Raw genomic sequence first — 106,962 nt, forward strand, 5'->3', positions numbered from 1 at the left:
ACCGCGTCCCGCCGCCGCGGTACCGGCCGCCTCCGCACCGCGCCCCGGTGCGCCTGCGTCCCGACCTGGGACCACCACCACAGCACGTCCGGGAACCACGACGGCGCGCCCTGCAACCACGACCGCGCAGCGTCCGGGTGGACCGGCCGGCCGCGGCCCCGCCGTTGCGGCCGAAGCTGACGACGACGAGGCGCCGCGCCAGATCCGCCGCGGTCCCGGCGGCGCCGCGCGTCCCGTGGTAGCCCCCAAGCCCACCCACAAGCCCGGCCCGCAGAAGGAGCGCGGCCGCCTGACCGTCGTCACCGCGCTCAATGCCGATGAGGTGCGCGAGCGCTCGATCGCCTCGTTCCGCCGCCGCACCCAGCGCCTGAAGGGCCACGCCTCGAACGAGCCCAAGGAAAAGCTCATCCGCGAAGTGGTCATTCCGGAAGCGATCACCATCCAGGAACTCGCCAACCGCATGTCCGAGCGCGCGGTCGACGTCATCCGCATGCTGATGAAGCAGGGCGCGATGCACAAGATCACCGACGTGATCGACGCCGACACCGCGCAGCTGATTGCCGAAGAGCTTGGCCACACCGTCAAGCGCGTTGCCGCGTCCGACGTTGAAGAAGGTCTGTTCGACGCGACCGACGATTCGACCGACACCGAGACCCGTTCGCCCGTGGTGACCGTCATGGGCCACGTCGACCACGGCAAGACTTCGCTGCTCGACGCGCTCCGTCACGCCAACGTGGTCTCCGGCGAAGCCGGCGGCATCACCCAGCACATCGGCGCCTATCAGGTGACATCGCCTGAAACCGGCAAGAAGATCACCTTCATCGACACGCCCGGCCACGCAGCGTTCACCGCGATGCGCGCCCGCGGCGCCAAGGTCACCGACATCGTCGTGCTGGTGGTCGCGGCCGACGACGGCGTGATGCCGCAGACAGTCGAAGCCATTAACCACGCCAAGGCGGCAGGCGTGCCGATCATCGTTGCCATCAACAAGATCGACAAGCCCGATGCCAAGCCCGAGCGCGTGCGCACCGAGCTGCTCCAGCACGAGGTGCAGGTGGAATCTTTCGGCGGCGAAGTCGTCGACGTCGAGGTGTCCGCCAAGAACAAGACCAATCTCGACAAGCTGCTCGAGATGATCGCGCTGCAGGCTGAAATCCTCGACCTGAAGACCAATTCGGAGCGTCCCGCCGAAGGCACCGTGATCGAGGCCAAGCTCGATCGCGGCCGCGGTCCGGTCGCGACCGTGCTGGTGCAGCGCGGCACGCTTCGCGTCGGCGACATCATCGTCGCCGGTGCCGAAATGGGCCGCGTCCGCGCGCTGATCTCCGATCAGGGCGAGACCGTGCAGGAGGCCGGCCCCTCGGTGCCGGTCGAGGTGCTCGGCTTCAACGGCCCGCCCGAGGCCGGCGATCGTCTCGCGGTGGTCGAGAACGAAGCCCGCGCCCGCCAGGTCACCAGCTACCGCGCGCACCAGAAGCGCGAGAACGCGGCAGCCTCGATCTCCGGCATGCGCGGCTCGCTCGAGCAGATGATGTCGCAATTGAAGACGGCGGGCCGCAAGGAATTCCCGCTGATCGTCAAGGCCGACGTGCAGGGCTCGCTGGAAGCCATCCTCGGCTCGCTGGAGAAGCTCGGCACCGACGAGGTCGCCGCCCGCATCCTGCATGCCGGCGTCGGCGGCATCTCGGAATCCGACGTGACGCTGGCCGAAGGCTTCAACGCCGCGATCATCGGCTTCTCGGTTCGCGCCAACAAGGAGGCCGCTGCGGCCGCCAAGCGCAACGGCATCGAGATCCGCTACTACAACATCATCTACGACCTCGTGGACGACGTGAAGAAGGCGATGAGCGGTCTGCTCGCGCCGACCTTGCGCGAAACCATGCTGGGCAATGCCGAAATCCTGGAGATCTTCAACATCTCCAAGGTCGGCAAGGTTGCCGGCTGCCGCGTCACCGACGGCACCGTGGAACGCGGCGCCAATGTGCGCCTCATCCGCGACAACGTCGTCGTGCACGAAGGCAAGCTGTCGACGCTGAAGCGCTTCAAGGACGAAGTGAAGGAAGTCCAATCCGGCCAGGAATGCGGCATGGCCTTCGAGAACTATCACGACATGCGTGCCGGTGACGTGATCGAGTGTTATCGCGTGGAGACGATCCAGCGCTCCCTGTAAGTCCAAATCTTACCGAAGCGTTCGGATCTTTTTGAACTGAGATTGCGGGAGTGCGATGGCCGGATGTTTCCGGCCATCCACCCCCTCTTCGTTTCAACAGGACAAATGACAATGCCCGTGTCCCAGATGCGGGCATGACGAGGTGATTTTCAGAAAATGCCACGGCATCATCAGAAGAAGAGTTCCGCGCCCGGCGGCTCGCAGCGTCAGTTGCGCGTCGGCGAGCAGGTTCGCCACGCGATGGCCGATATTCTGGCGCAAGGCAATGTGCATGATGCCGACCTCGAAGGTCACATCATCACCGTGCCGGAGGTGCGGATGTCGCCCGACCTGAAGCTCGCGACGGTCTACGTGATGCCGCTCGGTGGCCGCGACACCGAGATCGTCATCGCTGCGCTCGAGCGCAACAAGAAGTTCTTGCGCGGCGAGGTCGCGCGGCGCGTTAACCTGAAATTTGCACCTGACATTCGCTTCCGCGTCGACGAACGATTCGACGAAGCGGAACGGATCGAGAAGCTTTTGCGAACGCCTGCGGTGCAGAAGGATTTGGAACAGGATCCGCATTCGGATCGGGAAGAAGAGCAATGACCATGGACCCCGCTCACGGCACGATCGGCGGCAACGACACCGATCAGCGCGACGCGCAGACCAACGATTTCGCGGAGATGGGCGGCAATTCGCAGCCGCATCAGGAGCCGCGCCGCGTCAACAACGATCCGCGCGCCAAGCAGCAGAAGGGCAACCAGGTCCGCCGCGACCGCCGCGACGTCCATGGCTGGGTCGTGCTCGACAAGCCGATCGGCATGACCTCGACGCAGGCCGTCGCCGTGCTCAAGCGCCTGTTCAACGCCAAGCGCGCCGGACACGCCGGCACGCTCGATCCGCTCGCCTCGGGGGGCTTGCCGATCGCGCTCGGGGAAGCCACCAAGACCGTCCCCTTCGTGATGGACGGCCGCAAGCGCTACCGCTTCACGGTCTGCTGGGGCGAGGAGCGCGATACCGACGACATCGAGGGCCGGGTGACCGCGACCTCGGACCAGCGCCCGAGCCGGGAGGCCATCCTGGCCCTGCTGCCCCGCTTCACCGGGGTGATCGAGCAGATCCCGCCGCGCTATTCGGCGATCAAGGTCCAGGGCGAGCGCGCCTATGACCTCGCCCGCGACGGCGAGGTTGTGGAACTGGCGCCCCGCCCGGTCGAGATTCACCATTTAACCCTTGTCGATCAACCAGATAACGACCGGGCCGTGTTCGAGGCCGAGTGCGGCAAGGGCACCTATGTGCGGGCGCTCGCCCGCGATATGGGCCGGATTCTCGGCACTTACGGCCATATCTGCGCGCTGAGGCGGACCCTGGTCGGCCCATTTGGCGAAAACGACATGATTCCGCTGGATCAGTTGGAGGCTTTGTGCGATAGAGCCGCGTCCGGCGAGGGCAGCCTCGCCGACGCGCTTTTGCCCGTTGAGACCGCGCTGGACGACATCCCGGCACTGGCCGTCACTCGGGCTGATGCGGCAAGGCTCCATCGGGGCCAGGCCGTTTTGTTGCGCGGACGGGATGCGCCCACTTGTAGCGGCACAGTCTATGTCACGGTGGCAGGCCGTCTTTTGGCGCTTGCCGAAGTTGGCAATGGCGAAATCATCCCCAAGCGTGTGTTCAACCTGACCGGCCTGACTGCCAGCCCCGGTCGCAACGAGAGAAATTGACGATGTCGATTGCCGCAGAACGCAAAGCGGAAGTCATCAAGACGAATGCCACCAAGGCCGGCGACACCGGCTCGCCCGAGGTTCAGGTCGCGATCCTGTCGGAACGCATCAACAACCTCACCAACCATTTCAAGACCCACGTGAAGGACAACCATTCGCGTCGCGGCCTCTTGAAGCTGGTCTCGACCCGCCGCTCGCTCCTCGACTATCTCAAGAAGAAGGACGAGGCGCGGTACAAGGCGCTGCTCGAGAAGCACAATATTCGTCGTTAAGAGTTCCTGCGCGCGCCACCGGCGCGCGTTTTCGCGCGTGGTTTCGAACGAAAGCGCTTGTTTTAAGCTTTTTGATCGAGGTTGCGCGCACGTCGGATGCAGGTCGTCGGCGGCCGGCATCCGGGCATGAACGGCGAAGACCGCGGTTCGGTGTTCGCAGTCGTGCCGACTGACAGTCCAGCAGCAATCCGGCGGCTGGGCACAACGGGCAAGGCGCCCGTATGACCCGAAAGGATGGACGCCATCCGACATCCAAAAACCATGGCAGGATCGCAGGACGCTGATCATCCGCTCCGATCAGCGTCCCGCAATCTTGCGCATGGTTTTTGTTTTTCGAGAGCCGTCCCTTCTTTCGAGAACCCATGAAAGAAGACCTCTATGTTCAATAAGCATTCAGTCGAAATCGACTGGGGCGGACGCCCACTCAAGCTCGAAACCGGCAAGATCGCCCGCCAGGCCGACGGCGCCGTCGTCGCCACCTATGGCGAGACCGTGGTGCTCGCCACCGTCGTCGCGGCGAAGGCGCCGCGCGAAGGCGTCGACTTCCTGCCGCTGACCGTCGATTACCAGGAAAAGGCCTACGCTGCGGGCCGCATTCCCGGCGGCTATTTCAAGCGCGAGGGCCGTCCGACCGAGAAGGAGACGCTGGTCTCCCGCCTGATCGACCGACCGATCCGCCCGCTGTTCGTCGACGGCTGGCGTAACGAGACCCAGGTGATCGTCACCGTGCTGTCGCACGACATGGAGAACGATCCCGACGTCGTGGCGATGGTCGCGGCCTCCGCGGCGCTGACGCTGTCCGGCGTGCCGTTCAAGGGCCCGATCGGCGCAGCCCGTGTCGGCTTCGCCAACGACGAGTTCATTCTCAATCCGACGCTCGACGAGATGGTCGACACCCAGCTCGACCTCGTCGTCGCCGGCACTGCCGACGCCGTGCTGATGGTGGAATCGGAAGCCAAGGAACTGAACGAAGACATCATGCTCGGCGCGGTGATGTTCGGTCACCGCCACTTCCAGCCTGTCATCAACGCGATCATCGAGCTCGCCGAGAAGGCCGCCAAGGAGCCGCGCGAAGTCACCGTCATCGACAACGCCGCGCTCGAGAAGGAGATGCTCGGCCTGGTCGAGCAGGAGCTGCGCGCCGCCTACGCGATTCCGATCAAGCAGGAGCGTTATGCCGCAGTCGGCGTCGCCAAGGAAAAGGTGATGGCCCACTACTTCCCGGAGGGCCAGGAGCCGAAATACGACAAGCTCCGTGTCGCCGGCGTGTTCAAGGAGCTCGAGGCCAAGATCGTTCGCTGGAACATCCTCGACACCGGCAAGCGCATCGACGGCCGCGACAGCAAGACGGTGCGCAACATCGTCGCCGAAGTCGGCGTGCTGCCCCGCGCCCACGGCTCGGCGCTGTTCACCCGCGGCGAGACCCAGGCGATGGTCGTGACCACGCTCGGCACCGGCGAGGACGAGCAGTACATCGACGCGCTGTCCGGAACCTACAAGGAAACGTTCCTGCTGCACTACAACTTCCCGCCCTATTCGGTCGGCGAGACCGGCCGCCTCGGCGGCACCAAGCGCCGCGAGATCGGCCACGGCAAGCTGGCCTGGCGCGCGATTCGTCCGGTGCTGCCGCCGCACCATGAATTCCCCTACACCACGCGCGTGGTCTCGGAGATCACCGAGTCCAACGGCTCGTCCTCGATGGCTTCGGTCTGCGGCGCCTCGCTGGCGCTGATGGATGCGGGCGTGCCGCTGAAGCGGCCGACCGCGGGCATCGCGATGGGCCTGATCCTCGAAGACAAGCGCTTTGCGGTTCTCTCGGACATCCTCGGCGACGAGGACCATCTCGGCGACATGGACTTCAAGGTCGCCGGCACGGAAGCGGGCATCACCTCGCTCCAGATGGACATCAAGATCGAGGGCATCACCGAAGAGATCATGAAGGTCGCGCTGGCTCAGGCCAAGGACGGCCGCATCCATATCCTCGGCGAGATGGCCAAGGCCCTCACCGCGGCCCGCGCCGAGCTCGGCGAATATGCGCCGCGCATCGAGACCTTCAAGATCGCCACCGACAAGATCCGCGAGGTGATCGGCACCGGCGGCAAGGTGATCCGCGAGATCGTCGAGAAGACCGGCGCCAAGGTCAACATCGAGGATGACGGCACCGTGAAGGTCGCCTCCAGCGACGGCGAGGCGATGAAGGCGGCGATCAAGTGGATCAAGTCGATCGCGTCCGATCCGGAAGTCGGCCAGATCTATGACGGCACTGTCGTCAAGGTGATGGAGTTCGGCGCCTTCGTGAACTTCTTCGGTTCCAAGGATGGTCTCGTCCACATCAGCCAGCTCGCGGCCAACCGCGTGCAGAAGACCTCCGACGTCGTCAAGGAAGGCGACAAGGTCAAGGTCAAGCTGCTCGGCTTCGACGATCGCGGCAAGACCCGCCTGTCGATGAAGGTGGTCGACCAGACCACGGGCGAAGACCTCGAAGGCAAGGACAAGGGCGGCGAGGGCGAGAAGGCCCCGCGCGAAGCCGCCGGCGAGTAAGGCCTCGCGACAGTCCGGAAACGCGAAGGGCGGCCGAGAGGCCGCCCTTTTTCTTTGCCGTGCCGCCTGCATCATCGCGGGCCATGCGCGCTTCCGCCGCAGCGTCGGAGTGACCGCGTTCGAAACCCGGAATGGTTGGTGTTGCGTAACTATCGTACCGCCGTACGCTTCATCAGCGGATCGTCCCAAGACAGGAGAACCAAATGACGTCCATATCCCGGCGCCGCCTCATGTTCACTGCAACCGGCCTCGTCGCGGCTGCCGCTGCCCCGCGCATGGCGTTTGCGCAAGCCGCCGCAGGGCCGTTCAAGCTCGATCCTTTGGCCTATCCGGCGAATGCGCTGGAACCGCATATCGATGCCAAGACGATGGAAATCCACCACGACCGACATCATCAGGCGTTCGTCACCAACCTGAACAATTTCGCGAAGGACAATCCGCAGATCGCTGGAAAGCCGGTCGGCGAGGTGCTCGGCAATCTCGGCGCCGTACCCGACGCGATCCGCACCGGCGTCCGCAACAACATGGGAGGCCACGCCAACCACACGATGTTCTGGCAGATCATGGGACCGAACGGCGGCAAGCCGGAAGGCGCCCTGCTCGCCGCGATCGACAGCGATCTCGGTGGCATGGAGAAATTGCAAGCCGACTTCAACGCTGCCGGCGGACGGGTCTTCGGCTCGGGCTGGGTGTTCGTGACTGTCAGCAAGGATGGCAAGCTCGCCATCGAAACGCGACCCAACCAGGACAATCCGATGATGGACGGCAAGCGGGCGCTGCTCGGCAATGACGTCTGGGAGCACGCCTACTATCTGAACTACCAGAACCGGCGCGCCGATTATCTCAAGGCATGGTGGAATACGGTGAACTGGAAGGCGGTGGGCGAGCGCTACGCTGCCGCGAAGGCCGGCACACTCGACGTGTAACGCCGATCCGGGATGATGAAAAAAGGGCGGCCTCTCGGCCGCCCTTTTGTTTGCGGGCCCCCGATCAGGATCGCGCCGCGATGTCGTAGCGGTCGAGGTTCATCACCTTGGTCCAGGCTTTCGCAAAGTCCTTCACGAACTTCTCCTTGGAGTCCGAGGTGGCATAGACCTCGGCGAAGGCGCGAAGCTGCGAGTGCGAGCCGAAGATCAGATCGACGCGCGTTGCGGTCCACTTGACGGTGTTGGTCTTGCGGTCGCGGCCTTCGTAGACGCCGTCCGCACCGGGCGGTGCCCACTGCGTGCTCATGTCGAGCAGGTTGACGAAATAGTCGTTGCTTAGCGTTCCCACCTTCGAGGTGAAGACGCCGTGCTTCAACCCGCCGGCATTGGCGCCGAGCACACGCAGGCCACCGACCAGCACCGTCATCTCCGGACCGGTCAGCCGCAGCAGCTGGGCGCGGTCGACGAGGGCCTCTTCGGGCTGCATGAACTGATGCCGCTTGCCGATGTAGTTGCGGAAGCCATCGGCTCGCGGCTCCAGCGGGGCGAAGGAGGCCGCATCGGTCTGCTCCTGCGAAGCATCCATGCGGCCCGGCGTGAAGCCGACCTTGACGTCGACGCCGGCATCCTTGGCAGCCTTCTCGACGGCGGCGGTGCCGCCGAGCACGATCAGGTCGGCGAGCGAGACCTTCTTGGCGCCGGATGAGGCGTTGAAGTCCTTCTGGATCGCTTCGAGCTTGCCGAGCACCTTGGCGAGCTGAGCCGGCTCGTTGACCTCCCAGTCCTTCTGCGGAGCAAGGCGGATGCGCGCACCGTTGGCGCCGCCGCGCTTGTCCGAGCCGCGGAACGTCGAGGCCGAGGCCCAGGCCGTCGAGACCAACTCCGGCACCGTCAGGCCCGAGGCCAGGATCTTCGACTTGAGGGCCGCGATGTCCTGCTCACTGACCAGCTCGTGGTTCACGGCGGGGATCGGATCCTGCCAGATCAGCGTCTCCTTCGGCACCAGCGGGCCGAGATAGCGCTGGATCGGACCCATGTCGCGATGGGTGAGCTTGAACCAGGCACGGGCGAAGGCGTCCGCGAACTGATCCGGGTTCTCCAGGAAGCGACGCGAGATCTTCTCATATGCGGGATCGAAGCGCAGCGAGAGGTCGGTCGTCAGCATGGTCGGCCGATGCTTCTTCGACGGATCGAACGCGTCCGGAATGATCGCTTCGGCGTTCTTGGCGGTCCATTGCTGAGCGCCGGCCGGGCTCTTCGTCAGCTCCCATTCGAAGTTGAAGAGATTTTCGAAGAAGTTGTTGCTCCACTTCGTCGGCGTCTTCGTCCAGGTCACTTCCAGACCGCTGGTGATGGAGTCGGCGGAGTGGCCCGCCCCATGCTTGCTCTTCCAGCCGAGGCCCTGGTCTTCAAGCGCACCGGCTTCCGGTTCTGGACCGACCAGCGAGGGATCGCCGGCGCCATGGGTCTTGCCGAAGCTGTGGCCGCCAGCGATCAGCGCGACGGTCTCCTCGTCGTTCATCGCCATGCGGGCGAAGGTCTCGCGGATGTCCTTGGCCGCGGCGACCGGATCCGGCTTGCCGTTCGGGCCTTCCGGATTGACGTAGATGAGGCCCATCTGCACCGCGCCGAGCGGCTCGGCGAGCTGGCGCTCGCCGCTGTAGCGCTCATCACCGAGCCAGGTGCCTTCCGGCCCCCAATAGAGCTCTTCCGGCTCCCAGACGTCGACGCGACCGCCGGCGAAACCAAAGGTCTTGAAGCCCATCGATTCGAGCGCGACGTTGCCGGCGAGCACCATCAGGTCGGCCCAGGAAATCTTCTGGCCGTATTTCTGCTTGATCGGCCAGAGCAGACGGCGCGCCTTGTCGAGATTGGCGTTGTCGGGCCAGGAGTTGAGCGGGGCGAAACGCTGCTGACCGGCGCCGGCGCCGCCGCGGCCGTCGGTGGTGCGATAGGTGCCGGCGCTGTGCCAGGCCATGCGGATCATGAGGCCGCCATAGTGGCCGAAGTCGGCCGGCCACCATTCCTGAGAATCCGTCATCAACGCGGTCAGGTCCTTGATGACCGCGTTCAGGTCGAGCGACTTGAACTCCTTGGCGTAATCGAAGTCCTTGTCCATCGGATCGGACTTGTCGGAATTCTTGTGCAGCACCTCGATGTTGAGCTGCGTCGGCCACCAATCGCGGTTTGAGCGCGTGGGTTTTCCGCCCGAAAACGGGCACTTCGAAGTGTCGTCCATGAATACCTCCTCTGGCGGCGTCGAACTCGCGCCCTTGGCCAGGTAGAACCACTCTAAGCGTCGCGTCCTATCAGGGGAAGTTGACTTTAGTGATCGCTGCGATAGGATTTTCTGATGATCAATCTGACGCTGCGCCAGCTCCGGTATTTCGATGCGCTGGCGCGCCACGGCCATTTCGGCCGTGCCGCCGAGGCCTGCTCGATCTCGCAGCCGGCGCTGTCGATGCAGATCAAGGAACTGGAGGAGACGCTCGGCGGCCTGTTGCTGGAGCGCAGCGCGCGCCAGGTCGCGCTGACCCGGTTCGGCGAGGAGCTGGCGCAACGGGTCCGCGACATCCTGCGCTCGGTCGACGAGCTCGGCGATTTCGCGCGCGCTTCGCAGGACCGCTTCGCCGGCCGCCTGCGCATCGGCATGATCCCGACCATCGCGCCCTATTTGCTGCCCAAGATCACCAAGAACCTCACGCGCATGCACCCGGAGCTCGACATCCGCGTGCGCGAGACCATGACGCCGCGGCTGATCCAGGAGCTGGTGGAGGGCCGGCTCGACACCGCCATCGTGGCGCTGCCGGTGTCGGAGCCCTCGCTCACCGAGGTCGCGCTGTTCGAGGAGAAGTTTCTGCTGGTGCGGCCGGGCGCCGATGAAGGCACGCCGGTGCCGTCGCGCGAGATGATGCGCGAGATGCGGCTTCTGCTGCTCGAGGAAGGGCACTGTTTCCGCGACCAGGCGCTCTCCTTCTGCAACATGCAGGCCGCGCCGCCGCGCGAGATGCTCGATGCGAACTCGCTATCGACGCTGGTGCAGATGGTCAGCGCCGGCATCGGCGTCACGTTGATCCCGGAGATGGCGGTGCCGGTGGAGACGCGCTCCGCCTCGGTCTCGCTGGCGCGCTTCCGCGACCCCGAGCCGTCGCGAACCATCGGCATGGTCTGGCGCAAGACCAGCCCGCTGTCGCGGCAGCTGCTGCAGATCTCCGAGGTGGTGTGCCTGTCCGCGGGCAAGGTGCGCGCGCGGCAATCCCTGCGCGGCCAGAAGGCTTGACTGGCTCATGTCGCATCCGGTCATCCGCCTCGCCCGCTCCGACGAATACGACGAGATCGGCCGCGTCTGGATGGAGAGCTGGGTCTCGACCGGGCTCGGCGAAGCCAGCGACTTCCTGCTGGCCAATTTGCGTGCGCGCATCAAGCGCGAGATCGAGAACGGCTGGAGCCTGTTCGTCGCCGACGATCGCGGCACGATCGGAGCGATGCTCGCGCTGCACCTGCCGAAGCTCTATCTCGACATGCTGTTCGTCGCGCCTGCCCATCAGGGCCGATCGCTCGGCCGGCAATTGCTCGCTTTCACGCGCACGCAAATGCCCGACGAGATCTATCTGCGCTGCGTCCGCGAGAACGAGAAGGCCTGGCGCTGGTACGAGCGCGAAGGTTTTGTGTTCGAGAAGGAAGAGATCGAGCCGTCGAACGGGTTCGTGATGAAGTGTTACCGGTGGAAGCGGCAATGGCCAGGCGGCGGGTAGGACGAGCGGGTCTTCACCTTGCGGTTGTCATCGGCGCGCACTAGTAGATGTCTCTCGTCGATGAGAATATCCTGGAAACCGCAACCTGCATCAGCCGTCCCATGTTTCGCATCTGCTTGACTACGATCTTTCTGTTAGGGCTCATCGCAGGCGCGGCGGCCCAATCCGCTCCATCGCCGGCTCGGCCAGCCAAGAGCACCACGCCGAAAGCCGCCCCGAGCTCCAAACAGGCTGTCGCTGCGGATGCAGGACCGTGCGGGATTGGTCTCATTTCCGTCGTCGGCAACCGGTTCGGTGTTCAGCAGGTTGGCTTCACCATGTTTGGCAACGAGTACGTGCCCGTCGCGATCGATGGCTGGGGACTTGATGACATCGTCATGTCGCGGGTTCGCGCGGCCGCAGCCGGCAAATCTGTCAAGCGCCTCGCTTATTCACCGAGCGCCTGGGCGCAGGCTGGCGGATCCGGATCGCCGATGCTGAGACGAAACCAGGAGCGGCAGGAATTCGTTCAGCAGAGCGCGGCAGGCACCAAATGTCAGCTCTATGTCCTGGTCGAGAGATTTCAGAACGGCTTCAGCAACACGAATCAATCCGTCGAAGGATTTGGCATCGTGAAGTGGGGCAATCCCATCAAGCGACGCACGTTCCTGTTCGCGCTGACCTATATCACCGTGTACGACGGACAGTCGTTCGAGGTCGTCAAGAAGGGCGCGGCGTCAACGGATGCCGAACCCATGATGTCACGCTTGATCGGGATCAACCCGATCAGCGGCCCCAACAAGGAATTGGATGAGACGGCCTTTCCGGCGTCTGCCAACGAGGTGGCGGGCAACCAAGCGCTGCGCGATGGTGTCCGCACGCTGCTGACGACGAGTCTCGACAAAACGCTACCTCAGCTGCTCCAGCAATAAAGGTTCCCGCCATGATCAAGCTCTATTGGTCGCCCCGCTCGCGCTCGTTCACGACGCTCTGGCTGATGGAGGAGAGCGGCCTGCCCTATGAGCGCGTGCTGACCGACATCTCGACCGGCGCGCAGAAGGCGCCGGACTATCTGAAGATCAACCCGATGGGCAAGGTGCCGGCGCTGACCGACGGCGATGCCGCGCTCGCCGAAGCCGCGGCGATCTGCGCCTACATCGCCGACCGCTATCCCGAGACCAAGCTCGCACCCGCCGTGACCGACCCGCGCCGCGCGCGCTATCTGCAATGGCTGTTCTTCTCTCCGGGCTGCATCGAGCCGGCCATCACCCAGATCTTCACCAAGATCGAGATCCCGACCTCAACGGCGGCCTGGGGCAGCGCCACGCAGGTGTTCGACGTGCTGGAAGCCGCGCTCGAAAAGGGTCCGTGGATTCTCGGCGAGGAATTTTCCGCCGCCGACGTCGTGATCGGCGCCGGCCTGAATTTCGCGGTCCGCCTGTTCAAGATGGTGCCGTCGCGCCCCGCGTTCGATGCCTATCTCGCGCGCTGCACGGCGCGGCCGGCGTTCCAGCGCGCGGAGAAGATCGCGGCGGGTTAAGCAAGCTCTCGTAGGGTAGGCAAAGCGAAGTAGCTGCAGTAGCCCGGATGGAGCGCAGCGCAATCCGGGGCAATCGCATCCGGGGATGAGCCTGTCCCGGATTTCGCTGCGCTCCATCCAGGCTACGAAGCTATTCCGATGCCTTCAAATCGTCCGGCCGCGGCATCAGGATGACGTTGTAGCCGGAATCCACATAATGGATCTCGCCGGTCACGCCGCCGGAAAGATCGGACAGCAGATACAACGCCGAGCCGCCGAGTTCGTCGAGCGTGACGCCGCGGCGGAGCGGCGCGTGCTTCTGCATGAAGGCGAACATTGCGCGCGCCTCACCGATACCGGAGCCGGCGAGGGTGCGGATAGGGCCTGCGGAGATCGCATTGACGCGGATGCCGCGCGGTCCGAAATCGGCGGCGAGATAGCGCACGGAGGCCTCCAGCGCCGCCTTGGCCACGCCCATCACGTTGTAGTTCGGCATCGCGCGCTCCGAGGCGCCGAAGGTCAGCGTGATCATGCTGCCCCCCTCCGTCATCAGCTCGGCGGCGCGCTTTGCGACCTCCGTGAACGAGAAGCAGGAGATCACCATGGTGCGCGAGAAATTCTCGCGGCTGGTGTCGGCATAGCGGCCCTTCAGCTCGTTCTTGTCGGCAAAGCCGATCGCGTGGATCACGAAGTCGAGCTTGCCCCACTTTTCGCGGAGCACCGCGAAGGTGGCATCGACGCTGGCGATGTCCTCGACGTCGCAAGGCAGCACCAGATCGACGCCGAGCTGCTCCGCCAGCGGCTTGACGCGCTTGCCGAGCGCCTCGCCCTGGAAGGTGAAGGCAAGCTCGGCGCCATGGGCATGAAGCGTCCGCGCCATGCCCCAGGCGATGGAATGATCATTGGCGATGCCCATGATCAGACCGCGCTTGCCTTTCATCAAACCTTCCATTGCCGCCATCGCTCCTATTTTCGACGTCATCGCCCGCGCAGGCGGGCGATCCAGTATTCCAGAGACCGTCGTGATAAATAGAGAAGCCGCGGCGTACTGGATGCCCCGCCCCCCGTGCGCAATTGCGCACTAGGCGGGGCATGACAAAGTCAGAGATCACGCATCCAGCCGGCTGAACACCAGCGTGGCGTTGGTGCCGCCGAAGCCGAAGGAGTTCGACAGCACGGTGCCGATCTTGGCGTTGTCGATGCGCTTGCGCACGATCGGCATGTCGGCGAACACGGGGTCGAGCTCCTGGATGTGCGCGCTCTCGCAGATGAAGCCGTTGTTCATCATCAGCAGCGAATAGATCGCTTCCTGCACGCCGGTGGCGCCGAGCGAATGGCCGGTCAGCGCCTTGGTCGCCGAGATCGGCGGGCACTTCTCGCCGACGCCGAATACTTTGCGGATCGCCTCTATCTCCGGCGGATCGCCGGCCGGCGTCGAGGTCGCGTGCGGGTTGATGTAGTCGACCTTGGTTTTCACCGTCGACATCGCCATGCGCATGCAGCGCTCGGCGCCTTCGCCCGACGGCGCCACCATGTCGTGGCCATCAGAGGTCGCGCCATAGCCGACCACCTCGCCATAGATGCGCGCGCCGCGCGCCTTGGCATGCTCGAGCTCCTCCAGCACCAACACGCCGGCGCCGCCGGCGATGACGAAGCCGTCGCGATTGAGATCGTAGGGACGCGAGGCCGTGGCCGGCGTGTCGTTGTACTTCGAGGACATCGCGCCCATGGCGTCGAACAGCACCGACAGCGACCAGTCCAGCTCCTCGCAACCGCCGGCGAAGATGACGTCCTGCTTGCCGATCTGGATGGTCTCATAGGCATTGCCGACGCAATGGTTCGAAGTCGCGCAGGCCGAGGAGATCGAATAGTTCACGCCCTTGATCTTGAACCAGGTCGCGAGCGTCGCGGATGCCGTGGACGACATCGCCTTCGGCACCGCAAACGGGCCGACGCGCTTCGGCCCCTTGGAGCGGGTGATGTCGGCGGCTTCGACGATGGTGCGCGCCGAGGGACCGCCGGAGCCCATGATGATGCCGGTGCGGATGTTGGAGACTTCGTCGGGCGACAGGCCGGAATCCTGGATCGCCTGCTCCATCGCGATGTGATTCCACGCCGCGCCCTGGCCGAGGAAGCGCATCGCGCGGCGGTCGACCACCGTCGACGGATCGAGCGACGGCTCGCCTTGCACCTGCGAACGGAAGCCGAGCTCGGCATATTTCTCAGCCCGCGAAATGCCCGACTTCGCCTCGTGAAGGCTCGCAAGCACTTCCTGGGTGTTGTTTCCGATCGACGAGACGATGCCCATCCCGGTGACCACAACCCGCCTCATGACAGCCTCGCCTCAATCGTTGTCTTCGTGGTGATGCGCTCAGCCCAGGCTCGTGCCCTGCTTGAACAGGCCGACCTTCAGATCCTTGGCGCGATAAATAATCTGGTCATCGACCGAAAGCCACCCGTCGGCGATGCCGAGCACGAGCTTCGAACGCATCACGCGCTTGATATCGACGTTGTACACAACCTTGCGGGCGTCGGTCAGCACCTGGCCGCCGAACTTCAGCTCGCTCAGGCCAAGCGCCCGGCCGCGCCCTTCACCCCCGCTCCAGCCGAGGTAGAAGCCGACCATCTGCCACAGCGCATCGAGGCCGAGGCAGCCGGGCATGACGGGATCATTCTTGAAGTGGCAGCCGAAGAACCAGAGGTCGGGCTTCACGTCGAGCTCGGCGCGGACCAGGCCCTTACCGAACTCACCGCCATTGTCGTTGATGTCGGTGATGCGGTCGAACATCAGCATCGGCGGCAGCGGCAGCTGGGCGTTGCCTGGGCCGAACATCTCGCCGCGGGCACAGGCCAGCAGATCTTCGTAGTCGTAACCATTGCGCCTGTTCAGCATTCACGAGCCTCTGTTCAAATTCCGATTGAGCGGCGTTCCTGGCGAAAATGGGCCCGTCTCGATCGGACCGCCAATCGCCACCGCCGGCCGCGACTTGCGCAAGCTTCGCATGGATTGCCAACCGGGCCTCCATGCCCGGCTGCGCCAAAATCGGCTAAGCGGAACCGCGCGCTCTCTAACACAGGCCATTTCGGGTAGCAAAGCGCAGAGATGAAGGTAAAATGACGGGCTCCCCCAACCGGTTCCGAGCCTAATTAGAACGTCTCTAGTTGCGAGAAACTTGCATCTGCATCTTTCTCTTCTTATGTTACAGGGAGATATTGTTCACGCGTGCCCGAAATCTGGAAATGAACGAGAATACCGCGTCCCAACACGACGACGACCATGCCGCGGCCCTCCTGTCCGGCCGCCAGCCGGCCCTGACCGGGTGTCCCTGGCACGACGTCAACGAAATGCTGCAGTCCGCGGGGTTGCGGCCGACGCGCCAGCGCATGGCGCTGGGCTGGCTGCTGTTCGGCAAGGGCGCACGCCACCTCACGGCTGAAATGCTCTACGAGGAAGCCACCCTCGCCAAGGTCCCGGTGTCGCTGGCGACCGTCTACAACACGCTGAACCAGCTCACCGATGCCGGCCTGCTGCGCCAGGTCAGCGTCGACGGCACGAAGACCTATTTCGACACCAACGTCACCACCCACCACCACTATTATCTCGAGAACAGCCACGAGCTGGTCGACATCGAGGATCCGCATCTGGCGCTGTCCAAGATGCCGGAGGTGCCCGAGGGCTACGAGATCTCCCGCATCGACATGGTCGTGCGCCTGCGCAAGAAGCGCTGAGCTAATCCTGCATCACTGATTTGGTCGTCATGGCCGGGCATAGCCGTCCAAAGGGACGGCGTCGCTTGCGCTCGCCTATGTCCCGGCCATGCACGTTTTGGGACTAGTCAGAAGAGCGTGGATGCCCGGGACAAGCCCGGGCATGACGTTGGGGCGGCAGATTGCTCCGCCGCCCGACGGCGTCAGTTGACCTGCTCGTCCGAATAGACGCCCCAGAGGCGCTCCTGCTGGATCCAGCCGTCGAATCCATTACCGACGACGCGGCACCAGCCTGCGGCGCATTTCTTGACCTGGGTGACGACGCCGGCCTGGAGCTTGGCCGCAACCGCGCTGTCGGGATCGGGCCGGTCATAGATCGGAGCCAGATCGTCCTTGTGCTTCATGGTGACGACCGCGGTGCGGCGGCCCGACAGCAGCGAATGATAGACCCAGCCCTCGGCGCCTTCGGAATCGCGCACCCGGCGCCAATTCTCGAACTCGGCGGTAATTTCGACCGGCAGGCCGGCACGGGTGTAGACCCAGGCGACGTCATTGTCCTTGGTCGGGCCGGCGCGGACGTTCACGTGATCCGATTTGAGGCTGACATAGCGCGGCACCGGCAAGCCGCTGGTGGTCTGCGGGGTATTGTCCTTCGCCGCATGCGAGGGCCCGACCGAGGCGCTCAACCAGGTGCAAACGAGCGCCATCACCCAACAAAAACGCCCCAACGCCATCAACCCGTCTCCTTCGAAGACCCGGCACACCGGGCCCTCACCCCAAATTCCAAAACCCTGCCGCGCCTGCCCCTTCTCCCCGCCCCACGCGGGTTCCAAGCCTTGAGCCGTGGTTCTTGTCTTGGCCCGGCCTTCTGCTAGAGAGAACGGGCACTTGAGCAACCAATTGGCCCCGATTTTCCGGCCGGAAATGTCGGGTGAGCTTGGAGGAAACGCCGGGGACGGACACGGCAAGGGCAGTGTCGAACAACCGGGTTAATGAGGCCTCAACGACCGGCCTTTGGCGACAGAGGCGGCCTGCGATGTCTCATGAGAGCAGGACATGTCGGTGAAGAAAAAGCCCCTCGTCGTGGTGACGCGCAAGCTGCCGGATTCGATCGAGACGCGGATGCGCGAGCTGTTCGATGCGCGGATCAATCTCGACGACACGCCGATGTCGCCCGAGCAGATCGCGGAAGCCGCCCGCACCGCCGACGTGCTGGTTCCGACCGTGACCGATCACATCAGCGCCGAGGTCGTCAACCAGCCCGACTGCAAGCTCCGCCTGATCGCCAATTTCGGCAATGGCGTCGACAATATCGACGTCGCAGCCGCCCATGCCCGCGGCATCACCGTCACCAACACGCCGAAGGTGCTGACCGAAGACACCGCCGACATGACCATGGCGCTAATCCTCGCGGTGCCCAGGCGCATGATCGAAGGCGCCTCGATCCTGACCGAAGGCAAGCCCTGGGCCGGCTGGTCGCCGACCTGGATGCTCGGTCACCGCATCGGAGGCAAACGCCTCGGCATCATCGGCATGGGCCGCATCGGCCAGGCGGTGGCGCGCCGCGCCCGCGCCTTCGGCCTGCAGATCCACTATCACAATCGCCGTCCCGTCGCCCCCGTGATCGCCGAGGAGCTAGGGGCGACCTATTGGGAAAGCCTCGACCAGATGCTGGCGCGGATGGACATCATCTCGGTGAACTGTCCGCACACGCCGGCGACCTATCACCTGCTCTCGGCGCGGCGGCTGAAGCTGATCCGGAAAGACGCCTATATCGTCAACACTGCGCGCGGCGAGGTCACCGACGAGGACACGCTGATCAAGCTGATCGAAGGCGGCGAGATCGGCGGCGCCGGCCTCGACGTCTACGAGCACGAGCCCGCGGTCAATCCGAAGCTGGTGCGGCTCGCCAGAGCCGGCAAGGTGACGCTGCTGCCGCATATGGGCTCGGCCACGATCGAAGGCCGCGTCGAGATGGGCGAGAAGGTGATCATCAACATCCGCACCTTCCTCGACGCCCACAAGCCGCCGGACCGCGTGCTGCCGAGCATGCTGTGAGGCGGTGCTCCGACGGACGGATGGTTTCTCCTACGTGCTTCCGGGCAAATTGAACCTAGCTCGCGTTTTCAAGACTAGCCGCCACGTCCTCACCTGTACGTGCAAATCGACGTCTTCGCGTCTCCTCCATGCGTGACGAAAGGTCTCGGATCAGCTCCATAACGTCTGGTGCGAGGCCGGCCGTGTTTACGATCTTGATGATGTAAGGGGGCTTGAGTGCGTTCATTCCGCCCCCGAAGATGGAATCCAAAAAGGCAGCCACAATGTCGCCATGCCACTCCGGCGCCCCTATCGCTGCCTTGAGACTCGATCGAAAATCCTGAGCTGTTTTCCAAGTACTGGCGTCGAGTTCTACTGTTCGCATAGTGCTCTCGGTGCCGCCCGAATTTTGGGCCGGTGTCCTACTCGCGGTGGATGCTCAAGTCTTCGAACACGGGCCCGTCGCCGTTGAGCGGATTGGCGGGATCGCGTGAATAGCGCAGCGTCTCGAAGCGCATCGCGCGCGCATCGATCATCAGGAGGCGGCCGACGAGGCCGTCGCCGAAGCCGACGATCTCGCGGATGGCCTCCAGCGCCATCATCGAGCCGAGCACGCCCGCGAGCGCGCCCATGACGCCGGCCTCTGCACAGGCCGGCACCGTGCCGGGCGGCGGCGCTTCCGGAAACAGGCAGCGGTAGGTCGGATTGCACTCGCCCTGCTCGTTCGTCTCATGCGCGCGGATGGTGGTCAGCGAGCCGTCGAAGGTGCCGAGCGCCGCTGATATCAGCGGCCGCTTGGCGAAGAAGCAGGCATCGGAAACGAGATAGCGCGTCGAGAAATTGTCGGAGCCGTCGAGCACCAGGTCGTAATCGCCGATCAGGCCGAGCGCGTTATCCGCGTTGAGCCAGGTGGCGTGACCGATGAAGCGGACATGTGGGTTGAGCGCCGCGATCCGCTCGGCGGCACTCTCGACCTTGTGCCGCCCGATATCGGGCGTCGTATGGATCACCTGACGCTGCAGGTTGGACAGCGACACCACGTCGTCGTCGACCACGCCGAGCGTGCCAACGCCGGCGGCGGCCAGATACATCAGCGCGGGCGCGCCGAGCCCGCCGGCGCCGATCACCAGCACCGAGGCCCGCTTCAGCGCCGCCTGGCCGGGGCCGCCGACGTCGCGCAACACGATGTGGCGGGCATAGCGTTCGAGTTCGTCCGGGCTCAGCATCGTCGTACGCCTCTCCTACCAAGCCGCCGCTCTCAACCCTCATGGTGAGGAGGCGCAAAGCGCCGTCTCGAACCATGCAGGTCCCGATTTCGCCGCGGCCATCCTTCGAGACGCGGCCTCGAGGCCGCTCCTCAGGATGAGGATCTCAGCTCGCGGCCTCTACGCCACTGAACCACCGCAACATTGTTCGCGACCAACGAGATGTGCTTCAATCGCATGCTTTTCAATGTTTTGGCGTTCAACGGGCTGGCTGGATTTGTCATGAGATCGATGCTTGCGGCAACACTGATGTTGGCGGCTGCCACGGGCGCGCACGCCCAGATGACGACGCCCCAAGTGCCAGGCGCCACCCCGAAAACGGTCCAGACCGTTCCGGTCAAGCCCCCTGCGATGCAGACGCCGTCCGCGACGGCCGATGGCATGGCCAAAGCCGAGCGGCTGGCGCTCCAGTCCGACCTCGCCTGGGTCGGACAATATAACGGCGCCATCACCGGCGACGTCAGCGAGCGCATGGTCAACGCCATCAAGGAGTACCAGAAGGCCAAGGGCGGCAAGCCGACCGGCGTGCTCAATCCGCAGGAGCGCACCGCGCTCACTGAGGCGGCACGCAAGAAGCAGGAGAGCGTCGGCTGGAAGATCGTGACGGAGCCGACCAGCGGCGCCCGGCTCGGCATTCCCGGCAAGCTGGTGCCGCAGCAGGCAAGCGACGCCAACGGCTCGAAATGGACCTCGCCGACAGGGACGGTGCAGGTGGTTCTCAGCCGCCGCAAGGAAGTGAGCCCGACCTCGGCCAAGCTCGCCGATCTCGAGAAGGAGCCGTCCGGCCGCAAGGTCGATTACACCGTGGTGAAGCCGGATTTCTTCGTGCTGTCGGGCTTGCAGGGCCAGAAGAAGTTCTACGTCCGCGGCACCTTCAAGGGTGACGAGGTCCGCACCATGACGATCCTCTACGACCAGGCGACAGAGAATACGGTCGAGCCGGTCGTGATCGCGATGTCGAGCGCGTTCAACGCGTTTCCGTCGGGACCGCTGGCCGGGCCGCCGCCGCGCAAGACCGTTGAATACGGCACCGGCATCGTCGTCAGCGAGGACGGCGCGATCGTCACCGACCGCCTCGTCACCGACGGCTGCCTTGCGATCACGATCGCCGGCCATGGCAGCGCCGACCGTCTCGCCGAGGACAAGGAGCACGATCTCGCGCTGCTGCGCATCTACGGCGCGCGCGACCTGAGGCCGCTCAGCCTCGCCGGAGGGGCCGCGAAGACCAATGTCGATGTCGTCGGCATCGCCGATCCGCAAAGCCAGGGCGGCGCCGCCGCCGTGTCGAACCTCAAGGCCGCGTTGACGCCGGCGATGAGCAGCAATTCCGCGCTCTCGCCGCCGCCAGCGGTCGGCTTCTCCGGCAGCCCAGCCGTCGACGGCGACGGCAAGTTCGCCGGCATCGCGCTGCTGAAGCCGGCGGTGGTCGCGGGACCCGCGACGTCGGTGCCGGCATCACAGGCGATGATGGTCTCTGCCGAGGCGGTGCGCGGGTTTCTCAAGGCGAAGGGCGTCAGCCCGAATGGCACGTCGACCGACGCCAAAGCCGCCGTCGTGCGCGTGATCTGCGTGCGCAAGTAGGTCTCGTGCCCCCGGACGCGTTGCAGCGCTTGCGCTGCCGCGCAGAGCCGGGGCACGGCCGTGAGGGCCACCTTACGTACGATTACGGAGCCGGTAATGGTACGGATTCGCTGGTATTCGCGATTCCGCCATCATCGTTACCGTTGATTCGGACCTCCGCGATCCCCTTTGGATCGGGCCGGCACGTCCTGAGCGAGAAGCGCTCAGCATCCAGAAGCGATGCACGTTCGCGTGGCGTATCCCTGACCCAGCACTCCAAAGGATTGACCTTCAATGCACACGATCGTACTGGCCACCCAAAAGGGCGGCAGCGGCAAGAGCACGCTCGCCGTCGGCCTCGCCTTGGCCGCCAAGCAGGCCGGCTTCACCGTCCGCCTGATCGAGACCGACCCGCAGGGCACCCTCTCCAACTGGCAGCGCCGCCGCTCTACCGACGATCTCGTCGTCGAGCCGATCTATCACGCCGCCGATATCGCGCCGCGTCTCAAGATGCTCGCCGACAGCGGCCTCCAGCTCGCGATCGTCGACACCGCCGCCGGCCTCAGCGCCGCCACCACCGCCGCGATCCGCCATTCCGACCTCTGCCTGATCCCGGCCCGTCCCAGCGTCGCCGACATCGAGGCGACCGTCTCGACGCTCAGCGTCGCCCGCGCCTGGAAGCGGCCTTACAGCTTCGTGCTCAACCAGACGCCGATCCGCGGACAGCGCATCGACAACGCCGCGACCGCGCTCGCCGAGGAAGCCGCGCTCGATCTTGCCGAGGTGCTCGCGCGTCCGCTGATCGTGATGCGCAACGATCACCAGGACGCGCTTGCGAGCGGCCTTGCCGTGAGTGAATTCGCGCCGAACGGCAAATCGGCGGACGAGATCCGCGGCCTCTGGCGCTGGATCGAGACCCGGCTCGAGCTCGAAGCCACCACCAATGTCCTGATCGACCAGGTCATCTCGGCTGCGCACGGCATGCTGCAGATCGCTGCGGAACAGGCGGCGGACGAGACCACGGCACTGGCGTCCTGAGCGGGGCGATCGCTCGGACGACAGTCGGGCTCTTCGCCATCCGGTGAACGGGCCCAAGCGACGAAGCAGTTCGGCCACCAGCCCGGCCGGATTGCTTCGCCTCGCGCGTTGTAGCGAGGGCTCCCGTAGCCTGGATGAAGCGAAGCGCAATCCAGGAAGGTCTCTCCGCGGAGAGGCCGGCCCCGGATTACGCTGCGCTCCATCCGGGCTACGACACTGCGGCAATCCCGACGGTCACTTTTGACATTTCGCGCACCAGAACGTCGAACGACCGTTCTGCACGAACCGCTTGATCGTGCCGCCGCAGCGCGGCGTCGTGCATTTTTCGCCTTCGCGGTCATAGACCCTGAACGAATGCTGGAAATAGCCGAGCTCGCCCGAGGTCTGGCGATGGTCGCGCAAGCTGGAGCCGCCGGCCTTGATGGCATCGTTCAGCACGGTGTGGATCGCGCCGACCAAGCGCTGCGCATGATCCGTCGGCTCGCCCTTCCTGGTGGATAGCGTCGCAGCAATGCGCCGCGGCGACAGATGCGAGCGGTGCAGCGCCTCGCAGACATAGATGTTGCCGAGCCCGGCCACCACGCGCTGGTCGAGCAGCGCGGCCTTCAGGCTCGTGGTCTTGCCTTGGCAGGAGCGCGCCAGCATCGCGGCGTCGAATTCGTTGCCGAGCGGCTCGGGGCCGAGCCCGCGCAGCAGCGGCTCGTCTTCGAGCGCGCCACGCGCAATCACTTTCATGTATCCGAAGCGGCGCGGATCGTTGAAGACGATGTCGGCGCCCGAGGACATCCGAAACAGCACGTGGTCGTGGGCGGAATCCTTGGCCTTCGGATAATGAAACTCGCCTGGCTGAGCCTCGTTGTCCGGCTTGATGACGCGGAACGAGCCCGACATGCCCAGATGCATCAAGAGCACGTCGCCGGAGGCGAGATCGGCCATGAGATATTTTGCACGGCGCCCGAGGCCCGTGACGACTTGCCCCTTGAGCCGGGCCACGAAGTCGGGCTGGAACGGAAAGCGCAAATCCGGCCGGCGGGCCTCCGCATCGAGGATTTTCGCGCCCTCCATCACGGGCTGAAGGCCGCGGCGGACGGTCTCGACTTCGGGCAATTCAGGCATGGTCGGGCATTCACCTTATGAAGGCGGTGTGATAGCGCCATTGCGGCGGGCGGGCTATGGTCCGCCGAGTGGAGTAGAGTAATGGATCGGCCGGGCGAAACCACGCATTTTGGCTTCAGGGACGTTCCCCTCGGGGACAAGCAGACGCTGGTGAACGATGTGTTTCGCAGCGTGGCGTCGCGCTATGACCTGATGAACGATTTGATGTCCGGTGGCCTGCACCGGGTCTGGAAGGACATCATGATCACCGCGCTGGATCCGCCGAGGGGCGACCGGCCGTTCGCGCTGCTTGACGTCGCCGGCGGCACCGGCGACATCTCGTTCCGCGCCGCCAAGGCCGCCGGCCCCGGCTTCCACGCCACGGTGTGCGACATCAATGCGGACATGCTGGCCGTGGGGCGCGAACGCGCCGCCAAGCGTCATCTGGACACCCAGGTCGATTTCGTCGAAGGCAATGCCGAATCGCTCGGCTTCGCCGACCGCAGCTTCGATGCCTATACGATCGCTTTCGGCATCCGCAACGTGCCCCGGATCGACCTTGCGCTGCGCGAGGCCTATCGCGTGCTGAGACCCGGCAGCCGCTTCCTGTGCCTGGAATTCTCCACTGTCGAGATGCCCGGCCTCGACAAGCTCTATGATCTGTTCTCGTTCAAGGTGATCCCCCCGCTCGGGCGCATGGTCACGGGCGACGCCGAATCGTACCAGTATCTCGTCGAGTCCATCCGCAAATTTCCGAAGCCCGCCGCCTTCGCCGACATGATCCGCGAGGCCGGCTTTGCCCGCGTCAGCTGGCAGACACTCTCCGGCGGCATCGTCGCATTGCATTCGGGCTGGCGTTTGTGATCTCTGCCGTCACCCACATTGCGCGCCTGATCCGCGCCGCGTTCGTGTTTGCGCACGAAGGCGTGTTCGGCGCGGTCGATCCGAGCCTGGTGCCGCCGCCGGGACAGCTCGCGCTGAAGCTGGCGCGCATCATCGAGCGCCGTGGCGCCAAGCAGGGACCGCGGATCTCGCGCGCGCTGACGCGGATGGGCCCGGCCTATCTCAAGCTCGGCCAGTTCCTGGCCACGCGCCCCGACGTGGTCGGCGTCATCATGGCGCGCGACCTCGAAAGCCTGCAGGACCGCCTGCCGCCGTTTCCGCAGCAGGAAGCCGAGGCCACGATCGCGACCTCGCTGGAACGGCCGCTGACGGACATCTTTGTGAGCTTCGGCCCGCCGGTCGCGGCTGCCTCGATCGCGCAGGTGCATCGCGGCGAGGTGGTGCGCGGCGGCATCCGCAAGTCCGTCGCGATCAAGGTGCTGAGACCCAACGTCGCCGCGCGCTTCCGCCGCGATCTCTCCGATTTCTTCTACGTCGCGCACAAGGCTGAGGCCTACTCGGCCGAGGCGCGGCGCCTGCGCCTGATCGAGGTCATCAACACCATGTCGCGCTCGGTCGCGATGGAGATGGATCTACGGTTAGAGGCTGCCGCGCTGTCGGAGATGGCGGAGAACACGCGCGACGATCCCGATTTCCGCGTGCCCGCCGTCGACTGGGACCGCACCACGCACAACGTGCTGACGATGGAATGGATTGACGGCATCGCGCTGAACGATCACAAGCGCCTCGCCGAGGCGCGGGTCGACCTGCCCGATCTCGGCCGCAAGGTGATCCAGAGCTTCCTGCGCCACGCGCTGCGCGACGGCTTCTTTCATGCCGACATGCATCCGGGCAATCTGTTCCTGGATGACGCCGGCCGCCTCGTCGCGGTCGATTTCGGCATCATGGGCCGGCTCGGCATGAAGGAGCGGCGCTTCCTCGCCGAGATCCTGCTCGGCTTCATCACCCGCGATTATCGCCGCGTGGCCGAGGTGCATTTCGAGGCCGGCTATGTGCCCGCGCATCATTCGGTCGAGAATTTTGCGCAAGCCATCCGCGCCATCGGCGAGCCGATCCACAACCGCACCGCCGAGGAGATCTCGATGGCGCGGCTGCTCACGCTGCTGCTCGAGGTCACCGGCCTGTTCGACATGACGACGCGGCCCGAGCTGATCCTGCTGCAGAAGACCATGGTGGTGGTCGAGGGCGTGGCGCGCGGCTTCGATCCCAAGCTCGACATCTGGCGGATCGCCGACCCCGTGGTGCGCGAATGGATCGAGCGCAACCTCGGACCGATCGGCCGCATCGAGGGCGCGCTCACAGGGACCGGGGACATCGCGCGGGTCTTGATGCGCCTGCCGGAGATCGCCGAGCGGTCGGTGAAGGTGCTCGAGCAGCTCGAGACCATGACGCGGGAGGGCATCAGGCTTTCGCCGGAGAGCATCGCGGCGATGGGACGCAGCGAGGGCCGCAAGAACCGCTGGCGCACCGTGGCGCTCTGGATCATCGCCGCGACCTTCATCGGGATTCTGATCGCCGTCCGGAATCTGTGATTGCACTGCAATCACTGGAGTGATAGCATCGCTATCATTCCGTGCCGGAGGGCGTCATGGCAAGCCTGACCATCCGCAAGCTCGACGACGCCGTCAAAACCTATTTGCGGCTGCGCTCGGCCAAGAACCACAGGTCGGTCGAAGAGGAGGTCCGGGTCATCCTGCGGGAGCTGATTGAGGGCCGCGAGGAGCCGCTGACGCCGTTTGCGGTGCCCTCCGCCGCCCCGACGCCGCAGCGCAGCGGCGCCGTTCCCGAGGTCAGCGTCACCCTGATCATCGGCGGCGGGATCGCGGCCTTTAAGTCGCTCGACCTGATCCGCAGGCTGAAGGAGCGCCGCATCGAGGTCCGCTGCGTGCTGACCAAGGCGGCGCAGCAATTCGTGACGCCGCTGGCCGCGAGCGCCCTGTCGCATGAGCGCGTCTATACCGACCTGTTCGACCCGCAGAGCGAGTTCGATGCCGGCCATATACGCCTCGCGCGCGACTGCGACCTGATCGTGGTGGCGCCGGCCACGGCCGACCTGATGGCGAAGATGGCGAACGGCCATGCCGACGACCTCGCCAGCGCCATCCTGCTCGCGACCAACCGCAAGGTGCTGCTGGCGCCGGCGATGAATCCGCTGATGTGGAGCAACGCGGCGACGCGCCGCAACGTCGCCCAGCTCCAGCGCGACGGCGTTGTGCTGATTGGCCCGAATGCGGGCGAGATGGCCGAGGCCGGCGAAGCCGGAACGGGCCGCATGTCGGAAGCCATCGAGATCGCCAATGCCGCCGAGCGCCTGCTGCGGCCGCCGACGCCGAAGCCGCTCGCGGGCACGCGCGTGCTGATCACCGCCGGTCCCACCCATGAGGCGATCGACCCGGTGCGCTATATCGCTAACCGTTCCTCCGGCAAGCAGGGCTTTGCCATTGCCGCCGCTGCACAGGCCGCGGGCGCCGAGGTTACTCTGGTGAGCGGTCCGGTCGACCTCGACGATCCCCCGGGCGTGACGGTGAAGCATGTCGAATCGGCGCGGCAGATGCTGGAGCAGGTCAAGGCCGCGCTTCCCAGCGACGTCGCGATCTTCGCCGCCGCAGTCGCCGACTGGCGCGTCGCCAATGAAGGCGAGCAGAAGCTGAAGAAAACCGCGGCCGGCATGCCGCCGCTGCAATTGGTCGAGAACCCCGACATTCTCGCCACCATCTCCAAGCTCGCCGACAAGCGCCCGAGGCTCGTGATCGGCTTTGCCGCCGAGACCGAGCACCTCATCGACAACGCCAAAGCAAAATTTGCGCGCAAGGGCTGCGACTGGATCGTCGCCAACGACGTCTCGCCCGCCACCGGCGTGATGGGCGGCGACCGCAACACGGTCCACCTGCTCAGCCGCAAGACCGGTGCGCCGGACGGCGAGATTGCAGTTGATTCCTGGCCGGCGATGACCAAGGAACAGGTCGCCATCGAACTGGTCGCGCAGATCGCGAAGAACGTGACCGGCAAATCCCTGGAGTCGGCATCTTGAGCACGAAGGTTACCGTCGAGCTGCAACGCCTCGCCCACGCTCAGGGCCTGCCGCTGCCGGCCTATCAGACCAGCGAGGCCGCCGGCCTCGATCTGATGGCCGCGGTGCCGGACAACGAGCCCATGACGCTCGCACCAGGCCAATACGCGCTGGTGCCGACGGGCCTTGCCATCGCCTTGCCGCCGGGACACGAGGCGCAGGTGCGGCCGCGTTCGGGGCTGGCGGCCAAGCACGGCGTCACCGTGCTGAATTCGCCGGGCACGATCGATGCGGACTACCGCGGCGAGATCAAGGTGATCCTGATCAATCACGGCACCGCGCCTTTCGTGATCAAGCGCGGCGAGCGCATCGCCCAGATGGTGATCGCGCCGGTGCTGCAGGCCGCGCTGGTTCCCGTCGTCACATTGTCGGCGACCGACCGCGGCGCCGGCGGTTTTGGCTCGACCGGGCGCTAATCCAAGACAACTCCAGCCGAATCATCCGCAGAATCACGCACCTTGGAACCGCGCGGCCCGCATTTTTTTGGGGCCGCCTTTGCGTTCACGATCTGGACTCTTACCGGCGGAGTCGCGGTGAGGGTATTGTCTTTTGATTCGCGCGCGACGGGGGTCGCCGCGCGCAGATTCGTGCGGTCTTGAATTTCCGCGTCTTGGGGCAACTATGTCAGGCGTGATCGTGTCGATGCGTCGGACGCTGTTGTCGTGCACATCGCTGGCGCGCAACGGCTTGGTGGGAGGCGCTCTCGCAGCGCTGCTGCCGGCTGCGCCGGCCAAGGCCGCCGACCTCATCGACACCCTCGCCCTCGTGATGGATCTCAACCGGCAGGAACTCGCGGTGCTCGCCACCGCGCTGGCCCTGCTCGGCTTCTCGGTGATGGCCGCGATCCTGTTGATGCGGACGCGGGTGCGCACGGCGAAGAACGAGGCGCGGCTGCGCGCGCGGATCGGGGAACTTCAGCTCCAGGCCGACCGCTTCGGCGCGCTGCTGTTCGCCGAGCCGCAAATCCTGATCTCGTGGCCGGCGGGCGACAACCGCGCGCAGATTTCCGGCGATATCGCGCTGGTGCTGCCGCGCGATTCCTCGCCGCAGCGCGTGCTGGCGTTCGGAACCTGGCTGCCGCCGGAACCGGCGCTGCTGATGGACCATGCGGTCGATGCGCTGCGCGAGCGCGGCGACGGGTTCCAGCTGACGCTGACCACCGCGCACGGCCATATGCTGGAAGCGATCGGGCGCGCCATCGGCGGCCAGGCCATCGTCCGCATTCGCGAGCTCTCGGGCCTGCGCCGTGATCTGGCCGAAACCAATCTGCGCTACAAGGCGCTCTCCGACGAGACCGAGATGCTTCGCGGCTTTGCCGCGGCCGCACCGTGGCCGATCTGGGCGAAGGGCGAGAACGGCGCGCTGACCTACGCCAACCCGGCCTATGTGCGCGCCACCGAGGCGACCAGCGCCATCGATGCCCAGGAACGCAAGCTCGAGCTGCTCGACAGCGACGACCGCAATGCGATGGAGCGGGGGCTGAAGGACGCCGCCAATTTCACCTCGCGGCTGCCGATCGTGGTCGGCGGCGAACGGCGCATCTACGACGTGCGCGCCGTCAATGTCGGCAGCGGCAGCGTCGGCGTCGCCATCGATGCCAGCGAGGCGGATGCGCTGAGCTCGGCGCTTGTGCGCATGGCGGAGGCGCACCGCCGCACGCTCGACCAGCTCTCCTCCGGCGTTGCCGTGTTCGACGGCCAGCGGCGCCTTGCCTTCTACAACGATTCCTATCGCCGGCTGTGGGATCTCGATCGCAACTTCCTCGACGCTCATCCGGACGATTCCAGCGTGCTCGACCAGCTCCGCGCCGCGCGCAAATTGCCGGAGCAGCCGGATTTCCGCGCCTGGAAGGCCAAGCTGCACGAGGCCTATCGCGCGGTCGAGACCGCCAAGGACACCTGGTTCCTGCCTGACGGACGCGCGCTCTCGGTCGTCACCACGCCGAATCCCGAGGGCGGCGTCACCTATCTGTTCGACGACGTCACCGAAAGCCTCGACCTCGCCCGCCGCTTCGACGGCCTGATCCGCGTCCAGCGCGAGACGCTGGACAGCCTCGCCGAGGGGGTCGCGGTGTTCGGCAGCAACGGCAAGGCGCAGCTGTTCAATCCGGCCTTCGTGCGGATGTGGAAGCTGTCGAGCGATGCCATGCGCGACGAGCCGCATATCCAGACCGTCGAAGGCTGGTGCCATCAGCTGTTCGACGATCCGCAAGTCTGGCGCCAGATCCGCGAGGCCATCACCGCGATCGAGAACCGCGCCGACCTGCCGCTGAAGCTGGAGCGCAAGGACGGCAGCGTGCTCGACGGCATGATCCGGCCGCTGCCGGACGGCGCCACCATGCTGACCTTCCAGGACATCACCGACACCGAGAATGTCGAGCGCGCGCTGCGCGAGCGCAACGAGGCGCTGGAGGCGGCCGACCAGATGAAGGTGGATTTCGTCCACCACGTCTCCTACGAGCTGCGCTCGCCGCTCACCACTATCATCGGCTTTGCGCATTTCCTCAGCGATCCCTCGACCGGGCCGCTGACGCCGAAGCAGGCCGAATATCTCGACTACGTCACCAAATCGACCAACGCGCTGCTCGCGCTCACCAACAACATCCTGGATCTCGCCACCATTGACGCCGGCGCGATGAAGCTGGAACTCGGACAGGTCGACGTCAGCAAGGCCATCGAGCTTGCCGCCGAGGGCATCCAGGACCGGCTCGCCACCGACCGCATCCGCCTCAAGGTCGAGATCGCGCCCGACGTCGGCAGCTTCGTCGGCGACGAGAAGCGGGTGGTGCAGGTGCTCTATAACCTCCTCGCCAACGCCGTCGGGTTTTCTCCACAGGATTCCACCGTCGGCATCAGCGCGCGGCGCACCGAACGCAGCGTGGTCTTCACCGTGACAGATTCGGGCCCTGGAATACCTGCCGACATGAAGGACAAGGTGTTCAACTGGTTCGAAAGCCGCTCCCAGGGCTCGCGTCACCGCGGCGCCGGGCTCGGCCTGTCGCTGGTGCGCTCCTTCGTCGAGCTGCATGGCGGCAAGGTGCGGGTGGATTCGATCGTCGGCCGGGGCACGGTCGTGATCTGCGATTTCCCGACCGACCAGGCGGCGCATCGCGACGCCGCCGAATGACGGAAACAACCACATTCTCCGTCGCGCTTCACAACGAGACGGCCACGGCGCAATTAATGGCCGACCTCGCGCTGCTGGTCGGTCCCGGTGACGTCATTACGCTGACCGGCGATCTCGGCGCCGGCAAGACCGCGGCGGCGCGCAGCCTGATCCGCTATCTCGCCGGTGACGATGCGCTGGAAGTGCCGAGCCCGACCTTCACGCTGGTGCAGGGCTACGAGCTGCCACCCTTCCCGGTGCTGCATGCCGATCTCTACCGTGTCGAGGAGGAGAGCGAGCTCGAGGAGATCGGGCTGTCGCCGCTGCCCGATGCCACGCTGGTGCTGATCGAATGGCCGGAGCGCGCTCCGTCGGCGATGCCCGAGGACCGCATCGACATCGCGCTGACGCACCGGCCGGCGCTGGGCGCGAGCGCACGTGCCGCCGACATCACAGGCCATGGCAAGAGCGCAGCTACAGTTGCGCGGCTGAAGGCGCTGCGCGACTTCCTCGACGCATCCGGTTACATCGATGCGACGCGCAGGCGCATGCCGGGCGACGCCTCGACGCGCTCCTACGCGCGGCTCGTGCGCGATGAGGAGATCGTCATCCTCATGAACTTCCCGCAGCGGCCCGACGGCGCGGCGCTCTACAACGGCAAATCCTACAGCGCCGCGGTGCATCTGGCCGAGAACGTAAAACCCTTCGTCGCCATCGACGAAGGCCTCCGGGCGCAGGGGATCTCCGCGCCTGCGATCCATCATTTCGATCTCGACCAGGGCTTTCTGATCTCCGAGGATTTCGGCAGCGAGGGCGTGATCGAGGGCGATCCGCCGCGGCCGATTCTCGAGCGTTACGAAGCCGCCACCGACGTGCTGGCGATGCTGCACGGCAAGGCGCTGCCGGAGACGCTGCCGCTGGACGGGCAGACCTACGCGATCCCCGTCTTCGACGTCGAGGCGCTGCTGATCGAGATCGGGTTGATGCCGGAATGGTATCTGCCCGATCGCAACGCGCCGCTGAGCGATGAGGCGCGCGCGGAATTTTTTGCGATGTGGCGCGAACTGCTGAAGCGGCCGCTGACAGCGCCGAAGACGTGGATCATCCGCGACTATCACTCGCCCAATCTGATCTGGCTCGGCGAGCGCAGCGGCATCGAACGCGTCGGCGTGATCGATTTCCAGGACGCCGTGCTGGGGCCGCAATCCTACGACGTGGTGTCGCTGCTCCAGGATGCCCGCATCGACGTACCCGAGACTATCGAGCTGACGCTGCTGTCGCGCTACATCAAGGCGCGGCGGGCGCAGGACACGAGCTTCGACGCCGCCGGCTTCGCCGAGCTCTACGCGATCATGTCGGCGCAGCGGAACACGCGCCTGCTCGGCACCTTCGCCCGGCTCAACCGCCGCGATGGCAAGCCGCATTACCTGCGCCATCAGCCGCGGATCTGGACCTATCTCCAGCGCTCGCTGGCGCATCCCGCGCTCGCCCATCTGCGCGACTGGTATCTCGCCAACGTCCCGCCGCCGGGCTGATTCAGGACCGATTTACCGGCCGTTAGCCAAGATGTCGCTATTCTGGCGCCGAGGGAGCCGGAACATTGCGGGGCTGGAGCAGATGGCAGCGAAAGCGGATCAGCGCGGAAATAGCCGGGTTATTTTCGAGCGCGGGTTTTCGGCCCAGATGATGGGAATCGACGGCACCTGGCGGCGCGACTGCACCATGGAGGACGTCTCCGAGACCGGCGCCAAGCTGACGATCGACGGCTCGGTCGAAGGCCTGCATCTGAAGGAATTCTTTCTCCTGCTGTCGTCCACGGGGCTCGCCTACCGGCGTTGCGAGCTGGCCTGGGTCAATGGCGACCAGATCGGCGTCAATTTCCTGAAAGTGGGCGACAAGAAGAAGAAGGTACGTTCCACAGCCGTTGGGGCGTGACGACAACACCCGTCGTACAACCGTCACGGCGGGTGGTTAAGGCGGTCGAGATGCGGTGCGGCAGACCGAGCCTCGTGTTAGGATTGCGACGCGAAAAGGTCTGAGAAGGGGAAGGATGTCCGTCAAGCCGACCAAAGCCATGGTGCTCGCCGCAGGGTTTGGCCTGCGCATGCGCCCCCTGACGGACAAGATGCCGAAGCCGATGGTGCCGGTCGCAGGCCAGCCGTTGCTCGACCACGTGCTCGACAAGCTTGGCCAGGCCGGCGTGACCGAGGCGGTGGTCAACGTGCACTATTTGCCGGACCAGATCATCGACCACGTCGCATCACGCCAGCTTCCGCGCGTGACAATCTCCGACGAGCGCGACCAGGTGCTCGGCACCGGCGGCGGCGTCGTCAAGGCGCTGCCGCTGCTCGGCGATGCGCCGTTCTTCCACGTCAATTCCGACACGCTGTGGATCGACGGTGTGCGCTCCAACCTGACGCGGCTCGCCGAAAACTTCGATCCCGATCGAATGGACATCCTGCTCCTGATGGCGCCGACGGCGACCAGCATCGGCTATGGCGGCCGCGGCGATTACGGCATGCTGCCCGACGGCGCCTTGCGCAAGCGCAAGGAGAAGGAGGTCGTTCCGTTCGTCTATGCCGGCGCGGCGATCATGTCGCCCGCGATCTTCGTGGACGCACCCAAGGGCGAATTCTCGCTGACGAAGATGTTCGATCGCGCGGGCGAGCAGGAACGGCTGTTCGGCCTGCGCCTCGACGGCGTCTGGATGCATGTCGGCACGCCCGACGCCGTGCACGCCGCGGAAGAGGCGTTTTTGGAGAGCGTGGCGTAGGGGCTGCCTCGAAGAGGCCGTAGCCCGGATGGAGCGTAGCGTAATCCGGGGCCTCTCGCCGCGGAGCAGCATCCCGGATTGCGCTGCGCTCCATCCGGGCTACGAACCTCGGCGAACAGCGGGGACGACTCCTCCTCCACCCATGACCATTTGACCCCGCCTCCCTATATTGCCTGATCCTTCGAATCAGGCAGCTCATGCGCGTCTTCAGCGTTCCCATCTCAGTTCCGTTCCTGCGCACGGTCGTCACCGCCCTGCTCGATGGGCGGCTGGTCGAGGGATTCGAGGCGCGCAAGGAACCGGCGCGGCTGGCGGACGCCACGCTGTATCTGCCGACGCGGCGCGCCATGCGGATCGTGCGCGAGATCTTTCTCGACGAGATGAAGGCGGATGCCGTCGTGCTGCCGCGCATCGTCGCGCTCGGCGACATCGACGAGGACGAGCTCGCTTTCGCGGGCGAGAGCGAACAGTTTTCCGGGACCGCGCCGCTCGACATTCCGCCGCGCCTGGGCGAGCTCGAACGGCGCCTGACGCTGGCGCAGCTCGTCGCCGCCTGGGCCAAGGGCCCGGTGCTGGCGCCGCTGGTCGTCGGCGGCCCCGCCTCGACGCTGGCGCTGGCGTCCGATCTCGCGCGCCTGATCGACGACATGGTGACGCGCGGCGTCGACTGGAGCGCGCTCGACGGCCTCGTGCCCGACAACCTCGACCGCTACTGGCAGCACTCGCTCGAATTCCTGCGCATCGCCCGCATCGCCTGGCCCAATCATCTCACCGAGATCAACCGGATCGAGCCAGCTTCGCGGCGCGATCTTCTGATCGCCGCGGAGGCGAGGCGCTTGACCGCGCATCCAAATGGACCCGTGGTTGCGGCGGGTTCGACCGGCTCGATGCCGGCCACCGCCAAATTTCTCCATGCGGTCGCCGCGCTGCCGCATGGCGCCGTGGTGCTGCCGGGCCTCGATACCGATCTCGATGAGGATGCCTGGCGCAGCATCGGCGGCAGCAGGGACCTCTTGGGCATCACCGAGAATCCGGCGTCGAACCATCCGCAATATGCGATGCATGCGCTGCTGCAACGCTTCGGCATCAAGCGCAGCGACGTCGAGATCTTGCAGCCGCCGGCGGAAGACGGCCGTGACCTGCTTGCGTCGGAATCGATGCGGCCGTCCGCCAAGACCGAGGTCTGGCACGACCGGCTGAAGCAGCCCGATGTTGCCGCGAAGATCGCGGGCGGCATGAAGAACCTCGCGGTGGTCGAAGCGCCCAATCCTGAAATGGAAGCGCTCGCCATCGCCATCGCCATGCGCGAGGCCAGACACCTGGACAAATCCGCGGCGCTGGTCACGCCCGACCGCGCCCTGGCGCGGCGGGTGATGGCGGCGCTGACCCGATGGGATCTCGCCTTCGATGATTCCGGCGGCGACGTCTTGATGGAGACATCCGCCGGCACGTTTGCGCGCCTTGCGGCAGAGGCGGTGACCAAGGGCCTGGAGCCGCCGACGCTGCTGGCGATGCTGAAGCATCCGCTGTGCCGGCTCGGCCGCGCGCCGGGCGCGTGGAAGATGGCAATCGAGAGCCTGGAGCTTGCGGTGCTGCGCGGCACGCGTCCGCCGGCAGGCACCGCGGGCCTCCTGCGCGAGTTCAACCGCTTCCGCGATGAGCTGGCAAAGCTGTGGCGCAGCGAGGTCTCCGCACTGCATCGCGCCGAGCCGCGGGCGCGTCTCAAGGCCGAGGATCTCGATCGCATCCAGGCTCTGGTCGATGCCCTGCAAAAGGCATTGGCGCCGATCGAGAGCCTGCCGCCCACGAAGCCCTATGATTTCGCCGAGCTCGCGCATCGGCATCGCGAGATCATGATCGAGCTGTCGCGCGACGAGCAGGGCATTCCGCTCGCCTTCGAGGATCGCGATGGCCTCGCGCTCGCCGGCGCCTTCGACGATCTCCTGCGCGGCGGCACGACCAGCGGATTGATGGTGCAGCTAGCGGACTATGCGGACGTCTTCCAGACCGCCTTCGGCGATCGCGCGGTGCGGCGGCGCGACAGGCCGGGCGCGCGGCTGCAAATCTACGGCCCGCTGGAATCGCGCCTGATGCAGGCCGACCGCATCATCATTGGCGGCCTGATCGAAGGCGTCTGGCCACCGGCGCCGCGCATCGATCCCTGGCTCAGCCGGCCGATGCGCCACGAGCTCGGGCTCGATCTGCCGGAACGCCGTATCGGCCTGTCCGCCCATGACTTCGCGCAATTGCTCGGCGGCGACGAGGTCATTCTCACTCACTCGGCCAAGGCCGGCGGCGCGCCGGCGGTGGCCTCGCGCTTCCTGCATCGGCTGGAGGCGGTGGCCGGCGATGAGCTCTGGCAGGCGGCGGTTCGCGCCGGCGAGACATATGTGCGGTTCGCCGCGGCGCTCGACCAGCCCGACGAGGTCAAGCCGATCAAGCAGCCGGAACCACGGCCGCCGCGCGCGACACGGCCGCTCAAGATGTCCGTCACCGAGATCGAGGACTGGCTGCGCGATCCCTACACGATCTACGCCAAACGTATCTTGCGGCTCGATGCGCTCGATCCCGTCGACATGCCGCTCTCGGCCGCCGACCGCGGATCGGCGATTCACGATGCCATCGGCGAATTCACGGAAAGCTATGCGGCGCGTCTGCCCGACGATCCCGCGCGGGTGCTGCGCGCGATCGGCGAGAAGCACTTTGCACCGCTGATGGAGCGGCCGGAAGCACGGGCGCTGTGGTGGCCGCGCTTCCAGCGCATCGCGCGCTGGTTCGGCGAATGGGAGACGGCGCGGCGCGAGGCGATCGCGGCGATCGTCGCGGAGACCCGTGGCGAGATCTCGATCATGCTCGATAACAAGCGCAGCTTCCGCCTTTCTGCGCGCGCCGACCGCATCGAACGCCGCCAGGGCGGGGGCTACGCCATCCTCGACTACAAGACCGGCCAGCCGCCGACCGGCAAGCAGGTCCGCATGGGCCTGTCGCCGCAGCTGACGTTGGAAGCCGCGATCCTGCGCGAGGGCGGCTTTCCCGGTATCGACGCCGGCGCCTCCGTGAGCCAGCTCGTCTATGTCCGCCTCAGCGGCAACAACCCGCCCGGCGAGGAGCGCATCCTCGAGCTCAAGTTCAAGCCGGGCGACGAGCCGCAGCCGCCGGACACCGCGGCCGCCGAGGCGAGGGCAAAGCTCGAAGCGCTGATCCGCGCCTTCGAGGACGAGAACCAGGCCTATACATCGCTGAACCTGCCGATGTGGGCGAATCGCTACGGCACCTATGACGACCTTGCCCGGATCAAGGAATGGTCGGCGGCCGGCGGGTTGGGGATCGAGGAATGGTGAAGGCGCCGCGTCCCATCCCCGACGAGGTGCGCGCGCGGCAGGCGCGCGCATCCGATCCGACCGCGTCGGCCTTCGTCTCGGCCAACGCCGGCTCGGGCAAGACGCATGTGCTGGTGCAGCGCGTGATCCGCCTGCTGCTCTCGGGCGTGCCACCGGAGAAAATTCTCTGCATCACCTTCACAAAAGCTGCCGCCGCAAACATGGCCGAGCGCGTGTTCACCACGCTCGGTCATTGGGTGACGCTGGACGATGACGCGCTCGACGCGGCGATCCGCGCGGTCGGCATCCCGCATCCCGGCGCAAAACTGCGCCGCGACGCGAGAAAACTGTTCGCCTGCGCGCTGGAGACGCCGGGCGGGCTGAAGGTGCAGACCATCCACGCACTGTGTACCCGCCTGCTCCAGCAATTTCCGTTCGAGGCCAACGTTCCCGCACGCTTCGCCGTGATCGACGAGCGCGACCAGACCGACATGATGGAACGCGCCAATTTGAAGGTGCTGCTGGAAGCCGCACGCGATCCGGAGAGCGTCACCGGCCGCGCGCTGCTGACGGCGATGGCGAGCGCCGCGGATGTCACCTTCAAGGAGGTCGTGCGCGAGGCGTGCCTCAGCCGCGATCATTTCATGGCCTGGACCGACCAGGCCGGCAATGCGGAAGCCGCAGCGGCGCAGATGGCTGCGGTGCTGGGCGTTGACATCGGCGACCGTATCGAAGCCGTCGAGACGGAAATTCTCGACGGCCCGTTCCTGCCGCGCGCGCGCTGGGACGACATTGCCTTCGCGCTGGAGGACGGCAGCAAATCCGACAATGACCAGGCAGGGCGGCTGCGCGCGGCAAAGGTGTTTTCCGGCAGCGATCAGGTCGACGCCTATCTGTCCGTCTTCCTCACGGACGACAAGCTGCCGCGCAAGGCAGTGCTGACCAAGAAGTTCTGCGATCACAATCCCTCCGTGGCCCGCCTGTTCGAAGCCGAGGCGCAGCGCCTTGCAGGGCTGATCGAAAAGCGCCGCGCCGTGACGGTTCGGGACCGCACCGCGGCCCTGCTGCATATCGCGACAGCGGCCGCCGCGAATTACCGCCGCGAGAAGCAGGAGCGCGGCCTGCTCGACTACGACGACCTCATCGACAAGACGCTGGCGATGCTGGACCGCATCGCCTCGGGCTGGGTGCATTACAAGCTCGACCGCGGCGTCGATCACGTGTTGATCGACGAGGCGCAGGATACCAGCCCGCGGCAATGGGACATCATCGCGCACATCATCTCCGAGTTCACCGCCGGCGAAGGTGCGCGCGAGGGGCTGAACCGCACCATCTTCGCTGTCGGCGACGAGAAACAGTCGATCTTCTCGTTCCAGGGCGCAGCTCCCCACGAGTTCGACGCGCGCAGGCGCGAGCTGCATCGCAAGTTCACCGCCGCCGGCCTGAAATTCGATCCGGTCGCCTTCACCTATTCGTTCCGCTCGGGTGCGACGATCCTGCATTCGGTCGACCACGTCTTCCGCGATCCCGCGATCTACAAGAGCATCCATTCGGTCGAGATCGGCCATCCCCTGCACAATTCGCTGAGCGATGCCGGCCCGAGCGTGATCGAGCTGTGGGACCTCGCGGAGGCCGACGATCGGCAGGACATCGAGGGCTGGCGTGCGCCGTTCGATGGCGTCGCCGTCACCAGCCCCGAGGTCAAGCTTTCCCGACGCATCCAGGCCGAGATCAAGCGGCTGGTCGAGAGCGGCACGCTGACAGGGCACGAGGGCGAGCGCCGTCCCTTGCGCTATGGCGACATGCTGATCCTGGTGCGCCGGCGCGGCAACGCATTCGATGCCGTGATCCAGGCGCTGAAGCACGCCGGCATTCCGGTCGCCGGTGCCGACCGCCTCAAGCTCACCGAGCACATCGCCATCATCGACTTGATGAACCTGGCCGACGCGCTGCTGCTGCCACAGGACGATCTCGCGCTCGCGGTGGCGCTGAAGAGCCCGCTGTTCGGGCTCGATGACGACGATTTGTTCACTCTCGCCTGGGACCGCAAGGGCTCGCTGCGCCGCGCGCTCGGCGAGCACGCGGCCACAAGCGAAAAATTCACCACGGCGTTGCGTCGCCTGGAAGCCTGCGAGATCCGCGCCCGCGACGAGACGCCGTTCGCGTTCTACGCCTGGCTGCTGGGTGGCGATGGCGGACGTGCGCGCATCCTGCGCCGGCTCGGCCACGAGGCCAATGACGCGCTCGACGAATTCCTGGAGCTCGCGCTGAACTACGAGCGCAAGGCGCCGGCTTCGCTGCAGGGCTTCATGGCCTGGCTCCGCTCGGCCGACACCGAAGTGAAGCGCGACATGGAGATCTCGCGCGACGAGGTGCGGGTCATGACCGTGCACGGCGCCAAGGGCCTCGAGGCCTCGGTCGTGTTCATGGTCGACACCACGTCCTCGCCCGCGGACTCGCAGCGGCTGCGGCTGATTCATGTGCCGCGCGGCAATGGCGGCGAGGTCGTGGTCTGGGCCGGCCGCAAGGCCGACGATCCCAAGCCCGTTGCCGAAGCGCGCAAGGCGATGCTGGAGGAGACCGAGGACGAATATCGCCGCCTGCTCTACGTCGCGATGACGCGCGCGGCCGACCGGCTGATCGTCGGCGGCTGCATGCCCGGCAACATGAAGACGGTGCGCAAGCTGAGCTGGTACGACCTCGTCGACACCGGCCTTGCCGGCTCGGGCCTCGACAAGCAGGTGATCGAGACGCCGCTCGGCAAGGTCACCCGGTTCGCCCGTCCCGAGGACGTCGCGGCGCTGGGCGCGCCGGCGGCCTCCGTGCACCAGACCATCGCGCTGCCGGAGTGGCTGCGGACACCGGCCCCGCGCGAGACCATCGACGAGGATCCCGTGCGCCCCTCGGGCCAGCCTGCCGAGGAGGGCCGCAGCGTCCGATCGGGCGAATCGGTGCAGTCGCGCGCGCTGGCGTTGCAACGGGGCACGCTGGTGCATCGGCTGTTGCAATCGCTGCCCGACATCGCCGGCGAGCGCCGGCGCGAGGCCGCGCTCGGCTTCATGGCGCGCAACGCCGCGGACTGGCCGGAGGCCGATCGCATCGCACTGGCCGACAAGGTGCGCGCCCTGATCACGGAGCCGCGTTTTGCGCCCGTCTTTGCCGCCGGCAGCCGGGCAGAGGTCGCGATCGCCGGCCGGCTGGAGCGGCCGGGCCGCACGCCGGCCCTGGTGTCGGGGCAGATCGACCGACTGGTCGTGCGCCCTGAGGAGGTCCTGATCGTCGACTTCAAGACCAACCAGGCAGCGCCCAAAAGCGCGGCCGAGGCGCCGGCGACCTATGTCCGCCAGCTTGCGCTGTACCGGGCGGTGCTGTCGCGGCTTTATCCCCAAAGGTCCGTCAGGGCCGTCCTGCTCTGGACCGAGGCCCTTGAATATATGGAGATTTCGCCCCCCGCGCTGGACGCGGCGCTGGCATCCCTTCATCTCGGTGTGAGCGTCCTTGACCTGGCAAGGGGCCGTTCATAGGTTGACCACATGATCCCGGGCGCGATTCCAGGTCGCGCCGATTCTCTTTCAACCGAGTGAGGTACTCCCAATGGCCGTTAGCAAGGTTTCCGACGCCGATTTCGAAGCCGAAGTGCTCAAGGCGAACGGCCCCGTGGTCGTCGATTTCTGGGCCGAATGGTGTGGCCCCTGCCGCATGATCGCACCCGCTCTCGACGAGATCGCCGGCGCGATGGGCGACAAGGTCAAGATCGTGAAGCTCAATGTCGACGAGAGCCCGAAGACCGCCTCGAAGTATGGCGTGATGTCGATCCCGACTCTGATGATCTTCAAGGGCGGCGAAATGGCCTCGCGCCAAGTCGGCGCCGCGCCGAAGGCGAAGCTGCAGCAGTGGATCACCTCCGCGGTCTGATCCACTGGCGCAAGATTATTTTCGACAACGGCCGGCGAAAGCCGGCCGTTTGGCGTTGATGGGACGTGTTCAGCGTATGACGAGTCCTGCCCTTGCCTGCTCCTCCCCGAAAGCGCGATCGCAAGCCCACCTCTCTCGCCGCAATGGAGGCGCGGTCGGTCGACGCGATCCCGCGCGGCGGTGAATGGCAATATGAACCCAAGTGGGACGGCTTCCGCTGCCTGCTGGCGCGCAACGGCAGCAACGTCGACCTGCGCTCCAAATCCGGCGAAGACCTCGCGCGCTACTTCCCGGAAATCGTCACTGCTGCCTTGGAGCTGAAGGCCGACCGTTTCACGCTCGACGGCGAAATCGTCGTGCCGCACGGCAAGAGCTTTTCCTTCGACGCGCTGCTGCAACGCATTCATCCGGCGGCAAGCCGCGTGAAGAAGCTCTCGGTGGAGACACCGGCGCTCTACCTCGTCTTCGATCTGCTCGCGACATCCGGACAGAAGGGCCTGGCTGAGAAGACGCTGCGCGAACGGCGGCCGGCGCTGGAAGCCTTCGCGAAAGCCAACCTCAAGGGCAGCCTCTTCCGTCTTTCGCCGACGACGACGAGCTACGCCACAGCCAAAAAGTGGCTCGCGCAATCCGGCGGCGGCTCGGACGGCGTCATCGCCAAGCGGATCGATCTGCCCTATCAGGCGGGAAATCGCGACGGCATGCAGAAGATCAAGAAATTCCGCAGCGCCGATTGCGTGGTCGGTGGCTTCCGCTATGCCACCAACAAGATCGCCGGCCGGAACGTCGTCGGCTCGCTGCTGCTCGGGCTCTACGACGATGACGGCCTGCTGCACCATGTCGGCTTCACCTCGGCGATCAAGGCGGAGGCGAAGCCTGATCTGACCGATCGGCTCGAAGCACTGATCGGCGAGCCCGGCTTCACCGGCAACGCGCCGGGCGGGCCGAGCCGCTGGTCGACGGAGCGTTCCGCAAAGTGGTGTCCGCTCAAGCCGAAGCTGGTGATCGAGGTCTGCTACGACCATTTCAGCGGCGAACGTTTTCGCCACGGCACCTCGATCCTGCGCTGGCGCCCGGACAAGGCGCCGCGGCAATGCACGTTCGAGCAGCTGAAGCAGAAGGCGGCCGATCCGATGAAGCTGTTGAAGTAGCCCGTAGCCCGGATGGAGCGGAGCGTAATCCGGGAATCATGCCCCAAGCAACGATGGCCCCGGATTGCGCTCCGTTCCCTCCGGGCTACGCAGCAACACCTACTTGATCCACCCCGTCGCCAGCGCGTTCGCAAGCTCCGGCTGACCATTGCGGCGCGCCAGCGCGGCCATGGCCTCGTGATCGTAGGCGACGTGGCGGAACGTCACCTGCCAGGCAGCATCGGCACGTTCGAGGATCGCATAGCGCGCGTGCGGCGTGCCGGCCTCGACCACATGCGCGTACGGATGCTTGTCGCGAAAACCAGGGCTACCGACGCTGCCGGGATTGACGATCAGCCGGCCGTCGCGCAGGCGCACCGCGCGGGCGAGGTGGGTGTGGGCGCACAGGATCAGCGATTGCGTGATGCCGTCCGCGAGCTGCTCGATGCGGTCGAGCGGCGACAGCGCCACCGTGCCGTCGGGATGAACGGTGTCGAGCCAGTACACCTCATCGCTGCTGGGCGTCGCGTGGCAGACGAACACCTGCTCACGGAAGACACGCGTCATCGGCTGCGCGTGCAGCCAGTCGAGGTGGGCGGCATCGAGCTGTTCGTAGGCAGGACGATCCCACGAACCCATTTTCTCCGGCGGACGGTCGAGCAAATAACGGTCGTGATTGCCAAGCACGTGCACGGCGTCGAGCGGCATCAGGATCTCGATGGTGCGGCGCGCATTGAGCGGGCCACTCAGCATGTCGCCGAGATTGACGATGTCGGCAATACCGAGCGCGCGGATGTCGGCGAGCACGGCCTCCAGCGCGAGATAGTTTCCGTGGACATCGGCAATCGCGGCGAAGCGCATTGGCATTTCCTGTAGCCCGGATGGAGCGCAGCGTAATCCGGGACCTTCCTTGCTTGTGGCACGATCCCGGATTGCGCTTCGCTCCATCCGGGCTACGGCAACCTCTATGCAGGCGGCGTGCCGTTGATGGCCAGCACGTGGCCGGCGAGATACAGCGAGCCGGTGATCAGGATCCGCGGCGGCAACTCGTAAGCGAGCTGCGCCAGCGCGCGCAGGGCGGCCTCGACGCCGGGGGCGGGCTCGACGCGCATGCCGAGGCTGCGCGCGGCATCGGCGAGACGGTCGACCGGCATCGCATTCTCCGTGTCGGGAATCGGCACTGCGATGATGTGACGGGTGAGGCCGGCGAAATTGGCGAGGAAGGCGTGCGCATCCTTGTTGGCCATCATGCCGGCGATGATCACCAGCGGCCGCGACACCCGCTCCTCGAGGTCGCCGAGCGCGGCCGCCGCAACGCGCCCGCCCTCGGCATTGTGGCCGCCGTCGAGCCAGATCTCCGAGCCCTGCGGACCCCAGGACAGCAACTCGCCCGAGGTGAGGCGCTGCATCCGCGCCGGCCAGTCGGCACCGACGATGCCGGCCTCGAACGCGGCGTGATTGACCTTGATGGTCGGCAGCGCGCGCAGCGTCGCGATCGCAAGTCCGGCATTGGCGAATTGGTGGCGTCCGAACAGACGCGGCGCCGGCAGGTCCATCAAGCCGCGATCGTCCGAATAGACCAGACGCCCGCGCTCGACATTGACGTGCCAGCTCTCGTTTGCGGCGAACAGCGGCGCGCGCATGCGCCGCGCCTGCGCTTCGATCACGGCCATCGCCTCCGGCATCTGCTCAGCGCAAATCACGGGCACGCCGCGCTTGATGATCGCGGCCTTCTCGCCGGCAATCGACGCCAGCGTATCGCCGAGGAAATCCATGTGATCCATGCTGACGGGCGTGATCACAGAGGCCGCCGGCTGATCGACCACGTTGGTCGAATCGAGCCGGCCGCCGAGGCCGACTTCGAGCAGCACGATGTCGGCCGGGTTCTGCGCGAACAGCAGGAAGGCAGCCGCGGTCTTCAGCTCGAACAATGTCGCGGCCTCGCCGGCATTGACGCGCTCGACCTCTTCCAACGCCGCGCGCAGCTCGTCGTCGCCGACGAGCACACCGCCACTGAGGCGGCCGAGCCGGAAGCATTCGTTGATGCGGACGAGATAAGGGGACGTATAGGCGTGGACGCGCAGACCTGAGACCTCCAGCGTCGCGCGCAAATAAGCGAGCGTCGAGCCCTTGCCGTTGGTGCCGGCAATGTGGATCACCGGCGGAAGCTTGCGCTCGGGGTGGCCGAGCCGTTCGAGCAGACGGTGCATCCGCTCCAGCCCGAGATCGATGCGCTTCTGATGCAGGGTCGACAGCCGCCCGATCAACTCGTCGAGCGGTCTCTTTGCACTGTCAGGGGAGGCGTTCACGCGTGCGGCGCAGCCGGCGCCGTCTCGGCGGCCGATACGATCTGCGCCGGGCTGGCGACCGGCTCCACGGGCTTCGATGCGCCTTCCTGCGCCGGCGCCTTGGTCAAGAGGCGGCAGAGCCGCGCCAGCGTCGGCCGCAGCTCGTGGCGATGCACGACCATGTCGACCATGCCGTGCTCCTTGAGGTACTCGGCGCGCTGGAAACCTTCAGGCAGCTTCTCGCGGATGGTCTGCTCGATCACGCGCGCACCGGCAAAGCCGATCAGCGCGCCGGGCTCGGCGATCTGGACGTCGCCGAGCATCGCATAGGACGCGGTGACGCCGCCGGTGGTCGGATTGGTCAGCACGACGATGTAGGGCAGCTTTGCCTCGCGCAGCATCTGCACGGCTACGGTGGTGCGCGGCATCTGCATCAGGGACAAAATGCCTTCCTGCATGCGGGCGCCGCCGCTGGCCGCGAACACGATGAACGGCGACTTCTTCTCGACCGCGAGCTCCATTCCGCGCACGATGGCTTCGCCCGCGGCCATGCCGAGCGAGCCGCCCATGAAGTCGAAATCCTGCACGGCGACGACGACGGCGGAGCCTTCGAGCTTGCCGTAGCCGACCTTGACCGCATCATTCAGATTGGTCCGCGCCCGAGCATCCTTGACGCGGTCGACATATTTCTTCTCGTCGCGGAACTTGAGCGGGTCAGGGGTGACTTCGGGCAGCGCCACGTCGAACCAGGTCTCGTTGTCGAAGATCGACTTGAGCCGCGCGACCGCGCCCATGCGCATGTGATAGTTCGAGCCGGGAATGACGAACTGGTTGGCCTCGACGTCCTTGTAGAACACGAGCTGTCCGGAATCCGGGCACTTGATCCACAGGTTCTCCGGCGTCTCCCGCCGCAGCATGTTGCGGATCTTCGGCCGGACCACGTTGGTAAGCCAGTTCATGGTTTGCTCCGATGTGCGATCCCGCCGGGAATCGCCTGAAGGATATATGGCGGCCGGACATCTGCCCGGCAAGCCGCCGTGTCGCCCGCGTTAGAGCATGATCCGGAAAAGTGTGAAGCGGTTTTCCGACCAGATCATGCTCAAACTAAAGAGCTACAGCGGAATTATGGCCTATTCCGCCGCCTGCTGCGCGCCCTTGACGCCCTGGGCCAGAGCGGCCGTCAATTCGGCGACGGCGTTAACGGTCTTGGCGGTCGCCCGTCCCTCGGCATCGAGGCTGTTCTTGAGGGCGTCCACCAGCGCGGTGCCGACCACCGACCCATCGGCCTTCTCGGCAATGGCGCGCGCCGCCTCCGGCGTGCGGATGCCGAAACCGACACAGATCGGCAGCCTGGTATGCCGCTTGATGCGCGCGACAGCTTCGCCAACGGCATTGGCGTCCGCCGCCGCTGCACCGGTGATGCCGGCGATCGAGACGTAATAGACAAAGCCTGATGTGTTCGCGAGCACCGCAGGCAGGCGCTTGTCGTCAGTGGTCGGCGTCGCCAGGCGAATGAAGTTGAGCCCCGCCTTCAGCGCAGGAATGCAGAGCTCGTCGTCTTCCTCCGGCGGCAAATCGACGATGATCAGGCCGTCGACGCCGGCCGTCTTGGCATCAGCCAAGAACTTGTCGACGCCGTAGATGTAGATCGGATTGTAATAGCCCATCAGCACCAGCGGCGTGACATTGTCGTCCTTGCGGAAGTCGCGCACCAGCTCCAGCGTCTTCTTCAAGGTCATGCCGATCTTGAGCGCACGCAGGCCTGCAGCCTGAATCGAAGGACCGTCCGCCATCGGATCGGTGAAGGGAATGCCGAGTTCGATGACGTCGGCGCCGGACTTCGGCAGCGCCTTGACGATCTCGAGCGAGGTCGCGGGATCGGGATCGCCGGCCATCACATAGGTGACAAAGGCCGCGCGGCCTTGGCTTTTCAGCTCGGCAAAACGGGTATCGATACGCGTGGTCACTTCTTGCCCCTCAGGATGTCGCCGACCTGCGGGACGTCCTTGTCGCCGCGGCCGGAGAGATTGACGACCATCAGGTGGTCCCTCGGCCGCTTCGGCGCGAGCTCCATCACCTTGGCGATGGCATGCGCGGGCTCGAGCGCGGGGATGATGCCTTCGAGCTTTGACAGCAGCTGGAACGCGGCGAGCGCCTCGTCATCGGTTGCGGAGAGATAATTGACGCGGCCGACCTCGTGCAGCCAGGAATGCTCGGGGCCGATGCCGGGATAATCGAGACCGGCCGAGATCGAATGCGCGTCCTGGATCTGGCCGTCGGCATCCATCAAGAGATAGGTGCGGTTGCCGTGGAGAACGCCGGGACGGCCGCCCGCGATCGAGGCCGCATGCAGCTGCGTCAGGCCATGGCCGGCGGCTTCGACGCCGAAGATCTCGACGGAGGGATCATCGAGGAACGGATGGAACAGGCCCATCGCGTTGGAGCCGCCGCCGATGCAGGCCACCAGCGAATCCGGCAGGCGCCCCTCGATCTCCTGCATCTGCGCCTTGGTCTCGTCGCCGATGACCGACTGGAAGTCGCGCACCAAGGTCGGATAAGGATGCGGACCCGCCACCGTGCCGATGCAATAGAAGGTGTTGTGCACGTTGGTGACCCAGTCGCGCAGCGCCTCGTTCATGGCGTCCTTCAGCGTGCGCGTGCCCGACTGCACCGGCATCACCTTGGCACCCAGCATCTCCATGCGGATGACGTTGGGCTGCTGCCGCTCGACGTCGACGGCGCCCATATAGACCACGCATTCGAGGCCAAAGCGCGCGCACAGCGTCGCGGTGGCAACGCCGTGCTGGCCCGCGCCGGTCTCGGCGATGATGCGCTTCTTGCCCATGCGCCGTGCCAGCATGATCTGGCCGAGCACGTTGTTCACCTTGTGCGAGCCGGTGTGGTTGAGCTCTTCACGCTTGAGGTAGATCTTGGCGCCGCGGAGATGCTCGGTCAGGCGCTCGGCGAAATAGAGCGGCGAGGGCCGGCCGACATAGTTCTTGAGATAGCCGTTCATCTCGGCCTGAAACGCCGGATCGGCCTTGGCTGCGGTGTAGGCCTTCTCCAGGTCGAGGATCAGCGGCATCAAGGTTTCGGCGACGAAGCGTCCGCCGAAAATGCCGAAATGGCCGCGATCGTCGGGGCCGCTGCGGTAGGAGTTTGGCTTGGCAATGTTCATCGGACGCTTAACTCTTGGGTGGCGCGCGCGGCGCGGATGAAGGCCTTGATCATGTCAGGATCCTTGACGCCGGGCGCGCTCTCGACGCCCGAGGACACGTCGACGCCGCTGGCGCGGGTGACACGAAGGGCCTCGGCGAGATTCTCGGCGTGCAGCCCCCCCGAAACCATATAGGGCAGTTTCAGATCGAGCTTTTCGAGCAGGTGCCAGTCGAAGGGCTCCCCGAGGCCGCCGGGCCGCGTCGCGTCCTTCGGCGCGCGCGCATCGAACAGGATGCGATCGGCGACCGCGGCGTAGCCGGGCAGCACCGCGAGATCGGCCGCTGTCGCGACCGGGACCGCCTTCATCACCGGGCGGCCGAAGCGTTGCTTGAGGTCGCGCAGCCGCGCCACGCTCTCCCCGCCGTGGAGCTGGAAGATGTCCGGCGACAGCGCGTCCATGATGTTGTCGAGCGTTGCGTCATCGGCATCGACCGTGAGCGCCACCTTGAGCGCGCGCCGCTTGACCTGACGGCCGAGGTCACGGCCGAGTTCCAGGGACAGGTGCCGGGGCGACGGCGGAAAGAACACGAACCCGACCATGTCGGCGCCCGCCTCGAGCGCCGTTTCGAGCGTCTCGGGCGTGGACAGGCCGCAGATCTTGACGAGCAGGGACATGGTCTCAAAGCGGGTAGAGGCCGCGGGTCCGCGGCCGGAAAACGGGGCTTTTCGGTCGGGGCCGCTTCTACAACGTCGCGCGCTGCTTGTCTCGCCCGACGGGCCCGTACAGGCCCATCCCGGAGGGAACGGGAAGGCGCTGGGACTCCGCCTTCGCTGCCGTCGCCTGGGCCCGCAGATCGGCCAGTTCGGCCCTGACGGCCCGGGCCTCCGCGTCATTCAGGCGCGCCGCGCGCCGCCAGCGCCGCTGGCCGAGCCAGACGGCGGAGCCGCCCGCGACAACGCCCAGGGCCGCCGCCAGGATCAGCAACAGGAACAGCGGCAGGGTGATCGACAGCGAGGGGTCGTCGGCAATGAAGGGGTCGAAGGAGACCGTGACGAAATGCCTGTTGGCGACGGCGAACGCCACCAGGATCAGGCCCAGCGGAAGTACGATCAGCGCGGTCAGGAACTTTCGCATCTGGCTTCGCTCGCCTTGAATCAAGCTTGCGGCCGCAGCCTGTGCGACCGCGAAAAACCCCAAAGCGCGCTCACATCGCGCTCTAGTCTACGCCGCCGGGATCCGGATGGTCGCGGTTCAGCCGCTCGCGCATTTCCTTGCCGGTCTTGAAGAACGGAACGCTCTTCTGATCGACGGGCACATGGGCGCCGGTGCGTGGATTGCGCCCTGCGCGCGCAGGGCGATGCTTGACCGAGAAGGCACCGAAGCCGCGCAGCTCGACGCGGTCACCGCGTGCAAGCGCCGCTACGATCTCTTCGAGAATCGCATTCACAATGTTCTCGACATCCCGCTGGTACAGATGCGGGTTGTGCTCGGCGATACGCTGAACAAGTTCGGATTTGATCATCGAGAGATAGGACCCGGGAGCGTGCGGATGACCATTTCCGTGAAAATACCGTGATCTGTCAAGACGCTAAATCAAGGATGGGCGTCGTGAAAATGCGTGACAAATGCCGAAAAAGCAGGCTGCGCCAGCACGCGTCAGACGCGAAAAAGCTCTGAAACTCGCCTGCCGACGGTCAGTTGGACGCAGCCGGCTGCCACAAGGCCAGCATTCCATCCATTCCGAGCCGATCCACCGCCTGCGCGACGCCGGTTTGCCCGATCTGGTGCGCGATCGAGCCCAAACCGAGCGCTTCCAGCGTCAATGCGGCCGCCGTCTTCAGGAACGGCAGGTCGCCGAAGCGCGGCTGGAGCTTGTAGTCGCGCACCGGTAGCCCCTTCTTGACGCCCTTCTGCTCGACCAGCCAGGTCACGGCCGTCTTCTCGTCGCCGATCTGGTCGATCAGCTTGAGATCGATCGCCTGGCGCCCGGTGAAGACGCGGCCGTCGGCGACTTTTTCGAGCTGCGTGTCATCCATGCCACGCCGCTCCTTCACCATCCCCTTGAACCAGGCATAGGAATCCTTCACCAGCGCATCGAGCGCGGCGCGCGCCTCGGGACTGGTCGGCTCAAAACCGTTGGGCGCCGCCTTTAGCGGCGAGGACTTCACCTCCTCGACCTTGACGCCGATCGTCTTCATGAGCTCGGAGAGGTTGGGGTACTGGAACAGCACGCCGATGGAGCCGACCAGGGAGCTTTGCTGGGCGACGATGTGGTCGCTCGCAATCGCGGTGATGTAGCCCCCGGAGGCGGCCAGCCCCTCCACCACCACCACCAGCGGCTTTTTCGCCTTGAGACGGACCAGCGAGTCATAGAGCTGCTCGGAGCCGGCGGTGGTGCCGCCGGGCGAGTTGATGTGAACGATGACGGCGGCGGCCTGCGAATTCTCGAGCCGCTCCAGCGCCTGCGTGCGGTCGGAATCGCTGCGGATCAATCCCTCGATCTGGACGCGCGCGATCGAGCCGGCGGATGCGAGGGTGCCGCGTGCACCGGGCGTCGCAATCAGCGCGAAGCTTGCAATCGCCGCGATCGCGATCAGCGCCGCCATCACCCGCCAGAACGTCAGCTTGCGGCGGATCCTGCGGCGATCGACGATGATGTCCGAATCGAGCGACATCGGAATATCTCCAAATGAAAGATCAGGCGCGTTGTGCCGTCACGGCGTGACCATTGGCCTATCTCGATACATCAATTGCGGCGCAATTTGAAGAAAACAAGGCCTCGTGTGGGGCAAGCAAGTCGTCGCAGACTCGGTCGTCATCCCCGCCTAGTGCGCAATTGCGCACGGGGGCGGGGATCCATAACCCCAAGGAGGAGTCGTCGAGCGAGCTGGCAACTCCGAGTCTTCGTCAAACTCCTCCCTGGGGTTATGGGTCCCGGATCGGCGCTCCGCTTCGCGTCGCTTGTCCGGGACGACAGCGGAGTTCGTGGAGACAGCAACAAAAAAGCCCCGGCTTGCGCCGGGGCCTTGATGTCGCAAAACGGACGTTTCGCTTACTTGCTGTCGCGGTTCTTCAGCGCGGTGCCGAGGATGTCGCCCAGCGTCGCACCCGAATCCGAGGAGCCGTACTGCGCGATGGCTTCCTTCTCTTCGGCGACTTCGAGCGCCTTGATCGACACCTGGACCTTGCGGGCCTTCTTGTCGAACTGGATGACGCGGGCATCGACCTTCTCGCCGACGGCGAAGCGTTCGGCGCGCTGGTCGTTGCGGTCACGGGCGAGCTCGGAGCGCTTGATGAAGGTGGTGAAGTCGGTACCGGCGATCTTAACCTCGATACCGCTTTCCTTCACTTCGAGCACTTCGCAGGTCACGACCGCACCCTTCTTGACATCGCCCGGCTCGGCGAAGGGATCGCCTTCGAGCTGCTTGATACCGAGCGAGATGCGCTCCTTCTCGACGTCCACATCGAGCACCACGGCCTTCACCATGTCGCCCTTCTTGTAGTTGTCGATCACCTGCTCGCCCGGAAGCTTCCAGTCGAGATCGGAGAGGTGGACCATGCCATCGACGTCGCCCTCGAGGCCCAGGAACAGACCGAACTCGGTCTTGTTCTTGACCTCGCCCTCGACCACCGAACCGGTCGGGTGCTTCTCGACGAAGACCTCCCAGGGGTTGCGCATGGTCTGCTTGAGGCCGAGCGAGATGCGGCGCTTGACGGAATCCACTTCCAGCACCTGCACGTCGACTTCCTGCGAGGTCGACACGATCTTGCCGGGGTGCATGTTCTTCTTGGTCCACGACATCTCGGAGACGTGGATCAGGCCTTCGATGCCCGGCTCGAGCTCGACGAACGCACCGTAGTCGGTGATGTTGGTGACGCGGCCGGTGAAGCGGGCACCCAGCGGGTACTTGGCTTCGATGCCCTGCCACGGATCGTCCAGCAGCTGCTTCATGCCCAGCGAGATGCGGTGCGTCTCGTGGTTGATCTTGATGATCTTGACCTTCACGGTCTGGCCGATCGAGAGCACCTCGGTCGGGTGGTTGACGCGGCGCCACGCGATGTCGGTGACGTGCAGGAGGCCGTCGATGCCGCCGAGGTCGACGAACGCACCGTAATCGGTGATGTTCTTGACCACGCCGTCGATGACCTGACCCTCTTCGAGGTTCTGCACCAGCTCCTGGCGCTGCTCGGCGCGGGTCTCTTCCAACACCGTGCGGCGGGACACGACGATGTTGCCGCGGCGGCGGTCCATCTTCAGGATCTGGAACGGCTGCGAGTTGTTCATCAGCGGCGCAACGTCGCGGATCGGACGGATGTCGACCTGCGAGCGCGGCAGGAAGGCCACGGCACCGTCGAGGTCGACGGTGAAGCCGCCCTTGACCTGGTTGAAGATGACGCCGTTGACCTTCTCGTTGTTCTGAAACGCCTTCTCCAGCTTGCCCCAGCTCTCTTCGCGGCGCGCCTTGTCGCGCGACAGCACGGCTTCGCCGAGAGCGTTTTCGATGCGATCGAGGAACACTTCCACCTCGTCGCCGACCTTGAGGTCGCTCTCACGGCCGGGGCCGGAAAATTCGCGCAGCGCGACGCGGCCCTCGGTCTTCAGGCCGACGTCGATGACGGCCATGTCCTTTTCAATTGCAACCACCTTGCCCTTGACGACGGAGCTTTCCTGCAGGTTGCCGCCCGCAAAGGACTCGTCGAGCATCGCGGCGAAATCGTCGCGCGACGGGCTATAGGTATCAGCAGAAGTCGAAGCCATTTGTTCTCCAGTTGCGGATGTCTTGCCGGCCGTTGGGTTCATGGGCGCATCGCGCGCGCAGTGTCGGAAGGTCCGCAAGACCTTCGAGCGACCGCTCGTTGCCCTGATCTAGCGACCAGAACAGCGGAAGCGGGCCGGCTGAGGCCCGCGCGTTCGATACGTTGAAAGCTTGTCCGGAACCTGGATCGCGCCGGTCCCGAAACCGGGACGAAGCGTATCGACCTCAAAGAGCGGGAGCGGGCACTTCCTCCAATGACGGCGGCGGCTTAACCCCGCGACCGGCCCGCTCGGACAGCCTCGATAATGTCGATGGCGGCCCGGACGCCGCCTTCTATATCCAGTTGGGAGTTATCTAGCAAGTAAGCATCCGGGGCCGGTTTTAGAGGCGCAATCGGCCGATTCTTGTCACGTTCGTCACGCTGGAGGATGTCGGCGAGTACGGCCGCCTCGTCCGCCTCCTCGCCCCGCGCTTTGGCCTCCATGGTGCGGCGCCGCGCGCGGACCTTGGGGTCGGCGACCACGAAGATCTTCACGTCGGCATGGGGGCAGATCACGGTTCCAATATCCCGGCCGTCGAGCACGGCGCCGGGCGGATCGGCGGCGAACTGGCGCTGGAAATTGACCAGGACCTCGCGAACCCGAGGGATTGCCGAGACGATCGAGGCCCCCTCGCCGGCCTTCTGGGTCTTCAGCGCAGGATTACCGAACTTTTCGGGATCGAGCTCCAACGCGGCCTGCACCGCGGCCGCCTCATCGTTGAGATCGTGCCCCGACTGCATCAAGGCGTAGGCGACCGCGCGATAGATCACGCCGGTATCGAGATGACGATAGCCGTAATGGTGGGCGAGACGCTTGCCGAGCGTCCCCTTGCCCGAAGCCGCGGGCCCGTCGATGGCGATGATCATGAAAACTCGGCCCCTAGCGAACGCATCATCGGAATGAAATCCGGAAAGCTGGTGGCGATGAAGGCGGTGTCGTCGACCGTAACAGGCTGATCGGAGGCGCAGCCCATCACCAGCGCGGACATCGCGATGCGATGGTCCATATGGGTGGCGACAGTGCCGCCGCCCGGGACGTGGCCGCGACCCTCCACGATCAGATCGTCGCCGGAGACCACGACCTTGACGCCGTTGACGCGCAGCATGGCGGCGGTGGCTTCAAGCCGGTCGGATTCCTTGACGCGCAGCTCCTGCAGGCCGCGCATGATCGTGGTGCCTTCGGCGAACGACGCCGCCACCGCCAGCACCAGATATTCGTCGATCATCGACGGCGCGCGCTCCGGCGGCACCTCGACGCCGCGCAGCTTCGACGCCCGCACGCGCAAGCGCGCCATCGGCTCGCCGGCATCGCCGCGCACTTCGCTCTCCTCGATGGAGGCGCCCATTTCGCGCAGCGTGGTGAACAGCCCGGTGCGCAGCGGATTGGTCATGACGTCGGACAGCACGACATCGGAGCCCTCCACGATCAGCGCCGCGACGATCGGGAAGGCGGCCGAAGAGGGATCGGCGGGCACCACGACATTGGCGCCATGCAGCTCGGGCTGGCCCACCAGCGTGATGCGGCGGCCGTGCCGGCCTTCCTGGACCGAGGTGATGTCGGCGCCGAAATGCTTCAGCATCAGCTCGGTGTGGTCGCGGCTGGCCTCGGTCTCGATGACCGTGGTGGTGCCGGGAGCGGCGAGGCCCGCCAGCAGCACGGCCGATTTGATCTGGGCCGAGGCGACCGGGGTCTTGTAGACGATCGGCAGGGGGGCGCGCGCGCCCTGGAGGGTCAGCGGCAGGCGCCCGCCCTCGCCGCCGGCGGTGACTCTGGCACCCATCTTTTCCAGGGGATCGAGGATCCGGCGCATCGGACGGCTGCGCAGCGAGGCGTCGCCGTCGAACACCGCCGAAATTGGGCAGCCGGCGACGGCGCCCATGACCAGCCGGCAGCCGGTGCCGGAATTGCCGAAATCCAGTGCTGCCTTGGGCTGGGCGAAGCCTCCGACCCCGACGCCGTTGACGGTCCAGGCGAAATCGCCGGTGCGCTCGACGCTGGCGCCCAGCGCCTGCATCGATTTGGCGGTGTTGAGGACGTCCTCGCCCTCGAGCAGGCCCGAAATCCTGGTCTCGCCGACCGCGAGCGCGCCCAGGATGAGGGCGCGGTGGGAGATCGACTTGTCGCCGGGCACCCGTACTTTCCCGGTCAGGGGACCGCTGGCGCGAGACTGGAGCGGCCTCGGTTGATCGGAATGGGTCAAGATTGTGTCCTTGAATAGGCCCGGTGGGCTGGCGCGCAGGTACCACATGGTCCGCGCCCCGTCACGGGCATGTCGTTCTCCCGTAATGCGCTATTGACAGCGGGCCGCCAACTAGCCAAGTGAAGCACCGCTTTTCAGACATTCCCAGGATTCCTGCCGTGGCCAAGTCCGAACTCGGAACCAAACGTATTTGCCCGACCACGGGCAAGAAGTTCTATGACCTCAACAAGAATCCGGTGATCTCGCCCTATACCGGCGAAGTGGTGCCGATCGCCCCGGTCGCTCCTGCCCGCGGCCCCCGTGCGGCCGAGGCCCGCAACATGGCCCAGGACAACGCGCCGGAGCCGGCGGAGACCGAGGAGTTGGTCTCGCTCGAGGAGGCCGATGCCGAGGAGAACACCGGCAAGGTCAAGGCGGTCGTGCCCGAATCGGAGGACGATATCGAGGTCGACGAGACCCTCGACGACGATGATGACGACGATTCGACCTTCATTGCCGACGAGGAAGAGGGCGATGAGGACGTGACCGACATCATTGGTGATGTCGGCGGTGATGAAGAGACTTGAGATCAGCCCTGATCTGTGAAAAAGGGTGCACCGCGCGAGTCGCCTAGAGCGCTCGCCGGCCGGGACGGGTCCCCCAGGATCCTCCCATTTGGACTAAGGGGCCATAGCTCAGCTGGGAGAGCGCTTGCATGGCATGCAAGAGGTCGGCGGTTCGATCCCGCCTGGCTCCACCAGCCTTCGCTGGCTTCGCCAGCTACGGCTCGGCAAGCCAGCTCCGCTCCCTCGTGGCGAAGCTAGCGAAGGCTGCCGCGGCGAAGCCCCGAAGGGCGAAGCCGGGCTTCAGCAAAACAAGAGCGGGTGTAAGCTCTCCTCGCCTACCGAGGAGTGTGCCCGTGAAGTACGTCTACATCCTTGAGAGCCTTGATTCTCTCCACTTCTATGTCGGGATCACTGACGACCTCCGCGCCCGACTGGCAAAGCACAATGCTGGCGAGGTGCCCCACACTTCGAAATACGGACCTTGGCGGCTCAAGACTTACGTCGCATTCAGCGATGAGAAGCAGGCCGTCGCATTCGAAAAGTACTTGAAGTCAGCATCAGGCCGCGCCTTCGCCAAGAAGCGGCTTTAGTCCCCTACTCCCCGATCACCGCATTCAGCCGATCCCTCAGCGCGACGATCTCGTCTTTCATCGCGACCAGCTCCGACACCGAGCAGTCCGATGCCGCCAGGATCGATTGCGGCACGCTGCGGGCCTTTTCCTTCAGCGCATGGCCCTGCGGCGTCAGGGCGATCAGAACCTGGCGCTCGTCCTCACGCGAGCGGGTGCGCCTGACGAGATGGGCGGCCTCGAGCCGCTTCAGCAGCGGCGTCAGCGTGCCCGAATCCAGGAACAGCTTCTCGCCGATCTCCTTGACCGGCACGTCATCGCGCTCCCACAGCACCAGCATGACCAGATATTGCGGATAGGTCAGGCCGAGCCGATCGAGCAGCGGCTTGTAGACGCGGTTAAAGGCGTGCGTAGCGGAATAGACCGCAAAGCAGATCTGGTTGTCGAGACTAAGCGGGTCTACCGCCGTTGATTTCCGGGCCATGAAGAATCCTGCACGTTTCTCCCATTCTGGTCCCGGCCGGCGCCACATTCAATTGCGAACAATTAACTGTGAGGCGGGACGAATTAGATTGCGCACAATCTAATTGTCTGCGATAAAGCCCGCACCCCAACCCCGAAAGACCCGAGGAGACGACAATGTCTGTGAACGTCCTCTACAAAACCAGCGCCAAGGCCACCGGCGGCCGCGACGGCCATGCTGCGACCCTCGACGGCGCGCTCGACGTCAAGCTCACCACGCCGAAGGAGCTCGGCGGTGGCGGCGGCGCTGGAAACAATCCCGAGCAGCTGTTCGCGGCCGGCTATGCCGCCTGCTTCATCGGCGCGATGAAGTTCGTGGCCTCGCAGGGCGGCCCAAAGGTGCCTGCGGATGCCTCGGTCACCTCGACCGTCGGCATCGGCCCGCGCTCCGAGGGCGGTTTCGGCCTCGACATCGACCTCGCCGTCTCGCTGCCGGGTCTCGCCCGCGCAGACGCCGAGGCGCTGGTCGCGAAGGCGCATCAGGTGTGCCCGTACTCCAATGCCACGCGCGGCAATGTCGACGTTCGCCTGACGGTGGTCTGATCGGCAGCGCGGATTGGCTGGCCCGGGAATCCCCCCTCGGGCCGGCCGCTTACGAGGGAATTTGCCACCCCGCGGCATGGCTGCTCGGCGGCGCATACGGCTCCACGCTCGGCGCCATTGCTGGCGCAAACAAACCTCGCTAGGCCTGTGATCCAATGATCGACACAGGGAAGCGAAGGCATGACTGAAGCAGCAACGGGCGCCATGAGCGGATTGCGCGTCATCGATCTCACGCGCGTGCTCGGCGGTCCCTACTGCACCCAGATCCTCGCCGACCACGGCGCCGACGTGATCAAGGTCGAGCCGCCCGCGGGCGACGAGGTGCGCGAATGGGGCCCTCCGTTCCACGAGGAGGATGCGGCCTATTTCGTCGGCATCAACCGCAACAAGCGCTCGATCGGCCTCGACCTCGCCTCCGAAGGCGGCCGAATCGTGCTGCTCAAGATGTTGGAGACCGCCGACGTCCTGATCGAGAATTTCAAGCCGGGCACGCTGGAGAAATGGGGCATCGGCAACGACGTCCTCAGCAAGAAATATCCCCGCCTCGTGCATTGCCGGATCTGCGGCTTCGGCGCCGACGGCCCGCGCGGCGGCAACCCCGGCTATGATGCCATCATCCAGGCCATGACCGGCATGATCGCAGCCACCGGCTCACCCGAGAGCGGGCCGATGCGGATCGGCGTGCCGCTGGTCGACATCACCACCGGACTTTATGCGGCGATCGGCATATTGATGGCGCTGTCGGAGCGGCAGCGGTCGGGCAAGGGCCAGTTCCTGGAGACGACGCTGTACGAGACCGGCCTTGCCATCATGCATCCGCACACCGCGAATTATTTCATGCACGGCAAGCCGCCTGGTCTCACCGGCAACGAGCATCCGAACCTCGTGCCCTACGCGATCTTCCCGACCAAGACCGACAACATCTTCATCGGCGTCGGCAATGACGGCACTTTCCGCAAGCTGGCGAAGGAGATCGGCAAGCCCGAGCTCGGCACCGATCCGCGCTTTGCCCGCAACAAGGACCGCATCGCCAATCGCGAGGCACTGCGCGCCGAGCTAGCCGCCGTGTTCAGCCAGCACGAGGCCGAGCCGCTGTGCAACCGCCTGCTCGCGGCCGGCCTGCCTGCAGGTCCCGTGCAGAAGATCGACCAGGCGTTGACCAATCCGCACACGATCGCGCGTGGCGATATTATCGAGAAGGACTGGTACAAGGGCGTTGCCTCGCCGATCCGGCTCGACCGCAGCAAGCCGAGCCTGCGCCGCGTGCCGCCGAAATTCAGCCAGCATGCGGCCGAGGTGCTGGGCGAGTTCGGCTACTCCAAGGCCGAGATCGACGCGATGGTCGAAAAAGGCACGGTCTGCGGTCCCGAGCGGAAACGCTGAGCTAAGGCGAGCGTCAACGGTGGTGCGCTCCCTCTCCCGCTTGCAAGTGGGAGAGGTTCGGAGCCCGCGGCACGATAGTGCCTCATCTCAATGCCGCACTGCGGCGCGCGCACGCATGTGCAGCGCGAACGAGTTGGCTGACGGCTCCGTCTTGGCCTATTTGACAACTTCCCATTTGGCCGCGCTTGCTGCTTTCGTTTCTCCCGCTTACACAGTCATGTGAACGTCATATGGCGCTGCTAGCGCAAGCGCTTCTTTAGTGACGGGCAAGGGAGGTTCTTGATGGCTCTTCGACATTTTGGCACGGCGGCGGCCGTCGCACTCACAATTGGTCTCGGCGCGTCGCCGGCGCTTGCCGTGACCGAAATCCAGTGGTGGCACGCGATGACCGGCGCCAACAACGACGTCATCGTCAGGCTCGCCAACGATTTCAACACCACGCAGAGCGACTACAAGGTGATCCCGACCTACAAGGGCAACTACGCCGACACGATGAACGCCGGCATCGCCGCGTTCCGCGCCGGCAACGCGCCGCACATCATGCAGGTGTTCGAGGTCGGCACCGCCACCATGATGGCCGCGACCGGCGCCGTGAAGCCGGTCTACAAGCTGATGGCCGAGACCGGCGAGAAGTTCGATCCGAAGGCCTATCTGCCTGCGATCACCGGCTATTACTCGACCTCGAAGGGCGAGATGCTGTCCTTCCCGTTCAACTCGTCCTCGACCGTGATGTGGGTCAACCTCGACGCACTGAAGAAAGCGAATGTCGAGGTGCCGAAGACCTGGCCCGAAGTGTTCGACGCCGCCAAGAAGCTGAAGGCGGCCGGCCACGCCACCTGCGGCTTCTCCAACTCCTGGGTCACCTGGGTCAATCTCGAGCAGCTCTCCGCCTGGCACAACGTGCCGCTCGCCAGCAAGGCCAACGGCCTCGACGGCTTCGACACCGTGCTGTCCTTCAATGGTCCGCTCCAGGTCAAGCATCTCGAAAATCTGGTCGAGCTCCAGAAGGACAAGACCTACGACTATGCCGGCCGCACCAACACCGGCGAAGGCCGCTTCACGTCGGGCGAATGTCCGCTCTACCTGACCTCGTCCGCGTTCTTCGGCAACGTCAAGGCGCAGGCCAAGTTTGCCTTCACCGCGGTGCCGATGCCCTATTACCCGGACGCCAAGGGCGCGCCGCAGAACTCGATCATCGGCGGTGCCTCGCTCTGGGTAATGGGCGGCAAACCGGCGGACGATTACAAGGGCGTCGCCAAATTCTTCTCCTTCCTCTCGGACACCGATCGCCAAGTCTACATCCACAAGGCCTCGGGCTATCTGCCGATCACCAAGGCGGCCTATGAGAAGGCCAAGGCGGATGGCTTCTACAAGGACCAGCCCTATCTGGAGACGCCGCTGCTCGAGCTGACCAACAAGGAGCCGACCGAGAATTCGCGCGGCCTGCGCCTCGGCAACATGGTGCAGCTCCGTGACGTCTGGGCGGAGGAGATCGAGCAGGCGCTGGCCGGCAAGAAGACCGCCAAGCAGGCGCTGGACGCGGCCGTCGAGCGCGGCAACACCATGCTGCGCCAGTTCGAAAAGACCGCCGTGAAGTAAGGCGACAAGCGGCAGGCCGGTCCCCCGGCCTGCCGCGCTGGGCATCATGCAAAAGCAAGCCATTTTCCAATCGAAGCTGTTGCCCTATGCGCTGGTTGCGCCGCAACTCGCGATCGTTCTGATTTTCTTCTACTGGCCGGCCTTGCAGGCGATGATCCAGTCGTTCCTGCTGCAGGACGCCTTCGGCCTGTCGACCAGCTTCGTCTGGTTCGAGAACTACATCGAGCTGTTCAAGGAGCCCGCCTATTTCGAGGCGATCCTGCGCACCTTCTTCTTCTCGTTCGCGATCGCGGTGTCGTCGCTGTCGTTCGCGCTGCTGCTGGCCGTGATGGCAGACAAGCCGCTGCGCGGCTCGATGCTCTACCGCACGCTGCTGATCTGGCCCTATGCGGTGGCGCCGCCGGTCGTCGGCGTGCTCTGGATCTTCATGCTGCATCCCTCGCTCGGCGTGCTCTCGCGCTACCTGCGGGCGCTGGGCATCGACTGGAATCCACTGCTCGACGGCGACCAGGCCGCAGCGCTGATCATCCTGGCCGCCGCCTGGAAGCAGATCTCCTACAACTTCCTGTTCTTCCTCGCCGGCCTGCAGAGCATCCCCAGAAGCGTGATCGAGGCGGCTGCGATCGACGGCGCCCGCCCGATGCGCAGGTTCTGGACCGTGATCTTCCCGCTGCTGTCGCCGACCATCTTCTTCCTCCTGGTCGTCAACATCGTCTACGCCTTCTTCGACACGTTCGGCATCATCGACACCATGACCCGCGGCGGTCCGGGCAAGTCGACGGAGACGCTGGTCTACAAGGTCTATACCGACGGCCTGCTCGGCGGAAACCTCGGCAGCTCCGCGGCGCAATCGGTGATCCTGATGATCATGGTGATCGTGCTGACGGGCATCCAGTTCCGCTTCGTCGAACGCAAGGTGACCTACTGATGGTCGAGGAAGAAGGCTTTCGGCGCTACATTGCCCATATCATCCTCTGGATCGGGATCGCGATCGTCGCCTTCCCGGTCTATCTCGCCTTCGTGGCGTCCACCCAGGACAACGCGGTGATCGCCAACGGGCAGATGTCGTTGCTGCCCGGGGGTCTTTTCTTCGAGACCTATTACCAGACCATCTTCGTCGGCACGAGCGGCTCGACCCGCGAGCCGGTCGGCAACATGATGCTGAACTCGCTGGTGATGGCGCTCCTGATCGCGCTGGGCAAGATCGCGGTCTCGATCATCTCGGCCTATGCGATCGTGTATTTCCGCTTCCCGTTCCGGATGGCGCTGTTCTGGCTGATCTTCATCACGCTGATGCTGCCGGTCGAAGTCCGCATCTATCCGACCTACAAGATCGTCGCCGACCTGCACATGCTCGACAGCTATGCCGGCCTGTCGCTGCCGCTGATCGCATCGGCCACCGCGACGCTGCTGTTCCGCCAGTTCTTCATGACCGTGCCGGACGAGCTGCTGGAGGCTTCGCGCATCGACGGCGCCGGCCCCTTCCGCTTCTTCTGGGATACGCTCTTGCCGCTGTCGCGCACCAACATGGCGGCGCTGTTCGTGATCCTGTTCATCCTCGGTTGGAATCAATATCTCTGGCCGCTCTTGATCACCACGCGCGACGACATGCAGACCATCCAGATCGGCATCCGCAAGATGATCACCACCACCGACGCGCTGACCGAATGGCCGATCGTGATGGCAACCGCCGTGCTGGCCATGCTGCCGCCGGTGTTCGTCGTCGTCGCCATGCAGAAATTGTTCGTGCGCGGCCTGGTCGAGACGGAGAAGTAGAGACTTATGGCCAACGTCACCCTGCGCAGCGTCCGCAAGACCTATCCCGGCGGCTTCGAGGCCATCAAGGGCGTCGACGTCGATGTCGGCGACGGACAGTTCTGCGTGCTGGTCGGCCCCTCCGGCTGCGGCAAGTCCACGCTGCTGCGCATGGTCGCGGGGCTGGAGACGGTCACCGGCGGCGAGATCGACATCGGCGGCCGCGTCGTCAACGGAGTAGAGCCCGCCGATCGCGACATCGCGATGGTGTTCCAGAACTACGCGCTCTATCCGCATATGAGCGTCTACAACAACATGGCCTATGGCCTGCGCAACCGCGGCATGGCCGAGGCCGAGATCAAGACCCGCGTCGAGGAAGCCGCGCGCGTGCTCGAGCTCTCCGCCATGCTAGAGCGCAAGCCGCGCCAGCTCTCCGGCGGCCAGCGCCAGCGCGTCGCCATGGGCCGCGCCATCGTGCGCCAGCCGAAGGTGTTTTTGTTCGACGAGCCGCTGTCCAACCTCGACGCCAAGCTGCGCATCGCGATGCGGGTCGAGATCCGCAAATTGCAGCGCCGGCTCAACACGACGTCGATCTACGTCACCCATGACCAGCTCGAGGCGATGACGCTGGCCGACATCCTCGTGGTGATGAACGGCGGCCAGGTCGAGCAGGTCGGCAATCCGCTTGATATCTACGAGAAACCGGCGACGACCTTCGTCGCCTCCTTCATCGGCGCGCCGCCGATGAACTTGATGTCGACCCGGCCCGAGGAGATCCGGTCGCAGCTCGCCGGCAGCGCCGCGGCCGATGCCGGCATCGTCGGAATCCGCCCGGAGGATTTCGTCATCACCGACGAGACGCCGGCCGGCGGCCTCGCCCTGCCGCTCACCGTCGAAGCCATCGAGCGCGTCGGCGCCGAGACCTTCGTCTACGGCTCCCGCGAGCAGGAGGACCAGCGCGTCGCCGCCACGCCCGGCGAGCTGCCGCCCGGCGAGGTCATCGTCCGCATTCCCGGAACCCAAGCGCCCGCCATCGGCGCGAGAATCCGCGTCGCGGCGGTGCGGGCCAAGCTGCATCTGTTCAGCGACGACGGGCGGACGCGGCTCAAGGGCTGAGCGGCTCCGGGGCGTGACGACAAAAGTGCGAAAACAACCCCATGCACAGTAGAAGGGGGTTTGTTTTTGTTGGGATAAATCGCCTCGCGCGACGCGTCATGCCAACCACGACGAACCAGGCATTCGGGCGATGGCGGAAAGTGGCCCGTCCACAGCTCCCCCGCTACCTGCTTGAACCCACAGGGGAACATGCCCATATTGCTCATCAAGGGGCGCCGCTCGCGGGCCCTGATGCACCAAAGTCGCTTCGAGAGGACTTTGTAAACTATGTCTCGTGTTCCAACGCTCTCCAGTCCCTTCCTGCTGGGCTTCGACGAGATCGAGCGCGTGCTCGATCGGGTCGTCAAAGGCGCCGACGGTTATCCTCCCTACAATATCGAGAGGTGCGACCGCACGGACGGCCAGCCCGAGCGTTTGCGCATCACGCTGGCGGTCGCCGGATTTACGCGCGACCAACTCGATGTAACCATTGAGGAAAACCAGCTCGTGATCCGCGGGCGGCAGCAGGACGACAAGACCCGGCAATACATCCATCGCGGCATCGCCGCGCGCCACTTCCAGCGCACCTTCGTGCTGGCGGAGGGGATGCTGGTGCTGGGTGCGGATCTGAAGAACGGGTTGTTGTCGATCGATCTGGCCCGGCCTGAACCGGAGCGGATCGTTAAGACAATCGCTATCAATGAGCACGAATAATGGAACGAGTAGCGGACTCGACCGCTTAGTGTTCCAGAGGAGTCGAGACCATGAGTGAAGGTCACGTTGCGTTCGAATACGAAGCCAAGAACGTCTCTCCGGAGACGCTGGCAACCCTGGGCGAAGGCCATATCGCCTATGTGAAGCAGATCCGCTCCGAGGACGTGCCGGGCCTGTTCCCCGAGGCGCCCAAGATCGCGCCGGGCCTCAAGCTTTTCGCGCTCCACGCCGCCGATGGCACGCCGATCATGCTGACCGACAGCCGCGAAGCTGCGATCGCCAACGCCTGGAGCAACGAGCTGCAAGCGGTGAGCGTGCACTAAGCACGCGCGTCGCACGAATAGGGTTTCAAACGGGCATGCCTTCGCAAGAAGGCGTGCCTTTTTTGTACCACCAGCAAAGGATACCAATGAGCGGAATGAGGATCATGGGCCGGTCGGACTTGGCACTCGCAGGCTTCGCCCAGCGGCGCCACCTCATCAAACCGATTTGCCCAACATCCGTCCATTCTAGCGCAACGCTCGCCCGTCTTGAGTTGCAGACGAAACATGCGCGCGCGACTTAGAAATCCGCAACTAGCGAGAGTTCTCCCAAAGCTGCTTAGCCTTCTCGATCTGCCGCTCTTTGAGGTAGTCGTAGTAGCTGGCCGCTTCCGGCGTGTAGCCACCCTTCTTCTCGGACTCCGCATTCAGACGCACAAGTTCTTTCTTGAATGCTTCGAATGCCGCCAACTCCTTGTCTGATAACCATCCGCCTTTTGCCGGCAGATACTCGTCTATGACGTCCGACAGCGTCTTAACCCCTAAGCGTTCCATCGGGTTGAAGTTGTTTCGCTGCTGTGTCCAAGGTGTTATGAGCGCGGAATGGGCCATATTGGCGTCTCGAGCCTCTTGGCTTTGTGTTGTCTGGACCTTCTGAGTGAGGTCCTGTGACTTCACGGTCGCAAACTCCCGGAGAACTCGACTGAAAAGGAAGAAGAAATCCGCCTTAATCATTTGGACCCACGGCGCGACGATAACGGCGCGCTCCTCAGGGGTCACTTTGAGATCGCTCAATTGAGCATCAATGTCATCGAGAACGGATTGCTTGTCCTTGGTCGATGGAGTTCCCAGTCGATTGCCCCAGGCTATTGTGAGATAGCTCGCTCGGGCAGAGATCTCCGCCAACCGCCTAACACTAGCCAAGGTAGCCAAGGCCTCGATGACTGTTTGCCGAAGCTTGGCTTCAACACCTAGGGTCTTGATGAATTCGACCTGAGGAAGGAAGACGACCAGCGTCCCCAAGAGAAAGAGCGTACCCAGCGTCAACGCTGAGCCCTTCTGGTTGTTGAACGCTTGATAGACGGCGCCCAACATGGCGAACATCGACATCGCTGCTACGAAGTACGAGAAAATGTCTCTGACTTTGTCCATCCGAACACCAATAAAAAAGCCGAGACTCAAGTCTCGGCTAACCCTAGGTAGCAGATTTGGTCAGGACGTACTAGGCTAGCGAAATCTGAATTGGCTAGCCTTTCGCTCCCAGGGACGGTCCGATGACCACGGCAACAGGGTCCTTCCAACCTGAGCCCACAATTGACGAGACGGAATATCAGAACATCCTGCGAATCATCGAGAACATGTCCTTTGTCATGGAGCGCAATCCGAGGGTCTTCTCGATAGCTCCAGAAGAGACAATCAGAGACCACTACCTCGTTCAGCTAAACGGCCAGTACGAAGGTTCGGCGACCGGCGAGACCTTCAATGGTATTGGACATACCGACATACTCATCAGGGATGGCAATACCAATCTCTTCATCGCCGAGTGCAAGATTTGGCACGGCCAGAAACAGTTCACGGATGCGGCGAACCAGCTCTTCGGCTACGTAACTTGGCGCGACACGAAAACCGCTCTCATCATCTTCAGTCGTAATCAAGATACCAGCTCTGTTGTCGAGACCGCCTTCGCAGCCGTTCAGGCTCATCCTAACTACAAGCGGGGTGCCGTGATGGAGGGTGCTACGCGTATTCGCGCCATCTTCGGGAAGCCGGAAGACATGGCCAGGAACATTATCCTGACCGTCATCATCGTCCCCATCCCGAAAGCGGAGCCATAAAAACTGCTTCACTTGACCTTACGCAAAGCGAGCCGGGGGATCTCTGATCTGGTCCTCGGGCTTAATCCAGCTTGAAGTTCATTCGGGCCCTCAACGAGGACCAGAAAGCGAAGCGCAGCCCCGCACGAAACCGTCATCAATCCGTGATTTGACATTTCATTCTCATTTGTCAAATCTGACAAAATGCAGGCCAAGGCCCCTCCCCGGGACCGGATCCTCGACGCCGCCTTGCGCGTGTTCCGGCGCCACGGCTTCCGCCGCTCCTCGATCGAGCTGGCGGCGGAGGAAGCCGGGCTGACGCGGCAGGCGCTCTATCATCACTTCGCCTCCAAGGAGGCGCTGTTTCGCGCCGTGCTCGAGCGGATCTACGCGCAGGGGCTCGCTGCCGAAATCGCGGCAGCGAAGGCGGCGGAAGAAGCGGGCCTCGAGCTTGCCGACATCCTGGTCGCCGAGATCGGCGCGCGAATGCAGTCGCTGCTCGCTTCGCTGAAGGACTCGCCCCATACCGAGGAGCTGTTTTCCGAGCACCTCGCGCAGGCGCGCGATCTCTACCAGAGCTATTCCAACCGTTTCGCCGACGAGATCGCAACCACGATCGCGCGGGTGTGCCGCAAGCGAAAGCTTAACCTCGAAAGCGGCGTCAGCGTGCGCGAGCTCGCGCGCTGCGTCGAGATGGCGATCCACGGCACCAAATCCGCTTTCCCTTCCATGCAGCCGGTCGACGCGTTCCTGAAGCAGCTCGAGACCATGCTGCGCATGCTGATCGCCGGCGCGATGGCGCCGTCCGCAAAGAAGTCCCCACGCAAAACGGGAGTTCGAAAATGACCAGCACGACCATCAATGGACGGCCTTTGGTGCTGCCCGACGATCCGGATGCGCTCTTGATCGACGTGATCCGCGATGGCGGCCTCACCGGCACAAAACTCGTCTGCGGCTCCGGCGTCTGCGGCGCCTGCACCGTGCTGCTCGACGGCACGCCCGTCGTGAGCTGCCTGTTGCCGGCGCAGGCGGCCGCCGACAAATCGCTGACGACCATCGAGGGCGTCGGAGCGACCGGATTGCATCCGGTGCAGAAGGCGTTCATGGCGCACGATGCCCTGCAATGCGGCTTCTGCACGCCCGGCTTTGTCGTCGAAGCCACCGCCTTCCATGACAGCTGGCGCGCGACCAAGGGCGCGGCGACACCCTCACGCGAGGAGATCGCCGCCGCGCTATCTGGACATCTCTGCCGCTGCGGCGCCTATGAAGGCATTTTTCGCGCGGTGGCGGAGGCTTGTTCAGGCCGCTTCGACGGCAACGAGCCCATCGCGCCGCGGCTGGAAGCCCGCGACAAGGTGACGGGACTGGCCCGCTACACGGTCGACATTCACCATGACGGCCAGCTCGAAGGCGTCATCCTGCGCGCGGACGTCGCGCATGCGAGGATCACCGGGCTCGATCTGGCGCCGGCGCGCGCCATTGCCGGTGTTGCCGCAGTCGTTCCGCTGCTCGACGATGACAACATGGTCCGCTTCGTCGGCGCGCCGATTGCAGCCGTCGCGGCCAAGGATCGCCGCACCGCACTGCAGGCCATCGCCGCGATCAGCTTCAAGCCCGAGCCTTTGCCCGCTGTGATCGGGCTCGATGCAGCGCGACGCGACGATGCACCAGTCGTGTTCGAAAAGAAGGACCGCAAGCGTGCCGGCAACGTGTCCGAGGGCGCAGGCGGCGCTCCGGTGTCGTGGAAGGGCAATGTGCGCGGGCCCTCGGCGCCGTTCTCGCAGAAAGCCAAGCGCGCCAAGAGCTGGCTTGACGAGGCGCGCCAGCAACGCAATCCGCTGCTGGTCGAGGAGACCTTTCGCGTCTCGACGCAACAGCACGCAAGCCTCGAACCACATGCCGCCGTGGCCAGGTTCGATGGCGATCAGCTCATTGTGCACATCTCGACCCAGGCCATCCACGAGAGCATGGAGAAGCTCGCCAAGCGTTATGGCCTTCCGCACGACAAGGTGCGTGTGATCGCCGATCACGTCGGCGGCGGATTCGGCTCCAAGGGCAGCGTTGGGCTGGAGACCATCGCCGCGATCGAGCTTGCGCGCGCCGCGAAGGCGCCGGTGCGCGTCGCCTTCGATCGTGAAGAGGAGCTTTCCGTCACCGGCTACCGTCCGGCCGCCGAGCTGAAGCTGTCCTTGCTGCCTTCTGCGGAAGGCCGCCTCAAGGCGCTGTCGCTCACCGCCCATGCCGATACCGGCGCCGCCGTGAACTCGCTGATCGCGGGCCTGGCGCGGCTGATCTATCCGGCCGAAGCAAAGGAGCTCGTCGACTTCGACGTGCTCAGCAATTTGCCGCCCGGCGCGCCGTTCCGCGGCCCCGGCGGTCCGCCGATGTCGTTTGCGCTGGAGCAGGCGGTCGACGAAGCCGCACTGCGCATGAAGGTCGATCCGATTCAGCTGCGCAAGCTCTGGGACCCCGATCCCAACCGCCAGCGACTGTACGACTGGGCTGCCGGCCTCGACGTCTGGAAGAGCCGCAAGCCAGCCGCATCGCAGACCGGCCGCTACCGGCGCGGCGTCGGCGTCGCCACCGGTTACTGGCTCTATCTCTGGCAGACCGGCTCCTCGGTCGAACTCGCGATCAAGGGCGGCCGCATCGTCGCAAGCTGCGCGGTCCAGGATATCGGCACGGGCACACGCAGCGTGATCGCGAACACCGTCGCGAAGGCGTTCGATCTCGAACCGCATGATGTGGACGTTCGCATCGGCCGCTCCAGCCTGCCCCGCGGACCGGGTTCCGGCGGCAGCCGCGTCACCGCCTCAGTGGTGCCGCCGACCTTGCTCGCCATCGACAAGCTGAAAGCGGAAATCAGGCGCACCGCGTCTCGCACACCTGCTCCGGGCTCGAACGCGCCGTGGCGCGAGATGATCGCGGCTTCTCCTGATATCGCCGTGTCGGCCAAGCGCCAGGAGGACGGCAAGCCGCCGCCCGGCGTCAGGCCCGCGCTGCACGAGGCGGGCATCATGGGCCGGGTGTTCGGTTGGGTGCTGCGTCTGATGAATCACATGGTGGTGGGCGCCGGCGTGCCGAGCTCGGTGCAGGTGATGGAAGTCGAGGTCGATACCTGGCTCGGCCATGTGCGCGTGCTCAACGCCTATACGGGCCTCGCGGTCGGCAAGCTCGCCGCGCCGACGCTGGCGCGAAGCCAGGCCGCGGGCGCGGTGATCCAGGGCATCGGCTACGCGCTCTATGAGACGCGGGAGACCGATCCCTCGAGCGGCCACATCCTGAGCGGCAGCATGGAGGATTACCGCATCCCGGGGATTGCCGACATGCCGAAACTGGACGTGCATTTCGACGAGGCCGGTTTCGAGCATGTGCCGGGCGGCAGCGTCGGCATCGGCGAAGTCGCCACCGTGCCGACCTCGCCCGCGATCGCTAACGCCATTCGCGATGCGATCGGCGTGAGACTGACCGAAATTCCGTTCCGGCCCGATCGTCTTGTGGCCGCGCTGAAAGGGAGGGATGCAGCATGAGTGTCGCCGTCATCACCGCCAATCCCACGCCTGAATTCCGCGCCGGAGGCACCGACTTCAGCGAACGCCGCCGCAGCGGCGTGTCGCAGGGAATGCTGATCGATATCTCGACCAGCGGCGACAAGACGATCAGCTGGGGAGCCGATGGAGCGGCCCGGATCGGCGCGCTCGCCACCATCGCCACGATCGCGACGGACGCTCGCATCCTCGCCGCTTATCCCGGCATTGCGGCGAGCGCGCAAGGGCTCGCGACGCCACAGGTGCGCAACGTTGCCACGCTCGGCGGCAATCTCGCGCAGCGTTCACGCTGCTGGTATTTCCGCCGGGCCGACATCAATTGCCTGAAGAAAGGCGGCAGCACCTGCCCTGCCCGTTCCGGCAATCATCTCTATGGCGTTGCCTTCGATCTCGGACCGTGCATCGCGCCGCATCCCTCGACCATGGCGGCGGCTCTGCTCGCCTATGATGCGACCATCACCACGGACCGGCGCAGCGGATTGACGATTAGCGGTCTCCTCGGCGACGGCTCGGTCGCGCACGCCGATCATACACTCGCAGCAGGCGAGATGATCAAGAACATTGCGCTTCCTGCTCCGCATCAAGGCGAGCGCGCTTCCTACAAGCGGGCGATCAGCCGGACCTATGCGGAATGGCCGCTGGTGGAACTCTGCGCCCGCGTCGTGATCGCCGGCGGCAAGTTCCAGCTGGTGCGTCTCGCTGCCGGCGGCGTCGCGCCCGTGCCGCTTCGCCTCACCGCCGTGGAAGTCCAGCTCAGCGGCAAGCTTACCAATGCGGCATCGATCGCAGAAGCGGCGAAAGCGGCGAGCTCAGGTGCCAAGCCATTGCCGATGACGGCCTACAAGCTCGATCTCCTGCAAGGGCTGGTGCGCGACGTGCTGGAGCGGCTTTCGGACTAAAGCGCGATGAGAATGGGATGAATCATCATCGCGCTTTAGGTTGTTGTTCACGCATGATCTCTCCGGAAAAGCGCTTCGCACTTTTCAGGATCATGCTTTAGCTAACCGCCTGAGCGATCTGCCAGCCGCGCGCGGATATCCGGCTTCAGCACCTTGCCGACCTTGGAGCGCGGCAGATCGTCCCAGACTTCGATCTGCTTCGGTGTCTTGACGCTGCCGATCCGCTGCTTGACGAAGGCCGCCAGCGCCGTCGCATCGACGCTCTGGCCGGCACGGGGCTGCACCACGGCAACGATACGCTCACCCCATTTCTCGTCCGGAAGGCCGATCACGGCGCAATCCTGTACCGCCTCATGCGCCCGCAGCGCGTTCTCGACCTCGATCGAATAGACGTTGAACCCGCCGGTGATGATCATGTCCTTGGCGCGATCGACGATGTAGAGGTAGCCATCGTCGTCGATGTAGCCGATGTCGCCGGTGTGGTGCCAGCCATGCGCGGAGGCCTCCGCCGTGGCTTCGGGATTTTTGTAGTAGCCTTCCATCACCAGCGAGCCGCGAACCACGATCTCGCCGCGTGAGCCGGTCGGCAGCAAATTGCCGTCGCCATCCATGATGCCGGCCTGCACCAACGGGCTGATCCGCCCCGCCGAGGCGAGGCGCTCCATCGCGATCGTGCCATCGGCATTGTAATGCTCATCCGGTGCCATCATCGAGATCATCATCGGCGCTTCAGTCTGACCGAACAACTGCGCCATGGGCCCGATGCGCCGCAGCGCCTCCGCAAGCCGTGCGGCCGAGATCGGTGCCGCGCCGTACCAGAAGCATTGCAGAGACCCGAGCTTCGCCGAGTCGAGCTTGGGATGATCGAGCAGCATGTAGATCAATGTCGGCGGCAGGAAGGTGTGCGTGACATGGTAGCGCTCGATCAATTCGAGGAATTCCGCGATGTCGGGGCGATGCATGATCACGATGCGACCGCCGAGCGCCATAATCGGGAAACACAGCACACCGGCCGCATGGGTCAACGGCGCGAGCGCGAGATAGGTTGGACGGCCCTTGAAGGGATAGCCCATCAGCGTCAGTGCCGTCATGGCCTCGATGTTGCGACCCGACAGCATGACTCCCTTCGGCTTTCCGGTGGTGCCGCCGGTGCCGGGAAGCATCGCGAGATCGTCCACCGTCTCGCGTTGATATCGGTCGGCGGACAGGCCCGCGAGCCAGCTGTCGAACGAGGGCGCGAAGGGCAATTCGGCATCGAGGCAGACGAGGACACGCAGCTTCGGCAGCTCTGCACGCACCGCCTCGACCATCGGCGCGAAGCTCGAGTGAAACAGCAGCAGGCTGCAATCGAATTGGTCGAGGATGAGCCGGTTTTCGGCCGCCTCGTTGCGCGGATTGATCGGGCACCAAACCGAGCCCGCGCGGGAAATACCGAACACGCATGCAAACGCGACCGGATCGTTGCCGGAAAGGATTGCGACCTTCTCGCCGGCAGCAATACCCGATCGCGCGAGCCCGCGCGCGACGCGGTAGCTCAGCTGCTGCACCTCGCGATAGCTGAGATCGCGACCGTCCATGGTCAGGCACGGCGCATCAGCGCCGAGCGAAGCACCTTTGTCGAGGTAATCGATAAAGCGCATGGCCAATCCCGGAAGCAGCTGGCGGGTGGCGCGCGGCCGCGCCACCCGCGATCTTGCTCAGTCGTGCACGGTGAGGATTGGTTTGCTGACCAACCCGAAGCTGCGCAGCTGGCCGAGGAGCTCGTGGTGACCGAATGCCTGGCAGCCGGAGGCGAAGCCCACGCGCTTGGGCGGCTGCTGCAGCAGGTGCGCCGCTGCATAGGCCTGCAGCAAGCCGGTCTGCTTGTAATTGCTGTTGCCGTTGATGACGCAGTGCGCGCGCCCGAGCGGGCCGGAGGCGTGCACCGAATCCAGCGACTTGTTGACACGTGGGTTCTCGCGCGGCGGCATGGTGTTCATCACGCCGGCGGCGGTCTGCGCCAAGGCGGCGTAGCGGTCATCGGGGTTCATGTCCTTGGTCGCGTCCAGCGCAGCGGCGACGATCTGCGGCACGCCCAGCATCAGCGCGCGGTTGAACACACCGCCCAGCACCTTCACGTTGGCCACGCGCGGATCGCGCTTGAACCACACCGGGTGCGAGGTGCCGCCCCAGGGCAGCGCCAGTGCGAGCTCATGCTGGCCGGGGATGGCGAGGTTGTAGAGACCGGCATCCACCTGATGCTCGACATACTTGTTCTGCTCCAGATAGTAGGCCTTTGCCATCGCGGCGTTGACCAGGATGGTCTGCGTCGAGGCGATGGTCGGGCTGCCGCCCCAGAACACGGCGATATCGAGCGTGTCGAGGCCGGGCGTCTCCAGGCATAGCTGCGCGGCGATCTCGCCGGTGGTGTACATCTGCGCGATGCCCGGCGCGAGCAGCAGGCCGGCATTGGCGAACTTCGTGCCCCATTCCTGCTCGAGCGTGATCAGCCAGTCCTGCTCGCCGGTGGTGTCGGTGTAGTGGCATCGGGACGCCCAGCAGGCCTGCACCACCTCGGCGCCGAACCTGGCGAAGGGGCCCACGGTGTTGAGCACCACCGAGGCGCCGTTGAACAGCTCCGTCAGTGCGCTCACGGTGTGCGGCACTTCCACCACCTCGTAGTCGGCGGTCTCGATACCGGCCACGTTCGCTTTCATTGCGGCGTTGAGCTTCTCCGCGCTGCGCCCCGCGGCGATGAAGGGGATGTTGTACTCGCGTAAGTATTCGCAGACCAGGCGGCCGGTGTAGCCGGACGCGCCATAGACGATGACGGGCTTCTTCGCGCTCATTGTCGTTCCTCCGAAATGTTCGTTGTCGGGTTTGCAGCTCACATTCCCATGCCGCCATCGACCGGCAGTCCGATGCCGGTGATGAAGCGGGCTTCGTTCGAGCACAGGAACACCGCAGCATTGGCGATGTCGCCGACCTCCGCGAGCTTGCCGAGAGGCGTCTGCTCCACCACCGAGCCGACCGCGGCGTTGACGTCGGGCGCGAGACCGATCTTGACGATGTCGTTGGCGAGCTGCAGGCCCATGTCGGTCGGGATCAAGCCGGGATAGATGCAGTTGACGCGGACGCCATAGCCGAGCTTGCCGGCCTCCATCGCAGCGACCCGTGTCATGCGATCGACCGCAGATTTGGTGCCGGAATAGACCGCGATGCTCGGGAAGGCGATCGTCGCCGCGACAGACGCGATGTTGACGACCGCGCCGCCTTTGCCCGCCGCTCCACCCGGCCGCATCGCGCGGAAGGCGTGCTTCATGCCGAGCACGGTGCCGACGATGTTGACGTCGCACATCCGCCGCGCATCCTCGGCCCTGATCTCGCTGACCAGCGACGTGATCTCAATGCCGGCATTGTTGATGAGGATGTCGTAGCCGCCGAGGGTGGCGACCGTCGCAGCAGTCGCTTTCTCCCACTGCGCATCGTCGGCGACATCGAGATGCACGAAGCCGGTCTTCACTCCGAGCCTGGCGATCTCGCCGGCGCTATCCTTGCCGACGTCATCGAGAATGTCGCCGATCATGACCGCCGCACCGGAGCGCGCCAGTGCTTCTGCAATAGCCGCTCCTATCCCGCGGGCTCCGCCGGTGACCAGGGCTTTGCGGCCATCAAGACTCTTCTCACTCATCGCACGTCCTCCCTTTGCTTGGACTGATCTGTTGGACTGATCTGTTGGACTGATCTGTTCGCTGATGATCGGTGCGTGCTGGGTTGGCAGCACGGTGCCGGCGCGGTTGCGCAACGGCATGCGAGTCCGTTCCGGCGGCGCGGCGCCGGCGGGTGCATTTCCTCCATTTGCTGACGTCTTGACGACTGTCCAAATTTCTTGGCGCGCACACTCCTCCCGGAACTTGACAGTTGTCAAGGAAAAAATTTGACAGTTGTCAAAGAGGATGGTCTGTAGACGATGACCGACGACGTGATCGTGGTGACCAAGAGACGGGAGACAGCGCGACGATGGCGCGGCAAGCGACAGGAGCGGCGAAGCGAGAGGCCGTGGCGGAGATCGTGCGGGACGACAAGTTCAACGCGCGACGCATCGAGCTTGCCGAGGCGGCGCTCGAAACGCTTGGAGAGCTCGGCTTCGCCCGGACCAGCCTGCGGGAGATCGCGCAGAACTCGGCGTTCACGCACGGCGTGTTCCACTATTATTTCAGCGACAAGCTCGACCTGATCTGCTGCTGCGTTCGCCACTACAAGGCCAAGTGCGTGACGCGCTATGACGAGGTCGTCGCGACAGCGACGAGCCGCGACGAATTGACGGAGGGCTTCCTCGCCAAGCTCGCAGCAACGCTGCAGAACGAAGCCCGCATGCACCGGCTTTGGTACGATTTGCGCTCGCAGGCGATGTTCGAGGCGGCGTTTCGCAAGGATGTCCTCGAGATCGACAAGAGCCTGGAAGCGATGATCTGGCGCATTGCCTCGCGGTATGCCGAGCTCGGCGGCAAGCGGCCGGCGTCGTCGCCAGGCGCGCTCTACGCGCTGTTCGACGGTCTGTTCCAGAGTGCGCTGCTCAAGCACCTCGCGGGTGACAAGAGGGCGGTCCCCGAACTGCTCGATGAAGTCCGGCGCCTGCTGCCGACGGTCTGCTGACGCGCACGAGCGGCGCCCACGAAGGCGTCGCCGCTCGAGGCCTGCACGTTGCGCCATCCAAATTGATCGTCCGACTCGAAACTGCTTAGATGCGGCATGCCGCCGAAAGTCGAACGTCTGCCCAAGCAGCAATTGTGGTTTCCGGCCGGGCGCTATTTTCTGCGCACCATCAAGCGCGATGACGCCTCGCAGCGCTGGGCGGACTGGTTGTCCGATCCCTGGACCGTGCATGTCCTCAACACGTCACCGCGCGCGATGACCAAGGCGGAGATCGCCGACTACATCAAATCCTTCGATCAGCGCGAACGGCTCCTGCTCGGGATATTCGAGCGTGGCAGCCGCAGCCATGTCGGCTTCATCCGCCTCGACATCAACGCGGCGGCGAGCGAGGCGCTCGTCAGCGCCGTGATCGGAGAAAAGGAGCACCGCAATGCCGGAGCGACGGTGAACACCTTCATTCCGCTGCTCAGGTTCGTGTTCGACGATCTCAAGCTGAGCCGCATCCGCGCGTTCGTGCTGGAGCGCAATCAGACGACCATTCAATATCTGTCCAAGCTCGGATGGACGCTCGAGCCCGAACCCGAAAAACCGGTGCGATCGCATACGGATGGATCGCTTCTGGTATTGCGTCGGATGATCTGGGACCGGCCCGGTTTCCAGGCCTGGTTGAAGAGCCCGATCGGGCAGCGGATCGTGAATCGCATGGAAGCGGCGCGAGGTTGAGCCCCGGCCGCTCCCTTTGTCTGCTTAAGCGATCAATCAGTACTTCGCGACGACGGGTGACCCGCCGAACCGATAGTTGATACCTACCTTCACGATATCGATGTCCTGACGAATATCGATCAACGCGGTGGTGGCGGCGGCTGGATTGGCGAATCCCACGCGCTTGCTGTCGAAGCCGTAGTGAGTGTACTCGACCAAGGCCGACCAGTTCGGGGCGAAGGCCCACTCGACACCGGCACCTGCCACCCAGCCGACACGATCGGTGCTGGCGCTTGAATTGCAGGGCTCAAAAACGAGGAATCCCACACCGGGACAAAAGAAGCCGCCAATCGACGAGAAATTGTTCAGATTGTATCGGTCATGCGCAAACCCGACGCCGCCCTTGCCATAAACGAGCACGCGATCCCATGTGTAGCCGACCCGACCCGTGACGCTGGCGACCCAGTCGGTGCGGCTCGATAGAGTGGCGGGCGCGCCGGTCTTTCCGGCGAAGAAGGGATCGTTGGCGGTGCCGTGAAGATCGGTGGCCGTGAAATCGCCGGCAATCCCGAGCACCCAGTTGCTGGCAAATTGGTAGTCGCAACCTACCTGAGCGCCTCCTACAATTCCGACGTCTCCGTTCACCCCAATGCGATCACCAGGCACACTGCCTATGGTCATTGCAGGCGAGATGACCGCCCCCGTTCCGATGCCGGGATCCGTGAAGCCCGTTCGGCTCGCCCCGCCGCCGACATGACCCCCGATATAGCAGCCGGTCCAACTGAAAGGCACGGCCGCCGCAACCGGCGCTTTCGTGTAGGGACGAGCTCCCAGATCGGCACCTTGAGCAGAGCCTGCGACAATCAGAGCCGACGTCGCCAGCAGCAGTCGTTTCATTCGTCACCCCCGAAGCAATCAGCGATAGAAATCTCCGGTAAGGTACATCGGCCGGCCTCCGCGCGCTGTATTCGAGGAGCAACACTCCGATACATTTGGTACTTCGATACTGTTTGATCACAACGCGCCGCAACACGGCGCCTTAAGCCTGATGACGGCGCTCCAGGCTGAACTATCCGATCGTCGGATGGCTTCGCACCGGCGCGGCCGAGTTCAGGTCACGCCCCTGCCTCACCGCACCGCCGGAATCAGCGCCCGCATGATCTCCGGCTTCCAGCTTTGACGCGCGCTGTCGAAGGCTGCGAAATCATGATCGAATTGCCAATAGGCCCAGGCCCAGCCGAGCCGCTCCGCGCTTCGCGCCACGAACGACAGATATCTCGTCCGTGCTTCGGCTGGCGCGGCCTCGTACACGCCGAACTCACCGAGATAGATCGGACGCTTTTCCCGTTCGGACCAGGAGCGGATCTTGTCGAAATCGGCGCGCGCCTTCCGTTCGTCCTCCGGCGTGCCCCAATCAAGCGGGCCTATTTGCGAGAACGTCGGCGACCACGGTGCGCCCTGATGGGTGAAGCGGATCGGCGCGTAATAGTGAAACGTGACGATGAGATTTCGGTCATCCGACGGCAGGACCAGGTCCTCGACGGGCATCTCATCGACGTTGAGAACCGCGGCGATCACGGGCCGCCGGGGGTTGGTGGCGCGGATGATGTCGAGGCACTCGTTCAGAAGGGCGTTCCAGGCGGCGGACGTCATCTGCCCACCCGGCTCATTGAGCACCTCGAAGACGAGCCTCGGATATTTTCCGGCATAGCGCGCGGCGATTTGCGTCCAGAACGCTTTCAGCTTCGCGGCGCACTCGGAGACGTCGCGCTGACAGACATGGGTGTCGTGCTCGTCCAGGATGGGAATGAGATTTTTGGCGAGCACCTCCTCGATCACCGCATCGAGCCGCCTCAAGACGACTTCGTCGAGCGAATTCCCGGGGTTCATGAACTTGAAGCCGAAGAAATTGATCCGGACATGCGAGAACCCGGCGCGTTTGATCGCGGTGAGGTTGTCCAGGCGAAACGGCGCGTTCCGGCCTCCCTCCCAGATGCCGTCATAGCCGAGGATGTTGATGCCCCGTCCCAATTTTGGGGGAGCGGGCGCGTGGGCCTGCGCTTTTGCTTCGGCCGGAAAGCAGATCCCAAGCACGGACAGCGCCAGGGCGAGGCCGAAAGTGACCGACCAGCGGACGCAGATGGCATTCATCCTGCCTGCCCCATCATTGCTGCGGCACAGGCCGGCAGACCGCGAAGAAGAATGCGACGAGCAGCACCGAGGTGAACATTGTCGAGCGAAGAAACATCGTCTCCGTGAAATTTGATTGAAAGCTGAGGACGACGAATCCGATGATGAGAGCGCAGTGGCGACGGTCGATCGACCGCGTGGCGATCAGGTACAGGACCTTTTCCGAGAACAGATAGACGCTCGCCACGAACAGCACGTATCCCAGGAATCCCGTTTCCATCGCCACCGCGATGTAGCCGCTATGATAATTGTCCAGCACCCAGCCGTGGTTCTGGTTGAAATAGTCGTAAATCGCAGGGCGCGTCCAGAACCCGTTGATGCCGAAACCCAGCAGCGGCGCATCGTTGAAATGGCCGATGGCGTACTGCCAGATGAAGGTGCGCTCGGTCAAATTGATGGTCGATTCGCCGAGATGGATGGAATCGTACCCTGTCACATAGAAATACAGGATCAGCAGCGCAGCGAGGATGCACATGACGACCGGCAGCACCGCGTAAATCCTCATGCAGCGGATCGACCATAGCGAGGTCATGAGCAGTGCACCGGCGGCAATTGCAACGGCGCCGGCACCACGGGATTCCGAGGCGATGACGCATGTCGATGCCAGGAGAAAGGTCAGCAGAAAAAATGTCCAGCCCTGGCCCGTCATCTTCTGATAGCAGGCAAAGAACATCAGGTAGGCGCTGATGAAGCCGAGGGTCTGCTTCGATTCATAGATTCCCTGCCACTGGCCGTTGTGCATCCAGCTCTGATCGACGCCGATCTCGGGCACGAAAACCGCACACAAGGCCGAGGCGGCGACCAATATGAAGAGCCCCAGCGCCGTCGCTCCGACGATCTCGTCGACGTCGATCCGCGTAATGAGGCAGTACGCACCGAAGGTCGTCATCACGAGGGCCGCGCTCTTCATGATCGCCGCGGCGGCGAGGCCGCTCCAGAGCACGGAGACAGCGGCGAGAGCATAGAATGCGACCAGTGCGATGAAATCGGGATTGGGCTGCACGCGCAGGCAGGGTCGCACGAAGGCACTGGCGTAGATCAGGATGACCCACATCAGGAGCGCAACGGCCTGTTGCACGAAGCTCCATTCTGCGGGAAGCAGCGCGGGGTTGAACACGCCCATCGACGCGATCACGTTGACGGTGATCGAGCCACGCATCACGATTCTGGCGAGCTTTTCCACGCCGACGCCGGGCGCTTGCCAGATCGCGCTGTCGTCCTCCTCGGAATCGGGCAGGCTGGTCATGAGCTGACCGCCTGAAACACGGCGGATCTTGCCTCGCCGCGCACCACCGGCGCCGTCGCACGCGCGCCTGCCGCGGGCATCGGCCGATCGAGGCCTGATTCCCAGGGCCATTCTCCCGCCGCGGCCGCAATGCGCAACGGCGTCATTCCATTCCCAGTCACGTCCGCTCAGTCCACAGCTTCGAACGGCTCTCAGCGGATGTTGGCGCCGCCCAATGTGCCGTGCGTCTCAAGCGGGAAGATTGTCGTAGCTTCTACCTTTGAGATCAAGGTGGCATGACGGGACGCTGCCCTCACAATCAGGTGCGAGACACGATCGGGCCTTGACCGGCGAGAAGGACGGGAGGTTACGCCGCGGTCGCCGGCGGCAGCGCCAGCACGGAATAAATCGCCTGCGCATCGCGCGAGGCGCGGAGCTTCTTGGCGATGTCCTGGTCGCGCAGCAGGCGGGCGATACGGGCGAGCGCCTTGAGGTGATCGGCGCCGGCGCCTTCGGGGGCCAGCAGCAGGAAGACGAGATCGACCGGCTGGCCGTCCATCGCCTCGAAATCGATCGGACGATCGAGCCGCGCGAACAGGCCGAAGATCTTCTCGAGCTTGGGCAGCTTGCCGTGCGGAATGGCGACGCCATAGCCGACCGCGGTGGTGCCGAGCTTCTCCCGCTGCAGCAGCACCTCGAACACCGCGCGCTCGTTCTGCCCGGTCAGCTCGGCGGCCTTGGCCGCGAGCTCCTGCAAGGCCTGCTTCTTGCTGTTGACTTTCAATGCCGGGAGAATCGCCTCGGGTGCGACCAGATCGGTAATCGGCATGGAAGCTTTCCGAGGTGAATTAAACCGTCAGGTTCCGATTTGGCCGGCTTGATAGACCAAGCTCGGCCGGCGTCAATAACATGAAGCAGGAGGCGGACTTAGCCCCGATCCAGATGTGGGGGGCTTCTACTCCAACGCAATCCCGGTGCCAACTCCTGCGTACGGCTTTGCCCCCGTCATTGTTAAGGGCCGGGATGGTACGGGCGCCGGCTGGCGGGGCCTTAGCCACCGGCTTGGCCGTCCACCTTGGCTCCCGGCGGGTCGATCCAGCCCACATTGCCGTCCGCCCTGCGGTAAATGATGTTCACCCGGCCGGACGAACCATGCTGGAATACCAGGCAGGGTGCCCCGCTGAGGTCGAGTTCCATGACGGCTTCGCTGACCGAGAGCCGCTTCAGCGACGTGGTTTGCTCCGCGATGATCACGGGGCTGTAGCCGGCGACTTCCTCTTCGCCCTCTGCCGGCGCTTCCAGCACATAGCTGGTGGCGTCGAGCGCTGCCATTGCCTCGGAGGCGGCATGGGCCTTGCGAGCGGAGCGATCCTTGAGCCGGTTCTTGTAGCGCCGCAGCCGCTTCTCGATCATCACCAGCGCCTGGTCGGCGCTGGCATAGGCATCCGGTGCGTTCGAATCGGCTTCCAGCGTGATTCCCGAATCGAGATGCAGGGCGCAATCGGTGCGAAAGCCGAAGCCGTCCTTGCTCAGCGTGATGTGGCCGGAATAATTGCCGTCGAAATATTTGCGCAGCACCTCGTCGGTGCGATCGGCAACGCGGCCGCGCAGGGCCTCCCCGACGCTGATGCTCTTTCCCGAGATTCTGAGAGTCATGTGATGCCTCGCTTGGTTGGTGCCCAGCTTGGATCGGTCTCGATGGGGTATCGAGAGTAGCGCGATTTGGCGCCAGCGCAATCAGGCCGGTTCGGGATTGCGGGAGCGATCGGACAAGGCGGTAGAGAGGACGTTACCAAGAGCGCTCTGCTTGTCGCGGCGGCGTTGCACCGAGGAAGGTATGCGCATGGCTTCGCGGTACTTCGCGACCGTGCGGCGGGCAATATCAATGCCCGAGGCGCGCAAGCGTTCCACGATGGTGTCGTCCGACAGGATCGCGGAGGGCTCCTCCGAATCGATCAGCTGCTTGATGTGGTGACGCACCGCTTCCGCCGAATGCGCTTCGCCCCCGTCGGCCGAGGCGATCGAGGCCGTGAAGAAATATTTCAGCTCGAACGTGCCGCGGTTGGTCGCCATGTATTTGTTGGCGGTGACACGCGACACCGTGGATTCGTGCATCTGGATAGCGTCGGCGACGGCCTTCAGATTGAGGGGGCGCAAATGGGCGACACCGTGGGTGAAGAACCCGTCCTGCTGGCGCACGATCTCGGTCGCCACTTTCAGGATGGTGCGGGCGCGCTGGTCGAGCGCGCGCACGAGCCAGGTCGCGTTCTGCAACGCATCGGTGAAATAGGACTTGTCGCCGTCCTTGCCGATCTTCTTCGACAGCTCGGAATAATAGGTCTGGTTGACCAGCACGCGCGGCAAGGTGTCGCTGTTGAGCTCGACATGCCAGCCGCCGTCGGGACCCGGGCGGACATAGACGTCGGGCACCATGGTCTGCAGGCGCGCCGAGCCGAACTTCATGCCGGGCTTGGGATTGAGGCGGCGGATCTCGCCGATCATGTCGGCGATGTCCTCGTCGTCGACGCCGCAGATCTTGCGAAGAGCCGCGATGTCGCGCTTGGCGAGCAGATCGAGATGCTCGACCAGTGCCTGCATCGCGGGGTCGTAGCGGTCGAGCTCGCGCAGCTGGATCGCCAGGCACTCGCTTAAAGAGCGCGCGCAGACCCCGGGCGGATCGAATTTCTGCAGCACCGCGAGGACGTTCTCGACCTCGGCTTGCGACGCGCCGAGACGCTCGGCGGCCTGGCCGAGATCGGGCGGCAGATAGCCGGCCTCGTCGACGAGGTCGATCAGGTACTGGCCGATCATGCGTTGCGCGGGCGCAGTGAAGGCGACCGAGAGCTGCTCGGCGAGATGGCCCGACAACGTTGTCTCGGCCGCGACAAAAGCTTCGAGATTGTAGTCTTCGTCACCGGAGGCGCCGCCGCCCCATTCGGTATAGGTGGTCGGCGCGGCATCCTGGGCGTTGCGCGCGGCCGCCTCGGCCGGCTCCTCGGAGAAGACGTTGTCGAGGCCGGTGTCCAGGGTCTGCTCGATCTCGGCGCGGGTGCCGAGATCCTTGCTCATCCATTCTTCCTGACCCGGCTCGAAACCTTCCGCGCTGCCGCCGAAGCCGTCCTCGCCCTGGCCATCGCCATGACCGTCACCTTGACCGCCCCCGGAATCGCCGTAATTGCCGGCCTCGGCCGAAGCTTCGCCCGCGGGGGCCTCGTCACTGGCGCGTTCCAGCAGCGGGTTTCGCTCGAGCTCCTCCTCCACGAAGGTCGTGAGATCGAGATTGGACAATTGCAGCAGCTTGATCGCCTGCATCAGCTGCGGCGTCATGACCAGCGACTGCGACTGCCGGAACTCTAATCTCTGCGTAAGCGCCATGAAGCAAGAACCGTTCCCAAAAATGGTCCGATTTTTGCTTATCCTAGTCTGAGCCCGATGTACACGTCTTGACGAAACGCAAAAACGGGCTAGAGGCGGAATTCCTCGCCAAGGTAAAGGCGGCGCACGTCCGGATCGGCAACGATCTCATCCGGAGTTCCCTCCGTCAAGATTTCCCCGGCATAGACGATATAGGCACGGTCCGTGAGGCCGAGCGTCTCGCGGACATTGTGGTCGGTGATCAGCACGCCGATGCCGCGGTTGGTGAGATGGCGGACGAGATCCTGGATGTCGCCGACCGCGATCGGGTCGATGCCGGCGAAGGGCTCGTCGAGCAGCATGTAGTTCGGCCGCGTCGCCAGCGCGCGCGCGATCTCGACGCGGCGGCGCTCACCGCCGGACAGCGCGATCGACGGTGATTTCCGCAGCCGCGTGATGTTGAACTCGTCGAGCAGGGAGTCGAGCTGCTGCTCGCGCTTCTTGCGCGAGGGCTCGACCACTTCGAGCACGGCGCGGATGTTCTGCTCGACGGTGAGGCCGCGGAAGATCGAGGCTTCCTGCGGCAGATAGCCGATGCCGAGCCGGGCGCGCTGATACATCGGCAGCTTGGTGACGTCGTGGCCGTCGAGCTCGATCGCGCCGCGATCGGCCTTGATCAGGCCGGTGATCATGTAGAACACGGTGGTCTTGCCGGCGCCGTTCGGGCCGAGCAGGCCGACGGCTTCGCCGCGGCGCACATAGATGCTGACGCCGCGCACCACCTGGCGGCTGCCAAAGGCCTTTTCCACGCTATGCACAGCCAGGAATCCGGGCCGCTTCAACAGCTGCGGCGCGCCGGCGCCGTTGGACCTGGCAGCCGTGCGGACGGGATGAACCGCCTGCGGACGCGGCTCGGCCTCATAGTCGGCCTCGTAGTTACCTTGGAACTGGTCGGGCGCACGGGGCTGGTCGCGGGCAATCGGCGCGTCCCTGACAGGGCTGGGCACGAGGCCGCCGACGCTGTCACCGAGCGCAGTGATGTCCTGACGCGCAAATCCTGGCCGGCCGCGCTTGGCGGGGCGCCGACGGAACATGCTGAAGAGATCGACCATCCCCGCCTTCTAGCCTTTGGCGTCGTCTTGCGCGAAATCCGCGCGATCTGTCGCGCCAGCCTGAGCGATTGGCCGACGCAGCATGGGTGAAGGAATGTCTCATGCCCAGTGAAACACGCCCGAAAAGCGGCGGACCCCGCTTCGAAAGCCCTGCGCGCTAGATACAGGCTCGCCGGGCAGGCTTCAACCCTCGGTTCGGCCGCATCCGAACCAAGCCGTTGAATTCATTTTGGTTTACTTGCACCGGGTAACTGCAAAGGCGGCGCGCCGCCGGGCTTGCCCGAACCGCAATCGTTGCTGGAGCCCTGCGGCAGCAGGACCTGAACCCGGCCGCTGTCGGATTCCACACGTGACACGCCGGTCGTCATATCGACAGTCAGCCGATCGCCCCGCATGACGTTCTTGCACTGGGTCATGACGACTTGGCCCGAGCCCCCGCCGAACATGGTGATCAGGTTGGTCTTGGTGTCGAACACGGCGGTCTCCCCCGTCACCACCTGGTCCTTCTGGGTGACCACGACATTGCCGCGCGCCTCAAGCCGCTTGATCGAGGAGCTGCCGCCCGGCCCCGGCTGCGCCGACTGCATTGGCGCCGATTTCGTGCCCTTCGCCGCGGGCTGCGGCGCGGCCGGCTTGTCGCCCCCGGAGTCATAGAACACCACCAGCGTCTTCGAGGTCATGGTGGTGTCGCCCTGCACGACCTTCACGTTGCCGGAGAAGGTCGCCTCCTTCTTCTTGTCGCGCATCTCGAGCGCGGCGGCTTCGATCTGGATCGGCTGATCGCGGTTCTGCGAAAAGCCCTGCATCGCGTTGGGCACGCCCTGCATCGTGCTCTGAGCAAGGGCCGCCCCCGTGGCGAGCAGCGCGAGGCCGATAGCGAGCGCGGCCTTGCTGACAAAAGCGTCGCGCAGAAAACAGGTCATCATGAAATCACTTCGAATTGGCAGACTTGTTCTGAGGCGTGCGTGTCTTCGTCGGTGCCGGCTCGGGCGGTGGCGGCTGCGTTGCGGCGGGCTCGTCGAGCTTGTCGAGGTGCATCACCACATTGCCCTCGAAGCGGATGACTTCGCCACCTTCGGTAATTCGCAGGCGATCCGCGCTCAGCGTGCCGTTGGTCAGCTTGACGTCGACGCGCTCGTCCGAGGAGACCGTGCCCTTGCCCATGTCGACGAAGGCCGAGTTCAGCCGCGCCTCATAGCCGGTCGAGGTGCGCAGCAAGATGTCCTTGCGCAGGTCGAGCTGCTGCTGCTTGTTGTCGAAGCGGCCGGTGCGGGCATCGAGGAACAGCGTCGACTTGTCCTCCATCAGCACTTTCGCACGCAGGTCATTGAGATCGACATGATCGGGATCGGTGATGTCCTGCGTCGCGGTCTTGGCCCAGAGTTCGTAGGGCCGCTGGTCCGGCGTGTAACCGGCGAGGTGCGGCGATTCCATCGTGATCTTGGTGCCCGACACCACCAGATTTCCGGAGTCGAGCGGCAGCTTCGGCATCAGCATGCGGAACGGATTGAAGATCGAAACGCCGACGATGACAGCCATGGACAGCAGCACCGCACCGGGGACTGCGATGCGCAGAATCCGCACCAGGCGGCTGTGGCGCGCCGCGCTGGCAAACTTCGCCGCAAGCGCGGCGTCGTAGGTTGGGTTCTGGGCCGAGTTCACCGGGGTTCCTACTTACCTGTCTCCTGACGGATTGCTCGCCGTGTCCGGTCGAGGGGGGCGCACCCCATTCTATCCGGCGCCGCCCAAATATGCAGCCGGCGACAGGCCGTTACGAAAGTGTCCGAAACGGGGCGGCAGGGTCAGGCTAACCGCCGCGCGGGGGCGTTCAGGAGTGCGCGAAAATGTCCTCCTCCGCCCAGCCCTGGAGGTCGAGCAGAGCGCGGGTCGGCAGGAAGTCGAAACAGGCCTGCGCCAGCTGGCTGCGGCCTTCCCGCACCAGCATGGCGTCCAGCCGCTCGCGCAAGGCATGCAGATGCAGCACGTCGGAGGCGGCGTAGGCGAGCTGCGGCTCGGTCAGGCTGTCGGAACCCCAGTCACTGGACTGCTGCTGCTTGGAAAGGTCGATGTTGAGTACCTCGCGGACGAGGTCCTTGAGGCCGTGGCGTTCGGTGTAGGTGCGGGTCAGGCGGGAGGCAATCTTGGTGCAATAAATCGGCCCGGTCATCACGCCGAAGGTCTGGTACAGCACCGCGACGTCGAACCGCGCGAAGTGGAAGATCTTCGTGACCGCCGGATTGGCGAGCAGCGCCTTCAGGTTCGGCGCGTCGGTGTGGCCCTTGGGGATCTGCACCACGTCGGCGCTGCCGTCGCCCGGCGAGAGCTGCACCACGCAGAGCCGGTCGCGGTGCGGGTTCAGCCCCATGGTCTCGGTGTCGATCGCCACCGCTCCGGTGTAGCGGGACAGGTCGGGCAGGTCGCCGCGGTGCAGGCGTACGGTCATGAAACCCTCGGGTCGAATCGGTGCGTCGATATCATAGGCTAGAGCATGATCCGGAAAAGTGTGCAGCGGTTTTCCGAAAAGATCATGCTCAATCAATAACCTAAAGCGCGATGACGATTCATCTTAATCGCATCGCGCTTTAGTCGAATGGATCGCGATGTAGCCAGTCGCAACAGGTCACGCAAGCGGCCGTGACCTTACGGGCGGGTCAGATCGCAGCGAGCATGATGCAGATCATCGCCGCGACTGCGGTGCGGCTGGGGCCGTCCCGGAACGCATACAGGATCGGATCGTCCGGCATCTCGCGGCGATGCGCCATCATCAGGGCACGGCCGAACCAGTACAGCAGCAGCGGCGTGATCAGCCACAGCATCCAGGGGCGGCTGTAGAGCGGCGTCACCGCCGAGGACGAGACGTAGAGCGAGAACACGGTCACCGCGTTCATGGCGCTCGCCGCCGCCATCGCGGCGATGACGTTAAGGCCGGTGACACGGTAGTCGCGGTTGGAGGGATCGGCGAGGCCCACGCTCTCGCGCATGCTGAGCTCGCTGAAGCGCTTGATGAGGGCGAGCGAGGTGAACACGAACAGCGAGAAGATCAACAGCCATTCCGACAGCACTACGCCGACACCGACAGCGCCGGCGACGATGCGAAGCGTATAGAGGCCGGCAAGCGTGACGATGTCGACCAGCATCTTGCGCTTGAGCACGAGCGAATAGCCGATCGTGGTGGCGAGATAGAGGCCGAGCACGCCGAGAAATAGCGGCGAGATGCAGAGGCTGGCGGCGAGCGCGAGCAGCCACAATGCAGGAATGGCCGACAGCGCCGACGAGATCGGCAAATCGCCGGCCGCGAGCGCGCGGTGGCGCTTGCTCGGATGCTGCCGGTCGGCGGCGAGATCGAGCAGATCGTTCATCAGATAGGCGCCCGAGGCGCAGGCCGAGAACGCCAGGAACGCGAGCAGCGCGTAGCCGAGCGTCGAAAGGTTCAGCTGATGCGCCGTCAGCGCGGGCACGAAAACCAGCGTGTTCTTGGCGTATTGATGGACTCGCAGCGCCTTCACCCAGGTGGCGAGGCTGGCTCTGCGGACCTCGCGATGTTCGATGCGCGCGATGGAGGCGCGATCGAACGGCACGCGGCCCGCCGCGAGATCGGCGTGCGTGACGACGCCATCGAAGCCGAGATGCGCTGCGATCGCCGCGGCATGAGCGGCGAACCGATCCGCGACGAGATAGATCTTCTCGCCGCGCGCCCGTGCCGCCAGCGCCCGGTTCATCACATCGGAATCATAGGGCAGATGGGCGTAGTCGATCTCGGCCCGCGCCAGGATCGCCGTGAGCGCCGCCATCCCGGCCCGTCCGCCCGCGCCGAAGCGCGCCAGCATGCGGCCGGGGCTGGAGAACAGCGCCTCCATCAGCAGCTCGGAACGCAGCAGCGCGCCTTCGAGGTCGATGACGAGGGTCAGGCCCGCCGACGGCTCGGACACGCCAGGATCGTACTGCGGGGCACGCTGCTCCATCCGAAAACGCTCTGACTTGCCGTGACATGACCGGCATTCGGCCGGGGGAGCAGGAAATTGGACGGCCAACCCTATGGGAACATTCACTAAAGGCGACTTAATTTGCCTGGGAAGGTGGGACGGCTTTCGCCTCAGGCGCTGTTGCCCGGATCCCACAATCCGGCGCGAGCTTCCTATCCCGGCAGAACTTTTGCTTCGCGTGCCGTGGACATCGTCCCGACCCACCCTATCTGCCAGTTTCCCTCGCCGGGGGGCCCACCCTGAATCAGGTGCCATGACCGAACCAACGCTCGCTGCGCCGATCGACGACCAGCGCCCGCGCGGATTTTCGCGCTACCAGGTGCTCCTGATCGCGCTGCTGGCGCTGACGCAGTTCACGATCATCCTCGACTTCATCATCATGTCGCCGCTCGGCGCCATCCTGATGCCGTCGCTCGGCATCACGGCGGGGCAGTTCGGCGTCGCGGTGTCGGCCTACGCCTTCAGCGCGGGGTTATCGGGCATCCTCGCCGCCGGCTTTGCCGATCGTTTCGATCGCAAGCGCCTTTTGCTGTTCTTCTATGTCGGCTTCGCGCTGGGCACGCTGCTCTGCGCAATGGCGCCGAACTACCATGTGCTGCTGATCGGCCGGATCGTGACCGGATTGTTCGGCGGCGTGATCGGCGCGGTCGTGCTCGCCATCATCACCGACCTGTTTCCGCTGCAGATGCGCGGTCGCGTGATGGGAATCATCCAGACGGCGTTCGCCGCCAGCCAGGTGCTCGGCATTCCCGCCGGCCTGTTTCTCGCCAATCACTGGAGCTGGCATGTCTGCTTCATCGCCATTGTCGTGCTGTCGATCGTGACGATCGCGATCATCGCCTTCGCCATGGAGCCGGTCGATGCACATCTGAAGCTGAAGCAGGACAGAAACCCGTTCCGCCATCTGGTCGCGACGGTCGGTGAGCCGCGCTACACGCTCGCCTTCGCCGTCACGACGCTGCTGGCGACCGGCGGCTACATGCTGATGCCGTTCTCCAGCGCCTACACCGTGCACAATCTCGGCATCGACATCACGCATCTCCCCACGATCTATCTCGTCTCCGGCCTGTTCAGCATCGTCACCGGGCCGCTGGTCGGCAGGGCGAGCGACGCGTTCGGCAAATATCCGACCTTCGTGTTCGGCTGCGCCATGACCGTCCTGATGGTGCTGATCTACACCCATCTCGGTCACGTCTCGCTGGCAACCGCCATCATCGTCAACGTGCTGATGTTCGTCGGCATCTTCTCGCGCATGATCCCCTCGCAAGCGCTGATGTCGGCGATCCCGGAGCCCGGCCAGCGCGGCTCGTTCAGCGCGGTCAGCGCCTCGCTGCAGCAACTCTCCGGCGGGCTCGGCTCGGTGCTCGCCGCCGCGATCATCGCGCAAGGCGCGGACGGCGCGCTGCTTCATTTCGACCGGATCGGCTACGTCGTCGTGACCACGACGATCGTCACGCTGGTGATGATGTATTTCGTGCAGAAGGCGGTGGCGGAGCGGACGGGGAAGCGGGTGGTGTGAGGGGGAGAGGAGCCGCCGTCCGAATGCGTTTTCCGCGTGGTGGAAGTCACCTGCTTTGTTGCGGACACAGTGCCACACGTCACGCAGCCACGTTCTTCGCTAGTTTCATCCGATCGGTCCTCGCGACTCGACAAGAAACAGCAAGACCAAGGGCGGGAAATGAGAAAGCTGACACGACGAACATTCGTGATGGGTTCGGCCGTCGCGTTGTGCGCGCCGGCTGTAAGGACCGAGGCGCAATCCGCGTGGCCGTCCAAATCGATCAGGATCATCGTGCCCTATCCACCGGGCGGCCAGACCGACGGCATCGCGCGCGCGTTCGGCGATTTCCTGGCGCGGCAGGTGGGCAAGCCGGTCATCGTCGAGAACAAGGGCGGCGCCGGCGGCGTCATCGGCGTGGCAGAAGCGAAACGCGCCGATCCGGACGGCACCACCATCCTGTGCACGATCTCGTCGTCGCTGATCCAGAACCGCGTCACGGTAAGAGACCTGCCCTACGATCCCGAAAATGATTTTACCTATCTGACGATGGTCATCGGCGCTGGCGGTCCGGTCGTGGCGGCGAAGAAGACCGGCGCGACCAACCTGCGCGAGTTCATCGAATACTGCAAGAAAGTCGGCAGCGTGAACTGGGGATCCTATGGCGTGGGCTCGACGCCGCACGTCCTGATCGAGACGATCGCCAAGCAATACGGCATCAAGGTTCAGGTCATCCAGTATCGCGGCGAGGCGCCGATGTGGAATGACGTCGCCGGACAGACGCTTGATGGCGCCGCCGGTAGCTATGCCGCAGCCGCGCCCGTCATCCAGGCCGGCACCGGCAACCTGATCGGCGTGGTCGGCACCCGTCTGCCGCCCCATCCGGACACGCCGACCATGACCGAGCAAGGCGCCGTCGGCGACTTCTACAATCTGCGTCCCTTCACCACGTTTGCGGTGCCGTCCGGCACGCCGCAGGATATCGTCGATCGCCTCTCGCCGCTGCTGATCCAAGCCGGAACCGATCCGAAAGTTCAGCAGATGCTGAACAACTTCATCCTGTCATCGCCGGCCGATTTCGAAACGACAAATCGGATCTTCAAGCGCGACAGCGACGTGATGCTCCGCATCCTGGGCGATCTCGGCGTCAAGCCGTCGGATTAGCCGCGTCGCGGCCTAGCAGCCCAGTGCGCTTCTGCTCCTCGTGGCTCTCCGTATTCGGCGCCCAGCCGACATCGAGCGGATCATGGCGACACTCCGGGCGTCTGCCGGCGTGTCAAATGCACGGTCGTCGTTGCGGAGCCGCCCAGATGGTTTCCAGATATGACGTGCAGAAGGCGGTGGCGGAGCGGACCGGGAAGAAGGTGGTGTGAGGAACGGCTCCTGCTCCACATTCGGGTGAACCCACGCCGGGCCTCCGGTGACCAAGGTTGCATCGATGCGCCGAACGGAGATCTCCCGTGAAATTCAAGCTTGCCGCCGCGATTCTCGCCGCAGGCCTCCCGCTGGCATCGATGGCTTTCGCCCAAGACACCGCCCAGAGCACCGCGCCAGCCGACCTTGCCGTGATCGATGCCTGCCTGAAGAAGGTGGAGAAAACCGGCGGTTTCGGCAGCGCCTGCGTCGGGCTCGTCGCCGACCCCTGCATCAAGGCGGCAGAGGGCGCGAATGACGATGTCGCCAGATGGAAGGCCTGCGCGGCGCGCGAACTCGCCGTCTGGACGCAGAAAACCAGTGAGGCGCTGAAGAAGGTTCAGGCCGGCGGGTTCGCCGACGCGATCAAGGCCGTCAATGACTCGCAGAAAGTTTTCGCCGCCTCGCGTGATCGCCTCTGCGCGGTCTTCGACAACGTCGACCCCGGCATGTACCGGGGCGGCGCGAGCTACTGCCGCCTGCGCGAGACGGCAAACCGCTCGCTGAGCCTGATCAAGCTCGGCGCTGCGGTCAACGAGCACTGAGGCCTCTTAGGCGGGTTCGGGGTCACCGGCCTTGCCGGCATCTTCCGATGTGGCGACGACGGCCATTCGGCGCGCCATGAGCGCTGTGCTTCGGTGTCGCGGACCGGTCAGCAGCTCAATGTCCTGCGGATGAGCGATTTCAATCGCTTGAGCAGGGGATGGTGCCCAGGAAAGGATTCGTTGTCTCCGCCGATAGCATATTGATAAGACTTTGGTTTTTAAAGACCCTTCCCGCAATGTTACACAGTTGTGTTGCTCACAAATGGCCCTCCTCCTTGAATTAGTTGAGCAGGGTGCCCATCTCTACTCTTGCTGGCAGCATGATTCCCGGCTAGAGACTTTGACAAAATTGCGAAGCAACTACAGCTGGATGCCCGCTCCATATCATCCCGATTGCCCGGAAGATTGCCCGCCGAAAGACGCAGCCGGGTATGAAGGTGCACTATTAAGGGCTTGCAGGACAATGCCGCCCTCGGAACGGGACTTGATGTCAGTCAAGGAGCAGAACCGGCCTTGCGACTCCTCCGATTGTCGGAGTTGGGGATGGTCAGTTTGGCTGCACGAAGCAGATGCTGAGCACGCGAGAAACCTCATCCCGTTCTTCCGAACGTGCCACATCGTAGCTATTAAGGTTGGCTTAGCCGACGGAGTGTTACTAGCTACACCCACGACCGGTCAGCCGGGACACCACACTTACTGGAAGAAGCACGGCCTTAAGTTCTCAGAGGATCGGTTTCAATCAACGATTGGCCCGCAGAAGACATGAGCTGGAAGCCACCCCACGAGGGTTCCACTCCTTGGACCGACCAACCAATCGTTCCGAGTGAAGTCTTGTACGCCTTCGATCAGCCCATTGTATTCGTTGCTAACGTTGGCCTTTCTTCCACTCTCTTTGTGAAATTTGAAGAGAGTGAAGACGCCAGCTTCTACTATGCCTGTCCAATCGACGAGCAGCACCTCGGCGCCCTCAAGGCAAATGAGCTATCACTCAGAGGTGCTCTCTCATCAGGTCCAACTTCGATCGTCAGTTTAGCAGATGACTTTCGTGTAAAGCGATTTTGGCACGATGAAGTTCTCTTATGGGGTGACGAGTTTCTTCCCGCCCGCAGGATCGGCCTTGCAACGAGCAAAAACCCTATTTGGGACTCCCTGGAAGAAGCAAGAGCGCTCTTCGCTCTAACATTCCAAGGTAGCGTAATGGGACGGGGGCAAATGCCCTTAGGGATACTGACAGCCCTGATCAACAAGACTCACGAAGCTGCTCGCCGTATTCTAGTGCCGCCCCATTTAGCAGGACTGAAAAGCGCTAGTATCGATTTCCAAGTTGCGCAACCAAAGTTCAGCAGTTTGGTAGTGGCGTTGCGTCATCCCGTTTTTACACACAGGCTTCTGAAACGACTAAAAAGCGAGCATGCATCAGCGGAGCTCGCGGCTGAGATCGAAGGTAACAGCAACGAGTTCGTTGAACATATCTCCGAGTTGACTGCTTCCGCCGACAAAGGAGAGATCAGTCTGGCGATTGCTCAGGAGAGGTTCGCTTCGTTAGAGCAAATAAGAAGCATTGTTCCGACCGAGCGCAACAAGTTGACCGAATTGGCGATCACCGCCAACACAGAGCATAGCCGATCTCTCGTGGTTGTTACTCATGAGGCGGGCGATAAGATCGTGAGAGCGCGAAAGCTCCTAGAAGCAAGGCCTGTCACGGATATCGGTAGGATCATTCAAGTGAACGACAAGAGATCCACCGTGGTTTACCAGTCGATCCGCGGCAAAGAGGTGACCTTCACCATGGAAGAGGCTCTTTTTCAGCAAATGGAAAGAGAGAACATGCTGAAGCTTGGCAATCGAATACGTGCCGTAGGCTATCTTCAGCGCAGGGCTAGACGAGATTCGATGAATTTGACTGAAGCCCCTCAAACGGCTCCTGGCATCGCGGTTTCGAATTGACACTATCGCATCTAAGCGAAGACCCACGCGATGAGCACTAATTGGAATTCATTGTGCAGATCGCGGCCATACGTATTGGCGTGAGTTCACCATTGCTGGCCGGAGAGTCCGCTCTCTTGTTTCCTGAAGGGTCGCAAATTCGAAAGACCTCGCATCGGCCGCCCGCAGACTTCCCCCCATACGTCCCAACATCTTTCGACTCCTTCATTTTCGTCCTTCTGATCACAACACGTACGGCGACGTATTGCAACGCAGTGGCGGCGTTGCCAGGTTGCGGCTCAAAACGTGTATTCGCTTTTTTCACTCCGAACGGTACGTGCGGAATTGACTGTTGGCGCGATACGCGCAGGACTGGTGATAGTGATTCCAGTGTCCAAGAATGGGGGTGGACAAGTGCGCTCATCAAAAAGAATGGAACAGAGATACGGCGTGAAGTTCAAGCAAGCGATCTAACGTCGCAGTCCTGAGCGCAACGGGTGCAACCGAACGCCTGTATGTTGGCACGAGATGCCGCGAGTCTCATCTTGAGGTCTGTAAGGATTTATTATGATTCAATTGAACCCACAGCATTTGACTTTGAACCAGCTCTTGAACGGCCGCCTGTTTCGAATACCCGACTATCAACGAGCTTATGCTTGGGGTACGAAGCAGCGAATGGACCTTTTCGATGATATCGATGAGGTCAAGAAAACGAAGAATGATCACTTCCTAGCGACGGTCGTTTGTCTGGCACGCGAAACGCGGCTGATCGTCGCCAATGAATATACAGTCGTGGAAGTGGTTGACGGGCAACAGCGCCTGACCACGTTTGTCATTCTGCTTAAGGCAATTCAGAAGGCGCTGGATAGCAGCGGCGCCGAAGGCAAGATCAAAGCCGAGTTGAATGAATTGTTGGTCAAAGGAGACGAGCATTCCCTCGTCCTGCTTCAAACCAACCACGATAGTACCCACATCTTCGTTGATTATGTTCGTGATGGGAAGATTCGAAAAGACTCGGCAACCACCGCTGCTGAGCGGAACCTGGTTGCAGCGGCATTGGAGTGCGAGGAGTTCGTCGAGAGTTGGAAGAAAAAGGCGTCCCTGATTGAGCTGGTCGCGCTGCTCCGAAATAGACTATCGATGATTTATCACGAGCTGAATGATGAATCGGCGGTCTATCGCGTATTCGAAGTGTTAAACAGCCGGGGGCTCGATGTTCGCTGGATAGATAAATGTAAGAGTCAGCTAATGGGCTTGATCTTCTTGGAAGGCCCGCAGAATGACGAAGCATTGAAAGAGATGCACGGCATCTGGCAGGATATCTACAGAGTGCTCGGGTTGCGAGAGACGCTCGGAGATCAGGCTCTTCGTTTTGCCGGCACCATGCGCAGCAAGGCGACTCCAAATCGCCTTCAGTCTGAAGAAGATGCAGCTGATACCCTCGTAAAGGCCGCTCTTGGGGGCTTGCCAAACATTTTGCGTCAGGCCCGTTGGCTAAAGTCCGTCGTTGCTGCGCTTGACCGACTCGATCGCGACGTGCGCTTGCGTGCTGTTACTGGCATCGTTCACGCGCGATTTGTGGCAACCGCAATCATTGTGAAGGAATTCCCGGCCGAGATCGAGAAGGTTCTGTTGGCTCGGTGGGAGCGGGTGACGTTCCGCATTTTTGGCCTAGGCGGAGCGGATTCCCGACACAAGGTTGGCGATTACGTGAGGCTCGGGCACGACATTGTTTCTCAAGAGGTGAGTAGCGCGGAGATTGAGGATAGGCTTCGAGCGATCGGGGGTGAAGATTTCTCTATCGATAACGTGCTGTCTAAGGTCGAGGACTACACAGACATGTATGATGGCTGGACCGAAGAGCTCCGCTATCTCTTGTTTCGGTACGATGAATACTTGGCGGCGCAGGCCGGCGAATTATTGAACGAGTTTCAATGGTCGAAGATCTGGGCGGCTGAGCCGTCAAAATCGATAGAACACATTAAGCCCCAAAGTTCGAATGACGCCAATATCCATCATCTTGGCAACCTCACCATGTTGCCTCCGGGCGTAAACTCGTCTTTGCAGGACAAGCCCCCAAAGGAAAAGGCTAAGACTTATATCGAATGCGGAATTCGGGGCACGGTGGCAGTCGGCAACGCAATCAAATCTGGAAAGTGGGATAAAGCCGCAATCCTCCGAAGGGCGCAGGATATTGAGGATTTCGTTCGAAAGGAGTGGGCTGACTAGGCTTGAATTGCCTCAGAGCGCTATGCCTTCTCAAAGGACGCCTTTCTACGGCTAGGTAAACTGTGCGCGTCAACCTTCCTCAGCCTCCTCTTCATACTCACCGATGATGCTATCGTTCAAATGAGCAAGGTGCTCGATGCTTCGAATCGCAATGACACTCTCATAAGAGATAAAGGTGCAGGTGCTCGATAGCGGCCGGCCGTTCATCAAAGAAAATACCGGTCTGCGCATCTCACGGAAAACTTTATCTCTGCGCTCGGCGGGCGCCACTATGTGCAGCTGAATGGCTAGATTTGGCTGCAGCGCCAGCAGGTCTGCCATCCGCAGCAGCCCCGAATAGACTGATGTGGTGTGCTCGACTTCAAATGCTCGCACTATCGCTCGACCGCGCAGCCAAATTACGTCGATCTGCTCAATCGTGCTGAGCGTCGCTTGCTCGTTGTTGAGAGGCAATTCCTCAAGCAGTGCAATTCGATCTGGCTCAGAAATAAGATCTCGGACTCGCCCGCGATCACCGCGTGGAAGCCAGATCCTGAAGCCCATTTTCGCGCCTATCTCGGCCAATCTAGCCTGAATTTGAAACGAAGGTCGAAGATCAACTTCCTGACCTGGAAGCGTGCCGTCGATGGGTAACTCGTCCTCCTCGTCATCACCGCTAGGGACAATAACTGTGACTTCGCCGTCCGCTGTTCGCACCCTTTGATCACCCGACCATTGCGGCTTCAGAACCGGGCTATAGAAGTCGATAATCTCGGACGGGTATCTCACTGCCAGGGATTGTCGAAGCTGCAAGATCGCTTTGTCCAACTGAGCATCAGACCATTCTTTTGTTTCCCGTGCGGAGGCGACACCTAATCCTTCAAGAATTTTTCGTCGATCATTATTTGATGATATGCGCTCAACGAGTTCAGGGAACGCAAAGAACCGCAACATGTGTCTGTATTGGCGGTCACCCCTGCGGGGCACAGCATCAATCCACGCGATAAAATCGTCGTACTCACCAAAGATCGCATTGCGCTCAGTAGACGAGCGCCCTTTTAAATCTGTTGTGAGCGCGATCAGATATTCCAGCTCATTCGGACGATAGTTATTGAAGCCCGGCCCCCCTGATCCTATGCCCTTCAGTATGTCATCGCTTAAGAGTGGCTGGGACTCGGGTAGGCTAGCTCCTCCGAGAGACCACATTTCTCGTATCTGCTGGCGTTTTGTTGCCGCCTTCATGTTAGAAGGAAACAAAAGCAGCGCCCAAAGCATTTCGGCCACCAACCGCCGCGCTTCGACAGTTGCTGGAGTCATTTGTCCCTTTAGCTTTGTGAGAAAATCATCGTTGCCTTCATCCGGATGATCGACGAAGGCACGCACAACGTGTTCCACGTTGGCCACCGTCCATAGAGTATCGGTAGAAAATAAAGATCCATCCCCGATCAGACAGGTATCTATCCAATTTCGAGCGGCAATTAGTGTTGCTCGAATATCCCGATTGTGAACCTGCCTTGCCATGATCCCTCCAAGCCGCGTACCGAGGCTTATTGCGAACGCAGCCGATTGCGAATCGCCGCCCGCCCTTTTACCTTGGTTGCATATTTTGTTCTTGCAAGAAACAGTAGCGGGTCCGTAGCACAGCCGGCTTGCGGAAACTTGCCGGCCATTTCTCGGCGCATTTGGAAGAGGTTGGATATGCAGATCGTGTCCGTCATCAATTACAAAGGCGGGGTGGGTAAGACATCCCTGACCGCCAATCTGGCTGCCGAACTTGCATTCCGAGGGAAGCGCGTTCTCATGCTTGACCTCGATGCCCAAGCAAGTCTCACTTTTTCATTCATTAGGCCGGACGAATGGGAGACCAAATACGGGGCAAGCGGCACTATCAAATCGTGGTTTGATTCGTTCGAGACCGGGAAGGCCCGTCCCCTGACCAGCCTGATTCACACTCCGGCTGCCATCAAGGCTCGCCTCAATGGCAAAGGCAAGCTAGACGCAATCTATTCGCATCTCGGTTTGATCAACGTCGACCTCGAATTAGCAACTCAGTTGGGCGGTGCAAATCTAGCCCAAGCGAAGAAGAACTTCATCGCGGTGCATAAGCGCCTCTCCGATGGGCTCGCTGCAGTGGCCGCTGAAGATCGCTACGACTTGGTTTTGATCGACTGCCCCCCAAATTTCAACATTGTTACAAAGACAGCCATCGTCGCGAGTGACTACATCTTGGTTCCGACCAGACCAGACGAACTCTCGACGCTGGGCATCGATTATCTCATGCGCAGTATCAATGGGCTCATCAAGGACTACAACGATTTCGCCACCCTTGATCAAGGCGCCAAAGAAAATCCAATCAGCCCCGAAATTCTTGGAGTTGTCTTCACGATGATCCAAGAGTACGACGGGCGGCCGGTGTCGGCGCAGAACGCATACATCTCCAAAGTGAAGGCTAGTAGCGGCCTCCCAGTCTTCGACGCTTACATCAAACGCAATGAGACGCTCTTCGCGGAAGCTCCACTGTACGGCGTGCCCGTGGTATTGAATGGTTATTCGAACAACAGCCACCAAAGTGTGGTCGATGGGTTAGAAGAGGTCACGACTGAGTTTTCGAAAATGCTAGGGCTGTAGTGGGACCAAGCTGATGAAGGGAAAACAGTTAGCGCATTTCCTACGCGCGATCGCACAAGCCGTCGAGAACGCCGACGACTCGCAGATCGACAATTTTATAGCCAGCCTTTCGCATCTGACGCCAAACGAAAGGACCGCAAGGCCAAACTCACGGCCGCCCCGTCAAGACGTGGACGAGGCATCGCTGCAGGAGACGCTAGAGCGGATCGGCATGCTGTCATCCCGAGAGGAGGGGCTTCAGGTTTTGGAGCAGTTGGACTTCAAGCGGAAGGATCTTTTGGCATTAGCCAAGCTTCGCGATGTACACACGTCCAAGGATGACAGCGTCCTGCGCCTTCGCGAAAAGCTCGTGGAGAGATTGATAGGTGCCCGGCTGAACTCTCAAGCGATCCGAGGCACCTAGGCCTCGCTCCGCCTACCTTATTGGTACCCTGCCGCTTTGCAGGTTATACCTCTATGACACGAATCATCCACAGCGATTACAGCCGGGAAGCAGCGTAGTTAGGCGCCACTCTGATAGACTCGCCCGACTCACACCGTCCATGAGCCCATCAGAAATGAAAAACGCTTCGATCAACCTAGTGGTGGACAACGAAAATCCGCGCTCGCCTCCCCCACGCAAACTGGTTTCGAAGCCAAAGACAAAAGCTAACGACGCCATGCACCCGCGGGTGGCTGACGAGGGCGCGTTTCTTTCAGCCGAAATCAAAAAGTTTGCTTATTATGCGGACGACACGACCATCATCCTCAATACGGATGTCAAAAAAGGTCTGGAGTTCCTGGCCTCCCAGAAGTTGCTGGTCAATTGCATTGTCACTTCACCACCCTTTTACGGCCAACGGGACTACGACGTTGCAGGCCAAATCGGCTTGGAAGAACATCCCAGCCAGTTCATCGAAAAGCTCGTCAATAGCTTCGAGTATTGCAGACCAATCTTGGCGCCTAATGGCAGCCTATGGGTCAACATCGGCGACACCTATTGGAGCGGGAAAGGCGAGCACAAGAGCGGTGAAACAAAACAAAATGCACGCCGTTTCGGAATACGCCCGCAAGATCGCAAGGGCGATGGCAAATGGTGCATTCCCAAGCAGCTTCTGTTAATTCCGCACCGTCTTGCCATCGCAATGCAAGATCGCGGGTGGACAGTCCGCAATGACAACGTTTGGCTGAAACCAAATCCAATTCCGGATCAAGTTCGGGATCGCTGCTCAATTTCTCACGAGTACGTCTTCCACTTCGTAAAAGAGCGCTGGTACTTCTTCGACAAGAACGCTGTAGGGCGAACAACCGAGACCGGCTCGGTGCTGCCTCCCCTCGATACGTGGGAGGTGCCCGCTGTTCGCGGCGTAACCAATGGCCACAAGGCCCGCTTTTCGGAGGACCTCGTCAGAATACCCATACTGACCACGACGCCCCCGCGTGGCGTTGTCCTTGACCCGTTTGCCGGTAGCGGAACCAGCCTTGTATTTGCGCGGAAACATGGCTTTCGATGCATTGGCATTGATATCAAGAAGCAGTTCTGTAAACTTATGGTAGACCGCCTTTTGGAAGTAGCCCAGGAGGAGGACGCAGCAGACGAGTAACGATGCCGGGGGGCACTGAATGGCCGTGTACGTTTCGGCTGATAGAATCCGTGAGGCCATAACCCGTCTTGGCAGTTCACGCGCAAAGCGGACTTCTCTCTTCGATTTTTTGATCGTAAAGCGCACCCTTGCAATCAAGCACAGTGACGCTGTCGCCATCGCCGAGTCTGAGCCGGCCTTCATTGAGGCTCTCAACGAAGTTGGACTCTCCGGCACTGATGATCGGGACCGCCTTTACTTCAACCCATTTGCGGTAAATGAAGAGGGCAAGACCGGATATAGACCGGCTCGATATCGTTCAAATGGCACAAACTCGACCATCTCGGGCGTGCCTTGGCAGACCGTCATTGAGCTGACCAGCACCAAGCCCCGGCAGGCCAGCCTCAAGCCCGGCTACCTTCAGCATTTGTCCAAGCTGATTCTGGCAGCTAATGACAAGCCGCTTCCGCGCTTGGCCGATTTCGCCGTTTGGTACTGGCGGCAGCAAGATGTTGAGCCGCTAATTGCGGGGTCCGATTCGACCAATGTTCGAATGCAACGCCTTGTCGACGAAGTGGTCGCACGCTTTCAGCTGTCATCCGACGAGCTGGAGATACTGTTTGACGAGGGCATTGGGGAGAATGCCTCTACCCCCGTCTTTGTATCCGAGCCGCCTCCGGTCGATCAGTACTTGCCACAAAAGACGGAATCTGCCGTCCCATCTCACGAGGGATTATCGGAGGTTTCGTTTGATTTGATCGCGGCGCTCGCGGCGAAGAACTTTGTGATACTCACAGGTCCATCCGGCACCGGTAAATCTCGCGCCGCGCTTAAGCTGGCGGAGGCTCTTCAAAGACTCCAATCCGACTCTCTGAAGGGGCCGCTTTTTGCTTTCATTCCAGTGGGTCCGGACTGGACAACGCCAAAACGGCTGCTGGGCTTTCGTACTCCGTTTGGCAAGGAACGGAAGCTTTCGGGAGGCGAGGTCAGTCATGAATCCTATGAGATTACTGACTGCGTTAGACTGCTGCTGCGAGCAAGCCATCCTGACGCCGCCGATGTACCGCACTTTCTCATCTTCGATGAAATGAACTTGTCGCACGTGGAGCGCTACTTCGCTCCGTTCTTGTCCTTAATGGAGGCGTCAGCGATCGTTGATTCCGAAGGTGAGCTGGCTCTGATTGGGAGCGACGACCTCAAGCTCATATCGGCGGTCTTAGATGATGTCGATCCCAGCACGCCGGAGGCGGACGCAGCACGAACTTTACTTGCTCAGGGCAAGAGCTTGCTGTTTCCCGCAAACCTATTCTGCATCGGTACTGTTAACGTCGACGACACGACTTACATGTTCTCGCCAAAGGTCCTCGATAGATCGCACGTTATTGAATTGGGCTCTGAGCGGCCTAGCTCTTACCTTGTGCCCGATCGCCAACGAGAGTTAGGTGGGGACATTGCAGTTTCCATCGCTGATCAGGTGCTCAGAACCGCCATTGGCGAGCGAGAGTCCAAGAGCAACGCCGTTACAAACGCTAGCACTATGCTAGACCGGTTGACGGCTCAGGGCTTTTCTGACGAAGAGATATCGCTTATCCGCGAGCAAACGATTAAGACGCTCGATGGATGTTATGACCTTCTATCCCCTGTCGGTTTCGCGTTCGGATATCGCGCCTCGAAGGAGGTGTTCGCCTACGTTACGGCTTGGCTCGCAATCTCGACTGCTAGCGGAGCGGACAAGTCCGCCTTAATGCAGAGATGGTACTCAGGCTTGGATAAGGCTGTCTCCCAAAAGCTTTTGCCGAAGCTGCACGGCAATCGACGGTCGCTTGGTGAAAGCCTCTCAGCTCTCGCTGCCTTTCTGGCGGGCGCGGACGAGAACTCGGTCCCGCCTGCCGCCTATACGCTTGGCTCGAATAGCAAGATTGGAATTACCGCCGAAGGGAAGTTTCCGGTCGCCGACAAATTCGAAGAGAGTAGACGAAAGCTTTTGAGCATGAACGACCGGCTCAACGCAGTCGGATACGTTTCTTTCGTTAGTTAGCTTCGTGGTCGCGAAGCTTCACAGCGCGATCTTCGCTTGGGCGAACGGGCATCGCCTCGAGATTGAGTGGGCACGTGGCCGTGGCCGACCTTTGGACGTTCTCCCGGCGCTCGCGAATCTTGTAAGCGCAGAAGAAGAGCTTGACGAGGGATCCCTTGGCGTCCCTGCGATGTGCTGGCGTGAGGAGGCTCCCGCACTGTTTGACAAGTTTCAACTGTGCGAAAACGAAGAATACTATGTCGACGTCACTTTGACCGCCAGCCGGGAAGCCGCGCAGGCAGCCTATGCTTTACATCAGGGCTGGCCGTTTGGGCCGCGACTTGCAAACACCTTCACAGCTGATCCTCCGAGAAGATGGCGCCAGCGCGACAATGGCCTCATAACGGTGCCAGGCAAACTTAGCCTGCGCGACCAAGCAGGCCTTCTTGATCTTACTTTCGGGGGTAACACTCCCTTCCGCGCCGAAGTCGTATGCAAGAAGCTCGGCTATATGGAAGAGTTTCGGGCGCTGCTGAACGCGGTTGCCGAGGAGCTAGCGGAACTGCTTCTTCAGTATGACAGCCCGACCAGCTCACTCTTCGATGCATCTGATATTCGCATTGAGAGCAATGCAGCCCTGATGTTTTTGATGCGCTACATCATGGCCGATTCAAACTTGCCCACCGCTCTCGATGAGATTCGGCGGTCCTTTCACAAGGTCTTAAAGGTTGAACGGAAGCAGGAGGCGCTATCTTCCGCCGATGGGAGCGAGCTGTCCGACGCATTATCCGACTTGCCAAGCAGCCATTTCACTCGCGGGGGTCCGCTGGCAGGACTTTTTAGAGGCTATACTCCTAGCGATTTTACTGCATCCATTTATTCGGAGGATACAGACACCCGCGAGAACCAATACATTCGGCAATTCCTCGAAGAGCTGCGTCTAATTTCCGAACAGTTGGTATCCTTGTTGCAGAAGGATGGTCGTACAGCTTCGGCTCGTGAGGCACGGACCTGGGCAGTATCGCTTGATGAGGAGCTTGCGACGAACATATTCCGTCAGGTTGGCCCATTGCGTCACTTTCCTAGCAACTCCCAAGTCCTGCAGAAGCGCAGAGGCTACAGAGATGTCCTTAGATTTGATGCGCTGCTTAGACTTGGACTGCAATTACCTTGGAAGCGAGCTGAAGCCTTTGCCGATGGCCTGATCGGAGACATACGGCCTGTCAATGAGCTGTATGAATATTGGTGCTTCTTCATGCTGCGAAGAGCGCTGGCCAGCATTGCAGTCGAAGATATTTCGATACCGGGTTCTGCGTTTGAATTCACGTCCGGAAAGCTTCAGGTCCGATTGGCGAAAGGGCGACGCAGCAGGATCCGGTTTCACTTTCGGGATGGCCCCGTGCCGATCGTTGTGCACCTATTCTACAACCGCGTGTTCCCGCGCCCCGAGCGGACTATACCGGGATGGCAGGGCAGCTACACTTCCCGCTTCGATCCGGACTTCAGCCTTGAAATTTTGGTGGGAGACGATCCGGCGCAGAGGGTTCGGCATTGGCTACACTTCGACGCAAAGTACCGCGCTAAAATCATGAAGAGCGGTAAGGTCGCCCCTCTTGTCGAGCAGAGTGAAGAAGCGATCGACATGAACTATTTCGAAGAGCTGGCTCGGCTCCACAAGCAAGATGACCTCTTCAAGATGCACACCTACAGGGATGGAATTCTCGGCAGTCGAGGCGCCTACATTCTCTATCCGGGAGATGCCGCTGGCGTTCGGCTAAGCGGCGCTAAACGCAATTTCTTTGTTCGTCACCCCAGCGCATTTGGTGGGACGCCGCCTCTGCTCTTTCCAAGCGTCGGGGCCTTCGAGTTTTGCCCCGGCCACGAGCAAACCCAGGTACCCGCACTAGCGTCTTTTCTTCGTACCGTATTGGTGTCGGTTAGCACCGGCAGCCCATACATTGAAGAAGCAGGCTTGTTTTAGACCAGGCGGAGACAATCGATGTTTGTTCGCATCATCTTGGTACTGTCGATGCTGATCTCCAGCGTTGGCGGGCTCCGCGCAGTGCCGATCGACGCCGCAAAGATTCAAGTCGTGGACGGCGATACCTTAAAGATCGGCCGTACGACGTATCGGATGATCGGGTACGATACGCCGGAACTGACTTCGCGATGGAGAACAGTTGGTCCTGACGAAAAGGCGCTCGCCACTATTGCAAAGGAACGACTGGAAGAACTCATCCGTAAGGGCGCTCTCGATCTGGAGGCGGTACCGTGCTCATGTTCAAATAGAAAGAAGGCTGACGGTACGTGCAACTTCGGTAGGAAGTGCGCCATCTTGTATGTCGATGGTCGCAATGTCGGAGAACAATTGATCGCGGAAGAACTCGCCGTGCCGTTTGTCTGCGGACCCTATAGGTGCCCGCGCATGCCGGATTGGACGACGATCATACAGAGCTATTCGAAATAGCCAGCGAGGTTCGCCGCGGCCTCATTCCGGGCGATATCTCATTTGGGGTATCTCATCTCAGAGGTGACCTCATGGCAGCGGCACGCCGCTTCCCCCCGTCCCCCGTAAGCAAGTTCTGAAACATCCTTCGTGACACGACATGCCTACGCGGGCACGTGCCTTATCTCATGGCCCTCAACACCATGAGCACGATGGGGTCATGCGAGGTCCTGAGTCGATAAGACGCACCTAATTCGGGTTTGCGGGTGACTCCAGCCTCACTAACAATGGTGTCAACGGACGTTGGCTAAGCTGTTTTGAGCAAGGGGACTGAGGGAGCGTGACCGCGAAGCAACGATTTGTCGCTTACTACCGTGTCTCCACACGCAAGCAGCAAGCGTCGGGCCTCGGTATAGAGGCACAGAGGACTGCCGTTGCGAACTACTTAGGTGACCGCACAGCCAAGGTGGTTGCTGAGTTCACAGAGGTCGAGAGCGGGAAGCGAAGCGACAGGCCAGCCCTAGACCAAGCGCTAACCGCAGCGAGGGTGCATCAAGCAGCCTTGGTAGTGGCTAAGGTGGATAGGCTCACCCGGTCAGTGGGCTTCCTGTCGAGGCTCTTTGAGGCAGGTGTTGACGTGAGGTTCGCAGACCTCCCCGCCATTGAGGGACCCACGGGGCGGTTCATGCTTCAACAGATGGCAGCGGTTGCGGAGCTAGAGGCGGGACTGATCTCGTCACGCACTAAGGCTGCTCTCTCCGCAGCAAGGGCCCGAGGGCAACAGCTCGGGGGTAACCGTGGTACGCAACTATCCAGCGCTGCTAAGGCGAAGGGGCGGCAGGCCCAAGCACAGTCGGCACAACGCAGAGCTAACGATCTAGCTCAAGTACTGGAGGAGCTACGGGCGGATGGGGCCTCCTCTCCCACCGAGTTGGCTCGTGCACTTACCGCAAGGGGCATACCTACCGCACGGGGAGGGGTCACATGGACAGCTCCGCAGGTGTCTCGCATAGAGGCAAGGCTACTCTCGTCGAAGCCTACGCAACATCAAAGCAAATGATGTGGCACTTTTCTTGAATCACCGGACGCCGCTCTGAATTTTTCTTCTAGAAGCTGCGAGACCGGCACGAATCTATTGCTGCTTCTCCGTCGCCTTCCCATATCTCTCGTGGTGCTTAGGGCTGCATGCCAAGGCATATTCTTCAACCGATAATGCAGGGAGAGTGGCAGTGGAATTCGACGACCAACAATCTGAGCGAGACAAATTGCTTGCGGAGCGCATTCAAGATTGCGAACGCCTCTTAAGCGAGCAGGGCCGCGTGAAAGGAAGCCGAGATGAGCGCATATGGGCCGCCGGTTTTTTTGACGGGGAAGGTTATGTTTCTGCGTTCGAGACCGGCATCACGTGCGAGATCGACCAGATACAGGAGGACTTGATCAATCTGGTCCGCTTCAGAGACGCTGTTGGCGTCGGCAAGATCATAGCATTGAAGGCTCGCAGCAATGAGAATGCACGCCCCGCATGTCGCTGGAGGGCCAGGAGCCAAGCCGAAGCGCAGACCGTCTTTGATGCTATCGGCGAATTTTTGAATCCTGCGAAGAAGAATGGCCGAAGAGCGCCCAAGGAAGGTGTTGTCAATCCTCCGGCCGACGGCTTTGCCCGAGCGTTAGCCGCTCCGTACAAAACGATTTTAAGCCGCAAGCAACCAGCGCTTCCCGCGGGTGCATTCTTGTATGAGCCGGTCGCTGTGGAAGGAGTAGATCAAGCGTGACGATGCGAGGGCCAGTGGTATCAGCCCGACGCTTGGCCAAGCAGCGGATTAAGCGGCGGGTGGAAAGCGGGGAAGGCGGAGCCGAACGATGTGTTATACCGGGCTGCGGACGCCTCACTATGAAGGCTGCCAAGGCGGGGCTGGCTCCGCACCATTGCCGCACCCACGTGGAATACCGGGCGAGGCACGGGAGCTATTGGCTTAGCACATACACAGCCGCCGAGCTAAAGCCGTATCTCACGGCAGCAAGCTCCTATATCCGCCTCCGGGCCGCGACCGATCAGTTCATAGCCGCTGCGATCAGCGCAATGCAATCCGCCCTGGACGAAGCGGGCCCAGTGGAGATAGCCACGCGACTGAAGGGGATGTCTGCCAGGAAGCGGGCGAAGATAGGGCTGGCCAGACTGCGGGTGGCTAGCGTCGAACCGGAGCGCCTTGTTGCGATCGTCCTCGCCGTCAATGCCATCGCTGAACACAAAGGGCATCGCGCGAAAGAATTTCGCATCGTGCAGGCGTGCAAAGCCGTGCACAGGCTTGCCAGTGGCACCGGGTGGGTCAGCTATGACGCTCAGGGCCGCGAGCACCGTTCTAGGAGGCGAGCCTATCCTAGATCAACAGGCCGCGTGCTGCGCTTGATGGGACGTCTGTTGGAGGAACCCTGCGAGTGGGTCATCGAGAAGCACCTGAAGGGCGTGCTGGCCCACAAGCAGCGCTACGGACGGGGCTCTCGAAAGGGGCCTAGCTGAAAGGCTCCGGTCGAATTTGACGGCTCCGATCGTTCGCCTGAGATCAGGTCAGACTGGCCGGGTGCGTCAATAATCGGTGTTAGAGGCGGTCACTTTGAGCACCTAATCACATGTCTTCCCAACAGCAGCCTATGATGTTCGATCCCCAGCTTCGCGCGAAGAGCGCGGAGCTTCAGGTCGCTGTTAGAGGGCTGGCCGACATATTGCTGGCCCACGAAGCCGCGAGCGGCACGCGCAAGCGAGCGCGAAAGGAGGCAGACGCGACGAAGTTCTGCTTGGCCGTTGAGGCATTGGCCTGCAATCTCATCCTACTGAAGGCAACCAGGAGCAACTCCAAGCTCGCCGTGCCTCGCTCGCATGCCGTGATCTGGAAAGGGAACGCTGTTCTCGGTCAACACTTCCTAGCTGCCATCGATCTCCTATCCGCCAGGGGTCTCATTGCGGAAGGGCGCCGCGGCTACAAGTTCTCCGATAAAGCGAAAATGCGCTCGCTCGTTGAACCACTTGAACGCCTCGCAGACTATCTCCCTCTAGCTCCGCCAGAATGGCGCGCGATCTGCCAACTTGATGATCCCGTGTTGGTCATTCTGAAGGAAGGAAAGGACGAGGACGGAAACGCCGCTGCGATCGCTTATCGCTCGACCGCACAATCTAGAAAGTTCGAGAACCAAGTTCGGAGCATAAATCGACTTTTACGCGAGGCTGACATCGAGGTGATCGGCCAGGATGACTCCGGCCTCTCTTTAGGAGCGGATGGGCAAATCATTGCGCCCTATCGCCGCTCGCTGCGGCGCATCTTCAATAACGGCACGTGGCTTCACGGCGGCCGTCTCGCGGGCGGCTTCTGGATGTCAATGGAGCGAGCGGAACGCCGACGCATTCGGATTGAAAAGCAAGCCTGCGTAGAGGTCGACTATCGGCAATTATTCCCGCGCCTGGCTTATGTCCGGGCCGGAGCGCCTCAGCCAGACGACGACCTCTATGACGTTTTCGGGAATGGCACTGGTCGCGATGGCTGCAAGAAGCTGATGAACGCACTGCTGTTCTCGCATGGGCCGCTTAAGAATTGGCCCGAGGACACGCACCGGCATTTTCCGAATGGCATCAATCTCCGGGCGGCAATCGAGATGCTCGCCGCAAAGCACGCGCCTATCGCTCACCTGTTTGGGAAGGGTCTTGGTTTCCAGCTGATGCGCATCGAAAGCGACATGCTCATCGAGGTTCTCACTGAATTATCGGCTGCTGCGGTCATCGCCCTGCCTCTCCACGACTCGGTGCTCGTCGCGAAATCCAACGCGAGTGTGGCGCAGGAAACGATGCAGGCCGTTTTTCAGCGCTGGAGCCGCTCGCCCTGCGCGATTGTCTCTGTCAAATTTCATACGTAATTACAATATCTTAAAGCTTACGCCTCCGCTAATGGAGGAGGAAGCTAGAGGGGACGAAACTCAGGGGGTTAGAACTTAGAGGCCAATCTAAGGGGCTCTACGGGTTGCCTTCATGTTGGGAGGCTGACACCACCCCTCC

The 106,962-nt window shown here is 63.4% G+C and carries 93 protein-coding genes and 1 tRNA gene; 58 read left to right on the forward strand and 36 right to left on the reverse strand.

The window, feature by feature from the left end:
• From infB to XF30_RS02790, 6 genes are all read left to right on the forward strand, one after another.
• Positions 1 to 2,170: translation initiation factor IF-2 (gene infB, locus XF30_RS02765; protein ID WP_109145542.1), on the forward strand; the 2,170-nt coding region annotated here is incomplete at its 5' end.
• A gap of 156 nt (positions 2,171 to 2,326) precedes the next feature.
• Positions 2,327 to 2,758, forward strand: a complete 432-nt coding sequence (gene rbfA, locus XF30_RS02770) for a 30S ribosome-binding factor RbfA (protein WP_036008998.1) — start codon at positions 2,327 to 2,329, stop codon at positions 2,756 to 2,758.
• Positions 2,755 to 3,873, forward strand: coding sequence for a tRNA pseudouridine(55) synthase TruB (gene truB, locus XF30_RS02775; RefSeq protein ID WP_036009001.1), 1,119 nt, complete (start codon positions 2,755 to 2,757; stop codon positions 3,871 to 3,873). Before rbfA ends, truB begins: the two co-directional genes overlap by 4 nt.
• Before the next feature lie 2 nt (positions 3,874 to 3,875).
• Positions 3,876 to 4,145: a 30S ribosomal protein S15 gene (gene rpsO / locus XF30_RS02780; protein WP_008540131.1), complete on the forward strand. Its 270-nt coding sequence runs from the start codon at positions 3,876 to 3,878 to the stop codon at positions 4,143 to 4,145.
• A 378-nt stretch (positions 4,146 to 4,523) separates the two neighbouring features.
• A complete protein-coding gene (gene pnp / locus XF30_RS02785; protein WP_036024490.1) occupies positions 4,524 to 6,686 on the forward strand; it encodes a polyribonucleotide nucleotidyltransferase in 2,163 nt (720 codons plus the stop codon).
• 203 nt (positions 6,687 to 6,889) lie between these two features.
• On the forward strand, positions 6,890 to 7,612 hold the full coding sequence (locus tag XF30_RS02790; protein ID WP_109141852.1) for a superoxide dismutase: 723 nt from the start codon (positions 6,890 to 6,892) through the stop codon (positions 7,610 to 7,612).
• A gap of 64 nt (positions 7,613 to 7,676) precedes the next feature.
• Here the strand turns inward: XF30_RS02790 and katG are convergent, their stop codons facing one another.
• Positions 7,677 to 9,851: a catalase/peroxidase HPI gene (gene katG, locus XF30_RS02795; RefSeq protein WP_036009010.1), complete on the reverse strand. Its 2,175-nt coding sequence runs from the start codon at positions 9,849 to 9,851 to the stop codon at positions 7,677 to 7,679.
• A gap of 114 nt (positions 9,852 to 9,965) precedes the next feature.
• On the opposite strand from katG, the gene XF30_RS02800 reads away from it, so the two are divergent.
• The 4 genes from XF30_RS02800 to XF30_RS02820 are packed head-to-tail and all read left to right on the forward strand — an operon-like array spanning position 9,966 to position 12,886.
• Entirely contained in the window at positions 9,966 to 10,892 is a 927-nt protein-coding gene (locus tag XF30_RS02800) for a hydrogen peroxide-inducible genes activator (RefSeq protein WP_036009013.1), read from the forward strand.
• Between the two features lie 7 nt (positions 10,893 to 10,899).
• Complete coding sequence (locus XF30_RS02805; RefSeq protein WP_109141853.1) at positions 10,900 to 11,367, forward strand: GNAT family N-acetyltransferase; 468 nt, start codon at positions 10,900 to 10,902, stop codon at positions 11,365 to 11,367.
• Between the two features lie 47 nt (positions 11,368 to 11,414).
• On the forward strand, positions 11,415 to 12,278 hold the full coding sequence (locus XF30_RS02815; RefSeq protein WP_146207651.1) for a hypothetical protein: 864 nt from the start codon (positions 11,415 to 11,417) through the stop codon (positions 12,276 to 12,278).
• A gap of 11 nt (positions 12,279 to 12,289) precedes the next feature.
• Positions 12,290 to 12,886 (forward strand): glutathione S-transferase family protein, encoded by a 597-nt coding sequence (locus XF30_RS02820; protein ID WP_109141855.1) that lies wholly within the window; start codon positions 12,290 to 12,292, stop codon positions 12,884 to 12,886.
• Positions 12,887 to 13,016: 130 nt separating this feature from the next.
• On the opposite strand, the gene fabI is transcribed toward XF30_RS02820, so the two are convergent.
• The 3 genes from fabI to fabA all read right to left on the reverse strand — a co-directional run bounded on the left by fabI (position 13,017) and on the right by fabA (position 15,758).
• Positions 13,017 to 13,817 (reverse strand): enoyl-ACP reductase FabI, encoded by an 801-nt coding sequence (gene fabI / locus XF30_RS02825; protein WP_109141856.1) that lies wholly within the window; start codon positions 13,815 to 13,817, stop codon positions 13,017 to 13,019.
• A 156-nt stretch (positions 13,818 to 13,973) separates the two neighbouring features.
• Positions 13,974 to 15,197, reverse strand: coding sequence for a beta-ketoacyl-ACP synthase I (gene fabB, locus XF30_RS02830; protein ID WP_036024480.1), 1,224 nt, complete (start codon positions 15,195 to 15,197; stop codon positions 13,974 to 13,976).
• A 39-nt stretch (positions 15,198 to 15,236) separates the two neighbouring features.
• Positions 15,237 to 15,758 (reverse strand): bifunctional 3-hydroxydecanoyl-ACP dehydratase/trans-2-decenoyl-ACP isomerase, encoded by a 522-nt coding sequence (gene fabA, locus XF30_RS02835; protein ID WP_036009034.1) that lies wholly within the window; start codon positions 15,756 to 15,758, stop codon positions 15,237 to 15,239.
• Between the two features lie 347 nt (positions 15,759 to 16,105).
• Between fabA and irrA the strand changes: the two genes are divergently transcribed.
• Entirely contained in the window at positions 16,106 to 16,594 is a 489-nt protein-coding gene (irrA, locus tag XF30_RS02840) for an iron response transcriptional regulator IrrA (protein ID WP_036009037.1), read from the forward strand.
• A 182-nt stretch (positions 16,595 to 16,776) separates the two neighbouring features.
• On the opposite strand, the gene XF30_RS02845 is transcribed toward irrA, so the two are convergent.
• Positions 16,777 to 17,307 carry an SH3 domain-containing protein gene (locus XF30_RS02845; protein ID WP_109141857.1) on the reverse strand — a complete coding sequence of 177 codons (531 nt, stop codon included), beginning with the start codon at positions 17,305 to 17,307 and terminating at the stop codon, positions 16,777 to 16,779.
• A gap of 322 nt (positions 17,308 to 17,629) precedes the next feature.
• On the opposite strand from XF30_RS02845, the gene XF30_RS02850 reads away from it, so the two are divergent.
• The gene (locus XF30_RS02850; RefSeq protein WP_036009043.1) at positions 17,630 to 18,631 is read left to right on the forward strand and encodes a 2-hydroxyacid dehydrogenase; all 1,002 of its coding nucleotides are present in this window, start codon (positions 17,630 to 17,632) and stop codon (positions 18,629 to 18,631) included.
• A gap of 401 nt (positions 18,632 to 19,032) precedes the next feature.
• On the opposite strand, the gene XF30_RS02860 is transcribed toward XF30_RS02850, so the two are convergent.
• Entirely contained in the window at positions 19,033 to 19,836 is an 804-nt protein-coding gene (locus XF30_RS02860; protein WP_109141859.1) for a HesA/MoeB/ThiF family protein, read from the reverse strand.
• A 261-nt stretch (positions 19,837 to 20,097) separates the two neighbouring features.
• Between XF30_RS02860 and XF30_RS02865 the strand changes: the two genes are divergently transcribed.
• Both XF30_RS02865 and XF30_RS02870 read left to right on the forward strand, forming a co-directional pair.
• Entirely contained in the window at positions 20,098 to 21,456 is a 1,359-nt protein-coding gene (locus XF30_RS02865; protein ID WP_057027886.1) for a serine protease, read from the forward strand.
• 273 nt (positions 21,457 to 21,729) lie between these two features.
• Positions 21,730 to 22,473: a nucleotide-binding protein gene (locus XF30_RS02870; RefSeq protein ID WP_109141860.1), complete on the forward strand. Its 744-nt coding sequence runs from the start codon at positions 21,730 to 21,732 to the stop codon at positions 22,471 to 22,473.
• Between the two features lie 234 nt (positions 22,474 to 22,707).
• Here XF30_RS02870 and mutM read toward each other — a convergent pair whose 3' ends face one another.
• Positions 22,708 to 23,589: a bifunctional DNA-formamidopyrimidine glycosylase/DNA-(apurinic or apyrimidinic site) lyase gene (gene mutM / locus XF30_RS02875; protein ID WP_036009051.1), complete on the reverse strand. Its 882-nt coding sequence runs from the start codon at positions 23,587 to 23,589 to the stop codon at positions 22,708 to 22,710.
• An 81-nt stretch (positions 23,590 to 23,670) separates the two neighbouring features.
• Between mutM and ubiE the strand changes: the two genes are divergently transcribed.
• From ubiE to XF30_RS02935, 12 genes are all read left to right on the forward strand, one after another.
• The gene (gene ubiE / locus XF30_RS02880; RefSeq protein ID WP_036009053.1) at positions 23,671 to 24,432 is read left to right on the forward strand and encodes a bifunctional demethylmenaquinone methyltransferase/2-methoxy-6-polyprenyl-1,4-benzoquinol methylase UbiE; all 762 of its coding nucleotides are present in this window, start codon (positions 23,671 to 23,673) and stop codon (positions 24,430 to 24,432) included.
• Complete coding sequence (gene ubiB, locus XF30_RS02885; RefSeq protein ID WP_036009056.1) at positions 24,429 to 26,003, forward strand: 2-polyprenylphenol 6-hydroxylase; 1,575 nt, start codon at positions 24,429 to 24,431, stop codon at positions 26,001 to 26,003. The genes ubiE and ubiB overlap by 4 nt, the downstream gene beginning before the upstream one ends.
• Before the next feature lie 56 nt (positions 26,004 to 26,059).
• On the forward strand, positions 26,060 to 27,502 hold the full coding sequence (coaBC, locus tag XF30_RS02890; protein WP_109141861.1) for a bifunctional phosphopantothenoylcysteine decarboxylase/phosphopantothenate--cysteine ligase CoaBC: 1,443 nt from the start codon (positions 26,060 to 26,062) through the stop codon (positions 27,500 to 27,502).
• Positions 27,499 to 27,957 carry a dUTP diphosphatase gene (dut, locus tag XF30_RS02895; RefSeq protein ID WP_109141862.1) on the forward strand — a complete coding sequence of 153 codons (459 nt, stop codon included), beginning with the start codon at positions 27,499 to 27,501 and terminating at the stop codon, positions 27,955 to 27,957. Before coaBC ends, dut begins: the two co-directional genes overlap by 4 nt.
• Positions 27,958 to 28,162: 205 nt before the next feature.
• Positions 28,163 to 30,667 (forward strand): sensor histidine kinase, encoded by a 2,505-nt coding sequence (locus tag XF30_RS02900; protein WP_036024463.1) that lies wholly within the window; start codon positions 28,163 to 28,165, stop codon positions 30,665 to 30,667.
• The gene (gene tsaE / locus XF30_RS02905; RefSeq protein WP_109141863.1) at positions 30,664 to 32,181 is read left to right on the forward strand and encodes a tRNA (adenosine(37)-N6)-threonylcarbamoyltransferase complex ATPase subunit type 1 TsaE; all 1,518 of its coding nucleotides are present in this window, start codon (positions 30,664 to 30,666) and stop codon (positions 32,179 to 32,181) included. Before XF30_RS02900 ends, tsaE begins: the two co-directional genes overlap by 4 nt.
• Positions 32,182 to 32,263: 82 nt before the next feature.
• Positions 32,264 to 32,581, forward strand: coding sequence for a PilZ domain-containing protein (locus XF30_RS02910; RefSeq protein ID WP_036009083.1), 318 nt, complete (start codon positions 32,264 to 32,266; stop codon positions 32,579 to 32,581).
• Positions 32,582 to 32,696: 115 nt separating this feature from the next.
• A complete protein-coding gene (locus XF30_RS02915) occupies positions 32,697 to 33,419 on the forward strand; it encodes a nucleotidyltransferase family protein (protein ID WP_036024455.1) in 723 nt (240 codons plus the stop codon).
• 197 nt (positions 33,420 to 33,616) lie between these two features.
• Positions 33,617 to 36,760 (forward strand): double-strand break repair protein AddB, encoded by a 3,144-nt coding sequence (addB, locus tag XF30_RS02920; RefSeq protein WP_109141864.1) that lies wholly within the window; start codon positions 33,617 to 33,619, stop codon positions 36,758 to 36,760.
• A complete protein-coding gene (gene addA / locus XF30_RS02925) occupies positions 36,754 to 40,263 on the forward strand; it encodes a double-strand break repair helicase AddA (RefSeq protein WP_192893020.1) in 3,510 nt (1,169 codons plus the stop codon). Before addB ends, addA begins: the two co-directional genes overlap by 7 nt.
• Positions 40,264 to 40,333: 70 nt before the next feature.
• Positions 40,334 to 40,654: a thioredoxin gene (trxA, locus tag XF30_RS02930; RefSeq protein ID WP_008540017.1), complete on the forward strand. Its 321-nt coding sequence runs from the start codon at positions 40,334 to 40,336 to the stop codon at positions 40,652 to 40,654.
• A gap of 143 nt (positions 40,655 to 40,797) precedes the next feature.
• A complete protein-coding gene (locus XF30_RS02935) occupies positions 40,798 to 41,805 on the forward strand; it encodes an ATP-dependent DNA ligase (protein WP_109141866.1) in 1,008 nt (335 codons plus the stop codon).
• Between the two features lie 99 nt (positions 41,806 to 41,904).
• Here XF30_RS02935 and XF30_RS02940 read toward each other — a convergent pair whose 3' ends face one another.
• The 12 genes from XF30_RS02940 to aroA form a co-directional block, all read right to left on the reverse strand.
• The gene (locus XF30_RS02940) at positions 41,905 to 42,645 is read right to left on the reverse strand and encodes a metallophosphoesterase family protein (RefSeq protein WP_192893021.1); all 741 of its coding nucleotides are present in this window, start codon (positions 42,643 to 42,645) and stop codon (positions 41,905 to 41,907) included.
• A 104-nt stretch (positions 42,646 to 42,749) separates the two neighbouring features.
• Positions 42,750 to 44,093: a bifunctional folylpolyglutamate synthase/dihydrofolate synthase gene (locus tag XF30_RS02945; protein WP_109141868.1), complete on the reverse strand. Its 1,344-nt coding sequence runs from the start codon at positions 44,091 to 44,093 to the stop codon at positions 42,750 to 42,752.
• Positions 44,090 to 45,031, reverse strand: coding sequence for an acetyl-CoA carboxylase, carboxyltransferase subunit beta (accD, locus tag XF30_RS02950; protein WP_036024449.1), 942 nt, complete (start codon positions 45,029 to 45,031; stop codon positions 44,090 to 44,092). Before accD ends, XF30_RS02945 begins: the two co-directional genes overlap by 4 nt.
• A 171-nt stretch (positions 45,032 to 45,202) precedes the next feature.
• Positions 45,203 to 46,039: a tryptophan synthase subunit alpha gene (gene trpA, locus XF30_RS02955; RefSeq protein ID WP_036009108.1), complete on the reverse strand. Its 837-nt coding sequence runs from the start codon at positions 46,037 to 46,039 to the stop codon at positions 45,203 to 45,205.
• On the reverse strand, positions 46,036 to 47,250 hold the full coding sequence (gene trpB, locus XF30_RS02960) for a tryptophan synthase subunit beta (protein ID WP_109141869.1): 1,215 nt from the start codon (positions 47,248 to 47,250) through the stop codon (positions 46,036 to 46,038). The genes trpA and trpB overlap by 4 nt, the downstream gene beginning before the upstream one ends.
• Positions 47,247 to 47,906 (reverse strand): phosphoribosylanthranilate isomerase, encoded by a 660-nt coding sequence (locus tag XF30_RS02965; protein ID WP_036009115.1) that lies wholly within the window; start codon positions 47,904 to 47,906, stop codon positions 47,247 to 47,249. The genes trpB and XF30_RS02965 overlap by 4 nt, the downstream gene beginning before the upstream one ends.
• Positions 47,907 to 47,973: 67 nt before the next feature.
• On the reverse strand, positions 47,974 to 48,366 hold the full coding sequence (locus XF30_RS02970; RefSeq protein ID WP_109145544.1) for a lipopolysaccharide assembly protein LapA domain-containing protein: 393 nt from the start codon (positions 48,364 to 48,366) through the stop codon (positions 47,974 to 47,976).
• Between the two features lie 82 nt (positions 48,367 to 48,448).
• Complete coding sequence (locus XF30_RS02975; RefSeq protein ID WP_025032949.1) at positions 48,449 to 48,754, reverse strand: integration host factor subunit beta; 306 nt, start codon at positions 48,752 to 48,754, stop codon at positions 48,449 to 48,451.
• 172 nt (positions 48,755 to 48,926) lie between these two features.
• Entirely contained in the window at positions 48,927 to 49,907 is a 981-nt protein-coding gene (sppA, locus tag XF30_RS02980) for a signal peptide peptidase SppA (protein WP_036024439.1), read from the reverse strand.
• A gap of 377 nt (positions 49,908 to 50,284) precedes the next feature.
• A complete protein-coding gene (gene rpsA / locus XF30_RS02985) occupies positions 50,285 to 51,991 on the reverse strand; it encodes a 30S ribosomal protein S1 (RefSeq protein ID WP_036009120.1) in 1,707 nt (568 codons plus the stop codon).
• Between the two features lie 266 nt (positions 51,992 to 52,257).
• The gene (cmk, locus tag XF30_RS02990) at positions 52,258 to 52,896 is read right to left on the reverse strand and encodes a (d)CMP kinase (RefSeq protein WP_036024437.1); all 639 of its coding nucleotides are present in this window, start codon (positions 52,894 to 52,896) and stop codon (positions 52,258 to 52,260) included.
• A complete protein-coding gene (gene aroA / locus XF30_RS02995; protein ID WP_109145545.1) occupies positions 52,893 to 54,230 on the reverse strand; it encodes a 3-phosphoshikimate 1-carboxyvinyltransferase in 1,338 nt (445 codons plus the stop codon). The genes cmk and aroA overlap by 4 nt, the downstream gene beginning before the upstream one ends.
• A 158-nt stretch (positions 54,231 to 54,388) precedes the next feature.
• On the opposite strand from aroA, the gene XF30_RS03000 reads away from it, so the two are divergent.
• The 3 genes from XF30_RS03000 to XF30_RS03010 all read left to right on the forward strand — a co-directional run bounded on the left by XF30_RS03000 (position 54,389) and on the right by XF30_RS03010 (position 55,365).
• Positions 54,389 to 54,796 (forward strand): TIGR02300 family protein, encoded by a 408-nt coding sequence (locus XF30_RS03000; RefSeq protein WP_036009126.1) that lies wholly within the window; start codon positions 54,389 to 54,391, stop codon positions 54,794 to 54,796.
• A gap of 97 nt (positions 54,797 to 54,893) precedes the next feature.
• Positions 54,894 to 54,969: transfer RNA gene (locus tag XF30_RS03005), tRNA-Ala, on the forward strand.
• Between the two features lie 159 nt (positions 54,970 to 55,128).
• Entirely contained in the window at positions 55,129 to 55,365 is a 237-nt protein-coding gene (locus XF30_RS03010) for a GIY-YIG nuclease family protein (RefSeq protein WP_109141870.1), read from the forward strand.
• Between the two features lie 4 nt (positions 55,366 to 55,369).
• Here XF30_RS03010 and XF30_RS03015 read toward each other — a convergent pair whose 3' ends face one another.
• Positions 55,370 to 55,828: a MarR family winged helix-turn-helix transcriptional regulator gene (locus tag XF30_RS03015; RefSeq protein ID WP_109141871.1), complete on the reverse strand. Its 459-nt coding sequence runs from the start codon at positions 55,826 to 55,828 to the stop codon at positions 55,370 to 55,372.
• 155 nt (positions 55,829 to 55,983) lie between these two features.
• On the opposite strand from XF30_RS03015, the gene XF30_RS03020 reads away from it, so the two are divergent.
• From XF30_RS03020 to XF30_RS03055, 8 genes are all read left to right on the forward strand, one after another.
• Entirely contained in the window at positions 55,984 to 56,409 is a 426-nt protein-coding gene (locus XF30_RS03020) for an organic hydroperoxide resistance protein (RefSeq protein WP_036009140.1), read from the forward strand.
• A 180-nt stretch (positions 56,410 to 56,589) separates the two neighbouring features.
• Positions 56,590 to 57,792 carry a CaiB/BaiF CoA transferase family protein gene (locus XF30_RS03025; protein ID WP_036009143.1) on the forward strand — a complete coding sequence of 401 codons (1,203 nt, stop codon included), beginning with the start codon at positions 56,590 to 56,592 and terminating at the stop codon, positions 57,790 to 57,792.
• Between the two features lie 282 nt (positions 57,793 to 58,074).
• Complete coding sequence (gene ugpB / locus XF30_RS03030; protein WP_036009146.1) at positions 58,075 to 59,391, forward strand: sn-glycerol-3-phosphate ABC transporter substrate-binding protein UgpB; 1,317 nt, start codon at positions 58,075 to 58,077, stop codon at positions 59,389 to 59,391.
• 46 nt (positions 59,392 to 59,437) lie between these two features.
• Positions 59,438 to 60,319 (forward strand): sn-glycerol-3-phosphate ABC transporter permease UgpA, encoded by an 882-nt coding sequence (gene ugpA / locus XF30_RS03035; RefSeq protein WP_036009149.1) that lies wholly within the window; start codon positions 59,438 to 59,440, stop codon positions 60,317 to 60,319.
• The gene (gene ugpE, locus XF30_RS03040; protein ID WP_109141872.1) at positions 60,319 to 61,167 is read left to right on the forward strand and encodes a sn-glycerol-3-phosphate ABC transporter permease UgpE; all 849 of its coding nucleotides are present in this window, start codon (positions 60,319 to 60,321) and stop codon (positions 61,165 to 61,167) included. The genes ugpA and ugpE overlap by 1 nt, the downstream gene beginning before the upstream one ends.
• 6 nt (positions 61,168 to 61,173) lie before the next feature.
• Positions 61,174 to 62,262 carry a sn-glycerol-3-phosphate import ATP-binding protein UgpC gene (locus XF30_RS03045; protein WP_109141873.1) on the forward strand — a complete coding sequence of 363 codons (1,089 nt, stop codon included), beginning with the start codon at positions 61,174 to 61,176 and terminating at the stop codon, positions 62,260 to 62,262.
• Positions 62,263 to 62,529: 267 nt separating this feature from the next.
• Positions 62,530 to 62,955 (forward strand): Hsp20 family protein, encoded by a 426-nt coding sequence (locus tag XF30_RS03050; RefSeq protein WP_024338612.1) that lies wholly within the window; start codon positions 62,530 to 62,532, stop codon positions 62,953 to 62,955.
• Positions 62,956 to 63,005: 50 nt separating this feature from the next.
• Positions 63,006 to 63,278 (forward strand): BQ00720 family protein, encoded by a 273-nt coding sequence (locus XF30_RS03055; protein WP_007598581.1) that lies wholly within the window; start codon positions 63,006 to 63,008, stop codon positions 63,276 to 63,278.
• Positions 63,279 to 63,530: 252 nt separating this feature from the next.
• On the opposite strand, the gene XF30_RS39075 is transcribed toward XF30_RS03055, so the two are convergent.
• Positions 63,531 to 64,367 (reverse strand): hypothetical protein, encoded by an 837-nt coding sequence (locus XF30_RS39075; protein ID WP_244608864.1) that lies wholly within the window; start codon positions 64,365 to 64,367, stop codon positions 63,531 to 63,533.
• 122 nt (positions 64,368 to 64,489) lie between these two features.
• On the opposite strand from XF30_RS39075, the gene XF30_RS03065 reads away from it, so the two are divergent.
• From XF30_RS03065 to XF30_RS03080, 4 genes are all read left to right on the forward strand, one after another.
• A complete protein-coding gene (locus XF30_RS03065; RefSeq protein WP_109141874.1) occupies positions 64,490 to 65,050 on the forward strand; it encodes a hypothetical protein in 561 nt (186 codons plus the stop codon).
• 183 nt (positions 65,051 to 65,233) lie between these two features.
• Complete coding sequence (locus tag XF30_RS03070) at positions 65,234 to 65,875, forward strand: TetR/AcrR family transcriptional regulator (RefSeq protein ID WP_109141875.1); 642 nt, start codon at positions 65,234 to 65,236, stop codon at positions 65,873 to 65,875.
• The gene (locus tag XF30_RS03075; protein ID WP_109141876.1) at positions 65,872 to 68,559 is read left to right on the forward strand and encodes a molybdopterin-dependent oxidoreductase; all 2,688 of its coding nucleotides are present in this window, start codon (positions 65,872 to 65,874) and stop codon (positions 68,557 to 68,559) included. Before XF30_RS03070 ends, XF30_RS03075 begins: the two co-directional genes overlap by 4 nt.
• Complete coding sequence (locus tag XF30_RS03080) at positions 68,556 to 69,476, forward strand: FAD binding domain-containing protein (RefSeq protein WP_109141877.1); 921 nt, start codon at positions 68,556 to 68,558, stop codon at positions 69,474 to 69,476. Before XF30_RS03075 ends, XF30_RS03080 begins: the two co-directional genes overlap by 4 nt.
• Before the next feature lie 101 nt (positions 69,477 to 69,577).
• Here the strand turns inward: XF30_RS03080 and XF30_RS03085 are convergent, their stop codons facing one another.
• Genes XF30_RS03085 through XF30_RS03095 form a run of 3 tightly spaced genes read right to left on the reverse strand, consistent with a single transcriptional unit; the run spans position 69,578 to position 73,146 of the window.
• Positions 69,578 to 71,116, reverse strand: coding sequence for an AMP-binding protein (locus XF30_RS03085; protein ID WP_109145547.1), 1,539 nt, complete (start codon positions 71,114 to 71,116; stop codon positions 69,578 to 69,580).
• A gap of 57 nt (positions 71,117 to 71,173) precedes the next feature.
• Positions 71,174 to 72,304 carry a DUF5938 domain-containing protein gene (locus XF30_RS03090; protein WP_109141878.1) on the reverse strand — a complete coding sequence of 377 codons (1,131 nt, stop codon included), beginning with the start codon at positions 72,302 to 72,304 and terminating at the stop codon, positions 71,174 to 71,176.
• Positions 72,305 to 72,342: 38 nt separating this feature from the next.
• Positions 72,343 to 73,146: an SDR family NAD(P)-dependent oxidoreductase gene (locus XF30_RS03095; RefSeq protein ID WP_057026597.1), complete on the reverse strand. Its 804-nt coding sequence runs from the start codon at positions 73,144 to 73,146 to the stop codon at positions 72,343 to 72,345.
• Positions 73,147 to 73,475: 329 nt separating this feature from the next.
• Between XF30_RS03095 and XF30_RS03100 the strand changes: the two genes are divergently transcribed.
• Both XF30_RS03100 and XF30_RS03105 read left to right on the forward strand, forming a co-directional pair.
• Positions 73,476 to 74,111 (forward strand): TetR/AcrR family transcriptional regulator, encoded by a 636-nt coding sequence (locus XF30_RS03100; protein ID WP_050991851.1) that lies wholly within the window; start codon positions 73,476 to 73,478, stop codon positions 74,109 to 74,111.
• 96 nt (positions 74,112 to 74,207) lie between these two features.
• Positions 74,208 to 74,834: a GNAT family N-acetyltransferase gene (locus XF30_RS03105; protein WP_109141879.1), complete on the forward strand. Its 627-nt coding sequence runs from the start codon at positions 74,208 to 74,210 to the stop codon at positions 74,832 to 74,834.
• Positions 74,835 to 74,870: 36 nt separating this feature from the next.
• Here XF30_RS03105 and XF30_RS03110 read toward each other — a convergent pair whose 3' ends face one another.
• From XF30_RS03110 to XF30_RS03160, 11 genes are all read right to left on the reverse strand, one after another.
• A complete protein-coding gene (locus tag XF30_RS03110) occupies positions 74,871 to 75,710 on the reverse strand; it encodes an outer membrane protein (protein WP_109141880.1) in 840 nt (279 codons plus the stop codon).
• 231 nt (positions 75,711 to 75,941) lie between these two features.
• On the reverse strand, positions 75,942 to 76,964 hold the full coding sequence (locus tag XF30_RS03115; protein ID WP_109141881.1) for a glycoside hydrolase family 5 protein: 1,023 nt from the start codon (positions 76,962 to 76,964) through the stop codon (positions 75,942 to 75,944).
• Between the two features lie 13 nt (positions 76,965 to 76,977).
• A complete protein-coding gene (locus tag XF30_RS03120; protein ID WP_109141882.1) occupies positions 76,978 to 78,249 on the reverse strand; it encodes an O-antigen ligase family protein in 1,272 nt (423 codons plus the stop codon).
• Between the two features lie 346 nt (positions 78,250 to 78,595).
• The gene (ptsN, locus tag XF30_RS03125) at positions 78,596 to 79,057 is read right to left on the reverse strand and encodes a PTS IIA-like nitrogen regulatory protein PtsN (protein WP_063681444.1); all 462 of its coding nucleotides are present in this window, start codon (positions 79,055 to 79,057) and stop codon (positions 78,596 to 78,598) included.
• 221 nt (positions 79,058 to 79,278) lie between these two features.
• Entirely contained in the window at positions 79,279 to 79,884 is a 606-nt protein-coding gene (hpf, locus tag XF30_RS03130) for a ribosome hibernation-promoting factor, HPF/YfiA family (protein WP_109141883.1), read from the reverse strand.
• An 81-nt stretch (positions 79,885 to 79,965) separates the two neighbouring features.
• Positions 79,966 to 81,603 carry an RNA polymerase factor sigma-54 gene (gene rpoN / locus XF30_RS03135; RefSeq protein WP_109141884.1) on the reverse strand — a complete coding sequence of 546 codons (1,638 nt, stop codon included), beginning with the start codon at positions 81,601 to 81,603 and terminating at the stop codon, positions 79,966 to 79,968.
• An 89-nt stretch (positions 81,604 to 81,692) separates the two neighbouring features.
• Positions 81,693 to 82,694, reverse strand: coding sequence for an LPS export ABC transporter ATP-binding protein (gene lptB, locus XF30_RS03140; protein WP_109141885.1), 1,002 nt, complete (start codon positions 82,692 to 82,694; stop codon positions 81,693 to 81,695).
• A 224-nt stretch (positions 82,695 to 82,918) separates the two neighbouring features.
• The gene (locus tag XF30_RS03145; RefSeq protein WP_109141886.1) at positions 82,919 to 83,620 is read right to left on the reverse strand and encodes an LptA/OstA family protein; all 702 of its coding nucleotides are present in this window, start codon (positions 83,618 to 83,620) and stop codon (positions 82,919 to 82,921) included.
• Positions 83,621 to 83,624: 4 nt separating this feature from the next.
• Positions 83,625 to 84,356 carry an LPS export ABC transporter periplasmic protein LptC gene (gene lptC / locus XF30_RS03150; RefSeq protein WP_109141887.1) on the reverse strand — a complete coding sequence of 244 codons (732 nt, stop codon included), beginning with the start codon at positions 84,354 to 84,356 and terminating at the stop codon, positions 83,625 to 83,627.
• A 166-nt stretch (positions 84,357 to 84,522) separates the two neighbouring features.
• The gene (locus tag XF30_RS03155; RefSeq protein WP_109141888.1) at positions 84,523 to 85,137 is read right to left on the reverse strand and encodes a ribonuclease D; all 615 of its coding nucleotides are present in this window, start codon (positions 85,135 to 85,137) and stop codon (positions 84,523 to 84,525) included.
• 208 nt (positions 85,138 to 85,345) lie between these two features.
• Complete coding sequence (locus XF30_RS03160) at positions 85,346 to 86,656, reverse strand: UbiA family prenyltransferase (protein WP_109141889.1); 1,311 nt, start codon at positions 86,654 to 86,656, stop codon at positions 85,346 to 85,348.
• A gap of 274 nt (positions 86,657 to 86,930) precedes the next feature.
• On the opposite strand from XF30_RS03160, the gene XF30_RS03165 reads away from it, so the two are divergent.
• The 5 genes from XF30_RS03165 to XF30_RS03185 all read left to right on the forward strand — a co-directional run bounded on the left by XF30_RS03165 (position 86,931) and on the right by XF30_RS03185 (position 94,288).
• Positions 86,931 to 88,196, forward strand: coding sequence for an MFS transporter (locus tag XF30_RS03165; RefSeq protein ID WP_109141890.1), 1,266 nt, complete (start codon positions 86,931 to 86,933; stop codon positions 88,194 to 88,196).
• Positions 88,197 to 88,385: 189 nt separating this feature from the next.
• The gene (locus XF30_RS03170; protein ID WP_158284323.1) at positions 88,386 to 89,339 is read left to right on the forward strand and encodes a Bug family tripartite tricarboxylate transporter substrate binding protein; all 954 of its coding nucleotides are present in this window, start codon (positions 88,386 to 88,388) and stop codon (positions 89,337 to 89,339) included.
• Positions 89,340 to 89,740: 401 nt separating this feature from the next.
• Positions 89,741 to 90,133 (forward strand): lysozyme inhibitor LprI family protein, encoded by a 393-nt coding sequence (locus tag XF30_RS03175; protein WP_244608865.1) that lies wholly within the window; start codon positions 89,741 to 89,743, stop codon positions 90,131 to 90,133.
• An 831-nt stretch (positions 90,134 to 90,964) separates the two neighbouring features.
• Entirely contained in the window at positions 90,965 to 92,080 is a 1,116-nt protein-coding gene (locus tag XF30_RS03180; protein ID WP_146207652.1) for a hypothetical protein, read from the forward strand.
• A 546-nt stretch (positions 92,081 to 92,626) separates the two neighbouring features.
• Complete coding sequence (locus XF30_RS03185; protein ID WP_204524490.1) at positions 92,627 to 94,288, forward strand: DUF262 domain-containing protein; 1,662 nt, start codon at positions 92,627 to 92,629, stop codon at positions 94,286 to 94,288.
• Positions 94,289 to 94,357: 69 nt separating this feature from the next.
• On the opposite strand, the gene XF30_RS03190 is transcribed toward XF30_RS03185, so the two are convergent.
• A complete protein-coding gene (locus XF30_RS03190; RefSeq protein ID WP_146207653.1) occupies positions 94,358 to 95,788 on the reverse strand; it encodes a type II restriction enzyme NmeDI-related protein in 1,431 nt (476 codons plus the stop codon).
• Positions 95,789 to 95,965: 177 nt separating this feature from the next.
• Here XF30_RS03190 and XF30_RS03195 point away from each other — a divergent pair, with 177 nt between their 5' ends.
• From XF30_RS03195 to XF30_RS03240, 10 genes are all read left to right on the forward strand, one after another.
• Positions 95,966 to 96,895 carry a ParA family protein gene (locus XF30_RS03195; protein WP_109141894.1) on the forward strand — a complete coding sequence of 310 codons (930 nt, stop codon included), beginning with the start codon at positions 95,966 to 95,968 and terminating at the stop codon, positions 96,893 to 96,895.
• Between the two features lie 13 nt (positions 96,896 to 96,908).
• Positions 96,909 to 97,298 (forward strand): hypothetical protein, encoded by a 390-nt coding sequence (locus XF30_RS03200; RefSeq protein ID WP_109141895.1) that lies wholly within the window; start codon positions 96,909 to 96,911, stop codon positions 97,296 to 97,298.
• Positions 97,299 to 97,452: 154 nt separating this feature from the next.
• Positions 97,453 to 98,478: a DNA-methyltransferase gene (locus XF30_RS03205; RefSeq protein WP_244608866.1), complete on the forward strand. Its 1,026-nt coding sequence runs from the start codon at positions 97,453 to 97,455 to the stop codon at positions 98,476 to 98,478.
• A gap of 19 nt (positions 98,479 to 98,497) precedes the next feature.
• Positions 98,498 to 100,495: an McrB family protein gene (locus XF30_RS03210; protein ID WP_146207654.1), complete on the forward strand. Its 1,998-nt coding sequence runs from the start codon at positions 98,498 to 98,500 to the stop codon at positions 100,493 to 100,495.
• 4 nt (positions 100,496 to 100,499) lie between these two features.
• Positions 100,500 to 102,455 carry a DUF2357 domain-containing protein gene (locus XF30_RS03215; protein WP_146207655.1) on the forward strand — a complete coding sequence of 652 codons (1,956 nt, stop codon included), beginning with the start codon at positions 100,500 to 100,502 and terminating at the stop codon, positions 102,453 to 102,455.
• Positions 102,456 to 102,473: 18 nt separating this feature from the next.
• Positions 102,474 to 102,941 (forward strand): thermonuclease family protein, encoded by a 468-nt coding sequence (locus XF30_RS03220; RefSeq protein WP_109141899.1) that lies wholly within the window; start codon positions 102,474 to 102,476, stop codon positions 102,939 to 102,941.
• Between the two features lie 319 nt (positions 102,942 to 103,260).
• Positions 103,261 to 103,980 carry a recombinase family protein gene (locus tag XF30_RS03225; protein WP_109141900.1) on the forward strand — a complete coding sequence of 240 codons (720 nt, stop codon included), beginning with the start codon at positions 103,261 to 103,263 and terminating at the stop codon, positions 103,978 to 103,980.
• Between the two features lie 169 nt (positions 103,981 to 104,149).
• Positions 104,150 to 104,692 carry a hypothetical protein gene (locus tag XF30_RS03230; protein WP_109141901.1) on the forward strand — a complete coding sequence of 181 codons (543 nt, stop codon included), beginning with the start codon at positions 104,150 to 104,152 and terminating at the stop codon, positions 104,690 to 104,692.
• Between the two features lie 119 nt (positions 104,693 to 104,811).
• Positions 104,812 to 105,438: a hypothetical protein gene (locus tag XF30_RS03235; protein ID WP_244608867.1), complete on the forward strand. Its 627-nt coding sequence runs from the start codon at positions 104,812 to 104,814 to the stop codon at positions 105,436 to 105,438.
• A gap of 131 nt (positions 105,439 to 105,569) precedes the next feature.
• Complete coding sequence (locus XF30_RS03240) at positions 105,570 to 106,823, forward strand: hypothetical protein (protein WP_244608868.1); 1,254 nt, start codon at positions 105,570 to 105,572, stop codon at positions 106,821 to 106,823.
• Positions 106,824 to 106,962: the final 139 nt, after the last annotated feature.

The sequence above is a fragment of the Bradyrhizobium sp. SUTN9-2 genome (assembly GCF_003122645.1).
GTDB lineage: Bacteria > Pseudomonadota > Alphaproteobacteria > Rhizobiales > Xanthobacteraceae > Bradyrhizobium > Bradyrhizobium yuanmingense.

What these genes read in the sequence shown, in the direction of transcription:
- rbfA (WP_036008998.1), top strand. Translation starts at nt 2,327, where the DNA reads ATGCCACGGCATCATCAGAAGAAGAGTTCCGCGCCCGGCGGCTCGCAG.
- truB (WP_036009001.1), top strand. Translation starts at nt 2,755, where the DNA reads ATGACCATGGACCCCGCTCACGGCACGATCGGCGGCAACGACACCGAT.
- rpsO (WP_008540131.1), top strand. Translation starts at nt 3,876, where the DNA reads ATGTCGATTGCCGCAGAACGCAAAGCGGAAGTCATCAAGACGAATGCC.
- pnp (WP_036024490.1), top strand. Translation starts at nt 4,524, where the DNA reads ATGTTCAATAAGCATTCAGTCGAAATCGACTGGGGCGGACGCCCACTC.
- XF30_RS02790 (WP_109141852.1), top strand. Translation starts at nt 6,890, where the DNA reads ATGACGTCCATATCCCGGCGCCGCCTCATGTTCACTGCAACCGGCCTC.
- katG (WP_036009010.1), bottom strand. Translation starts at nt 9,851, where the DNA reads ATGGACGACACTTCGAAGTGCCCGTTTTCGGGCGGAAAACCCACGCGC.
- XF30_RS02800 (WP_036009013.1), top strand. Translation starts at nt 9,966, where the DNA reads ATGATCAATCTGACGCTGCGCCAGCTCCGGTATTTCGATGCGCTGGCG.
- XF30_RS02805 (WP_109141853.1), top strand. Translation starts at nt 10,900, where the DNA reads ATGTCGCATCCGGTCATCCGCCTCGCCCGCTCCGACGAATACGACGAG.
- XF30_RS02815 (WP_146207651.1), top strand. Translation starts at nt 11,415, where the DNA reads ATGTCTCTCGTCGATGAGAATATCCTGGAAACCGCAACCTGCATCAGC.
- XF30_RS02820 (WP_109141855.1), top strand. Translation starts at nt 12,290, where the DNA reads ATGATCAAGCTCTATTGGTCGCCCCGCTCGCGCTCGTTCACGACGCTC.
- fabI (WP_109141856.1), bottom strand. Translation starts at nt 13,817, where the DNA reads ATGGAAGGTTTGATGAAAGGCAAGCGCGGTCTGATCATGGGCATCGCC.
- fabB (WP_036024480.1), bottom strand. Translation starts at nt 15,197, where the DNA reads ATGAGGCGGGTTGTGGTCACCGGGATGGGCATCGTCTCGTCGATCGGA.
- fabA (WP_036009034.1), bottom strand. Translation starts at nt 15,758, where the DNA reads ATGCTGAACAGGCGCAATGGTTACGACTACGAAGATCTGCTGGCCTGT.
- irrA (WP_036009037.1), top strand. Translation starts at nt 16,106, where the DNA reads ATGAACGAGAATACCGCGTCCCAACACGACGACGACCATGCCGCGGCC.
- XF30_RS02845 (WP_109141857.1), bottom strand. Translation starts at nt 17,307, where the DNA reads ATGGCGTTGGGGCGTTTTTGTTGGGTGATGGCGCTCGTTTGCACCTGG.
- XF30_RS02850 (WP_036009043.1), top strand. Translation starts at nt 17,630, where the DNA reads ATGTCGGTGAAGAAAAAGCCCCTCGTCGTGGTGACGCGCAAGCTGCCG.
- XF30_RS02860 (WP_109141859.1), bottom strand. Translation starts at nt 19,836, where the DNA reads ATGCTGAGCCCGGACGAACTCGAACGCTATGCCCGCCACATCGTGTTG.
- XF30_RS02865 (WP_057027886.1), top strand. Translation starts at nt 20,098, where the DNA reads ATGAGATCGATGCTTGCGGCAACACTGATGTTGGCGGCTGCCACGGGC.
- XF30_RS02870 (WP_109141860.1), top strand. Translation starts at nt 21,730, where the DNA reads ATGCACACGATCGTACTGGCCACCCAAAAGGGCGGCAGCGGCAAGAGC.
- mutM (WP_036009051.1), bottom strand. Translation starts at nt 23,589, where the DNA reads ATGCCTGAATTGCCCGAAGTCGAGACCGTCCGCCGCGGCCTTCAGCCC.
- ubiE (WP_036009053.1), top strand. Translation starts at nt 23,671, where the DNA reads ATGGATCGGCCGGGCGAAACCACGCATTTTGGCTTCAGGGACGTTCCC.
- coaBC (WP_109141861.1), top strand. Translation starts at nt 26,060, where the DNA reads ATGGCAAGCCTGACCATCCGCAAGCTCGACGACGCCGTCAAAACCTAT.
- XF30_RS02900 (WP_036024463.1), top strand. Translation starts at nt 28,163, where the DNA reads ATGTCAGGCGTGATCGTGTCGATGCGTCGGACGCTGTTGTCGTGCACA.
- tsaE (WP_109141863.1), top strand. Translation starts at nt 30,664, where the DNA reads ATGACGGAAACAACCACATTCTCCGTCGCGCTTCACAACGAGACGGCC.
- XF30_RS02910 (WP_036009083.1), top strand. Translation starts at nt 32,264, where the DNA reads ATGGCAGCGAAAGCGGATCAGCGCGGAAATAGCCGGGTTATTTTCGAG.
- XF30_RS02915 (WP_036024455.1), top strand. Translation starts at nt 32,697, where the DNA reads ATGTCCGTCAAGCCGACCAAAGCCATGGTGCTCGCCGCAGGGTTTGGC.
- addB (WP_109141864.1), top strand. Translation starts at nt 33,617, where the DNA reads ATGCGCGTCTTCAGCGTTCCCATCTCAGTTCCGTTCCTGCGCACGGTC.
- addA (WP_192893020.1), top strand. Translation starts at nt 36,754, where the DNA reads ATGGTGAAGGCGCCGCGTCCCATCCCCGACGAGGTGCGCGCGCGGCAG.
- trxA (WP_008540017.1), top strand. Translation starts at nt 40,334, where the DNA reads ATGGCCGTTAGCAAGGTTTCCGACGCCGATTTCGAAGCCGAAGTGCTC.
- XF30_RS02935 (WP_109141866.1), top strand. Translation starts at nt 40,798, where the DNA reads ATGGAGGCGCGGTCGGTCGACGCGATCCCGCGCGGCGGTGAATGGCAA.
- XF30_RS02940 (WP_192893021.1), bottom strand. Translation starts at nt 42,645, where the DNA reads ATGCGCTTCGCCGCGATTGCCGATGTCCACGGAAACTATCTCGCGCTG.
- accD (WP_036024449.1), bottom strand. Translation starts at nt 45,031, where the DNA reads ATGAACTGGCTTACCAACGTGGTCCGGCCGAAGATCCGCAACATGCTG.
- trpB (WP_109141869.1), bottom strand. Translation starts at nt 47,250, where the DNA reads ATGAACATTGCCAAGCCAAACTCCTACCGCAGCGGCCCCGACGATCGC.
- XF30_RS02965 (WP_036009115.1), bottom strand. Translation starts at nt 47,906, where the DNA reads ATGTCCCTGCTCGTCAAGATCTGCGGCCTGTCCACGCCCGAGACGCTC.
- XF30_RS02970 (WP_109145544.1), bottom strand. Translation starts at nt 48,366, where the DNA reads ATGCGAAAGTTCCTGACCGCGCTGATCGTACTTCCGCTGGGCCTGATC.
- XF30_RS02975 (WP_025032949.1), bottom strand. Translation starts at nt 48,754, where the DNA reads ATGATCAAATCCGAACTTGTTCAGCGTATCGCCGAGCACAACCCGCAT.
- sppA (WP_036024439.1), bottom strand. Translation starts at nt 49,907, where the DNA reads ATGTCGCTCGATTCGGACATCATCGTCGATCGCCGCAGGATCCGCCGC.
- rpsA (WP_036009120.1), bottom strand. Translation starts at nt 51,991, where the DNA reads ATGGCTTCGACTTCTGCTGATACCTATAGCCCGTCGCGCGACGATTTC.
- cmk (WP_036024437.1), bottom strand. Translation starts at nt 52,896, where the DNA reads ATGATCATCGCCATCGACGGGCCCGCGGCTTCGGGCAAGGGGACGCTC.
- XF30_RS03015 (WP_109141871.1), bottom strand. Translation starts at nt 55,828, where the DNA reads ATGGCCCGGAAATCAACGGCGGTAGACCCGCTTAGTCTCGACAACCAG.
- XF30_RS03020 (WP_036009140.1), top strand. Translation starts at nt 55,984, where the DNA reads ATGTCTGTGAACGTCCTCTACAAAACCAGCGCCAAGGCCACCGGCGGC.
- XF30_RS03025 (WP_036009143.1), top strand. Translation starts at nt 56,590, where the DNA reads ATGACTGAAGCAGCAACGGGCGCCATGAGCGGATTGCGCGTCATCGAT.
- ugpB (WP_036009146.1), top strand. Translation starts at nt 58,075, where the DNA reads ATGGCTCTTCGACATTTTGGCACGGCGGCGGCCGTCGCACTCACAATT.
- ugpA (WP_036009149.1), top strand. Translation starts at nt 59,438, where the DNA reads ATGCAAAAGCAAGCCATTTTCCAATCGAAGCTGTTGCCCTATGCGCTG.
- ugpE (WP_109141872.1), top strand. Translation starts at nt 60,319, where the DNA reads ATGGTCGAGGAAGAAGGCTTTCGGCGCTACATTGCCCATATCATCCTC.
- XF30_RS03045 (WP_109141873.1), top strand. Translation starts at nt 61,174, where the DNA reads ATGGCCAACGTCACCCTGCGCAGCGTCCGCAAGACCTATCCCGGCGGC.
- XF30_RS03050 (WP_024338612.1), top strand. Translation starts at nt 62,530, where the DNA reads ATGTCTCGTGTTCCAACGCTCTCCAGTCCCTTCCTGCTGGGCTTCGAC.
- XF30_RS03055 (WP_007598581.1), top strand. Translation starts at nt 63,006, where the DNA reads ATGAGTGAAGGTCACGTTGCGTTCGAATACGAAGCCAAGAACGTCTCT.
- XF30_RS39075 (WP_244608864.1), bottom strand. Translation starts at nt 64,367, where the DNA reads ATGGACAAAGTCAGAGACATTTTCTCGTACTTCGTAGCAGCGATGTCG.
- XF30_RS03065 (WP_109141874.1), top strand. Translation starts at nt 64,490, where the DNA reads ATGACCACGGCAACAGGGTCCTTCCAACCTGAGCCCACAATTGACGAG.
- XF30_RS03070 (WP_109141875.1), top strand. Translation starts at nt 65,234, where the DNA reads ATGCAGGCCAAGGCCCCTCCCCGGGACCGGATCCTCGACGCCGCCTTG.
- XF30_RS03075 (WP_109141876.1), top strand. Translation starts at nt 65,872, where the DNA reads ATGACCAGCACGACCATCAATGGACGGCCTTTGGTGCTGCCCGACGAT.
- XF30_RS03080 (WP_109141877.1), top strand. Translation starts at nt 68,556, where the DNA reads ATGAGTGTCGCCGTCATCACCGCCAATCCCACGCCTGAATTCCGCGCC.
- XF30_RS03085 (WP_109145547.1), bottom strand. Translation starts at nt 71,116, where the DNA reads ATGCGCTTTATCGATTACCTCGACAAAGGTGCTTCGCTCGGCGCTGAT.
- XF30_RS03090 (WP_109141878.1), bottom strand. Translation starts at nt 72,304, where the DNA reads ATGAGCGCGAAGAAGCCCGTCATCGTCTATGGCGCGTCCGGCTACACC.
- XF30_RS03095 (WP_057026597.1), bottom strand. Translation starts at nt 73,146, where the DNA reads ATGAGTGAGAAGAGTCTTGATGGCCGCAAAGCCCTGGTCACCGGCGGA.
- XF30_RS03100 (WP_050991851.1), top strand. Translation starts at nt 73,476, where the DNA reads ATGGCGCGGCAAGCGACAGGAGCGGCGAAGCGAGAGGCCGTGGCGGAG.
- XF30_RS03105 (WP_109141879.1), top strand. Translation starts at nt 74,208, where the DNA reads ATGCCGCCGAAAGTCGAACGTCTGCCCAAGCAGCAATTGTGGTTTCCG.
- XF30_RS03110 (WP_109141880.1), bottom strand. Translation starts at nt 75,710, where the DNA reads ATGAAACGACTGCTGCTGGCGACGTCGGCTCTGATTGTCGCAGGCTCT.
- XF30_RS03115 (WP_109141881.1), bottom strand. Translation starts at nt 76,964, where the DNA reads ATGAATGCCATCTGCGTCCGCTGGTCGGTCACTTTCGGCCTCGCCCTG.
- XF30_RS03120 (WP_109141882.1), bottom strand. Translation starts at nt 78,249, where the DNA reads ATGACCAGCCTGCCCGATTCCGAGGAGGACGACAGCGCGATCTGGCAA.
- ptsN (WP_063681444.1), bottom strand. Translation starts at nt 79,057, where the DNA reads ATGCCGATTACCGATCTGGTCGCACCCGAGGCGATTCTCCCGGCATTG.
- hpf (WP_109141883.1), bottom strand. Translation starts at nt 79,884, where the DNA reads ATGACTCTCAGAATCTCGGGAAAGAGCATCAGCGTCGGGGAGGCCCTG.
- rpoN (WP_109141884.1), bottom strand. Translation starts at nt 81,603, where the DNA reads ATGGCGCTTACGCAGAGATTAGAGTTCCGGCAGTCGCAGTCGCTGGTC.
- lptB (WP_109141885.1), bottom strand. Translation starts at nt 82,694, where the DNA reads ATGGTCGATCTCTTCAGCATGTTCCGTCGGCGCCCCGCCAAGCGCGGC.
- XF30_RS03145 (WP_109141886.1), bottom strand. Translation starts at nt 83,620, where the DNA reads ATGATGACCTGTTTTCTGCGCGACGCTTTTGTCAGCAAGGCCGCGCTC.
- XF30_RS03155 (WP_109141888.1), bottom strand. Translation starts at nt 85,137, where the DNA reads ATGACCGTACGCCTGCACCGCGGCGACCTGCCCGACCTGTCCCGCTAC.
- XF30_RS03160 (WP_109141889.1), bottom strand. Translation starts at nt 86,656, where the DNA reads ATGGAGCAGCGTGCCCCGCAGTACGATCCTGGCGTGTCCGAGCCGTCG.
- XF30_RS03165 (WP_109141890.1), top strand. Translation starts at nt 86,931, where the DNA reads ATGACCGAACCAACGCTCGCTGCGCCGATCGACGACCAGCGCCCGCGC.
- XF30_RS03170 (WP_158284323.1), top strand. Translation starts at nt 88,386, where the DNA reads ATGGGTTCGGCCGTCGCGTTGTGCGCGCCGGCTGTAAGGACCGAGGCG.
- XF30_RS03185 (WP_204524490.1), top strand. Translation starts at nt 92,627, where the DNA reads ATGATTCAATTGAACCCACAGCATTTGACTTTGAACCAGCTCTTGAAC.
- XF30_RS03190 (WP_146207653.1), bottom strand. Translation starts at nt 95,788, where the DNA reads ATGGCAAGGCAGGTTCACAATCGGGATATTCGAGCAACACTAATTGCC.
- XF30_RS03195 (WP_109141894.1), top strand. Translation starts at nt 95,966, where the DNA reads ATGCAGATCGTGTCCGTCATCAATTACAAAGGCGGGGTGGGTAAGACA.
- XF30_RS03200 (WP_109141895.1), top strand. Translation starts at nt 96,909, where the DNA reads ATGAAGGGAAAACAGTTAGCGCATTTCCTACGCGCGATCGCACAAGCC.
- XF30_RS03205 (WP_244608866.1), top strand. Translation starts at nt 97,453, where the DNA reads ATGAAAAACGCTTCGATCAACCTAGTGGTGGACAACGAAAATCCGCGC.
- XF30_RS03210 (WP_146207654.1), top strand. Translation starts at nt 98,498, where the DNA reads ATGGCCGTGTACGTTTCGGCTGATAGAATCCGTGAGGCCATAACCCGT.
- XF30_RS03220 (WP_109141899.1), top strand. Translation starts at nt 102,474, where the DNA reads ATGTTTGTTCGCATCATCTTGGTACTGTCGATGCTGATCTCCAGCGTT.
- XF30_RS03235 (WP_244608867.1), top strand. Translation starts at nt 104,812, where the DNA reads ATGAAGGCTGCCAAGGCGGGGCTGGCTCCGCACCATTGCCGCACCCAC.
- XF30_RS03240 (WP_244608868.1), top strand. Translation starts at nt 105,570, where the DNA reads ATGATGTTCGATCCCCAGCTTCGCGCGAAGAGCGCGGAGCTTCAGGTC.